Annotated in this window: 107 protein-coding genes and 1 other RNA gene (2 of these 108 only partly in view); 59 read left to right on the forward strand and 49 right to left on the reverse strand. The window is 61.3% G+C overall.

The window, feature by feature from the left end; all coding sequences use genetic code 11:
• From OF122_RS04000 to OF122_RS04025, 6 genes are all read right to left on the reverse strand, one after another.
• Positions 1–1,017, reverse strand: partial view of an IlvD/Edd family dehydratase gene (locus OF122_RS04000; protein WP_264226536.1) — the 5' portion only. The gene continues 765 nt to the left of window position 1, outside the view; only the first 1,017 of its 1,782 coding nucleotides appear in the window; it begins with the start codon at positions 1,015–1,017; its stop codon lies off the left edge, out of view.
• On the reverse strand, positions 1,014–1,943 hold the full coding sequence (locus OF122_RS04005; protein ID WP_264226537.1) for a DMT family transporter: 930 nt from the start codon (positions 1,941–1,943) through the stop codon (positions 1,014–1,016). The genes OF122_RS04000 and OF122_RS04005 overlap by 4 nt, the downstream gene beginning before the upstream one ends.
• Entirely contained in the window at positions 1,944–3,155 is a 1,212-nt protein-coding gene (locus OF122_RS04010) for a mandelate racemase/muconate lactonizing enzyme family protein (protein WP_264226538.1), read from the reverse strand.
• Positions 3,156–3,403: 248 nt separating this feature from the next.
• On the reverse strand, positions 3,404–4,411 hold the full coding sequence (locus OF122_RS04015) for a TRAP transporter substrate-binding protein (protein WP_264226539.1): 1,008 nt from the start codon (positions 4,409–4,411) through the stop codon (positions 3,404–3,406).
• Between the two features lie 38 nt (positions 4,412–4,449).
• Positions 4,450–5,727 (reverse strand): TRAP transporter large permease subunit, encoded by a 1,278-nt coding sequence (locus OF122_RS04020; protein WP_264226540.1) that lies wholly within the window; start codon positions 5,725–5,727, stop codon positions 4,450–4,452.
• On the reverse strand, positions 5,724–6,257 hold the full coding sequence (locus OF122_RS04025) for a TRAP transporter small permease (RefSeq protein WP_264227601.1): 534 nt from the start codon (positions 6,255–6,257) through the stop codon (positions 5,724–5,726). The genes OF122_RS04020 and OF122_RS04025 overlap by 4 nt, the downstream gene beginning before the upstream one ends.
• Positions 6,258–6,471: 214 nt before the next feature.
• Between OF122_RS04025 and gntR the strand changes: the two genes are divergently transcribed.
• The 8 genes from gntR to OF122_RS04065 all read left to right on the forward strand — a co-directional run bounded on the left by gntR (position 6,472) and on the right by OF122_RS04065 (position 15,657).
• A complete protein-coding gene (gntR, locus tag OF122_RS04030; RefSeq protein ID WP_264226541.1) occupies positions 6,472–7,503 on the forward strand; it encodes an HTH-type transcriptional regulator GntR in 1,032 nt (343 codons plus the stop codon).
• A gap of 25 nt (positions 7,504–7,528) precedes the next feature.
• On the forward strand, positions 7,529–8,518 hold the full coding sequence (denD, locus tag OF122_RS04035; protein ID WP_264226542.1) for a D-erythronate dehydrogenase: 990 nt from the start codon (positions 7,529–7,531) through the stop codon (positions 8,516–8,518).
• Positions 8,515–9,261 (forward strand): SDR family oxidoreductase, encoded by a 747-nt coding sequence (locus OF122_RS04040; protein WP_264226543.1) that lies wholly within the window; start codon positions 8,515–8,517, stop codon positions 9,259–9,261. The genes denD and OF122_RS04040 overlap by 4 nt, the downstream gene beginning before the upstream one ends.
• A 161-nt stretch (positions 9,262–9,422) precedes the next feature.
• Positions 9,423–10,556 (forward strand): fumarylacetoacetate hydrolase family protein, encoded by a 1,134-nt coding sequence (locus OF122_RS04045; protein WP_264226544.1) that lies wholly within the window; start codon positions 9,423–9,425, stop codon positions 10,554–10,556.
• Positions 10,557–10,623: 67 nt separating this feature from the next.
• Positions 10,624–11,565 (forward strand): 2-hydroxyacid dehydrogenase, encoded by a 942-nt coding sequence (locus OF122_RS04050; protein WP_264226545.1) that lies wholly within the window; start codon positions 10,624–10,626, stop codon positions 11,563–11,565.
• 43 nt (positions 11,566–11,608) lie between these two features.
• Positions 11,609–12,370, forward strand: coding sequence for an SDR family NAD(P)-dependent oxidoreductase (locus OF122_RS04055; protein WP_264226546.1), 762 nt, complete (start codon positions 11,609–11,611; stop codon positions 12,368–12,370).
• A gap of 255 nt (positions 12,371–12,625) precedes the next feature.
• Positions 12,626–14,344: a type I secretion system permease/ATPase gene (locus OF122_RS04060; RefSeq protein ID WP_264226547.1), complete on the forward strand. Its 1,719-nt coding sequence runs from the start codon at positions 12,626–12,628 to the stop codon at positions 14,342–14,344.
• Positions 14,341–15,657, forward strand: a complete 1,317-nt coding sequence (locus OF122_RS04065) for an HlyD family type I secretion periplasmic adaptor subunit (RefSeq protein ID WP_264226548.1) — start codon at positions 14,341–14,343, stop codon at positions 15,655–15,657. Before OF122_RS04060 ends, OF122_RS04065 begins: the two co-directional genes overlap by 4 nt.
• A 95-nt stretch (positions 15,658–15,752) precedes the next feature.
• Here OF122_RS04065 and OF122_RS04070 read toward each other — a convergent pair whose 3' ends face one another.
• The 3 genes from OF122_RS04070 to OF122_RS04080 are packed head-to-tail and all read right to left on the reverse strand — an operon-like array spanning position 15,753 to position 23,024.
• Entirely contained in the window at positions 15,753–21,455 is a 5,703-nt protein-coding gene (locus OF122_RS04070; RefSeq protein ID WP_264226549.1) for a M10 family metallopeptidase C-terminal domain-containing protein, read from the reverse strand.
• A complete protein-coding gene (locus OF122_RS04075) occupies positions 21,452–22,129 on the reverse strand; it encodes a tetratricopeptide repeat protein (protein ID WP_264226550.1) in 678 nt (225 codons plus the stop codon). The genes OF122_RS04070 and OF122_RS04075 overlap by 4 nt, the downstream gene beginning before the upstream one ends.
• Positions 22,113–23,024, reverse strand: a complete 912-nt coding sequence (locus OF122_RS04080) for an MJ1477/TM1410 family putative glycoside hydrolase (RefSeq protein ID WP_264226551.1) — start codon at positions 23,022–23,024, stop codon at positions 22,113–22,115. Before OF122_RS04080 ends, OF122_RS04075 begins: the two co-directional genes overlap by 17 nt.
• Positions 23,025–23,195: 171 nt before the next feature.
• Here OF122_RS04080 and OF122_RS04085 point away from each other — a divergent pair, with 171 nt between their 5' ends.
• The 5 genes from OF122_RS04085 (at position 23,196) to OF122_RS04105 (ending at position 28,151) form a co-directional block, all read left to right on the forward strand.
• Positions 23,196–23,897 (forward strand): hypothetical protein, encoded by a 702-nt coding sequence (locus OF122_RS04085; protein ID WP_264226552.1) that lies wholly within the window; start codon positions 23,196–23,198, stop codon positions 23,895–23,897.
• A 12-nt stretch (positions 23,898–23,909) separates the two neighbouring features.
• Positions 23,910–25,439, forward strand: a complete 1,530-nt coding sequence (pelF, locus tag OF122_RS04090) for a GT4 family glycosyltransferase PelF (RefSeq protein ID WP_264226553.1) — start codon at positions 23,910–23,912, stop codon at positions 25,437–25,439.
• 2 nt (positions 25,440–25,441) lie between these two features.
• Positions 25,442–26,836: an exopolysaccharide Pel transporter PelG gene (gene pelG, locus OF122_RS04095; protein ID WP_264226554.1), complete on the forward strand. Its 1,395-nt coding sequence runs from the start codon at positions 25,442–25,444 to the stop codon at positions 26,834–26,836.
• Between the two features lie 34 nt (positions 26,837–26,870).
• Entirely contained in the window at positions 26,871–27,407 is a 537-nt protein-coding gene (locus tag OF122_RS04100) for a hypothetical protein (protein WP_264226555.1), read from the forward strand.
• A gap of 105 nt (positions 27,408–27,512) precedes the next feature.
• Positions 27,513–28,151 (forward strand): helix-turn-helix domain-containing protein, encoded by a 639-nt coding sequence (locus OF122_RS04105; protein ID WP_264226556.1) that lies wholly within the window; start codon positions 27,513–27,515, stop codon positions 28,149–28,151.
• 103 nt (positions 28,152–28,254) lie between these two features.
• On the opposite strand, the gene fixJ is transcribed toward OF122_RS04105, so the two are convergent.
• The 3 genes from fixJ to uxaC form a co-directional block, all read right to left on the reverse strand.
• The gene (gene fixJ / locus OF122_RS04110) at positions 28,255–28,866 is read right to left on the reverse strand and encodes a response regulator FixJ (RefSeq protein WP_264226557.1); all 612 of its coding nucleotides are present in this window, start codon (positions 28,864–28,866) and stop codon (positions 28,255–28,257) included.
• Positions 28,856–30,280: a PAS domain-containing sensor histidine kinase gene (locus OF122_RS04115; RefSeq protein WP_264226558.1), complete on the reverse strand. Its 1,425-nt coding sequence runs from the start codon at positions 30,278–30,280 to the stop codon at positions 28,856–28,858. The genes fixJ and OF122_RS04115 overlap by 11 nt, the downstream gene beginning before the upstream one ends.
• Before the next feature lie 183 nt (positions 30,281–30,463).
• Positions 30,464–31,876, reverse strand: a complete 1,413-nt coding sequence (uxaC, locus tag OF122_RS04120) for a glucuronate isomerase (protein ID WP_264226559.1) — start codon at positions 31,874–31,876, stop codon at positions 30,464–30,466.
• Between the two features lie 135 nt (positions 31,877–32,011).
• On the opposite strand from uxaC, the gene OF122_RS04125 reads away from it, so the two are divergent.
• Positions 32,012–32,746 carry a GntR family transcriptional regulator gene (locus tag OF122_RS04125; RefSeq protein WP_264226560.1) on the forward strand — a complete coding sequence of 245 codons (735 nt, stop codon included), beginning with the start codon at positions 32,012–32,014 and terminating at the stop codon, positions 32,744–32,746.
• A gap of 1 nt (position 32,747) precedes the next feature.
• On the opposite strand, the gene OF122_RS04130 is transcribed toward OF122_RS04125, so the two are convergent.
• The 4 genes from OF122_RS04130 to OF122_RS04145 form a co-directional block, all read right to left on the reverse strand.
• On the reverse strand, positions 32,748–34,211 hold the full coding sequence (locus tag OF122_RS04130; protein WP_264226561.1) for a mannitol dehydrogenase family protein: 1,464 nt from the start codon (positions 34,209–34,211) through the stop codon (positions 32,748–32,750).
• Between the two features lie 360 nt (positions 34,212–34,571).
• Positions 34,572–34,979 (reverse strand): DUF2177 family protein, encoded by a 408-nt coding sequence (locus OF122_RS04135; RefSeq protein ID WP_264226562.1) that lies wholly within the window; start codon positions 34,977–34,979, stop codon positions 34,572–34,574.
• An 8-nt stretch (positions 34,980–34,987) separates the two neighbouring features.
• Positions 34,988–35,647, reverse strand: a complete 660-nt coding sequence (locus tag OF122_RS04140) for a ChrR family anti-sigma-E factor (protein WP_264226563.1) — start codon at positions 35,645–35,647, stop codon at positions 34,988–34,990.
• Positions 35,644–36,219 (reverse strand): sigma-70 family RNA polymerase sigma factor, encoded by a 576-nt coding sequence (locus OF122_RS04145; RefSeq protein ID WP_264227602.1) that lies wholly within the window; start codon positions 36,217–36,219, stop codon positions 35,644–35,646. Before OF122_RS04145 ends, OF122_RS04140 begins: the two co-directional genes overlap by 4 nt.
• Before the next feature lie 240 nt (positions 36,220–36,459).
• On the opposite strand from OF122_RS04145, the gene OF122_RS04150 reads away from it, so the two are divergent.
• From OF122_RS04150 to amaB, 3 genes are all read left to right on the forward strand, one after another.
• A complete protein-coding gene (locus tag OF122_RS04150; RefSeq protein WP_264226564.1) occupies positions 36,460–37,815 on the forward strand; it encodes an NAD(P)/FAD-dependent oxidoreductase in 1,356 nt (451 codons plus the stop codon).
• Entirely contained in the window at positions 37,812–38,594 is a 783-nt protein-coding gene (locus OF122_RS04155) for a DUF1365 domain-containing protein (protein ID WP_264226565.1), read from the forward strand. Before OF122_RS04150 ends, OF122_RS04155 begins: the two co-directional genes overlap by 4 nt.
• A gap of 118 nt (positions 38,595–38,712) precedes the next feature.
• On the forward strand, positions 38,713–40,206 hold the full coding sequence (gene amaB, locus OF122_RS04160; protein ID WP_264226566.1) for an L-piperidine-6-carboxylate dehydrogenase: 1,494 nt from the start codon (positions 38,713–38,715) through the stop codon (positions 40,204–40,206).
• A 27-nt stretch (positions 40,207–40,233) separates the two neighbouring features.
• On the opposite strand, the gene OF122_RS04165 is transcribed toward amaB, so the two are convergent.
• Complete coding sequence (locus tag OF122_RS04165; protein WP_264226567.1) at positions 40,234–40,650, reverse strand: MerR family DNA-binding protein; 417 nt, start codon at positions 40,648–40,650, stop codon at positions 40,234–40,236.
• Positions 40,651–40,654: 4 nt separating this feature from the next.
• The gene (locus tag OF122_RS04170) at positions 40,655–42,367 is read right to left on the reverse strand and encodes a long-chain-fatty-acid--CoA ligase (RefSeq protein ID WP_264226568.1); all 1,713 of its coding nucleotides are present in this window, start codon (positions 42,365–42,367) and stop codon (positions 40,655–40,657) included.
• A 436-nt stretch (positions 42,368–42,803) separates the two neighbouring features.
• Between OF122_RS04170 and OF122_RS04175 the strand changes: the two genes are divergently transcribed.
• The 8 genes from OF122_RS04175 to OF122_RS04210 all read left to right on the forward strand — a co-directional run bounded on the left by OF122_RS04175 (position 42,804) and on the right by OF122_RS04210 (position 54,480).
• Positions 42,804–45,287: an acyl-CoA dehydrogenase gene (locus tag OF122_RS04175; protein ID WP_264226569.1), complete on the forward strand. Its 2,484-nt coding sequence runs from the start codon at positions 42,804–42,806 to the stop codon at positions 45,285–45,287.
• Between the two features lie 69 nt (positions 45,288–45,356).
• Positions 45,357–47,324 carry a 3-hydroxyacyl-CoA dehydrogenase NAD-binding domain-containing protein gene (locus OF122_RS04180; RefSeq protein ID WP_264226570.1) on the forward strand — a complete coding sequence of 656 codons (1,968 nt, stop codon included), beginning with the start codon at positions 45,357–45,359 and terminating at the stop codon, positions 47,322–47,324.
• Positions 47,325–47,326: 2 nt separating this feature from the next.
• Entirely contained in the window at positions 47,327–48,613 is a 1,287-nt protein-coding gene (locus OF122_RS04185; RefSeq protein ID WP_264226571.1) for an acetyl-CoA C-acetyltransferase, read from the forward strand.
• Between the two features lie 166 nt (positions 48,614–48,779).
• The gene (locus OF122_RS04190) at positions 48,780–50,399 is read left to right on the forward strand and encodes a peptide ABC transporter substrate-binding protein (RefSeq protein ID WP_264226572.1); all 1,620 of its coding nucleotides are present in this window, start codon (positions 48,780–48,782) and stop codon (positions 50,397–50,399) included.
• Between the two features lie 164 nt (positions 50,400–50,563).
• Positions 50,564–51,487: an oligopeptide ABC transporter permease OppB gene (oppB, locus tag OF122_RS04195; protein WP_264226573.1), complete on the forward strand. Its 924-nt coding sequence runs from the start codon at positions 50,564–50,566 to the stop codon at positions 51,485–51,487.
• A gap of 11 nt (positions 51,488–51,498) precedes the next feature.
• Positions 51,499–52,443: an ABC transporter permease subunit gene (locus OF122_RS04200; protein WP_264226574.1), complete on the forward strand. Its 945-nt coding sequence runs from the start codon at positions 51,499–51,501 to the stop codon at positions 52,441–52,443.
• 19 nt (positions 52,444–52,462) lie between these two features.
• Positions 52,463–53,455: an ABC transporter ATP-binding protein gene (locus OF122_RS04205; protein ID WP_408636325.1), complete on the forward strand. Its 993-nt coding sequence runs from the start codon at positions 52,463–52,465 to the stop codon at positions 53,453–53,455.
• On the forward strand, positions 53,452–54,480 hold the full coding sequence (locus OF122_RS04210; protein ID WP_264226576.1) for an ABC transporter ATP-binding protein: 1,029 nt from the start codon (positions 53,452–53,454) through the stop codon (positions 54,478–54,480). The genes OF122_RS04205 and OF122_RS04210 overlap by 4 nt, the downstream gene beginning before the upstream one ends.
• Before the next feature lie 6 nt (positions 54,481–54,486).
• Here the strand turns inward: OF122_RS04210 and OF122_RS04215 are convergent.
• Together OF122_RS04215 and OF122_RS04220 are read right to left on the reverse strand one after the other, a co-directional pair.
• Positions 54,487–55,435 (reverse strand): IS630 family transposase gene (locus OF122_RS04215; protein ID WP_264224182.1). Its coding sequence is split into 2 segments (ribosomal slippage): positions 54,487–55,098 and positions 55,100–55,435, totalling 948 coding nucleotides; the frame shifts between segments, so codons are not numbered across the junction.
• A gap of 124 nt (positions 55,436–55,559) precedes the next feature.
• Positions 55,560–56,069, reverse strand: a complete 510-nt coding sequence (locus OF122_RS04220) for a response regulator (protein ID WP_264226577.1) — start codon at positions 56,067–56,069, stop codon at positions 55,560–55,562.
• A gap of 242 nt (positions 56,070–56,311) precedes the next feature.
• Between OF122_RS04220 and ykgO the strand changes: the two genes are divergently transcribed.
• Positions 56,312–56,437 (forward strand): type B 50S ribosomal protein L36, encoded by a 126-nt coding sequence (gene ykgO, locus OF122_RS04225; protein WP_014131674.1) that lies wholly within the window; start codon positions 56,312–56,314, stop codon positions 56,435–56,437.
• 131 nt (positions 56,438–56,568) lie between these two features.
• Here ykgO and pyk read toward each other — a convergent pair whose 3' ends face one another.
• The gene (pyk, locus tag OF122_RS04230) at positions 56,569–58,005 is read right to left on the reverse strand and encodes a pyruvate kinase (RefSeq protein ID WP_264226578.1); all 1,437 of its coding nucleotides are present in this window, start codon (positions 58,003–58,005) and stop codon (positions 56,569–56,571) included.
• The gene (locus tag OF122_RS04235; RefSeq protein ID WP_264226579.1) at positions 58,002–58,439 is read right to left on the reverse strand and encodes a DUF1036 domain-containing protein; all 438 of its coding nucleotides are present in this window, start codon (positions 58,437–58,439) and stop codon (positions 58,002–58,004) included. Before OF122_RS04235 ends, pyk begins: the two co-directional genes overlap by 4 nt.
• Positions 58,440–58,682: 243 nt before the next feature.
• Between OF122_RS04235 and OF122_RS04240 the strand changes: the two genes are divergently transcribed.
• Positions 58,683–58,964, forward strand: coding sequence for a DUF2312 domain-containing protein (locus OF122_RS04240; RefSeq protein ID WP_264226580.1), 282 nt, complete (start codon positions 58,683–58,685; stop codon positions 58,962–58,964).
• Positions 58,965–58,977: 13 nt separating this feature from the next.
• Here the strand turns inward: OF122_RS04240 and dxs are convergent, their stop codons facing one another.
• The 4 genes from dxs to OF122_RS04260 all read right to left on the reverse strand — a co-directional run bounded on the left by dxs (position 58,978) and on the right by OF122_RS04260 (position 66,243).
• Positions 58,978–60,921 (reverse strand): 1-deoxy-D-xylulose-5-phosphate synthase, encoded by a 1,944-nt coding sequence (gene dxs / locus OF122_RS04245; RefSeq protein WP_264226581.1) that lies wholly within the window; start codon positions 60,919–60,921, stop codon positions 58,978–58,980.
• A gap of 182 nt (positions 60,922–61,103) precedes the next feature.
• Positions 61,104–62,726: a DUF882 domain-containing protein gene (locus OF122_RS04250; protein WP_264226582.1), complete on the reverse strand. Its 1,623-nt coding sequence runs from the start codon at positions 62,724–62,726 to the stop codon at positions 61,104–61,106.
• 231 nt (positions 62,727–62,957) lie between these two features.
• The gene (locus OF122_RS04255; RefSeq protein ID WP_264226583.1) at positions 62,958–64,616 is read right to left on the reverse strand and encodes a L,D-transpeptidase family protein; all 1,659 of its coding nucleotides are present in this window, start codon (positions 64,614–64,616) and stop codon (positions 62,958–62,960) included.
• 145 nt (positions 64,617–64,761) lie between these two features.
• The gene (locus OF122_RS04260) at positions 64,762–66,243 is read right to left on the reverse strand and encodes a sigma-54-dependent transcriptional regulator (RefSeq protein WP_264226584.1); all 1,482 of its coding nucleotides are present in this window, start codon (positions 66,241–66,243) and stop codon (positions 64,762–64,764) included.
• Between the two features lie 185 nt (positions 66,244–66,428).
• Between OF122_RS04260 and OF122_RS04265 the strand changes: the two genes are divergently transcribed.
• The 8 genes from OF122_RS04265 to OF122_RS04300 all read left to right on the forward strand — a co-directional run bounded on the left by OF122_RS04265 (position 66,429) and on the right by OF122_RS04300 (position 74,021).
• A complete protein-coding gene (locus tag OF122_RS04265) occupies positions 66,429–68,234 on the forward strand; it encodes a M3 family oligoendopeptidase (protein ID WP_264226585.1) in 1,806 nt (601 codons plus the stop codon).
• A 42-nt stretch (positions 68,235–68,276) separates the two neighbouring features.
• Complete coding sequence (locus tag OF122_RS04270) at positions 68,277–68,450, forward strand: aa3-type cytochrome c oxidase subunit IV (RefSeq protein WP_264226586.1); 174 nt, start codon at positions 68,277–68,279, stop codon at positions 68,448–68,450.
• Positions 68,451–68,509: 59 nt separating this feature from the next.
• On the forward strand, positions 68,510–70,006 hold the full coding sequence (locus OF122_RS04275) for a Re/Si-specific NAD(P)(+) transhydrogenase subunit alpha (RefSeq protein ID WP_264226587.1): 1,497 nt from the start codon (positions 68,510–68,512) through the stop codon (positions 70,004–70,006).
• Complete coding sequence (locus OF122_RS04280) at positions 70,006–70,308, forward strand: proton-translocating transhydrogenase family protein (RefSeq protein ID WP_014131661.1); 303 nt, start codon at positions 70,006–70,008, stop codon at positions 70,306–70,308. The genes OF122_RS04275 and OF122_RS04280 overlap by 1 nt, the downstream gene beginning before the upstream one ends.
• A gap of 8 nt (positions 70,309–70,316) precedes the next feature.
• Positions 70,317–71,720 (forward strand): NAD(P)(+) transhydrogenase (Re/Si-specific) subunit beta, encoded by a 1,404-nt coding sequence (locus OF122_RS04285; protein ID WP_264227603.1) that lies wholly within the window; start codon positions 70,317–70,319, stop codon positions 71,718–71,720.
• A gap of 449 nt (positions 71,721–72,169) precedes the next feature.
• Positions 72,170–72,814, forward strand: coding sequence for a DsbA family oxidoreductase (locus OF122_RS04290; RefSeq protein ID WP_264226588.1), 645 nt, complete (start codon positions 72,170–72,172; stop codon positions 72,812–72,814).
• 54 nt (positions 72,815–72,868) lie between these two features.
• On the forward strand, positions 72,869–73,675 hold the full coding sequence (locus OF122_RS04295) for an alpha/beta hydrolase (protein ID WP_264226589.1): 807 nt from the start codon (positions 72,869–72,871) through the stop codon (positions 73,673–73,675).
• Position 73,676: 1 nt separating this feature from the next.
• Positions 73,677–74,021, forward strand: coding sequence for a hypothetical protein (locus OF122_RS04300; RefSeq protein WP_264226590.1), 345 nt, complete (start codon positions 73,677–73,679; stop codon positions 74,019–74,021).
• A 91-nt stretch (positions 74,022–74,112) separates the two neighbouring features.
• On the opposite strand, the gene rpsU is transcribed toward OF122_RS04300, so the two are convergent.
• The 3 genes from rpsU to purE form a co-directional block, all read right to left on the reverse strand.
• The gene (gene rpsU / locus OF122_RS04305; protein WP_041529391.1) at positions 74,113–74,337 is read right to left on the reverse strand and encodes a 30S ribosomal protein S21; all 225 of its coding nucleotides are present in this window, start codon (positions 74,335–74,337) and stop codon (positions 74,113–74,115) included.
• Between the two features lie 161 nt (positions 74,338–74,498).
• The gene (locus OF122_RS04310; RefSeq protein WP_264226591.1) at positions 74,499–75,593 is read right to left on the reverse strand and encodes a 5-(carboxyamino)imidazole ribonucleotide synthase; all 1,095 of its coding nucleotides are present in this window, start codon (positions 75,591–75,593) and stop codon (positions 74,499–74,501) included.
• The gene (gene purE / locus OF122_RS04315; RefSeq protein ID WP_408636326.1) at positions 75,586–76,050 is read right to left on the reverse strand and encodes a 5-(carboxyamino)imidazole ribonucleotide mutase; all 465 of its coding nucleotides are present in this window, start codon (positions 76,048–76,050) and stop codon (positions 75,586–75,588) included. The genes OF122_RS04310 and purE overlap by 8 nt, the downstream gene beginning before the upstream one ends.
• A gap of 183 nt (positions 76,051–76,233) precedes the next feature.
• Between purE and OF122_RS04320 the strand changes: the two genes are divergently transcribed.
• Positions 76,234–78,498: an AI-2E family transporter gene (locus OF122_RS04320; RefSeq protein WP_264226593.1), complete on the forward strand. Its 2,265-nt coding sequence runs from the start codon at positions 76,234–76,236 to the stop codon at positions 78,496–78,498.
• A gap of 14 nt (positions 78,499–78,512) precedes the next feature.
• Here the strand turns inward: OF122_RS04320 and OF122_RS04325 are convergent, their stop codons facing one another.
• Both OF122_RS04325 and OF122_RS04330 read right to left on the reverse strand, forming a co-directional pair.
• A complete protein-coding gene (locus OF122_RS04325) occupies positions 78,513–79,325 on the reverse strand; it encodes a siderophore-interacting protein (RefSeq protein ID WP_264226594.1) in 813 nt (270 codons plus the stop codon).
• A gap of 71 nt (positions 79,326–79,396) precedes the next feature.
• Complete coding sequence (locus OF122_RS04330; protein WP_264226595.1) at positions 79,397–79,612, reverse strand: YdcH family protein; 216 nt, start codon at positions 79,610–79,612, stop codon at positions 79,397–79,399.
• 114 nt (positions 79,613–79,726) lie between these two features.
• Between OF122_RS04330 and OF122_RS04335 the strand changes: the two genes are divergently transcribed.
• The gene (locus tag OF122_RS04335) at positions 79,727–79,903 is read left to right on the forward strand and encodes a YdcH family protein (RefSeq protein ID WP_264226596.1); all 177 of its coding nucleotides are present in this window, start codon (positions 79,727–79,729) and stop codon (positions 79,901–79,903) included.
• 69 nt (positions 79,904–79,972) lie between these two features.
• On the opposite strand, the gene OF122_RS04340 is transcribed toward OF122_RS04335, so the two are convergent.
• From OF122_RS04340 to OF122_RS04355, 4 genes are all read right to left on the reverse strand, one after another.
• The gene (locus OF122_RS04340; RefSeq protein ID WP_264226597.1) at positions 79,973–80,722 is read right to left on the reverse strand and encodes a sulfite exporter TauE/SafE family protein; all 750 of its coding nucleotides are present in this window, start codon (positions 80,720–80,722) and stop codon (positions 79,973–79,975) included.
• Positions 80,723–80,885: 163 nt separating this feature from the next.
• On the reverse strand, positions 80,886–81,617 hold the full coding sequence (locus OF122_RS04345) for a DUF1013 domain-containing protein (protein WP_264226598.1): 732 nt from the start codon (positions 81,615–81,617) through the stop codon (positions 80,886–80,888).
• 120 nt (positions 81,618–81,737) lie between these two features.
• Positions 81,738–82,649: an alpha/beta hydrolase gene (locus OF122_RS04350; protein ID WP_264226599.1), complete on the reverse strand. Its 912-nt coding sequence runs from the start codon at positions 82,647–82,649 to the stop codon at positions 81,738–81,740.
• Between the two features lie 101 nt (positions 82,650–82,750).
• Positions 82,751–83,770 (reverse strand): NAD(P)H-quinone oxidoreductase, encoded by a 1,020-nt coding sequence (locus OF122_RS04355; protein WP_319019396.1) that lies wholly within the window; start codon positions 83,768–83,770, stop codon positions 82,751–82,753.
• 57 nt (positions 83,771–83,827) lie between these two features.
• Here OF122_RS04355 and OF122_RS04360 point away from each other — a divergent pair, with 57 nt between their 5' ends.
• Both OF122_RS04360 and rcdA read left to right on the forward strand, forming a co-directional pair.
• Positions 83,828–84,010 (forward strand): DUF1192 domain-containing protein, encoded by a 183-nt coding sequence (locus OF122_RS04360; protein WP_264226601.1) that lies wholly within the window; start codon positions 83,828–83,830, stop codon positions 84,008–84,010.
• 358 nt (positions 84,011–84,368) lie between these two features.
• Positions 84,369–84,878: a protease adaptor protein RcdA gene (gene rcdA / locus OF122_RS04365; protein ID WP_264227604.1), complete on the forward strand. Its 510-nt coding sequence runs from the start codon at positions 84,369–84,371 to the stop codon at positions 84,876–84,878.
• Positions 84,879–84,948: 70 nt separating this feature from the next.
• On the opposite strand, the gene rpmE is transcribed toward rcdA, so the two are convergent.
• Positions 84,949–85,173 carry a 50S ribosomal protein L31 gene (gene rpmE / locus OF122_RS04370; protein WP_014131640.1) on the reverse strand — a complete coding sequence of 75 codons (225 nt, stop codon included), beginning with the start codon at positions 85,171–85,173 and terminating at the stop codon, positions 84,949–84,951.
• Positions 85,174–85,360: 187 nt separating this feature from the next.
• On the opposite strand from rpmE, the gene OF122_RS04375 reads away from it, so the two are divergent.
• Positions 85,361–87,196, forward strand: a complete 1,836-nt coding sequence (locus tag OF122_RS04375) for an ABC transporter transmembrane domain-containing protein (protein WP_264226602.1) — start codon at positions 85,361–85,363, stop codon at positions 87,194–87,196.
• Positions 87,197–87,221: 25 nt separating this feature from the next.
• On the opposite strand, the gene OF122_RS04380 is transcribed toward OF122_RS04375, so the two are convergent.
• The 10 genes from OF122_RS04380 to tkt form a co-directional block, all read right to left on the reverse strand.
• Positions 87,222–88,250 carry a peptidoglycan -binding protein gene (locus OF122_RS04380; protein WP_264226603.1) on the reverse strand — a complete coding sequence of 343 codons (1,029 nt, stop codon included), beginning with the start codon at positions 88,248–88,250 and terminating at the stop codon, positions 87,222–87,224.
• Positions 88,251–88,262: 12 nt separating this feature from the next.
• Positions 88,263–89,267 (reverse strand): flagellar motor protein MotA, encoded by a 1,005-nt coding sequence (locus OF122_RS04385; protein ID WP_264226604.1) that lies wholly within the window; start codon positions 89,265–89,267, stop codon positions 88,263–88,265.
• 145 nt (positions 89,268–89,412) lie between these two features.
• Positions 89,413–90,204, reverse strand: coding sequence for an inositol monophosphatase family protein (locus OF122_RS04390; RefSeq protein WP_264226605.1), 792 nt, complete (start codon positions 90,202–90,204; stop codon positions 89,413–89,415).
• A 136-nt stretch (positions 90,205–90,340) separates the two neighbouring features.
• Positions 90,341–90,904: an elongation factor P gene (gene efp, locus OF122_RS04395; RefSeq protein ID WP_264226606.1), complete on the reverse strand. Its 564-nt coding sequence runs from the start codon at positions 90,902–90,904 to the stop codon at positions 90,341–90,343.
• Positions 90,905–91,011: 107 nt separating this feature from the next.
• Positions 91,012–92,076 carry a tetratricopeptide repeat protein gene (locus OF122_RS04400; RefSeq protein ID WP_264226607.1) on the reverse strand — a complete coding sequence of 355 codons (1,065 nt, stop codon included), beginning with the start codon at positions 92,074–92,076 and terminating at the stop codon, positions 91,012–91,014.
• Positions 92,073–92,612 (reverse strand): thiamine phosphate synthase, encoded by a 540-nt coding sequence (locus tag OF122_RS04405; RefSeq protein ID WP_264226608.1) that lies wholly within the window; start codon positions 92,610–92,612, stop codon positions 92,073–92,075. The genes OF122_RS04400 and OF122_RS04405 overlap by 4 nt, the downstream gene beginning before the upstream one ends.
• A gap of 146 nt (positions 92,613–92,758) precedes the next feature.
• Complete coding sequence (locus tag OF122_RS04410) at positions 92,759–93,781, reverse strand: class I fructose-bisphosphate aldolase (protein WP_264226609.1); 1,023 nt, start codon at positions 93,779–93,781, stop codon at positions 92,759–92,761.
• Positions 93,782–93,897: 116 nt separating this feature from the next.
• Positions 93,898–95,109 carry a phosphoglycerate kinase gene (locus OF122_RS04415; RefSeq protein WP_264226610.1) on the reverse strand — a complete coding sequence of 404 codons (1,212 nt, stop codon included), beginning with the start codon at positions 95,107–95,109 and terminating at the stop codon, positions 93,898–93,900.
• Positions 95,110–95,234: 125 nt separating this feature from the next.
• Entirely contained in the window at positions 95,235–96,242 is a 1,008-nt protein-coding gene (gene gap, locus OF122_RS04420) for a type I glyceraldehyde-3-phosphate dehydrogenase (RefSeq protein WP_264226611.1), read from the reverse strand.
• Positions 96,243–96,316: 74 nt separating this feature from the next.
• Complete coding sequence (gene tkt / locus OF122_RS04425) at positions 96,317–98,296, reverse strand: transketolase (RefSeq protein WP_264226612.1); 1,980 nt, start codon at positions 98,294–98,296, stop codon at positions 96,317–96,319.
• A gap of 209 nt (positions 98,297–98,505) precedes the next feature.
• Between tkt and OF122_RS04430 the strand changes: the two genes are divergently transcribed.
• The 3 genes from OF122_RS04430 to OF122_RS04440 all read left to right on the forward strand — a co-directional run bounded on the left by OF122_RS04430 (position 98,506) and on the right by OF122_RS04440 (position 99,699).
• A complete protein-coding gene (locus OF122_RS04430; RefSeq protein ID WP_264226613.1) occupies positions 98,506–98,781 on the forward strand; it encodes a DUF4164 domain-containing protein in 276 nt (91 codons plus the stop codon).
• A complete protein-coding gene (locus tag OF122_RS04435) occupies positions 98,768–99,157 on the forward strand; it encodes a cell division protein ZapA (protein WP_264226614.1) in 390 nt (129 codons plus the stop codon). The genes OF122_RS04430 and OF122_RS04435 overlap by 14 nt, the downstream gene beginning before the upstream one ends.
• A gap of 65 nt (positions 99,158–99,222) precedes the next feature.
• The gene (locus OF122_RS04440; protein WP_319019397.1) at positions 99,223–99,699 is read left to right on the forward strand and encodes an MOSC domain-containing protein; all 477 of its coding nucleotides are present in this window, start codon (positions 99,223–99,225) and stop codon (positions 99,697–99,699) included.
• Positions 99,700–99,711: 12 nt separating this feature from the next.
• Here the strand turns inward: OF122_RS04440 and OF122_RS04445 are convergent, their stop codons facing one another.
• Complete coding sequence (locus tag OF122_RS04445) at positions 99,712–100,212, reverse strand: DinB family protein (protein WP_264226615.1); 501 nt, start codon at positions 100,210–100,212, stop codon at positions 99,712–99,714.
• A 308-nt stretch (positions 100,213–100,520) separates the two neighbouring features.
• Here OF122_RS04445 and OF122_RS04450 point away from each other — a divergent pair, with 308 nt between their 5' ends.
• From OF122_RS04450 to OF122_RS04470, 5 genes are all read left to right on the forward strand, one after another.
• Positions 100,521–101,288, forward strand: a complete 768-nt coding sequence (locus tag OF122_RS04450) for a hypothetical protein (protein WP_264226616.1) — start codon at positions 100,521–100,523, stop codon at positions 101,286–101,288.
• A gap of 74 nt (positions 101,289–101,362) precedes the next feature.
• Positions 101,363–101,522: non-coding RNA, 6S RNA (gene ssrS / locus OF122_RS04455), on the forward strand.
• A 20-nt stretch (positions 101,523–101,542) separates the two neighbouring features.
• On the forward strand, positions 101,543–102,133 hold the full coding sequence (locus tag OF122_RS04460) for a 5-formyltetrahydrofolate cyclo-ligase (RefSeq protein WP_264226617.1): 591 nt from the start codon (positions 101,543–101,545) through the stop codon (positions 102,131–102,133).
• Positions 102,130–102,945, forward strand: coding sequence for a TIGR00282 family metallophosphoesterase (locus OF122_RS04465; RefSeq protein WP_264226618.1), 816 nt, complete (start codon positions 102,130–102,132; stop codon positions 102,943–102,945). The genes OF122_RS04460 and OF122_RS04465 overlap by 4 nt, the downstream gene beginning before the upstream one ends.
• 75 nt (positions 102,946–103,020) lie before the next feature.
• Positions 103,021–103,767, forward strand: coding sequence for a YebC/PmpR family DNA-binding transcriptional regulator (locus OF122_RS04470; protein ID WP_264226619.1), 747 nt, complete (start codon positions 103,021–103,023; stop codon positions 103,765–103,767).
• A gap of 45 nt (positions 103,768–103,812) precedes the next feature.
• On the opposite strand, the gene OF122_RS04475 is transcribed toward OF122_RS04470, so the two are convergent.
• The gene (locus OF122_RS04475; protein ID WP_264226620.1) at positions 103,813–104,634 is read right to left on the reverse strand and encodes a GGDEF domain-containing protein; all 822 of its coding nucleotides are present in this window, start codon (positions 104,632–104,634) and stop codon (positions 103,813–103,815) included.
• 184 nt (positions 104,635–104,818) lie between these two features.
• On the opposite strand from OF122_RS04475, the gene ruvC reads away from it, so the two are divergent.
• Genes ruvC through ybgC form a run of 4 tightly spaced genes read left to right on the forward strand, consistent with a single transcriptional unit; the run spans position 104,819 to position 107,443 of the window.
• Positions 104,819–105,322, forward strand: coding sequence for a crossover junction endodeoxyribonuclease RuvC (gene ruvC / locus OF122_RS04480; RefSeq protein WP_264226621.1), 504 nt, complete (start codon positions 104,819–104,821; stop codon positions 105,320–105,322).
• Positions 105,319–105,936 (forward strand): Holliday junction branch migration protein RuvA, encoded by a 618-nt coding sequence (gene ruvA / locus OF122_RS04485; protein WP_264226622.1) that lies wholly within the window; start codon positions 105,319–105,321, stop codon positions 105,934–105,936. Before ruvC ends, ruvA begins: the two co-directional genes overlap by 4 nt.
• Positions 105,937–105,977: 41 nt before the next feature.
• On the forward strand, positions 105,978–107,021 hold the full coding sequence (ruvB, locus tag OF122_RS04490) for a Holliday junction branch migration DNA helicase RuvB (RefSeq protein ID WP_264226623.1): 1,044 nt from the start codon (positions 105,978–105,980) through the stop codon (positions 107,019–107,021).
• The gene (gene ybgC, locus OF122_RS04495; RefSeq protein WP_264226624.1) at positions 107,018–107,443 is read left to right on the forward strand and encodes a tol-pal system-associated acyl-CoA thioesterase; all 426 of its coding nucleotides are present in this window, start codon (positions 107,018–107,020) and stop codon (positions 107,441–107,443) included. Before ruvB ends, ybgC begins: the two co-directional genes overlap by 4 nt.
• A 68-nt stretch (positions 107,444–107,511) precedes the next feature.
• On the opposite strand, the gene OF122_RS04500 is transcribed toward ybgC, so the two are convergent.
• Positions 107,512–107,946, reverse strand: a complete 435-nt coding sequence (locus OF122_RS04500) for a CHRD domain-containing protein (RefSeq protein WP_264226625.1) — start codon at positions 107,944–107,946, stop codon at positions 107,512–107,514.
• 293 nt (positions 107,947–108,239) lie between these two features.
• On the opposite strand from OF122_RS04500, the gene tolQ reads away from it, so the two are divergent.
• From tolQ to tilS, 7 genes are all read left to right on the forward strand, one after another.
• Positions 108,240–108,944, forward strand: a complete 705-nt coding sequence (gene tolQ / locus OF122_RS04505; RefSeq protein WP_264227606.1) for a protein TolQ — start codon at positions 108,240–108,242, stop codon at positions 108,942–108,944.
• Positions 108,944–109,402, forward strand: a complete 459-nt coding sequence (gene tolR / locus OF122_RS04510; RefSeq protein ID WP_264226626.1) for a protein TolR — start codon at positions 108,944–108,946, stop codon at positions 109,400–109,402. The genes tolQ and tolR overlap by 1 nt, the downstream gene beginning before the upstream one ends.
• 3 nt (positions 109,403–109,405) lie before the next feature.
• Positions 109,406–110,533, forward strand: coding sequence for a cell envelope integrity protein TolA (locus OF122_RS04515; protein ID WP_264226627.1), 1,128 nt, complete (start codon positions 109,406–109,408; stop codon positions 110,531–110,533).
• 182 nt (positions 110,534–110,715) lie between these two features.
• Entirely contained in the window at positions 110,716–112,017 is a 1,302-nt protein-coding gene (gene tolB, locus OF122_RS04520) for a Tol-Pal system beta propeller repeat protein TolB (protein WP_264226628.1), read from the forward strand.
• Between the two features lie 178 nt (positions 112,018–112,195).
• A complete protein-coding gene (gene pal, locus OF122_RS04525) occupies positions 112,196–112,696 on the forward strand; it encodes a peptidoglycan-associated lipoprotein Pal (protein ID WP_264226629.1) in 501 nt (166 codons plus the stop codon).
• A gap of 159 nt (positions 112,697–112,855) precedes the next feature.
• Positions 112,856–113,839, forward strand: coding sequence for a tol-pal system protein YbgF (gene ybgF, locus OF122_RS04530; protein WP_264226630.1), 984 nt, complete (start codon positions 112,856–112,858; stop codon positions 113,837–113,839).
• Positions 113,833–114,533, forward strand: partial view of a tRNA lysidine(34) synthetase TilS gene (gene tilS / locus OF122_RS04535; RefSeq protein ID WP_264226631.1) — the 5' portion only. 553 nt of this gene lie beyond the right edge of the window; 701 of the gene's 1,254 nt are visible here — the first part of the coding sequence; the start codon lies at positions 113,833–113,835; its stop codon lies off the right edge, out of view. The genes ybgF and tilS overlap by 7 nt, the downstream gene beginning before the upstream one ends.

Consider the following 114,533-nt stretch of genomic DNA (forward strand, 5'->3'; position numbering starts at 1 on the left):
GTAGATCAGCCCCTTTTTCATCAGCTCGTTGACGACGGCGGGGACACCACCGGCGCGGTGGAAATCCTCGCCCAGATATTCGCCGGCCGGCTGGAGATTGACCAGCAGGGGGATGTGGTGGCCGTGGGTCTGCCAATCCCTGATGGAGAGGTCCACGCCGATATGGCGGGCGATGGCATTGATGTGGACCGGCGCATTGGTCGAGCCGCCGATGGCCGAGTTGACGGCGATGGCGTTTAAAAAGTTCTCGCGGGTGAGGATGTCGGAGGGTTTGAGATCCTCGTGGACCATATCGACGATGCGCTTGCCGGTGCGCCAGGCGATCGCCGCGCGGTCCTTGTGGGGGGCGGGGATGGCGGCCGAACCGGGCAGCTGCATGCCGAGCGCTTCGGCCAGCGAATTCATCGTGGTGGCGGTGCCCATGGTGTTGCAATAGCCCACCGATGGGGCCGAGGAGGCGACGAGTTCGATGAATTCCTCATAGCCGATTTCGCCGGCGGCCATCATTTCGCGGGCCTTCCAGATGATGGTGCCCGAGCCGGTGCGCTGGCCCTTGAACCAGCCATTGAGCATGGGGCCGACCGAGAGCGCGATGGCGGGGATATCGACGGTGGCGGCACCCATGAGCATGGCGGGGGTGGTCTTGTCGCAGCCGATGGTGAGAACGACGCCATCGAGGGGGTAGCCATAGAGCACTTCGACGAGGCCGAGATAGGCGAGGTTGCGATCAAGGCCCGCGGTGGGGCGCTTGCCGGTTTCCTGGATGGGGTGAACGGGGAATTCGAACGCGATGCCGCCGGCCTCGCGGATGCCTTCGCGCACGCGCTGGGCGAGGACCATGTGGTGGCGGTTGCAGGGGGAGAGGTCCGAGCCGGTCTGGGCGATGCCGATGATGGGTTTGCCGGACTGGAGCTCTTCGCGGGTGATGCCGTAATTCATGTAGCGCTCGAGATAGAGCGCGGTCATGTCGGGGTTGTCGGGGTTGTCGAACCAGGCGCGGGAGCGCAGCTTTTTCATAGGGTTTCTCCAGTTCCGCTGGTGGACGGCGCGGCGGGAGCGGCGCGCTTGGTTCTTTGTTCGCGGAGGTAGATGATGAAGCTCGAGGTGATGATGATGGCGGCGCCGATCAGCGTGAGGGGGCGCGGCAGATCGCCGAAGAGCAGGTAGCCCAAAATGATCGCCCAGGGCAGGAGCGTATATTGCAGGGGTGCCACGGCAGCGGCGTCGGCCAGCTTTACGGCACGGTTGACGCACATATGGGCCAGCATGGCGACCACGCCGAGCGTGCCCAGCAACACGAAATCGGGGAGTGTGGGGGTGACCCAGCCGAAGGGGGTGAGGATCAGACCGGCGATGAGGGCACCGGTGATCTGGAAGAAGACCAGCGTTTTATCGGGCGTGCCGCGCAGGGTGCGACCGGTGATGACCATCAAGGCAAAGGCCAGCGTGCCGACGACCGAGACGAGGATGGCGAGAGGATTGACCTCGCCCGAGGGGGTGAGTGCAACGAGGACGCCGACAAAGCCCAGGCCGATGGCGGCCCAGCGGATGGGGCCGACCTTTTCCTTCAATAGGAAGGGTGACATGGCGGCGACATAGATCGGGGCGGCCAGCCAATAGGTCATGACGTCGGCCAGCGGCAGAAAATAGACGGCCCAGTAAAAGCAGAACACTTCGGCGGTGGAAAAGACCACGCGGGCGAACTGGAGCATCGGGCGCTCGGCCGAAAGGATCGGTTTCAGGCCCGATTTCCAGAGGAAAGGCAAGAGGATGACCAGGGCGACGGCGGAGCGCAGCAACAGGACCTGGCCGACCGAATAGGTGGCGACCAGCCATTTGCCCATGGCGTCGTTGAGCGAAAACAGGAACATGGCCAACAGCATGATGAGCACGCCCATGCGGGCGGGGGATATCGGCGCTGAAGTCGCCTTGACGCTGCTCATCTAGAGTTCTCCGTTTCCATTGGAGCGCCGATGGATGGCATCGGGGCGGGTGAAGAGTTCGGGCAACAGCTCGATGCCGAGCCCGGGGGCGTCCGAGAGGGTGATCTGGCCGTTCTCTACGTGCGGCAGGGCATCGACAACTTCGGTGTACCAGCCGGTATAAAGCGCGCGCACCGATTCCTGAATGAGGGCATTGCGGGCATGCAGCGAGAACTGGCAGGAGGCCATGAACACCACCGGGCCGGTGCAATCGTGCGGCGCGACGGGGATTTGCCGGGCTTCGGCAAGGGCGGCGATCTTGCGGGCCTCCGAGATGCCGCCGCACCAGGAGAGATCAAGCATGGCAACGCCCGCAACGCCGGTCGCGAGATAGTCATGGAAGGCGTGGGGGTAAGCGAGGGTTTCGGACGCGCAGATCATGGTGTCGGTATGGGGCGCGTAAGCCTTGAGGGTATCAAGGCTATCCATGCGAACGGGGTCTTCGTGCCAATAGGTGTTGTAGGGTTTGAGCGCGCGGGCGATGCGCTGGGCAGCCGGCAGGCGCCAGAGGGAATGGAACTCGACCATGATGTCGATCCTGTCGCCGACGGCCTTGCGGATTTTCTCGAAGGGTTCGAGGGCGGTCGTCAGTTCGGCGGCGGAGATGTCGAGGCCATGCGTGCGTTCGGCGGCGATGTCGAAGGGCCAGATCTTCATGGCCGTGATCCCTTCATCGAGAAGGGAATGGGCGAGTTCGTCGGCGCGGTTCAAAAACGCGTCGAGGTCTTCATACGGTCCGGCGGGGGATTGATCGAGGCCCCAGTTGTCGACCGACTGGGCGCGGTTGTCGCGGATATAGGAATAGCCCGCGCAGGTGTTGTAGGTGCGGATCGTATCGCGGGACTTGCCGCCAAGCGCGACCGAGACGGGGACGCCGAGGGCCTTGCCGAAAATGTCCCAGAGCGCGATGTCGATGGCCGAATTGCCGCGGGTTTCGACCCCTGCGCCGCTCCAGCCGAGATAAAAGATCAGATCACGGTTGATCGCTTCGATCTGCAGCGGATCGCGACCGACGAGCCTGGGGGCGACGGTTTCATGGATATAGGCCTCGACGGCGGCAGCGCCCAGGAAGGTTTCGCCCAGCCCGGTGATGCCTTCATCGGTGCGGATCAAGACCCAGACGACGTTGCCGAACCGGCCAAGGCGCAGGGTTTCGACTTCCGTGATCTTCATAGTGGTATCCGGGGCGATGGTGTGTGCGGCAGGTGCTCACTGGACCCCGGGAACAAGTCCCGGGATGACAGGCGTGGGTGAAATTGAAAGTCGTCAATTGAGTTGGGCGGAGCCTCTGGAGCGGCCGTTTCGATAAACAAAACGACCGCCCCAGATTTTTTGCATGGTCGCGCTTCCGAACCGAATCAGTGGGTCCACTTATTCTGGAAACGCTCTAGCCCCGCCCAAAAACGTCGGGAGGGCGACGCTTACTGGCCGCGAATGGCGGCGAGTTCGGCGTTGACCCGTTCGATGACGTCGGCACCGATCGAATCCGCGCTGCGCTCGTAAACGCCAGCAACAGCCTGCCGGATTTCGGCCATGGCTTCATCGGAGATGTCGTTGACTTCCACGCCTGCGTCGATGATGCGCTGGAGCGATTCATCGGACAGGGCGCGGCTGGCCTCACGCTGGGCGTCACGGCCAACGATGGCGCAATCGAACAGGATCTGCTGCTCTTCTTCGGAATAGGTGTCGAAGATCGGCTTGGAAAACAGAACCATGAACGGGGTGTAGGCGTGACGGGTATTGGAGACGTAATCCTGCACTTCATAGAAGCGCGAGGTGTCGATCGTTACGTAGGGGTTTTCCTGGGCATCGATGGCGCCGGTTTCCAGAGCCGTGAACACTTCACCGAACGCCATGGGCGTTGCGTTGGTGCCAAGGGTCTGGAAGGTGTCGAGGAAGATGTTGTTCTGCATGACGCGGACGCGCATGCCTTCGAAATCTTCAAGGCTTTCCACCGGGCGGACCGAGTTGGAAAGGTTACGGAACCCGTTTTCCCAATGGGCGAGATTGACCAGGTTGTGCTCGGGCATCATGTCGGCCATGTAGGTGCCGAATTCGCCGTCGAGCAGGGCGTCGGCTTCTTCCGCGCTGGAAAGAAGGAAGGGCAGATCGAATACGCCGAGGGCCGGTTCGATGGCGACCAGCGGCGAGGTCGAGGAAATGACCATTTCGAGCGTGCCCGAACGCAGGGACTGCGCCGACTGCAGATCGTCGCCGAGCGAGGACGACCAGAACGCGTTGATTGTCCATGCGCCGCCGGTGGCTTCATCGACGCACTGGGTCATGGCGTCCACACCGTCGCCCACCGGGTGATCTTCGGCAACGCCGTTGGCGATGCGGATGGTGCGCTCGGAAATCTGGGCATTGGCCGGCAGGGCCACGCTCATGGCCAGCGCGACGGCCAGCGATGTGGTGATGATGGTTTTCATTTTTAAAAACTCCTCCATTGGTTTTGGTGAAACCGGGATCAGCGCAGCCAATTGAGCGGCGTGAGCACGATTTCGGGGAACATAACGAGCAGGGCCAGCACGATGATCTGGGAGAGGATGAATGGCAGGACGCCATACACCACCTTGCCCATGGGCACGCGCGAGACCCCGCTGACCACGTTGAGCACGACGCCGACAGGCGGGGTGATCAGCGAGATACAGGTGGTCATCACAAAAATGATGCCGAAATAGACGGGATCGATATCGGCCGCCCGGATCATGGGCATGAGCACGGGGGCAAAGATCAGGATGGTCGGAGCCAGATCGAGCACCATGCCCACGACAAGCAGCAGCAGAACGATGCACAGCATCAGGAGCTTGGGATTGTCGATGAAGGGCTGGACGAGACCGACCAGCTGATTGGGAATGTTGGCCGAGGTGATGAGCCAGGACGTGACCAGCGCGGCGGCGACCAGGAACATGACGATCGAGGTGGTCTTGGCGGCGTTGACGAACACCCGGTAAAGGCTGGCCCAGGTCAATTCGCGATAAACCACGCCACCCACGAAAAGCGCGTAAACGGCAGCGGTCACTGCCGCTTCGGTCGGGGTGAAGACCCCGAACCGGATGCCGGCCAGGATGATGACGGGCATGAACAGCGCCCAGACGGCAGCACCGGCGGCCCTGAAGCGCTCCTTGCCCGAGCTTTTGGGCAGGGCCACGACCTTTTCGGTGCGCGCAACGAAGCCCCACATGGCGGCGAGGGCCAGCGCCATCATCAGGCCCGGCACGATGCCGCCCAAAAACAGGCCGGTGATCGAAACATTGGCTGCAACACCGAAGATGATGTAGGCGAGCGAAGGGGGAATGACCGGCGCGACAATGCCGCCCGATGCCATCAAGCCGGCGGCGCGGGGCACGTTATAGCCAGCATCGCGCATCATGGGCACGAGAATGGCGGCAAGCGCGGCGGAATCGGCGGCGGCCGAGCCCGACATCGACGCCATGATGACGGCGGCCATGACAGCCACAAAGCCCAGCCCGCCCCTTATGTGACCCACGCAGGTGACGGCGAAATGCACGATGCGGCGCGACAGGCCCCCCGCATTCATCAATTCGCCGGCCAGCAGGAAGAAGGGGATGGCAAGGAGGGTGAAGGTATTGGCCCCGGTGATCATCTGCTGGGCGATGATCTGGGTGTTGAAGATGCCCATGTAGGACATCAGGACGATGCCGGTGGTCAAAAGCGCAAAGGCGACCGGCAGCCCGATGGCCAGCGTGCCGAACAGCGAGCCGAGAAAGACCAGAATGATCATATGGCGCGGTCCACTTGCTGGTTTTCCTCATACTCGCCGGCAAAGCGGGCGATATCGGCTTCGGTGATGCGGCCGGTGACGATTTCAAAGATGCGGAACAGCGCGATCAGGCCAATGCCGAGCGAAGTGAAATAGCCAACGCCATAGACCCAGATCATCGACATGCCGACCACGGCGGCCGTCATCGAGGCGTTGATGGGGTGCTGGACCCACGTGCCGTGGAAGAACACCACCGAGGTCAAAAGAATGATGATGTTGGTGATCAGCATGCAGGCCACGCGACCCCGGCGGCCGAACAGCCTGACGATGGTTTCCACCCCGATATGACCGTGGTCCTTGAAGGCCAGAACGGTGCCGATGAAGGTGAGCCAGACAAAGAAATAGCGGCTCATTTCTTCGGAAAAGTTCAGGCCGCGATTAAACCCGTATCTGAGCACGACATTGGTCGCGACCATGACAACCATGCCGAGCAAGAGCGCGGCCAGGACGAACTCGATCGCTTTTACAACGAGATTGATGGCCCTAGCCATGAGCGGGATACCCCATCCATGACCAAAATTGCGCATTGCGCATGTTCAGGTCTCCTCCCATAGCGCACTCGATGCAAAAAGGGCGCTGCAAACACTGGCGGCAGGGCGGCAGTTTTGGATGCCGTTCACGAGCCGTCTGGACAAAGGCTTAAATGATAGCGTATGTCATTGTCAACGGCGTGCCGCAATGCAATGAGCGCGCTGGAGGAGATTAGTGGGAAAAAAAGACAACATATATAAGGCTGTAACGCTAAAAGATGTTGCTGCTGCGGCTGATGTCAGCGTTATCACCGCATCGCGGGCGCTGCGTACACCGGATATTGTTTCCGACAAGGTGCGCGAGCGCGTTCAGCAGGCAGTCGATGCGCTTGGCTATGCGCCCAACCAGGCGGCGCGGGCGCTGGCTTCGGCCACCACATCGACGATCGGGGTGCTGATTCCGTCGGTGACCAATCTGGTGTTTTCCGACGTGATGCGCGGGATTTATGACGCGGTCGAGGGAACGCCCTATCAGGTGCAGCTGGGCAATACGCGCTACACCAATCGCAAGGAAGAAGAGCTGTTGCGGGTGTTTGCGGCCCAGCGGCCGGCCGGGCTGATCGTTTCGGGTATCGACCAGTCGCAGACGGCGCGGGCGCTGCTTGAAAGCTTTGGCTGTCCGGTGGTCCAGATCATGGATATCGGACCCGATCCCATCGACATGATGATCGGGTTCGATCATCGCGAGGGCGGACGGGCCGCGGTGCGGCACCTGATCGAAAACGGATATCGGCGCATCGGGTTTATCGGTGCACGCATGGACCCACGCGCGCAAAGACGGCTCGACGGCTACAGCGAGGTGCTGCATGCCGAAGGGCTTTACGACGAGCGGCTGATCCTGACGTCGCCGCAGGCCTCATCGGTGACGCGCGGGGGCGAGATGTTTTCAGATTTCCTGGGGATGGCGCCCGATGCGGACGCGGTGTTCTGCAACAATGACGACATGGCGCTGGGCGCGCTGTTCGAATGCCAGAGGCGGCATATCCGCGTGCCGACCCAGTTCGGGATCATGGGGTACAACGACCTCGATTATACGGCTGTCAGCAACCCCCCGATCTCATCGATCCGCACCCTGCGCTACGATATGGGCTATCGCGCCATCGAGATGATCATTGCCGCCTCCAAGGGCGAGCGCCCTGAGCCGGCCGTTGTCGATGTGGGGTATGAACTCAAGGCCCGTCAAAGCACGAGCCGAAAACAAACCTGATGCCCAGGGAGGGCAAGCTCAGACCATGAATATCTTGATTATCGGAGCCGCCGGCATGGTCGGCCGCAAGCTCACGGATGCACTTGTCGCGTCGGGCGCGTTGGCAGGCAAACAGATCGAAGGGCTCACACTGGTCGACGTGATCGAGCCGCAAATGCCGCAGGCACCGGAGCTAAACATCACCACGCGGGCGGTCGATATTGCCGATCCGAGCGTGGCCGAAACACTGATTGCCGAGCGGCCCGACGTGATCTTTCACCTTGCCGCCATTGTTTCGGGGGAGGCCGAGCTCGATTTCGAAAAGGGCTACGCCATCAATCTCGATGGTACGCGGTATCTTTTCGAGGCGATCCGGCAGGCGGGAAAGAGTGCGCCCTATTGCCCGCGCTTTGTCTTTACCTCCTCGATTGCCGTATTCGGCGCGCCGTTTCCCGACAAGATCGGGGACGAATTTTTCCAGACGCCACGCACCAGCTACGGGACGCAGAAGGCGATCGGGGAATTGCTGCTGGCCGATTATTCGCGGCGCGGATTTCTAGACGGGGTGGGCATTCGCCTGCCGACCATCTGCATCCGCCCGGGCAAGCCCAACAAGGCGGCTTCGGGGTTCTTTTCGTCGATCCTGCGCGAACCTCTGGTGGGGCTCGAGGCCGTGTTGCCGGTGAGCGAGGATGCGCGGCACTGGCACGCCAGCCCGCGCGCGGCCGTGGGGTTTCTGATCCATGCGGCCGAGATGGATACGGCGGTGCTCGGGGCGCGGCGGAGTCTCAACATGCCGGGGCTTTCGGCGACGGTGGGTGAGCAGATCGAGGCGCTGCGGCGGGTGGCCGGGGACAAGGCGGTGGCCCTGATCCGGCGCGAGCCCGATCCGATGGTGGCCGAGATGGTCGACGGCTGGGCCAAGGATTTCGACGCGTCGCGGGCGACCTCGCTGGGGTTTAGGGCCGAAGCCTCGTTCGACGAGATCATCGCCATCCATATCAAGGACGAGCTGGGCGGGGAGCTGCCGAAATGAAAATCGCAATCGTGACCGGTGGCGGCACCGGAGTGGGCAAGGCGATTGCCAAATCGCTTTATGCCGATGGGTTTGCGCTGGCGCTGTTCGGGCGCCGGCTGGAGGTGCTCGAGGCGACGGCCGCCGAGATCGACGCGAGCGGCGAGCGGGCGCTGGCGGTGTCGGTCGATATCGGGGACCGGGCAGCGGTCGAAGCGGCGTTCGAGACGGTGATCGGGCGCTGGGGGCGGCTCGATCTGCTGGTCAACAATGCCGGGATGAACGCGCCTTCGGTGGCGCTGGAAGATGTTTCGGCAGCGCAATGGGACGAGGTGGTTGCGGCGAATTTGTCGGGGGCGTTTTTCTGCACGCAGTTCGCGTTCCGCCAGTTCAAGGCGCAGAGCCCGCAGGGCGGGCGGATCATCAACAACGGGTCGATTTCAGCCACGACGCCGCGTCCGCAATCGGCGCCCTATGCGGCGACCAAGCATGCCATTACCGGGCTGACAAAGGCTTCGGCGCTCGATGGGCGGGCTTTCAACATTGCGGTGGGGCAGATCGATATCGGCAATGCGTCAACGGACATGACGACGCGGATGTCGTCGGGGGTGCTGCAGGCCGACGGATCAATGGCGGTCGAGCCGACCATCGATGCGGGGCATATCGCAAAGGCGGTGAGCTATATGGCGGGCCTGCCGCTGGAGGCCAATACGCTGACGATGACGGTGATGGCGACTCAGATGCCGTTTGTGGGTCGTGGGTAGGATGCACTGATCTTCAGGCCATGAAGGGCTGCGAAGGGCGATTTGCTGCGCTTCCGGTACTCACGTACTCAATGTACGCTCCGTTCCGGTTCTCGCAAACCACCCTTCTCGCTCCATCCTGACCTGAACCTCGGCACATCCTCTGAGCAAGAGAACTGGAGATGGCAATGAGCGTTTTTGACGAAGGCATTTTTCTGGGCCGCGTGCGGCTGGCAGAAGGTGGGCATCCGCGCATCGTGACGGTGCGGGATGGGCAGGTGGTCGATATCACAGCCAAGGCTGCGCCGACGGTGCGCGACATCTGCGAGATGGATGATCCGGTTGGCTATGTTAGGGCTGCCGAGGGCAAGGCGATTGCCGAGCTTGGTGCGGTGCTGGACGGCAACGCGGATGGGGTGACGCTGCTTTCACCCGTCGATCTGCAGGCGGTCAAGGCGTCGGGTGTGACGTTTGTGGTGAGCCTGCTCGAGCGGGTGATCGAGGAACAGGCCAAGGGCGATGCGGGGCGAGCCGACCAGTTGCGCGGGGAAATGCTCGCGCTGATCGGGGAGGATCTGTCGCAATTGGTGCCGGGTTCTGATGCGGCGATGGCGGTCAAGGCCAAGCTGATCGAAAAGGGCGTCTGGAGCCAGTATCTCGAAGTGGGGATCGGGCCGGACGCGGAAATCTTTACCAAATGCCAGCCGATGGCCAGCGTGGGGCATGGAGCCGATGTAGGGCTGCATCCGATTTCGACCTGGAACAATCCCGAGCCGGAGGTGGCGCTGATCGTTTCGTCCAGGGGCGAAATCGTCGGAGCGACGCTGGGCAACGACGTCAATCTGCGTGACGTCGAGGGGCGCTCGGCGCTGCTGCTGGGCAAGGCCAAGGACAACAATGCCTCTGCGGCGCTGGGGCCGTTCATCAGGCTGTTTGACGGCGATTTCTCGCTCGAGAGCGTCAAGCAGATGGAGGTCGGGCTCGAGGTTGTGGGCAAGGACGGCTTTGTTCTTACCGGCTCGTCTTCGATGAGCCAGATTTCCCGGACGCCTGAATCGCTGGTGGCGGCGGCGCTGGGGACCCATCACCAATATCCGGACGGGCTGGCGCTCTATCTGGGGACGATGTTCGCGCCCGTTAAGGATCGCGAGGGCGCGGGGAAAGGGTTTACCCACAAGCTGGGGGATTTGGTGACGATTTCGACGCCGGCGCTGGGGGCGTTGGTCAATACGGTGCGGCTATCGACCGAATGCGCGCCCTGGACTTATGGGCCGAGGGCGCTGATGGGTGATCTGGCCAAAGCCGGCTTGCTGTGAAATCGTTAAAGTGCGCGAGCCCGAGGGCTTGGTTTGCAGTCCGCACCAATATTGAATAGGTAGCTTGATGGCCGAACCCATTCTGACATTCGATACGATGCTCGAGCCGATCGGTTCGGATCTGGCGGCGCGCTATGAACTGATTTCTGCGGACGATCCCCAGGCGCTGACGCGGCTTTCCGAGTTCCGCGCAGCGATCACCAATGGCGGTCTGGGGATGGAAAGCGAGTGGATCGAAAAGCTGCCCAATCTTTCATTGATCGCCGTAAACGGGGTGGGGACCGACAGGATCGATCTCGATCTTTGCGCGTCGCGATCCATTCATGTGGCGACAACGCTGGGCGTGCTGACCGACGATGTGGCCGATATGGCGATGGGGCTGGTGATTGCGGCGCTGCGCGAATTGGGGCAGGGGCTTGATTTCGTGCGTTCGGGCGACTGGGCGCAGGGCAAGAAGATGAAGCTGGCGCGATCGCTCGCGGGGAAAAAACTCGGCATTGTCGGGCTGGGGGCCATCGGGCAGGCGATCGGGGAGCGGGCGCAAGCCTTCAAATTCGATATCGGGTTCTGGAACCGGTCGGAAAAATCGGTCGATGGCTGGAGGGCGTTCGATACACCTGTTGCGCTGGCACAATGGGCCGATGTGCTTGTTGTTGCCGTGGCGGCGACACCCCAGACGCAAGCCATGATCGATAAGACGGTGCTGGACGCGTTGGGACCGGATGGGTTCGTGGTCAACATCGCGCGCGGCAGCGTGATCGAGGAAGGGGCGTTGCTCGATGCGCTCGAAGCGGGGGCCATCGCGGGAGCGGGGCTGGACGTTTTTCTGAACGAGCCGCAGATCGATGCGCGGTTCCTGGACCTCGATAACGTGTTCCTCGTGCCCCATCAGGGCAGTGCGACAGTTGAAACGCGCACCGGGATGGCGCAGACGGTCAAGGACAATGTCGATGCGTTTTTCGCCGGCAAAGTGCCACCGACATCGATCACTGCAAAACACTTCGGCTGATTTGCCCGGTAAAGTGGCGGAAAGATAACAGGAGAGGTCCGGGATGGGCGATCACTTCGGATCGTTGAGCGGAAAGCGTGTGCTCTATACGGGGGCGGCGGGCGGACTGGGCCTGCCCACAACGCTGAAACTGCTTGAAGCGGGCGCGCATGTGGTCGTCCTGGACAACGATCCGCAAAAGATTGCGCAACTGGAAGCGGCGGCCGGCGGTGCGGCGGGGCTGAAGGTGGCGCTGTGCGATCTTTCCGATCTGGAGGGGTTGCACGCCACGCTCGATGGGCTGATCGCCAGCGATGGCGGGTTTGATGTCGTTATCAACAACGCGGCGATCTATCCTTCAAAGCCGTTTGAAGATTTCACGCTGGCCGAGATGCAATTGGTGCACAGGATCAATGTGGAGGCGGCGCTGGTGTGCGTGATGGCGGCGTTGCCCTCGATGAAGGCCAAAGGCTGGGGGCGGATTATCAATATCTCCTCGATCACGGTGGCGGGGGCGTGGGACAATCTGGTGCCCTATGTGCAATCGAAAGCCGCGCTGATCGGGTTGGCGCGGGGGTGGGCGCGCGAGTTCGGGGGGTATGGAATTACCGTCAACGCGATTGCGCCGGGGGCGTTTCCGACCGATGCCGAGGCGATCCATCCCGACCGCGAGGCTTATGAAAAGCGCATCATCGACAGCCAGGCAATCAAGCGGCGGGGGCGGGCGGACGATATCGCCAATGCACTGATGTTTCTGGCGTCGGATGCCGCGGGGTTCATCACGGGTCAGACCCTCAATGTGGATGGCGGCTGGATCATGAAGTAGGGCCAAGTGGCGATTGTTCCCCTGTGACCGATTTTGCCAGTCTGCAGGCTGGTCAAATACGGCTTTCCGTTGGCCGTACACCCGGCACCGCATGATCGTACCTGAGGCCTTGGTGGCTATGCCGACACTGTCATAGCCGCGATATCGTGGGCTCGATCGCGCGCTGAACAGCCGGGCAATTATTGACAATCGTCAAAGTGGCCGCGCCGTGCTGTGGGAAAACCGATGTCACGCGTGTTTTCCGGAACCACAATAATGGCATCAAACGACAATAGCGGGCGCAAACGCCGCCGGCCCTCCGGGCGGGGCTCTGTTGTCGGCCTTGGACTTTTAAGCATAATTTCCAACCTGCTGCTGCTTACCGGCCCGCTGTTCATGCTCCAGATCTATGATCGGGTGCTTGCCAGCAAATCGGTGCCCACGCTGGTTGCCCTGACCGGACTGGTGGTGGGGCTTTACGGGTTCTATAGCGCTGTCGAGATCGTGCGCAGCCGGATGGCCACGCGATATTCAGTGCTTGCCGCGGCGCGGCTGACGCGTCCGGTCTTTTCCCAGGTCGTTGCCACGAGCGCGTCTTCACGGCGGGGTTCGGATGGCGATCCGATCCGCGACGTTGAAACGCTGCGCCAGTTTCTGGCCGGAGCCGGGCCGATCGCGCTGCTCGATCTGCCCTGGGTGCCGATCTATCTGTTTGTCGTCTTTGCCTTCCACCCCATGCTGGGCTGGCTCGCCATGGCCGGCGCCGGGGTTGTAACGGTGCTCATGATCCTCAACGAATGGTCCTCGCGCGGGCCGTCGCGCGATGCCAATGCCGCCGCCAATGCCCGTCACAGCCAGCAGGCCGATATCGCGGCCAATGCCGAAGCCGTGCTGGCGATGGGCATGCGCGAAACGCTTGCCAATCGCTGGGAGGCGGCCAACACAAAGATGCTGATGACGCAGGCCTGCGCCGCGGACCGCGCGACGACGTTCTCGGCGCTCACCAAAGGCTTCCGGCTGCTTTTGCAGTCAGCCGTTCTCGCCATGGGCGCCTATCTGGCCATCGGGGGCGAAATTTCAGCGGGATTGATGATCGCAGCTTCCATCGTTACGGCGCGCGCGCTTTCTCCGGTTGAGCAGGCTGTTGCGAACTGGCGCGGCTTTGTTGCCGCGCGGCAGGCGAAAGCCCGGCTCAAGACAATCCTTGCCGAAGCGCGGGACACTCCCGAGCGCGTCGCGCTTCCCCTGCCCAAGGCGAGCCTTAGCGTTTTCGATCTTGCCGTTTCGCCATCGCGCGAAGGTCCGCCCTTGGTATCGGGGATCAGTTTCGCGCTCAAATCGGGCGAGGCGATGGGCGTTCTGGGGGTGTCGGGGTGCGGGAAATCAACCCTCGTGCGTACGCTCATGGGAATCTGGCCGGCGCGGGCTGGTGTGGTCCGGCTCGACGGTTCGGAAGTCGGCCATTTCGATCCCGACCGGCTGGGCATGGCGATCGGCTATCTGCCCCAGACGGTCGAGTTGTTTGCCGGAACGGTTGCGCAGAACATCGCCCGTTTCCGGCTCGAGGGCGAGTTTGAGGGGGTGCTCAAGGCGGCGCAGGCGGCGGGCGTGCATGAGATGATCGCGTCATTGCCCCATGGCTATGACACGCCGATCGGTCCGCAGGGCGCCATGCTCTCGGCCGGGCAGCGCCAGCGCATCGGGTTGGCGCGGGCACTTTATGGCGATCCGTTCCTGCTTGTGCTCGATGAGCCGAACTCCAATCTCGACGCTGCCGGAGATGCCGCGTGCAATGCCGCGATTGCCGGCGCCAAGGCGCGCGGGGCCATCGTCGTCATTGTCGCCCATCGGCCGACCGCGATCGCCGCGGTCGACACGATCCTGTTCCTGCAGGATGGCCGCCAGGCCGCCTTCGGCCCCAAGGATGCGGTGCTCGCATCGATCACGGCCCAACCGGCCTCCCTCGAAATTGCCCGGAAAGCGAGACGGAAATGACTGCAATCGATATCGAATATGTAACGGCGCGCAGCCTTGGCCGGCATGGGCTGCTCGGTTCGGTCGCCATTGTCGCACTTGTCGGCGGACTTGGATTGTGGGCGGCCGTCACCCCGTTATCGGGCGCCGTGATCGCGGGGGGCAGCGTTGTTGTCGATGGCGGCGTGCGGCGGGTCCAGCATCAGGAAGGCGGGATTGTCAGCGAAATCCTCGTGCGCAACGACGCCGAGGTCGAAGCCGGTCAGACCCTGGTTGTGCTGGATGGAACCTCGGTTGCGGCCAATATGGCCGTTATCGAGGCGCAGCTAGGGGAAGCCTATATACGCCAGGCCCGGCTGCTGGCCGAAGCGAGCAGCACACCGGCCATGCAGTGGACACCTCAACTCGATGCCTTGCCCAACAGGGAAGCCAATCGCGCGCTCTTTGTCGCCGAAAATCGTCTTCGCGCGTCCCGCGCCGCAGCGCTTTCGACCCAGGTGGGGCAATTGCGCGAACAGATCATCCAGCTGGAAAACCAGGTCGCTGGGCTCGATGCCCAGCGCACCGCGGTGATCGCGCAGACCGAGATCCTGGGTGAACAGCTCGAAAGGCTGGAAACGCTTTTGTCCCAGGGGCTGACCGAAGCGAGCCGGGTCACCGATCTGCGGCGCCAGATTGCGCAGCTCGAAGGAGAAAGCGCGCGCATCACCACCGAGATCGCCCGGGGCAATGCGGCGACGGCCGAGCGGCGGCTGGAGATCTCCCAGGTTCAGGAATCCTATCAAAGCGAGGTGTTGGGGGAGCTCCAGCAGACCGGCCAGCAGATTGCCGAGCTTGAGCAGCAACGGATTGCAGCCCAGGATCGGCTCGACAGGCTCGTCATACGCGCGCCGATTTCCGGTATCGTGCATCAGATGCAGGTCGCAACGCTCGGGGGTATTGCAGGGGCCGGCGAAACGCTCATGCAGATCGTACCGCAGGACGATGAGATCATGGTCGATGTGCGCGTCAATCCGCTCGATATCGACAAACTTGCCATCGAACAGGACGTGACCTTGCGGCTTTCAAGCTTCAACTCGCGCTCGACGCCCGAGCTGGTGGGGCTGGTGGACCGGATTTCTCCGGATCTGACCCGCGACAGTGCATCGGGCACCCAGTTCTATGTGGTGAGAGTTCGCCTGCCCGATGACGAGCTCGACCGACTGCCCGAAACAGCACGGCTGATACCGGGGATGCCGGTCGAGGCCTTTTTTACGACCGGGGAAAGGACGGTGCTGAGCTATCTGGCCAAGCCAGTCATGGACCAGCTCTCGTTCGCGTTCCGCGAGGACTGAGGCAGCGGGAAGATTTGGGGGAAGGGGGGCTTTGGAGCCCCCTTTTTTGTGCGAAATGGGGAAAGAAGCGGCGCCCAATGCGGCGCCGTTTCGGATCAGAGGATGAAGTCCACAGCGGTGAGATCGATCAGGCCGGTGAGTTCAATGCTGAAATCGGCGACCTGGTCGCCGTTGACATCGGCGGTGATGATGGTCCTGTCGGTTTCATCGCCGTCAAGGTCTTCAAAGCTGAAATTGAGTTCTCCGGCGAGGCCGGTAAAGGCCGCGCCAACCGAAGCCAGGAATGTGAAAGCCTGGTTTCCCGAAATTGTGGTATTGGCGTCGATGATCGAGAGGTCAATTCTATCCTCGCCCTGGGTGAAATCGGTGATGACATCGCGATTTGCCGCGCCGGATGACGAGTGGGCAATGTTGCGGAAGACAAAGACGTCGTCACCCTCTCCGCCGGTGAGGATGTCCTTGCCGCCTCTGCCATCCAATACGTCGCTGCCCCTGCCGCCCGAAAGCTCGTTGGCTGCTCCTGAGCCGATAATGGTATCGTTTCCGGAGCCGCCAATGATTTTTTCGATCGATCTCAAGCTATCGACACCGGTCTGTGCGCTGGCGGCGCTGGTGGCGCTGACGGTGAGGTCGGCCGAGATGGGCGAAAAGTCCATGGTGTCCGAACCGGCCCCGCCTATATAGCTGTCGTCGCCGTCATCGGGGGTGGCGACGAATGTGTCGTCGCCCGCGTTTCCATAAACGGTGTCGTTTCCGGTATCCCCAAACAGGATGTCATTGCCCCCACCGCCCCGGATCGTGTCGTTGTCGGCTCCGCCATGGTATTGATCGTCGGTTGCGCTGGCTGCCAGGGTGTCCACGCCGCTGGTCCCCATGACATCGCTCATGCCGATCAGATCGAGCGTGGTGCTGGCGAGATCGGTGCGCTCGGGAGTCTGGATGGAATAGGTAAAGGTTACGTCGGTGTCGTCATTGAGATCGGGGATGAACAGCCACGAGCCGTCACCATGGTCGGTCAGCGTGCCCGAGGAAGCGACAAGGCCGACAATCGCGAAGGCCATGCCGGTGTAGCCGGCGCCGACAAGATCGCGGGACGTTATCGTGCGGGTCATGTCCTCGGTGAGCGGGGCCAGCGTTGCCGGCGATATGACGTCGACGACCGGCGCGGTGGCAGCCGAGACGATGCTTTCGAACGTGCCTCCGGCATCGGTGTAGCTCACGATCACCCGCACCAGCGCCCCCGCGTCGTCATCGGTCAGGGTGTAGGTGGCCTCAGTTGCGCCGGCGATACCCACAAAGCCGGTGCCGGTGTCGCGCTGCCATTGATAGGTCAGGGTTCCGAGCCCGTCAGGGTCGGCCAGGCTGGTCACATCGACGCTCAGCGTCTGGTTCTCGGTGGCTTCGCCGACGATTGCCACCCCGCCTTCGGGGGCCTCATTGACGTTGGCAACGGCAATCGAGACGGTCTTGGCATAGACCAGATCGCCATCTGTTGCTGTTATCGTGAGGTCGATCGTGGGTTCGGTTTCAAAGTCGAAGGCAATTCCGGCCTTGCGGTAGAGCGCACCGTCGACCGGGTCGATCTCGAACCTGTCATCGGAAACCGTCAGGACATTGTTGCGCATGTCGGGGTCCGGATTGAGGTCGATGACCAGCAGGTCGGCCACCTTGACGCGGTCGAGCAAAAGTTCGGGAACCGCCGCCAGATTGGAAAGCTCGATGTCGGTGGGGGCGAGGTTTTGCGTATCGACCCGCACCAGACTGACGGCATGGTCGCCCAGGCCGACGAGCCTGACGGTCATGATCCCATCGACGATGCTGACGACTTCAGCGCCCGAGACCATGAACGCGCTGGTTGAGGAGCCGGCGAGATCGATGGCGACCAGCCCTTCGCCGTTCATTGTGAAGGCAAGGTTGGTGCCGTCACCTTCGAGGCTTAGCAATTGCATGCGCGCGCCGATCGAGGAGATGTGGGTTACATCGGCCTGGGCCGAACCGAGCTTGATTTCGAAGGTACCGCCATTGGCATCTAGGAAGACGGAATCGCCATCATAGGCGTACCAGTTGGTAACGGCCTGGATGGTTTGCGGACCCAGGGAATCGAGGTTGAGGGCAAAGGTGCCCAGCGTTCCGGTTTGCGGTGTTGCCGTAACGGTGATCGTATCGCCGTTGACCGCGTAGGTCAGCTCGGTTTGCTCGAAGGTGGAAATGCGCGCCGCCAGATCGGCCAGCGTTACAAATTCCGACCCCGCCGCGTGCGCCGCACTGACGAATTCTGTGAACATGGAGAGATCGTAGGGCGACGAGCCGATACCATCGACATCCCATGCGGTGACACCATAATCGTGCCAGGGCCAGACGACGATCGGAAGATCGGAATTGACCGTGAGGTCCTCGAACTCGGCGATCCATCTTGCCGCCGCCTCTTCGACCGTCAGCCCCAGCCACCCCAGGAGTGTAAAGTCAAAGCTCATGTTGGGAGCGATATAGACCTTGCCGGCGTCAGTGGGAGAGAGATAGCCGAAGGCCCCCGGATAGCCCGCGCCGACCATGGAAGCGCCGCCGGTCAGATAATCATAATACTGAATAATCTGGCGTGCCGTCTCGAGCGTTTCGGGCATGCCCGGCACGGCCGCGCCGCCCACGGTGATCCCCAGATTGTCCTCGATGACGTGCCGGGACGTTTCGAACTGGAACTTGAACGAGGCCTCGAGAATGGCCTTGGACACAGGATCGAGCGCCATGGGATCGGGTGCGGCAAGCGCTGCCTGCAGCGTGGCGTTGATTTCGGAGACGCTCATCTGTGCAAGCGCATCGATGATCGCCTGATCGGCATCTTCGCGCATGCAATATGGGCAGAAGCACGCCGAGGGATTGTCGAGCAAGGCAGCGTAACCGGCGATGCGCTGGTCGATAATTTCCTGGGTAACCTCGTCGGGCAGCAGCAGATTGGTATCGAAGGGATGGGAATAAGAATGAGACCCGATTTCGTTGCCCATCGCCAGAAGCTGCTGGTAGTAGGGGGACGAGATGAACCAGTTGGTATCCTGGTCGGGGCTGTAGAGCCCCACGTTGACGTAATAGGATCCGACGAAATTATAGTCGGCCCTCCACTGCTCGAGGATGGGCAACATGGCATCGTAAATGCCGCCATCCACATCGAAGGTTTCCTGGGACTGATCCATGTCGGTCCGGGAGGCGACGATGGCCTTGTCCCGGCTCATCGACAGTGAAATCTTCGGTCCGTCGAGCGGTTGGGTCGACCAGTCGATGGATTGGCCAAGCAAATTGTTGTCCGCCAGCATGCCTTCGGTCGCGAAGTGGACGTTGCGTCCACCGGTGGTGGTCGAAATGACAGCATCGTGGCTGACGCCGTTGACCACCTGCTGGGCGATCACGGTGCCCGCGCCGGCCACCACGGTCGAGAAATACGAGGTCGCGCCTCCGGTGTAGGTGTGGATCGCCCCACCCCCATAGCCGGCGGTGATCTCGTGGTCTCCCGAGGCGACCAGATTGACATCGACGCCACTTTCGCCACCGGTGCGGGTCAGGCCCAGAAGCGTCTGCATGCGTTCGTAGGGATTGGCCGACAACAGATCACCATCGGCGGTGTTGGTCATGAAATCGCCGGCCGTGATGATCGGCACGTTGTAGTCATAGACGAGCTGGTTCAGCGTCGCGGCGATATCGGCGTAGTTTTCCGGGGCGTTGCGGAACGAGGGGAATACCAGCGCGTCGTACTGGGCGAGCAGTTCGAGGTTGGTGAGGTCGGCTTCCCCGATCAGATCGAAAGGAATGCCGGCACTCATTGCCTGGCTCTGGGCGGCCATGACCAATTGGGAATAGGCCATTCCCGAGAAGTAGGCGCCAGCGGTGGTTTCCGAATAGACTATGGCGATCTTGTAGTCCGCACCGGCCAATGGCGGTACGGTCGCGTTGATCGTATAGGCGGGCTGGGTGTAGTCAGCCGGAAGATAGACCGCGTTATTGATGTCGGCCATCACGCCGATCTTTTCGATGCCATCGCCCAGAAGCGGTTTTGGAATGGCAAGCTCCATGGTCCTGGCATCGGGTCCGAGCGCGAAATCGATCTCGGCGACCAATGTCTGCCCGGCGTCCCCGGTATAGAGGCGTGCGATGCCGCTGCTGTCGATATTGACGTTGAACTCGGCGCCCATCGCCCAGCCCCAGATCAGGTGTCCGGTGGACGTGTTGCCGTCGGTGTTGATCCAGAAGGTGGTGTTTGGCCCGATGTCGACCTCGCTTTTGAGCGCTATGACAAAGGCATCGTCTGTAGCGGTGCCGTAGAGCTCGTAGCCTTCGACATGTGTCGTGGGGGTTTCGAGCCGCTGGTCCTGGGTCCATTCGCTCAGAAGGCCATCAAAGGCGCTGACGGGCGGTAACGCTATGGTGTAGCCCCCATAACCGTAATTGTTTGGAAGAAACACCGTATCGTTGACGTCGGCGAGCACGGAGATCTGTTCGATTCCGGTGCCGAGCAGCGCCTTTGGAACAGCGAATTCGAGAGTGGTGCCATCGGGGCCAAAGGCATGGTCGAGATCGGCGACGAATGTTTCGCCGGCCGCGCCCGAATACAGCCGCGCGATGCCATCGGCACCGATATTGACGTTGAACTCGGCCCCGCCGGCCCAGCCCCAGATCTGATGCCCGGTGGCGGCATTGCTGTCGGTGTTGATCCAGAAGGTGGTGTTGGGACCGATCGGCACGGCGCTTTTGAGTGCGACAACGAAATCGTCGGCATCGACCCGGCCATAAAGTTCATAGCCATCAACGCCGGTGCCTTCCGCCTCAAGGCGCTGTTCGGCCGTCCATTCGGTCAGCAATCCGTCAAAAGTGGAGGCTGGCGGTTCGGCCAGGGTGTAGCCACCGGTGCCGAAACTGGCCGGAAGAAATACCGAATCGTTGATGTCGGCCAGGATCTGCACCGATTGGACAAAGCCCAGTGCTTGTCTGGATATGGAAAATTCGATGCTCATTCCGCCGGGAGCAAGGGCGAAATCGATATCGGAGACGAATGTTTCGCCCGCCGCTCCGGAATAGAGCCGGGCGATGCCATCGGCGCCGATATTGACGTTGAATTCCGCCCCGCCGGCCCAGCCGAACACCTGATGTCCGGTTGCGGTATCGCCGTCGGTATTGAGCCAGAAGGTGGTGTTGGGACCGATTGGCACGGCGCTCGAGAGCGCGAACACAACCTTGTCGGGATCGACCCGGCCATACATTGCGTATCCCTCGACACCTGCCAATTGGGTGTCGAGCCGCTGGTCCTCTGTCCATTCGGTCAGGAGCCCGTCAAAGGAACTGGGAGGCGGTTGGGTGACGAGATACCCGCCCTCGGCGTAGGATGAGGGCAGAAATACGGAATTGTTGACGTCCGCATAGACCGTAAGCGAGGTTACATCGGCCCCGACCAGCGCCTGCGGCAGCCGCATTTCCAGCGTCAAGCCGCCGGGGCCCAGGACATATTCTATCTCCGCGACGAGGGTCGAGCCTTCCGAGCCCGAATAGAGCCGGGCGATCCCGTCATCGCCGAAGTTGATGTTGAATTCGGCACCCACGGCCCAATCCCAGACCTTGTGTCCGGTCTCGCTGTCGGCGTCCGTATTGAGCCAGAATGTGGTGTTGGGCCCGATGGGCACCTCGCTTTCCAGTGCAATCAGGAAGGCACCATTTTCGTACCGGCCATAGAGCGCATAGCCCTCGACCAGGGTTTCGGGCCGCTCGAGCCGGTCATCGGGAGACCAGTCGGTGAGGGTGCCGTCAATGATGATGGTCATCGCAATGTCTCCTGTGCAAAGCGGGGGCCGGCCAGATCGGATGAGCGCCACTGGGCGCTCTCATCCATCGCAAGCGTTGATTTGAGACGTTCGAGCCGGGCGAGATCGTGTTCGCTGGCCAGGCCGTTTGCGCGGCCCAATTCGATTGTGACGCGCTCGCCGGTCCTGTCGCCATCGAGCCGGTACAGCCCGATCAGGCGCCGGTAGGTGCCTTCGGTGGGGCTCTGGGCGAAGAGCTGTGCGAGAATGCGTGCTTCGTTGCCGTAGGAACCATGTGCCCGATAGATGTCGACCAGCATCGGCCGCGCCCAGTCGCTTTGAGGACGGATGGCGACCTCCTCTTCGAGCAGACGGGTCAGCATGCCGGTTTCACCCTGGGTCTGGTAAAGTCCGGCCAGCGAATAGGCTTCGAACGGGTTGAGGCGGGTGGTCTCGCGTTTGGCTTCATAGAGGGCCACGGCTTCGGCGACCCGTCCCTGCGAGAGCAGCACCTGTGCCTTTTCCTCGGTGTTGGGCAGCATGGCGAAGGCAGCGACAATCGTGACAACGACAATGATCGCAACAAAGATTTTCGTGCGCTCGGGCGGATCCATGCGCGACAGGGCGTTGAGAGGGCCGCGCCCCAGAGGTCCTGCCGGCCGGTACGGGGCGGAGCGCTCAGCGAGAGTGAGCATCATCGAGCTCCCTGTCGCCGATGAACAGCAAGACCCCAAGCGTTGCCGCGTTATCGCGCGCCTGGGCAATGTCGGATGACGAGGTGAGATATTCGCTTAAAAAGACCGGTTTGCCCTCGGCGGTCAGCCGGCCGATCATCTCGAGCGAGGCGCGCAGCGTCCCGAGGCTATTGCGCTGCTGGTCCTGTTCGGCGCCGAACAGCAGGTCTTCCTTGCCCATGCCATCAATGACCCGGCGATAGGCAGGGGCACTGAGCAGCTCCTCGCCATTCTGGGGTACCACAAGGAAATCGGGGTTATGCGCGCGGGCGTAGGTGGCGAGGTCGCTGACGAAGGTCACCATGGCGCTCTTGCGGCGCGCTATGTCGAGCTGGGAATCTCCGCGCTCGAAGGCATCGACCCGATCGAGATAGACGCCGTCAAAGCCGGCGGCCATGATCTGGTCGAGATAGCTGGCGGGTTCACCGAAGATGATCGCCTGCCAAGCGGGGTCCCAATAGCGGATGTCGTAATTGCCGTCCCATTCGGCGTTTTCGCCAAGCAGCCATGACGGGCGGTTCCGGGCCCAATCGTCCTGCCAGTAGTACCGGTAATCTTCGGCTTCTCCGATCGAGAGATAAGAGAGCACAAAGCGGCGCGATCCGTCGGGTCTGGTCTTGAGGGCGGCGATCTCGGATGCTGAAAAGGCGCCGGCCGCCGTTCCGTCGCGCGAGTAATCGATGACCAGCAGATCGTAGTTGCTGGCGGCGAGGACGTGCAGATTGATGTGCTGGAGCTGGTAAGTCCATGATCGGACTCCGGCAAGAGCTGACGCCGCCGCGCCGCTGGCCTGGGGTGAGAGCATAAGCGGAAATGCGGTCAGAACGGCAGCCAGTCCGGCCATTCGTATCCCCATGTCTGAGGTCTCCTACTCGCCCGATCAATCGGTCGGGCAATCGGGACACTATGGCGACGGCGCACGAGCAATGTTGACATTCATCAACTCGGCTGCTGCCGGGGCACGACATTATTGGCCGGTTGACAAAAGACGTTCGGGGACCCGGACACGAGCAACAGGGTGGCCATCATGGCAGCGTTCATTAAGACTTCTCCCGACAGCCAATCGACCGCACATCATGAGCGGCCGTCAGTTGGTGCCATATTCACGGGGCTTAAAACGCTGGTGTTTGCCACCGAGGCGGTTGGAACGATCTTTCTTGCCTTGGGACATATCGATCTGGGAACGGCGCTGAGCCTGCATTTTGGCTATTGCGCCGTGCTGCTCGGAACCATCCTGCTGGCCGAGCGCAGCGGCATCTATTCGGGCGACCTGCAATCCTTTGCGCTTCAGGTGCTGGTGGCCGGCCCGTTGGGGGCGGCCTCGGCGATGATCGATGAGCAGCTTTCATCCCATGTTCGGGCGGAGCGCCTCCAGCGCTGGTACGATACCATCGCCCCGACGCCGCAGGCTGCCGTTACCCTGGCGGACCGCATCCGTGACGACCAGGTCGTGCGGCCTGCAGCACGGCTGCCGAAATCGGTCGACCGGCTGATCATGTCGGGGTCGATGCGCGAAAAACAGGCGCTGTTCGCCTCGATCGTTGCCGATGGTCCGGTTGAAGGGGCCGGTCTGATCGAGAAGGCGCTGCGCAGCCGCGACCAGCGCGTTCGCGTTCAGGCTGCTGCGGTTTCAGCGTTGTTCCGCTCCAAAATCCGCACCAGTACGGGTTACCGCTTCAAAGGGGGCACCGCAGTTCCCGCCGACCAAACCCCAACACCCGCAGCATAGGGATAAATGTCGATGGAAATGCCCATATGGTTTGTGCCTCCACGGCGCGGCAGCGAGCCTGAAGCCGATGTGTGCCTTATCGCCGAGGGTTGTTATCCCTATGTCTCGGGTGGGGTTTCCACCTGGATCGACTGGTTGATCAGGAGCCATCCGGACCTGACCTTTTCGGTGCTGGCCATCTTGCCGGGCCTGCCGCAAACCGAGCCGCGCTATCAGCGTCCCGCCAACCTTAAAGCCATCCACCACCTTTACCTCGACGACAGGGGGAAGGGGCAAAGGCGATCATGGCCGGCCATGACGCCGCAATGGTACGCCGATACGCTCGATTCAATTCTCGCTCACGGGGACCCGGACGCATTTCACGCCTTGCTCGGGAAATTCGGCCCGGCAGGCCGGCGCCCTTCGGTCTCGACAATGCTCGATTCTCCCCAGGCGTGGCAGGCGCTGTCCGCGGGCTATGCACGCATGCCGCAGACCGCCTTCATCGCGTATTTCTGGGCCTGGCGGGTGTTGGCGGGCGGACTGTTGCGCACGCTGGTCGGCCCGCTGCCCGGCGCCCGGCTCTACCATTCGGTTTCCACCGGCTATGCGGGGCTCGTTGCCGCGCGGGCCGCCCATGATACCGGCCGCCCGGTGATGATCACCGAGCACGGGATCTATTCGAACGAGCGGCGCGTCGAGATCCTGATGGCCGACTGGATCAAAAACAGCATCGATACGGGCCTCGATTTCAGCGACGAGCGCCATGATATCCGAGACTTCTGGGCCGATGCGTTCGAAAGCTTCGCGCGTATCGCCTATAGCGCCGCCGACGACGTGATCGCCCTTTATGGCGATAACAATGCGTTCCAGCTGGCGTTGGGGGCCGACAGCAAGAAGCTGACGGTCGTTCCCAACGGGGTGGATGTGGACCGGTTCGATACGCTCCCCGCGCGCGTTTCAAAGCGCCCCACGCTGGCCTTTATCGGGCGCGTCACGCCGATCAAGGACGTTCAGACATTCATCGATGTGGCAGAGAGAGCGGCATCGAAGGTGGCGGGCCTGCGTGCGCTTGTCATCGGGCCAATGGACGAGGATCCAGACTATGCCCAGAGCTGCATCGAAGCGGTCAACGAACGGGGGCTTGCCGATACCGTAATTTTCACCGGTCCGGTCGATGTGCGCGACTATATGGCCGAGATCGATGTTCTCATGCTCACCTCGATTTCCGAGGCTTTGCCGCTGGTCATTCTCGAAGCGGGAGCCTCGGGTATTCCGTGTATCGCGACCGATGTGGGCGCGTGCAAGGAAATCCTCGGGTGCCCTGGCAGGCCGGGGGAGGCGGCTATCGCCGGCATCGGCGGAATGGTCGCTCCCGTGGGCGATGTCGGGTCGCTGGTTTCGGCGGCGGTGCACATGCTCAACAACCCTTTCGTGCGCCAGCAAATGGGTGCGGCGCTGCGCGCCAAGGTTCGTATTCAGTATCGCTCCGACACGGTGGCCGCAGCCTACACCAAGCTCTACAGCAAGCACCTTTCCCAGTTCGCCAAGAGTGAGGTCTAGAAATGGCCGGCATCGGATTTGCCCTTTCCCGGCTGCGCAGCCAGAACAACCTGGCCGGACATTCCATGGCAACCGGCCATGCGATCATGGTCACTGCCGGGCCCTGGATTGTCATAATGATCGGTTTGGCGCTGATTTCCTGGCTCGGTGTTCCGCTCGTGGGGCGGGAGATGACGACGACCTTCCGCGTTCTGGTCATCTACAGTTTTGCGCTCTCGCTGGTGGTGACAACCCCCATCGCACTCGAGCTCAACCTGCGCGTTTCGGCCGAGTTGTTCGAGCGACGCTTCGAGCGGGTGCATGGCATCTATCATGGTGCCCTGGGAGTTGCGGCGCTCATTACGGTGGCTCTGGCCTGGCTGCTGTTTTCCGTCATCATCGGGCTGGACACGACGACAGCCACCGCCGCCACTTTTTGCGTCCTGCAAGTGTCGTTGCTCTGGTTGGGCATGTCGATGGTCGCGGCGATCCGCCAATATACAATCGTAACCACCGGTTTCACCATGGGGCTCAGCGTATCGGTCGTTCTGGGGCTGTCGCTGGCCAGCCTGGGCTATGGTGTCGCCGGTCTGCTTGCCGGATTTGGCGCGGGACTGTTTCTGGCCTTCGCCATTCTGCATGGGCTCATCGTCCAGACCTTTCCCGGACGCGTTCAGCCCCTGACCAAAAGCCTCCTCGCACTGATCGCGCGTCCGATGCGCTCTGTCACCTTCGTCATTGCGGGCCTTCTGGGTGCGCTGGCGGTGTGGATCGACAAGCTCGTCGTCTGGCAGTCCTATGAGGGTACGGCCATCGCGCATGGGCTCATCCATGCGCCGCGCTATGACGTGCCCATGTTCATCGCCTATCTCTCGATCGTGCCGCTCATGAGCATCGTTTCGATCTGGCTCGAGACCGATTTTTTTACCGCTTACCGCAAATACCGCGACATCGTGCACTCGGGCGGCACGCTTCGTCACATCGAGGCCCAGCGCACGGCCATCACCTGGCAAACCACCAATACGATCTTTTCCGCCTTCGTTATCCAGATCGCCATCAGCCTGGTTCTGGCGCTGGCGGGGCCGTGGATCGTGGGCCTGTTGGGCCTTGGCCTTGAAACGCTGCAGGTGTTGCGTCTGGCGCTGATCGGGGCCGCGTTTCATTTCCTTTTTCTTGCCTGCGTGGGGGTCATTTTGTTCATGCAGTACAGCCGCGCCTATTTCCTGCTTCAGACCGCGTTCCTGGTGCTGAACGGCGGGCTGACCTATGCGCTGCTTGCCAATCCGGACGCCCTTGGAATGGGCTATGTGATTGCAACAGGTGGCGCGGCAATCGTGGCCTACGGGGTCATGGTCAATGCGCTCAAAATCATGAACAGGCTCACATTCGTCGACAACAACCCGGCGGTTGCGGGCTAGACCCGCGCCGCCTCTGGAAATCAAGGAAACAACAGTGAACGTCCATGCTCCAAAACGTGGAAGTCCCAGGGTTTTGCTGGAAGAAGCGGCCAGCAGGTCCTCAAGCCATTGGATCGGTGTCGTTGAAGGCGCCGTGCTGATTGGCGGCGTGTTTGCCATCGAGCGGTTCGGACTTTTCGACCTTCAAACCCTCCCCTTCCACCCACTGGTCCTTGCCATAGCATTGATTGCCGCCCAATACGGCGCTTCAGGCGGGATCATGGCGGCCGCCATGGCAACCGCCATTGCCCTTCTGGGCGGAACGCTTCCCCAAAGGGTGGTGGGCGAAGGCTATTTCGAATATCTCGCCGAAGTCTGGACCACCCCATTGGCATGGCTGGTCATCGCCGTGCTCGTGGGGATCATTTCGGATGGACACCGGCGGCTGTTGCAGCGCGCCGAGCAGGCTCTTTTCGAAGTGCAAAAGGAGCGCGATCTGATTTCAGCGCAGTATGAGGCCCTGGCGGCGCGCGCCAAGCGGCTCGAACGCCGGGTTGCCGGGATCGAGAACTCATCTTCAACACGAAGCTGAGGATGGCACTTACGTCAATATCGTAGAATCACTAGTGGGAGAACCGGAATTTATTAACAAATGTTTAACGTCCATACTCATGAAAATTTGGGAAGGGACGAACGTATGTTAATACAGAAGGACTTTCGCAATCCGGGTTCTGGCTTTACCGCAAAAGCGCTTCTGGAGGGGGTCAACCTCGGTGGAACCGTCCGGCACAGGGAAAAAGACCTTATCTACGCACAAGGGGATGAGGCCGGCGAGATCTTCATCGTAGAGTTCGGTTGCGTGCGGGTTTCGCGGATAACGCTGGAGGGCCGCCGGCTGGTCACGGGCTTTTATTTCGCGGGCGAGGTTTTCGGCTTTGAAACGGGCGCGGAACGCCAATGCTATGCCGAGGCGCTCGAATATTCAGGTACGCGGAATTTTCATCTCGACGACAAGGACCTGGCCAACCCGCAAATCGCCGACATGCTGTATCGCCATCTCGAAAGCATACACCAGCACCTGCTCATTCTGGGAACGCAGAATTCCATCGAACGGGTGGCCGCATTTCTGGTGGGGATCGCGGACCGGCGTGAAGGTGGCGGCACCAAGGCGCGCCTGCCCATGTCGCGGGGTGATATTGCCGATCATCTCGGGCTCACGCTGGAGACGGTATCGCGCGCAATTCACCGCCTGCAGGTCCTCAAGCTGATAACGCTGGTGGGTGCGCGTGAGGTCATATTGCTGGACCGGGACGCGCTTCTCGATCTGGGTGCATAGACCGGCTGTCTGGGGGGCATGCCGGGCCAGATCGGCCCGGGCCGCGTGTTCAGATAAAGTGATATGTACCTTATCTCAGCACGCTCAATCCATGCCGTCCTTGCTATTGTTCTGAGCCCTGAACGGCCATACGAACCAGTTCCGCAAGGCTGTGCGCGTGCATCTTGGTCATGATTGTCGCGCGATAGACCTCGACCGTACGGGGACTTAGCCCCAGATTGCGGGCGATCGTCTTGTTGGGAAGTCCGTTTACGACGCCATCGAGAACCTGACGCTCGCGGGTGCTCAGCGATTCCAGCTTTTCACGCGCCGCCTGACGCACGCGGCGAATTTGGCTTTCTTCCTGCGCGGCGCTGCAGACCCTGGTGAGGGTGGCCAGCATCGCCTCCTCGCTGAACGGCTTTTCGATGAAGTCGCTGGCGCCGGCCTTCATGGCCTCAACGGCGGCCAGTACATCTCCGTGACCGGTCACCACGATAACCGGCAGCGTGTTTCCATCCCTGCGCAAGCGCTGCAAAAGGTCGATGCCGCTTATTTCGGGCATGCGCAGGTCGGTGATCAGGCAGGCATCTTCAAGATCGTCCACCGTCTCGAGAAATTCAACTGCCGACGCATATTTCCGCGATCGCCAGCCCGAAGCCGCAAGCAGAAAGGACAACGACTGACGAACCGGTTCTTCATCATCTACGATGTGGATCAGGAAATCATTTGTCATGGGCCTGAATCTCTTTGTCGACCAAGGGTAGGGTGAACGTGAAAATCGTTTCTCTGCCCGCTACGGAACGGGCGCTTATCGCACCTCCATGTGCTTCGATTATGCGCTTGGAAATTGAGAGACCAACCCCCATGCCGCTGCGTTTGGTTGTTACGAACGCCTTGAAGATTTCCTCGCCGAAATTGGGAGAAATGCCGTGCCCGGTGTCGCTGAGTTCGATGCGGGCGAAGCTGCCGTTCCGGCGCGTTCGTATGGTGATGACCTTGCGCTCGCTGGCGCGCACCGCGTCTGCCGCATTGCGCAGGAGATTGACGATCACCTGCTGGATCTGGGTCGGATTGCCCAGGATTTCCAGGCCGCCGGGCGCGAGATCGAGTTCGACGAGAATGCCGTCTTCCCGCGTGCCGGCCAGCGCCAGCGCCATGGCGCCTTCGATCAGCGAGTTGACGTCCACGATTTCCTTGTCGATCTCGCCCTGTGCCATGAAAATGCAAAGATGGTGGATGATGTCGCCCGCACGCAGGGCCTGGGTTGCGGCAGCGGCAAGGGAATCGCGCAGGGCTGGAAGCATGGCCGGGTCGAACAACTCGAGCATGCGCTTGGCGCCCTGGACGTAGTTGCTGACCGCTGAAAGCGGCTGGTTGATTTCATGGGCCAGGGCCGAGGCCATTTCCCCCATCTCACTCATGCGCGACAGCCGGGCCAGTTCGGCCTCGGTCTGTTCGAGCCGGGTCGCGGCGCGCTCACGTTCTGTCATGTCGCGCACAAAGCCGATAAAGAGCAGGCCTTCGCCCGTGGTGATCCTGACCACGTCGATGCTCATGGGGAAGGTCGTGCCGTCGCTGCGCTTTCCTCGCACCAAGCGGTTGCGGCCAATGAAGCGGGCAAGTCCGGTGGCGGGATGGTCGGCGCGGGCGTTTTCTTCGGGCGGATAGGGATCGGCCATCAAGACCCTGACGTTGCGGGTCAGGACCACCTCCTCGCGATAGCCAAACAGCCTTTCGGCAGCGGCATTGAAAGAAACGATTTCTCCGCTGGGCTTGCTGGCTATCGTTGCGTCCGAGATGGTATCGAGGATGGCTTGCAGGTAGCTTTCGCGTCTTTGCAGGAGCTTGCTGGCCAGCAGCGCCTTGTTGCGCTCCTCGCGCAGAACGCCGCCGAGCCAAGCGATGCCAAAACCCACGCCGGCAAACAAAATCAGGTCCGGGCCCCGCGAGATACTTGCTTCCTCGGTAAAAAAATACACCAGCGGAAGTGCCAGAACCATGGTGAACACGCCGGGCGCCAATCCACCCATGCCGGCAGCAAGCAGAATGGCCAGCGCGAAAAAAAGACCGTTAAATGAGGACGTGAATACCGGGGCGATGGCAAGCTTTAGTGTACTAACAAGGATCAGTCCCGCTAGTCCAACCAAGTATGCGAATATTATATCCCTCGGCAGCCCCATGACGCGAGTAACACCCGGTTTCCAGAGACAAAGTAAAATTTAACCAGAAAAGCAGCAAGTAAAATTATAAAGAGGGACGGGAAACGGCTGACAAGTCAGCGGTTTCGGGAGCGCCGCCCCGTGTGACGGTCCAGCCGGAAAAGGCGGGGGCTATGGCAGGCGGTAAGCCGACTTGGCGGCGTCATAGGCCAGCCATCGGGCGGTTTCGGCGGCCGTGCTGCGGGTGATCCGATGCTGGGCTACGAGACCAGCGAGAAACCCCGATATCTCACGGCGCCACACGTCGTGCCGCGCCGGGATCGAGAGCAGGGCGCGAGTGTCGTCATTGAAGCCGGCCAGGTTATGGAACCCCGCACTTTCGTGCATGGCATCGAGATAGCGGCGGATGCCGTTGGGGCTGTCGTGGAACCACCAGGGCGGGCCGACCATCAGCGCCGGCCAATAGCCCGCCATCGGGGCAAGTTCGCGCGCATAGGTGGATTCGTCGAGCGTGAAGGCGATCAGCCGGAAATTGTTCGCGTTGCCATAGCGCGCCAGAAGGGCTGCCAGCCCATCGACGAAATTGGTGCGCGTCGGGATGTCGTCGCCGAGGTTGCGCCCGTGGGTGGCTTGCAGCCAAGGATCAGTGGCGCGGTGCGAGCCGGCATGAATTTGCATGACCATGCCGTCCTCGGCGGAAAGCCCGGCCATCTCGGTCAGCATCTGGGCGCGGAACTGCTCGGCCTGGCCGGCATCGAGGGTCCCGGCCAGCGCGCCGTCGAGCAGGGCCTGCTTTTCGTGCCCGGCAAGGTCGGCGGTCATGGCCGAGGGGACGCCGTGGTCTGTGGCGGTGGCGCCGTGAGCGCGGAAGAAGGCGCGTCGGGTGCCATGTGCCTTGATGAGCCCGGACCACAAGGCGGTATTTTCACCGGTAAGATCGGACAGATGCTGCAGGTTCTGTGCGAAGCCTGCCGCATCGGGGTCGGTGATATCGTCGGGACGATAGGTGGTGCGGATACGCGCGCCCAGGCCATTGGCCGTGATGGCCTTGTGATGCTCAAGGCCATCGAGTGCAAATTCGGTGGTGGCGATGACTTCGACATTTGCTGCGTCGAGGATGGCCAAGGGACGCAGGGCCGGATCTGCAAGGCGCGCGTTGATCGCGTCGAATGTCTGGTCGGCCGTTTGGGAACTCAAGGGTTGATCGATGCCGAAATAGCGCGACAGCGAATGGGCAAGCCAGAGCTCGGAAGGCGTTCCGGCAAAGAGCCTCCAGTGATTGCAGAGCGTGCGCCAGGCGGAGCGCGCGTCGGCGACCGGGGCGCCGTCCTTGCGCGGCACGCCCAGGGCGTCATAGGCGATGCCTCGGCTGCGCAGCAGGCGCAGGACATAGTGATCCGGTGTCAGAAACAGCGACGCAGCGTCCGAGAACGGCTGGTTTTGCGCGAACCATTGCGGGTCGGTGTGCCCGTGGGGGCTGACGATCGGCAGGTTCGCGATGTCCTCATAGAGCGAGCGAGCCAGTGAGCGGACGGCCGGATCGGGCGGAAAGAGGCGATCAGGATGCAGGATCGTATCGGTCATCATGTGCTCCCTGACCATGTCAGATTTGATGGGTCGTATGCACAGCTAGTATGGTAGTATGTATGTGTCAATGCTTCCGGGCTTGACCGATCCTGCACCATGGGCTCAGTGGTCATCGAGGATAAGGAGATCTGATTGTCCAGTCTTGAAGAACCCGCCTCCGAAGGCATTTTCGTGCTCGACACGCTGGCTGACGGCGCTCCTGGGGCCCGGCAGGCGACGATGGGCCACAGGGTTTTCCGGGCCATCAAACAGGCGATCGTGCGCGGCCAGCTTGTGCCGGGTCATCCGATTTCCGAGGCCGAACTGGCCCGTCAGCTGGGCGTGTCGCGGCAGCCGGTGCGCGAGGCATTCATCAAGCTCTCGGAAATGGGGCTGGTGGAAATCCGTCCGCAGCGGGGGACGTTCGTGCAACTGATCTCCCGGCGCGAGGTCGAAAATGCGCGTTTTATCCGCGAGGCCATTGAGGTTGCCGTGGCGCGGCGTGCGGCGGAGGTGGCGAACGGAGAAAGCGTGCGGCCCCTGTTCGCGCTTGTCGAAGAACAGGACGCATGCGGCGATCGGCCCGACCAGGGCCGGTTCCTGGCGCTTGACGATGCACTGCATCGGGCAATCGCCCTGCTGGCCGATTGCGAACATGCCTGGCGGGTGGTCGAAGACCTCAAGGTTCAGATGGATCGGGTGCGGTTCCTTGCGATTTCGGACGCCACACCGGTGGATACCATCGTCGCGCAACATCGGGACATGGTCACGGCCATCGCCCGCAACGATCCCGACGCGGCCGCTGACGCGGTGCGGACGCATATGCGCGAAATCCTCAATTCGCTGCCCGTCGTTGCGGCGTCGAACAGGGATGTGTTCGTTCCGTGAGCTAGGCCCGATCAAGGGCAGCGATCATTTTGTCTTTGAGCATCGTTTGAAGATGGCCGATGACCAGCCCACGGAGGGATGGGCTGGTGGCGAGGCTTTGGGGGAATATGTCCAGCGCTGACGTGAGCGCGTCGTAGAGCCGGTCGGGGGTTCGATCTGATCTATTGATGGCTCGTGCGATGATGGTCTGGCGAGGGTCGCGCAGATCGTAGGGGGCGCCGTCCTCGGTTTGGCCCAGGCAGTAACGCATCCAGGCAGCGAGCGTGAAGGCGAAGGGGGCGGGATCGCCGCCTTGTGCCATAGTATCGGCGAGCGGGGCGAGGATGCGCTGGGGGAGCTTTTCGGTGCCATCCATGGCGATCTGATAGGTCAGGTGCCGAATGGCGCCGTTGGAAAAGCGGGCGACAAGTTGGTTGCGGTAGGTCTCGAGATCGATACCGGGGACCGGTGACAGCGTTTTGGCTGCGGCAGCCATCTGGGCGCGGGCCAGCCGGGCGATGGCGCGATTGGCCATGGCGTCGGCGACCGTTTCGCAGCCGGCAAGAAAGCCCGCATAGGCGATCAAGGAGTGGGCGCCATTGAGGAGCCTGAGCTTCATACGTTCATAGGGCGCCACATCGTCGACAAACAGGGCTCCCGCCTCGTCCCAGGCCGGTCGACCGGCGATGAAATCATCCTCAATGATCCATTGGCTGAACGGTTCGGTTTCGACGGCGGCGTGATCGGCAAAGCCAGACATGGCCTGGGCGTCCGACAGCGTGCGCTCGGTGGTGGCGGGAGTAATCCGGTCGACCATCGATGAGGGGAAGCGGACGTTCGCATCGATCCAACCCAAGAGGTCGGGGACGGTGCGGGCGGCGAAATCGGCGACGAGGCGCGAGACGATCCTGCCGTTTTCCGGAAGGTTGTCGCAGCACAGGATGGTGAGCGGCCCGGCATCGGCTTGCTTGCGCCGGATCAGGCCGGCGACGAGGAAGCCTATGGCGCCGCGGGGCGATCGGGGATGGGCGAGATCGTGGGCGATGATTTCGTTTGCTGGATCGAGGCCACCGGTGGTCCGATCGATGCCGTAGGCTTTTTCGGTAATTGTGAGGGTGACGATGCGGGTTCCGGGGTCGGCGATGGCCGCGATCACCGCGTCCGGATCGTCGGGGGCGACGAGCACGCGGTCAATGCTGGCGACCAACCTTGCAGTGTCACCGGACTGGTCGCGGGTGATAAGAACATAACGGCCATTCTGGGGATTGAGGGCGTGAGCGGCTTCGGGGGACCGCAGGCTGACGCCGAGGATGCGCCAATCACCGCCTCCTATGGCGAGGGCGGTGTCGGTGTAGAGGGCCTGGTGGGCCTTATGGAACGCACCGACGCCGATATGGACGATGCCGGTGGCATGGTCCTGGGAGGTGTAGGCCGGGCGCTCGATATCGGGGCCGACATTGGCGCTGGCTGACAATCGCATGTTCATCGGGTTCCTCCACCTGTCGCAAGGGTGGTTATAGAAACTTGTAGACTAGTATGGAAGTGTGAAATTGCGGACGTGGGGCGTACGCAGGGGTGCCGTAAAGCGTGAAGATCAGGCTCTGGGTTCGGGATTTATCCCGATCACCGCTCTCGTTGTGAAAGACCGGCGGTCGGTGGCGGCCAAGACCAATCGGTATTCAACCAGTGGTGCCTAAAATGGGTTGTCGATTGTGGCAGGGCCAGTGGACCCCGGGGCTTCAAGCTTCGGGAGCTTTGGCAGCGCGCGAACGCCCAGAGACCTACGGCCGAAGGGGCCCCTCAAACCAGCGCGGCACAGCCAAAAAAACCTGAATGTCGATTCAACCTAATTGCCGGTGCCGAGCAGACGGGTGGCGAAATAGCCGGCGGTGGCGGCGGTGCCGGTGAGGGCGGCGCCCCAGAGTATGTCGATGATGGTGACGGAGACCGACCAGTTCCGGATGGTGGCGAGATTGGTCATGTCGTAGGTGCCGTAGGCGACAAGGCCGAGGACTGCGCCGGCGATCAGGGCCTGTGTCCAGTTGCCCGATTGCATGGCCGGGGCGACGGCGAAGTAAACAATTCCGCCGATGTAAAAGAGATAGAACGCTCCTGCCGCGGCGAGATTGGGCTGGTCGAGGAGAACGTGGCCGATCTGTTCGCGGTAAAAGCCGAAGGCGACCCGCGAGAGCCAGATGTAATCGATGGCGAAGAAGACGATGGCCGTTCCGATGTAGGCAACAACGTAAGGCATGTGATCCCTCATATCCCCAGCACGGGCTGGAACAAACGCACGACCCAGCTCTTGAACTTGAGTGGGGCTTCGGTGACGGCAAGGCAGATGCAATCGGCATCGTTCGTGGCGACGGGCTGATGGGTCAGGCTGCCATCGGCGATCTCGATGTCACCGCGCGCGAATTTTCCATCCTCATCGGCAAAGGCGCCCGAGAGGACCAGGGTCATTTCCATGCCGCGATGGGTGTGTTCGGGGACGGGCTTGCCGGCCGGAATGCGCAGGAGGCGCGCAACCGCGCGGCCATCGCGGGTGGGAATGATGAACTGGGCGGCGCCAGGCATGGATTTCCAGCGGATGGCATCGACGTCCGAGCCTACGTAGGAGCGCAAGGGTTCGGGCAGGACCGGCGCCGATCCACCGGAGGTGCCACGACGGGCAGGTTTTGCGGCGGGTAAGGGCGCGTTGGAGATGCGCGCCTTGAGCGCCTGCCAGCCGGCGTCGGCGTCGGGGGCCGGTTCGATGCTGTCGAGCAGTTCGCCGCCCGCGCCCTCAATCATGGCGTAGCGCTCACGGCACTCCGGGCAGATGGCCAAATGGGTGGCGACGGCGAGCGAAAAGCCCTCGGCGAGCGTGCCGGCGGCATAATCGAGCAGGATGTCTTCATCGAGATGGTGGACGATGCTCATGAGCGATCCTCCAGCGCGGTGCGCAACTTGGCGAAGGCCAGACGGATGCGGGATTTGACTGTCCCCAGCGGCAGGCCGAGCTTTTCGGAGATCGTGCCGTGGGAAGCCTCCTCAAAGAACGAGAGCCTTAAGAGCTCAAGCTGCTCGGGGGGCAGAGTTTCCATGGCGCGATGGAGCCGGTCGGCGTCCTCGTTCATATCGAATGCCGCGTCGGCGGGCTTGATCTCGGCGGGAACGAAGGCGGGATCGTTGGGATCGAAATCGGGGCGATTGGCCTTGCGCCAATGGTCGATGCGCTGGTTGCGCGCGATCGTGAAAATCCATGTCGAGACATTGCCCTTATCGGGGCTGTATTGGGCGGCCTTGTTCCAGACCGCCACCATTGTTTCCTGCATCAATTCCTCAGCGAACTGTCCGTCGCGGGAGAGCTTGGCCATGTAGGCGCGCACCCGGGGGCCGTAATAGCGGAACAGTTCTTCAAAAGCGGCTACGTCGCGCGATGTGGCGACTGCAAACAGTTTCTGGCGCATCGCGATATTGAGCGCCTTTTTGTCACTGGGATCGACAGCCATCTTGTCGGTACGCGCAATTCCTCTGGGAGCCGGACGCACAGCATACTCACGCTGCGCCGCCAAGGGCTTTCGAGTTTGGCACGTGGCCGGATCGATTGAAAGGACTGTCGTCATGCACCGATCTACGGCAATGCAAAGGGGGCGGATCACCGGGCGCGAAAGAAAAATTGCTCCCTAGGTGCATCCGAATTGGGGTCTGGCCCGTACCTTAGTACAAACCAAACAAGGACAAGCCGACCCATGTATCTCGATGCTGGCCCCAAGGGACCGACAGGCACCAGGCGTATTGCCGTGATCGGAAGCGGAATTTCGGGGCTTTCAGCGGCCTGGCTAATGAGCCAGAGCCACGACGTGACGCTCTATGAGGCCGATTCCCGGATCGGAGGGCATTCCAATACTGTCGATGTCGACTATGACGGCACGACCATTCCGGTCGACACGGGGTTCATCGTCTACAACGAAGCGAACTATCCCAACCTCGTTGCGATGTTTGACCATCTGGGCGTGCAGACAGAGCTCTCGTGGATGTCGTTCGGCGCCTCGATCGATGGCGGGGCGTTTGAATACTGCTCGGACCCTCTGGGGCTGATCGGGCAGAAATCGAATGTGGTGCGTCCGCGTTTCTGGCGCATGCTCTCCGATATCGTGAAATTTTCGCGCTCGCACCGTGAAATCCTGGCCGATGGCAGCCTCGCGCAGGTGGGGCTGGCCGATTATCTGGCGAAGAACGGGTATTCGGAAAGCTACATCCAGGACCATATCCTGCCCATGGCAGCGGCGATCTGGTCGTCTTCTGCCACCGATATCCGCAACTATCCCGTTCAGGCGTTTGTGCGATTTTTCCTCAATCACGGATTGCTCGATCTTTACAACCGCCCGCTTTGGCGGACGGTGAAGGGCGGCAGCCGGGAATATGTTTCGCGGCTCGTGGCGGAGTTCAAGGGAACGGTGCGGCTTTTGACGGGGGTCCGCCAGATCGAGCGGCATTCAGGCGTCGTGACGATCACCGATACGCGCGGGCACCAAGACATCTTTACCGACGTCCTGATCGCAACCCATGCCGATCAGGCGCTGGCCATGCTCGCCGATGCCGATGAGGATGAGCGGGCATTGCTTGGGGCGTTTGAATACACTCACAACAAGGCTGTGCTGCACACCGACTGCAGCCTGATGCCGAAGCGCAAATCGGTCTGGTCGAGCTGGAACTATATAGGCGAGCGCAAATGGGACGGCGACAGCCCGTTATGCGTGACCTACTGGATGAACAAGCTCCAGAATATCGACAGGAAACATCCCCTGTTCGTGACGCTCAACCCCAGCCGGGAGATCGATCCGGCAACGATCTTTGAAACGTTCGATTACACCCATCCGCTGTTCGACCAGACGGCGATGGCGGCGCAAAAGGAATTGTGGCGCCTGCAAGGGCGTGGTGGGGTCTGGTTTGCCGGGGCGCATTTTGGCTCGGGGTTTCACGAAGACGGGTTGCAGGCCGGACTTGCGGCGGCGGAAGACATGGCCGGGGTGCGGCGTCCGTGGGCGGTGGAGAATGCCTCGGGCCGTATCCATATACACACCGAAAGGGTGGCTGCCGAATGAGCGATGGCGCGATCTATGCAGGAGACGTTGTGCACGTGCGGCACAGGCCGCGCGCGCATACGCTGCGCTATCGCGTTTTTTCGCTGCTGCTCGATCTCGATCGGCTCGAGACACTGGACAAAACCCTCAGGCTTTTCTCCTACAACCGGTTCGGGGTCTTCAGCTTTCGCGATGCCGATCACGGGGACGGGGAGACGGGCGGACTGCGCCGCTGGGCCGAGCGGTTGCTGGCCGATGCAGGGATCGCCGGCGAAGACCTCAAGATCGAGATGCTCTGCTATCCGCGAATTTTCGGATATGTCTTTAATCCCATCACCGTCTATTTCTGCTCGGATGCTCAAGGGGTGCGGGCCATTCTTTATGAGGTCTGCAACACCTTTTACGAGCGGCACACCTACGTGATCCCGGTGAGCGATCACGCCGAGGGGGCGGTGCGCCAATCGTGTGCCAAGGAACTTTACGTTTCGCCCTTTGTGCCCATGCAGGCACAATACGACTTCAAGATCACGCCGCCCAGCGACAAGGTCCAGATCGCCATCAATGAAAGCGACAATGAAGGGGCGCTGCTCTATGCGGCGTTCACCGGCAAGCGCGAGGAACTGAGCGACAGGAGCCTGGGGCGCGCGCTGTTGCGCTATCCGCTGATGACGCTGAAAATCATGGGCGGCATCCATTGGGAGGCGCTCAGGCTCTGGCTCAAGGGCAATCCGGTGTTCATGCACGAAAAGGCGCGCGAAAAGATTTCCCATTCGGTGATCGGAACCGCGCCGGCCGAATAGGCATCAGCGCCGCTCATCGATCCATCACCAATCGGCGTTTTGACCCAAGCGGTGCTTCCTTTAAGCTTGATGCAAATCGACCCTTGAAGGTCGAACATCATGCAAAGAGGAAACATTCATGTCCCATGCCGACATTCTTTCAGCCGCTATGCTGGATGCCGCCGATCTGACCGGCGGGGCGCTCAAGGTGCATTCACCTGTCGATGGCGCGCTGATCGGGGAGGTTGCGACCCATTCGGGCGCAGATGTCGAAAAGATGATCGGTACGGCCAAATCGGCATTTGCCGACTGGAAGCTGGTGCCGGCGCCGCGCCGGGGGGAATTGATCCGGCTGTTCGGAGAGGAATTGCGCAACGCAAAGGACGCCCTGGGCAAGCTTGTGTCCCTTGAGGCCGGCAAGATTTTTCAGGAGGGACTGGGGGAAGTCCAGGAGATGATCGATATTTGCGATCTGGCGGTGGGCCAATCGCGGCAATTGTTCGGGCTGACCATCGCCTCGGAACGTCCCGGTCATTCCATGCGCGAGACCTGGCACCCGTTGGGGGTGACGGGGGTGATTTCGGCATTCAATTTTCCCGTCGCGGTGTTTGCGTGGAATTTCGCGCTGGCGACGGTGTGCGGCAATACCACGATCTGGAAGCCCTCGGAAAAGACGCCGCTGACAGCCCTGGCGGTCAAGAAGATTTTCGACAAAGCCGCGGCCAGGTTCGGAGATGCGCCCGAGGGATTGCTGCAGGTGGCGATCGGCGGGGCCGATGTGGGCGAGGCGCTGACTGCTTCGAAAGACGTGCCGCTGATTTCGGCGACCGGATCGACGCGGATGGGCAAGATCGTGGGGCCCAAGGTCGCAGAGCGGTTCGGCAAGACCATTCTGGAGCTGGGCGGGAACAATGCCATGATCGTGGCGCCGTCGGCGGACCTCGACAATGCGGTGCGGGCGATCGTCTTTTCCGCCGTGGGAACCTGCGGGCAGCGCTGCACCAGCCTGCGGCGGCTGATCGTGCATGAGGATGTGCGCGACCAGCTGGTTGAAAAACTCAAGAGCGTTTATGGCAAGTTGCCGATCGGCAGCCCCCTGGAGCCGGGCGTTCTGGTTGGGCCGCTGATTGACAAGGCAGCTTTTGACGGCATGCAGCATGCGCTGGAAAAAGCGAAGGCCGAAGGCGGCAGGGTGACCGGCGGGGAGCGGGTCGAGGGTGTCGCGGGCGGGCATTATGTGCGTCCGGCGATTGTCGAGATGGTCGAGCAGACAGCCATCGTCAAACACGAGACCTTCGCGCCGATCCTTTATGTCCTGACCTACAGGACGCTCGAAGAAGCGATTGCGCTGCAGAACGATGTGCCGCAGGGGCTTTCGAGCTGCATTTTTTCGACCGATGTGCGCGAGACCGAAACCTTCCTTTCGGCGGCCGGATCCGATTGCGGTATCGCCAACGTCAATATCGGGCCTTCGGGGGCCGAGATCGGCGGTGCATTTGGTGGGGAAAAGGAAACCGGGGGCGGACGCGAAAGCGGGTCGGACGCCTGGAAAGCCTATATGCGGCGCCAGACCAACACGGTCAATTATTCGCGCGAGCTGCCACTGGCGCAGGGGATCAAGTTCGACATCTAGAACCTGTCACGCCGGGGGCGGCCGGCTTTACGCCGTCTCGCCCTCAGCGGTGGCATTGCGCAAGCGGTCGTCGGCAAGCTGGCGGATTTCGGTCAGTTCGGAGATCGTGGTTTCGAGATCGGCGAGTTGGGCGCGCAGAAGGCCGAGGCGCTCATCGACCTTTTCGATGAGCAGCTTGACCTGGGCGGTGCGGGTGCTGTCGGCATCGTAGAGGCTGAGATATTCGGAGATGTCGCGCAGGGTGAACCCCAGCCTCTTGCCGCGCAGGATCAGGATCAGCCGGGCGCGGTCCCGCCGCCGAAACACACGCGTCGAGCCCAGGCGATCGGGTTTCAAAAGCCCCTTGGTTTCGTAAAACCGTATGGCGCGGGTGGAAATGCCGAACTCGTTTGCCAGATCGGTGATAGCGAACAGATCGCGTTTGTCGGCATCGTGCTTGTTCAAGGTGCTATTCCCCGGCTTTGACATTTTTTTCGTAATCCTCGCGCAGATCGTTCTTTGAGAGCTTGCCGATCATGGTTTTGGGCAACTCGTCGCGGAAAATGATCTCGCGAGGCATTTCGAGCTTGGAGAGGCGGTCCTTGAGGAAGTCCTTGAGGCCGCCTTCGGTCAACGATTGTCCGTCCTTGAGCTTTACGTAGGCGACCGGTGCTTCGCCGCGATATTCGTCCTTTACCCCGATCACATTGGTTTCGTCCACGGCAGGGTGCTGGTAGATCGCATCCTCGATGGCTCGCGGATAGACGTTGAAACCCGAGCAGATGATGAGGTCCTTGATGCGGTCGACTAGGAAGACATAGCCATCCTCATCGATATAGCCGACATCGGCGGTGCGCAGATAGCCGTTGGCGGTGAAGGCGGACTTGGTCGCTTCGGGGTTGTCGAAATAGCCGAGCATGACCTGGGGGCCCTTGAGCACGAGTTCTCCACGTTCGCCCTGGGGGACTTCCTGTTCGGGATCTTCGAGATCGACAAAGCGCACGTCGGTGGCCGGAAGAGGCAGGCCGATCGATCCGGGTTTGGAGGGTACACGCAAAGCCGCGCAGGTGACGACCGGCGAGGCCTCGGTCAGACCATAACCTTCGGCGAGAATGGCATCGGACTTTTTGCCGAAGGCTTCGCGGGTTTCGCTGGGAAGCCCCGCGCCGCCCGAAATCGCCACCTCAATGGGCGCAAGGATTTCGGCGGTCGCAATATCCTTGGTGGCAAGCGCGTGCAGCAAGGTGGGGACGGTGGGGAGGACGTTGGGTCTGGTTCGCTTCATGAGGGACAGAAAAGCCTTCATTTCAAAGCGCGGGAGCATGACGACCTGGGCGCCCGAGCACAGCGGCACGTTCATGCACACGGTCATCGCAAAGATATGGAAGAACGGCAGGACGGCGACAATCTTTGAGGGCGGATAGAATATCCCGCAGCCCCATTTGTCGATCTGGCTCATATTGGCGGCGATATTGGCGTGGCTGAGCATGGCGCCCTTGGGGATGCCTGTCGTGCCGCCGGTGTATTGCTGGACGGCGACATCCTTTTCAGGATCGATCTGGACCGAAGTGGGGATCTTGCCCTTGGTGATCAGTTCTTCAAACGAGATGATGGAAGGGGCGGCCGGCGAATTGGCGGTCTTGACGATGTCGTTGGCCTTGAACAGCGAAAAGAGAATCTTTTTCAGTCCCGGCAGGGCATCTGGGAAATGGGCGACGACGAGCTTTTTGACATGGCCTTCGCCGACCAGCTTTTCGGCTTTGGGGAAGGTGGCCTTGAGATCGAGGGTGATGAGAACGGTTGCGCCGGAATTGGACACGATGTGGCTGAGCTCGCTCAGGGAATAGAGCGGGTTGCAGTTGACGACAGTGGCGCCGATGCGCAGCACGGCAAAATAGGAGATCACGTAAAACGGCGTGTTGGGCATCAGGAGCGCAACCCGATCACCCTTTTTGACCCCGAGTTCGGATTGCAGCGCGCCGGCCAGGGCATTGACCTGCTCGCCCAGCCGCCGGAAGGATGTGGTGGCGCCCAGAAAGTCGAGGGCCGTGGCATCGCCCATCTTGGCGCAGGATGCCAGGAGTTGCTCGTGCACCGGGGTCGTGTCGATGGCCGTGTCCCATTCGATACCCTCGGGATAGGCTGTGACCCAAGGATGGGGGGCGCTGACTTGCTTGTTCATTGTTCTCTCCTCCAGCGGATCTTGTGTCCGATCTTGTCGTGAAATTATGTCATGGGATGACGTTAGCGTCAAACAGCGCACGCAGGGCAAGGCTTCTTACCCAGTAGAGCCTCTGGCGGATCGGAGGGGTATTGGTGAGGCTGTGGCTGGCCAGTGGTATCGATGTCTTGAAACGAATCCGTAGCGAAAGCGTTTTAAAGTGAGGCGTGATGTTGCCAACATGTCTGGGATTGAGTGTACTGGAGCAAATGACCCTAGAGGCATCAGGTTGACGTTTACGTCCACAGGTGTATGCTTTATCTGATTTCAGGCGCGTCGCAGATGGCGCGACCGGAGCCCGAACTCGGAAGAAAAGCCGGTTTCACGAGGTTCCGACGTCGATTTTCGGGTGCGCCGGGTTGTAGCCTGGGCACTTCAGGTCAGGGGAGGCCGCCTTATGGTTTTGGCACTTGTCGCGATTAGCATCGTTGCGTTTTTCGTTCTGGCGATCCGTCAGTCGCCGATATGGCAATGGGCGGTGGCCGCTGCGGCCATCGGGGTTCTCGCCATGCTGCGGCCCGATGAGGGGCTGGCGCTTTCGACCAGTGTGATCGGATGGGTGCTGGCCTTGTTGCCGGCCATCATTCTGGGCCTTCTGGCCATTCCCGCCATCCGGCAAGCGGTTCTGACCGGCCCGGCTTACTCGATGGTCAAATCCATCCTGCCGCGCATTTCGCGGACCGAACAGGAAGCGCTGGACGCTGGCACCGTGGGTTGGGACGCCGAAATTTTCTCAGGTCTCCCGGACTGGGATAAACTGCTCGAAATCCGCAAGCCCGACCTAACCGAGGAAGAACAGGCCTTTATCGACGGGCCGTGCGAAGACGTCTGCGCGATGATCGACGATTGGGACACGCGCAACAACCGCATGGATATGCCGCCGGAAGTCTGGCAGTTCCTCAAGGACAAGGGTTTCCTTGGCATGCTGATCGGCAAGGAGCATGGGGGACTGGGCTTTTCAGCCCAGGCGCAAAGCCAGGTTGTCTCCAAGATCGCCTCGCGCTCGATTGCCGCGGGGATCACCGTGATGGTGCCCAATTCGCTCGGGCCGGGTGAACTGCTCGAAAAATACGGCACGCCCGAACAGCAGGGCAAATATCTCCATCGTCTCGCCAAGGGCGAGGAGGTGCCGTGCTTTGCGCTGACCGGGGCGCATGCAGGATCGGACGCGGCGGGCATGCGCGATGTGGGCGTAGTGACCTATGGCGAATACGAGGGCAAGCAGGTCCTTGGCGTGCGCCTCTCCTGGGACAAGCGCTATATTACGCTCGCCCCGGTGGCGACGCTGCTGGGCGTGGCGTTCAACCTCTATGACCCCGACAATCATCTGGGCAAGGGCGAGGACGTGGGCATCACGCTGGCGCTGGTCCCCGCTGATTATCCCGGCGTAGTGATCGGGCGGCGGCATCTGCCGGCGCGCTCGGCCTTCATGAACGGGCCGACTTCGGGCAAGGATGTTTTCGTGCCCATGGAGTTCCTGATCGGGGGCACCGAATATGCCGGGCAGGGTTGGCGGATGCTCATGGAATGTCTTGCGACGGGCCGCGCGATCTCTCTGCCCGCCATCGGCACGGTTTCGATCAAGGCAGCCTTGCGCACCACATCGGCCTATGCGCGTATCCGCCGCCAGTTCGGCATCTCCATCGGCATGATGGAAGGGGTCGGTGAAGGCATGGCACGGCTTGTCAAATCGGCCTATCAGTTCGAGGCCTCGCGCGCCATGACGGCGGCAATCGTCGATGACGGGCAAAAGCCGGCGGTGATTTCGGCGGCGCTCAAATACCGCACGACAGAGGAAATGCGCGGACGGGTCGACGATGCCATGGACATTCATGGCGGGCGCGCCGTGCAGGATGGGCCGTCCAACTATCTGTTTGCGGGCTATCAGACCATTCCGGTAGCGATCACCGTGGAAGGCGCCAACATCCTGACGCGGACGCTGATCACCTTTGCCCAGGGTGCGCTGCGGGCGCATCCCTATCTGCTCAAGGAAGTGCAATCGGCCCAGAATCCCGACAAGCGCCAGGGGCTCAAAGATTTCGATGCGGCGTTTTCGGGCCATATCGGGTTCATGCTGCGCAACATTACCGCTTCGTGGTGGCACAATCTGACCTTCGGGCGGTTTGCCTCGAGCCCGGTCGAGCACGAGCTCAAGGGCTGGTACCGTGCACTGCACCGCTATTCGCAAAGCTTTGCGCTGGCGGGCGACTGGACCGTGGCCTTTCTGGGCGGCGATCTGAAACGCAAGCAGATGCTCTCGGGTCGCATGGCGGACGTGTTCTCGGACCTTTACCTGCTGTCCACGGCGCTCAAGCGCTATGAGGATGACGGGCGGATGCCTGAGGATGTCGCGGTGATCAATGCGATTGCACGCGACCGGATCGCCGGAATCGAGAAGGGCCTGGGCGAAGTTATCGACAACTTTCCCAACCCGTTCCTCAAATTCGCGCTGGGCGTGTTGATCTTTCCGCTTGGACGCCGCGCACGGCCCTCGCGCGACCGGGAGAATTACCGGCTTGCACGTTCGGTGCTGGGCCAGTCGACTTTCCGTGACCGGCTGACGCGGGGCATCTATCTGACCTTCGATCCGGCCGACCGTACGGGCATGCTCGAGGACGCGCTGGTCAAGGTCGAAGCGGCGGCCGAGATCGAAAAGAAGTTCTTCCGGGCCATCAAGAAGGGTGAGATCGATCGTCGTCTTGATCGGGACGCCATTGAAGACGCAGTCTCCAAGGGTATCTTGAGTGCGGAGGAAGCAAAGATCATGCGTGTGGCGGACGAAGCCACCGACAGGGTCATCAAGGTGGATGATTTTGCTGCGGACGCGTTGGCCCGGCCTGCGCACAAGCCGGAAAGTGATTATACCGCGGCCGCCGAATAGGCGGTTGCGGAACTTCCTAAGCCGTTTCACCCTTGTTCCGACCGAGACAGATACGAGAGGAGCCATGCCTTGGCGCAAGCTGATACGCCACAGACCCGACACTGGGACTTTTCAATCGATGTCGAGCAGATCGGCTGGCTGACGCTGGACGTTCAGGACAATTCGGTCAACGTGTTGAGCCGGGAGGTGATTTCCGAGCTCGAGAAACTGGTCGGCCATATCGAACGATTGGGGCAGGCGGGCAGCCTTGTGGGCGTCGTCCTGTTGTCGGGAAAATCGGGCTTTATTGCCGGTGCCGACATTTCCGAATTCGACCAGATGAGCGATCCGGCCATCCTTCCTGAAGCCCTGCGGCGGACCCATGGGGTGTTCCAGCGGATCGAGGATTTGAAAATTCCGTTCGTGTGCGGCATTTCGGGGTTCTGTGTCGGCGGCGGACTGGAACTGGCTCTGGCCTGTCATTACCGCATTGCGGTCAATGACGATGGAACCAAGCTGGGCTTTCCGGAGGTCAATCTGGGGATTTTCCCGGGCTTTGCCGGAACCGGCCGCTCGATCCGCCAGGCCGGGCCGGTCGATGCCATGCAATTGATGCTGACGGGCAAGATATTGCGCGCGTCGCAGGCAAGAAAGCTCAACCTCGTCGACAAGCTGGTGCGGCACCGCGACATGCTGCGTTGGGAGGGCCGCACGGCGGTGCTTTCCAAGCGCAAATCCGAACCCGCGCCGTTCACTAAACGCGCCATGGCACTGGGCCCGATCCGCAAGCGGGTGGCCGACAAGATGCGTGAGGAAGTGGGCAAGAAGGCGCCGAAAAATCACTATCCCGCACCCTATGCACTTATCGATCTGTTCGAGAAATATGGCGACGATCCCAAGCAGATGATCGCCCATGAGATCGATGCCTTCGTGCCGCTGATGGCCTCACCGACGGCGCAGAATTTGCGGCGGGTCTTCTTTTTGTCCGAGAGCCTGAAACGGCTCGGCGTCAAAGGCAAGGATAAGCCCAAATTTGTCCGCGTCCATGTGGTGGGCGCCGGGGTGATGGGTGGAGATATTGCTGCGTGGTGCGCCTATCGTGGCATGGCGGTGACGCTCCAGGACATGGATATGGACCGCATCAAGCCGGCGTTGGACCGGGCCAAAAAGCTGTTCAAGAAGCGTCTCAAGACCAGACAGGCGGTCGACGCGGCAATGGCCCGGCTCGAGCCCGATGTCGAGGGCAAAGGGATTGCCCGGTGCGACGTGCTGATCGAAGCGGTGGTGGAAAAGCTCGAGGTCAAGCAGCAGATCTTTTCCAATGCCGAAAAGCAATTGAAGCCCAATGCGATCATGGCGACCAATACGTCATCGATCGAACTCGAGCGCATCGCCGAGTCACTGGACAATCCCAACAGGCTGATCGGGCTGCATTTCTTCAACCCGGTGGCGCAATTGCCGCTGGTCGAGGTGATCCGCTCGACGCTCAATGACGATGAAGCGATCCGGGTTGGAGCGTCCTTCGTTCTGGCGATCGGCAAGAGCCCGGTCGTGGTCAAGTCCGCGCCGGGGTTCCTCGTCAATCGGGCGCTCATGCCCTACATGCTCGAAGCTATCGACAGGGTGGAAAAGGGCGAAAGTCCCGAACAGCTCGATGCGGCCGCGGTCGCCTTCGGCATGCCTATGGGGCCGATCGAACTCATGGATACCGTGGGCCTCGATGTCGGCGCGTTTGTGGCCAAGGAACTGGGCCAGAAGGTGCCTGAGGACAGCAAGTTCGCAAAGCTGGTTTCGGACGGAAAGCTCGGCCGCAAGTCCGGCCAGGGGTTTTACAAATGGGTGGACGGCAAGGCGCAAAAGGAAAAGGCGCCGGCTCACGCCAATCTTGAAGGGCTGGGGCGTGATCTCGTCCAGCCGCTCGTCGATACAGCAGAAGTTATCGTTTCCGAGGGCGTGGTTGAAAGCGCCGACATGGCCGATATCGGCATGATCCTGGGGACCGGCTTTGCGCCGTTCCTGGGCGGACCGCTCAAGGCACGTGAGGACGGAAGGGCTTAAACATGACACAGACACTGCGCAAAGTCGCCATCGTGGGATCGGCGCGCATCCCGTTCTGCCGCGCCTATACCGGCTATGAAAATGAAACCAATCTCTCGATGCTTTCGACCGCCATTGGCGGGCTGGCCGAAAAATACGGGCTGAAGGGCCAGCGGATCGGGGAAGTGATGGCCGGCTCGGTCATCTCCCATTCCAAGGACTTCAACCTGGCCCGTGAGGCGCTGCTCGATGCGGGCCTGTCGCCGCAAACGCCGGGCACGACAATCCAGATCGCCTGCGGAACGTCACTGCAGGCGGCCCTGACGCTGGGGGCCAAGATCGCGACCGGTGAAATCGACAGCGGTATCGCTGCAGGGTCCGATACCGTTTCGGACAGTCCCGTGGTTCTGGGACCCAAAATGCAAAAGCGCATGATCGCGCTATCGCGGGCCCGGACGACAGGCGAGAAGCTCTCGGTCTTCAAGGGTTTCAACTTCGGTGAAATCACCCCGGTTGCCCCTTCGACCCAGGAGCCTCGGACAGGATTGTCGATGGGCGAGCATTGCGAGTTGATGGCCAAGCAATGGGGCATTTCGCGCGAGGCGCAGGATGTCCTGGCACTGCGCAGCCATCAGAACGCCGCGGCCGCCTATGATGAGGGATTTCACGACGACCTCATCGTGCCCTGTGCCGGCATCTTCAAGGACAACAATGTCCGGCCCGATACCAGCCTTGAGAAAATGGCGACCATGAAGCCCGCTTTCGACAAGAAATCGGGCAAGGGAACGCTGACGGCGGCCAATTCCACGCCGCTGACCGACGGCGCCTCCTCGGTGCTGCTGGCCAGCGAGGAGTGGGCGCGCGAGCGCGGGTTGCCAATCCTTGGCTATCTCACCATGGGGGCCGTTTCGGCCAACGACTTTGCCCATGGCGACGGGCTTTTGATGGCCCCGACCATCGCGGTTTCGGACCTGATGCGGCGGAGCGGGCTGAGCTTTGCCGATATCGACCTGTTCGAGCTGCACGAAGCCTTTGCCGCGCAGGTGCTGTGCACGTTGGCCGCATGGGAAGATCCTGACTACAATCGGGCCGTTTTGGGGCGAGATGATCCGCTTGGAGCCGTTCCTGTGGATAAAATTAACGTGTTTGGCTCCTCTCTCGCATATGGTCATCCTTTTGCGGCGACGGGAGCGCGCATTTTGGGCATGACAGCCAAGATGTTGAATACACTTGAAAAAAGCCGCGCATTGATTTCGGTCTGTACAGCTGGCGGCATGGGCGTGGCGGCAATTGTGGAGAAAGCGTCTTAAACAGTGCTTGTCAAAGCCGTTTGAGCAAGGATAGGCTCCCGCTTCAGATCAACGGGGAATGTTTTTCCCCGTTGTTCGTTGTTTGAGCTGCCCCGTTTCAAAAAAGAGGGCGGCCGTGGGCTGGAAGCATCACAAAACGTCTAAATACAAAAAGGAGACGACCATCATGACACGTACTACCAAGCTGTTGGCGGCACTTGCCGCGACGACTTTCCTCGTCGCGCCCGCCATGGCAGCAAATGTTCCGGACGGCGTAACGCTGGCCGAAGACCAGAGCTTTACCTATCGCGTCCTCGACGAGCACAGCTCGGTCGATCCCCAGATCGTGGAAGACGTTTCGGGCTCGGAAATCGTGCGCGATCTGTTTGAGGGCCTGCTCAATCAGGACGCCAGCGGCGAACTCGTTCCCGGCGTGGCCACCGAGTGGACTGCCAACGAAGACAACACCGAATGGACCTTCACCCTGCGTGACGATGCCATGTGGTCCGACGGCACCCCGGTAACAGCCGGCGACTTTGTTTACGCCTGGCAGCGCCTTGTCGATCCTGATCTGGCTTCGCCCTATGCCTGGTTCGGCGAATTGATGTCGATCGAGAATGCCGGCGCCATCATCGCTGGCGAAATGGAGCCTTCCGAACTCGGCGTTGAGGCTGTCGACGACCACACGCTGGTCGTGCGCCTGACTGATCCGCTCCCCTATTTCCCGGCCATGACCACGCACGCTTCGACCTTCCCCTCCCCCAGCTGGGTGATCGAAGAGCATGGCGATGAGTGGACCCGTCCGGAAAACATCGTCACCAACGGCGCCTACACGCTCTCCGAGCACGTTCCGCAGGAGCGTTCGGTTCGCGTCAAGTCCGATACCTATTGGGATGCGGAAAACACCGTTCTCGAAACCGTCACGGCTCTCATCATCAACGATGAAAACCAGGCCCTGACACGTTTCCTCGCCGGTGAACTCGACCGCACGGAAATCCCGACAGGCGAATATCCGCGTCTGGCCGAGGAGTATCCCGATACCGCGATCTCGTTCCCGCGCCTGTGCACCTATTACTACAACGTCAACCTGCGTGAAGCCGGTCCTGAAGCTCTCAAGGACGTCAACGTCCGCAAGGCTCTGGCCTATGCCATCGATCGCAACGTGATCACCGACCAGATCCTGCAGGGTGGCCAGATCCCGGCTTATACGTTTACCCCGGGCGCAACGGCCAACTTCGAGGTTCCCTCGGTCGAATTTGGTGAAATGAGCCAGGCCGAGCGCGACGAAATGGCCGTGCAGCTTCTCGAAGAAGCCGGCTACGGCGCCGACAACCCGCTCGAACTTTCGATCCTGTACAACACCGACGAAGCGCACCGCGAACTGGCCACTGTCATCGGCCAGATGTGGGAGCAGAAGCTGGGCGTTCAGACCACGCTCGACAACATGGAATGGAATACGTTCCTTGAAGCGCGCGGCAATGGCGATTACGAAATCGCTCGTGCCGGCTGGTGCGGTGATTACAACGAAGCCTCGACCTTCCTTGATCTGATGGATACGGATTCCGGCTACAACGACTCCGCCTATTCCAATCCGGAAGTCGACGAGCTGCTGGCCGAAGCCAAGACGATGTCCGATCCGAGCGAAAACTACACGCAGATCGAGCAGATCATCGCCGAGGACATGCCTGTTATTCCGCTCTACCACTATGCTGGCGTCTACATGCTGAATCCGCAGATTCAGGAATGGCCCGTCAACAACGTCGAGCAGAACTGGTACTCGAAAGACCTTTATCGGGTCGCCGAGTAATCAGGCAATCACAGGCGTCCCGCACCAGGGTGCGGGACGCCCCCTTTTCGGGGTAAAGAAATGACAGGGCGCCGCCTCACACGCGCCTTTGCACCAAAATTGCAAAGCGCTGTTTTCCGCTTCGACGGACCCTTGGCTGCGTCGTGCGCGCACGGACTTTCGACATGTTGAAATATATCCTCAGGCGCCTCGGGGTCGCGATCCCGACGCTTTTGCTTTTGATTATCTTTTCGTTCGTTCTGATGCGGCTGGCGCCCGGTGGGCCGTTCAATTCCGAACGCCCGTTGCCGCCGCAGGTGCTGGCCAATATTGAAGCCAAATATGGCCTCGATCAGCCCTGGCATCTGCAGCTCTGGGAATACATGGTCGGGATCATCACCCGTTTTGATTTCGGGCCGTCCTTTGCCTATACCGATCGCACGGTCAACGACATCATCGCCCAGGGTTTTCCGGTTACGCTGACCTATGGCACCTGGTCGTTCGTTCTGGCCGTTCTGCTCGGCTGCTCGCTGGGGATTGCCGCTGCGGTGCGCCATAATACATGGCTCGATTATCTCTCGGTCGGCACCTCGATCGGAGCGCAGGTGTTGCCGAACTTCGTCATGGCACCCATTCTGGTGATCGTCTTCACGCTCTGGCTGGGCTGGCTGCCGGGCGGGGGCTGGTATGGCGGGCAGTGGAATTACGTGATCATGCCGGTGATCGCGCTGGGTACCAGCTACATGGCCTCCATCGCCCGCATCACGCGCTCGTCAATGCTCGAAGTTCTCAATTCCAATTTCATTCGCACGGCGCGCGCCAAAGGCATGCCGGCCAGGCATGTCATCATCAGGCATGCGCTCAAGCCGGCGCTGATGCCGCTGCTGTCCTATCTCGGCCCGGCCTTTGTGGGCATGGTCACCGGCTCGGTGATCATCGACGTGTATTTCTCCACGGGCGGTATCGGGCAGTTGTTCACCAATTCGGCCTTTAACCGGGACTATTCGGTCATCATGGGCATCACGATCCTTCTGGGCACGTTGACCATCGCGTTCAACCTGATCGTGGACATACTTTATGCGTGGATTGACCCACGCATCCGCTACTAGGAGGCCGACCAATGGTATTAAGGCCAGTAAGGGTCGAGGCTTCGGCCGATCCCATCGATGTCGATGACGCCAACTACGAAATTTCAACCAAGGGCCGGTCTTTGTGGGCCGATGCGGCGCGGCGTTTCTTCAAGCATGCCCCGTCCGTCGTCAGTCTGATCGTCCTGATATTGGTGGCGCTGTTCGCGTTCACCGGTCATTTCTTTGCCGCCTGGACCAATGCTGAAATCGATTGGTCGGTGCTGGGCAATGTGCGGGTGGCCGGCGCGCCCTCACTGGAGTCGGGGCATTATTTCGGAACCGACGATCTGGGACGCGATCTCTTTTCCCGGGTTGTCCAGGGCAGCCAGATCTCGCTGATGGTCGGGTTCGTGGGCGCTGGGATCGCTGTGATCGTGGGAACGTTTTACGGCGCGGTTGCCGGGTATTTCGGCGGCCGGATCGACTCTATCATGATGCGGATCGTCGATATCCTGCTCTCGATCCCCTACATGTTCGTCCTAATCCTGCTGCTCGTGGTATTCGGACGCTCGATCACCATGCTCTATGTGGGCATCGGGCTGCTGTCGTGGCTGGATATGTCGCGTATCGTGCGCGGGCAGACGCTCTCGCTCAAGGAAAAGGAATTCGTTGAAGCGGCGCGGGCCGGCGGGGCCGGGCACTTCACGATCATCTTCAGGCACATCGTGCCCAATCTGATGGGTATCGTGGTTGTCTATGCGACGCTTCTGGTGCCCCAGATGATCCTGACAGAGAGCTTTATTTCCTTCCTCGGCCTGGGTGTCCAGGAGCCCTTAACCTCCTGGGGGGCGCTGATCTCCCAGGGTGCGGGCACCGTGATGTACGGAACGCTGTGGCAATTGTTGTTCCCGCTGTTCTTCTTCGTCGTCACCCTGTTCAGCTTCTACTTCATCGGCGACGGTCTGCGCGACGCGCTCGACCCGCGTGACCGGTGAGGAAAGGACGATCATGACTATGCTTGAAGTCACCGATCTTTCGGTGTCGTTCAAAACGCCCGACGGGACCGTGCGTGCCGTCAACAAGATGAACTTTTCCATCGGGCCGGGCCAGACACTGGCCATTGTTGGGGAATCTGGGTCGGGTAAGAGCCAGACGGTGATGGCCGCAATGGGTCTGCTTGCCGGGAATGGCGAGGTCGAGGGGTCGGTCAAGCTCGACGGCCAGGAATTGATCGGCATGAAACCGGGCGATCTCAACAAGATCCGTGGCCGGGATATGGCGATGATCTTCCAGGACCCCATGACCTCGCTCAATCCCTATCTGTCCATCGCGGACCAGATGACCGAAGTGCTCATGTTCCACCAGCGCATGAAGCGGTCCGAGGCGATGGCAAAGTCCGAAGAGATGCTCAAGACGGTGCATCTGCCCGATCCGAGACGCATCCTGCGGCGCTACCCGCACGAGCTTTCAGGCGGGCAGCGCCAGCGGGTGATGATCGCCATGGCGCTGCTATGCGATCCCAAGGTGCTGATCGCGGATGAACCGACCACGGCGCTGGACGTCACCGTGCAGGCACAGATGCTCAAGCTGTTCGAGGAGTTGACCGACAAGTTCAACACCGCGCTGATCATCATCACCCACGATCTGGGCGTGGTGGCGGGCTTGGCTGACGAAATGATGGTGATGTATGCCGGTCGTGTCGTTGAACAGGGGCCCGTCGAGGATCTGTTCTACGATCCGCGTCACCCTTACACGTTCGGGTTGCTCCATTCGACGCCCCACCTCAAAGAGGGCAAAGACCGGCTGGCACCCATCAAGGGGCTGCCGCCCAACCTCACCAACCTTCCGCCCGGCTGCGCGTTCAACCCGCGGTGCCCGTTCCGGTTCGACCGGTGCATCAAGGAGCGCCCGCAATTGATCGTAAGAGAGCATGAAAGGCTCAGCGCCTGCTTTTACGAGGGCGAAATGACCGAAGCGGACATGGAAAAGGAATTGGCGGTCAAATGAACGATCAAACGCCAATATTGCTCAACGTCGAACACCTCACCAAGCGGTTCGCGATCGCCAACGGGCTCTTCAACAAGCCCTTGATGCTGACGGCGGTCGACGATGTCAGCTTTGACGTCAAGCGCGGCGAAACGGTGGGCATCGTGGGCGAGTCCGGATGTGGGAAATCCACTCTGGGCCGCTGCATCCTGCAACTTATCCAGCCCGATGACGGCAAGGTCGTCTGGCTGGGCAAGGACCTGACCGAATTTTCCAAGGACCAGATGCGCAAGGCGCGCACCGATCTCCAGATCATCTTTCAGGACCCGCTGGCCTCGCTCAATCCGCGCATGACGGTGGGCGAGATCATCGCCGATCCGCTTCGGACGCTCAAACCGGAGATGAACAGCGAGCAGCGCCGCAAGCGGGTGCGTGAGGTTATGGATGCCGTGGGGCTGCTGCCCGAGATGAGCAACCGTTATCCGCATGAGTTCTCGGGCGGGCAGGCGCAGCGCATCGGTATTGCCCGGGCGCTGGTGACCGGGCCCAAGCTGATCTTGTGCGACGAACCGGTTTCGGCACTCGACGTTTCCATCCAGGCCCAGATTCTCAATCTTCTGGCCGACCTCAAGGAAGAATTCGGGCTGACGCTGATCTTTATCAGCCATGATCTTTCCGTGGTGCGACATGTGTCGGACCGCATTCTGGTGCTCTATCTGGGACGCATTGCCGAACTGGCCGACAGTGAGACGCTCTATACCGCTCCGCGTCATCCCTATAGTCGAGCGTTGCTGACCGCTGTTCCCATCGCGGACCCCAAGCGGGCGCGTGAGCACAAGATCGAAGGGCTGGAAGGCGAAATTCCTTCCCCCATCAACCCGCCTTCGGGCTGCTATTTCCGGACGCGGTGTCCTTATGCCGTGGATCGGTGTGCGCAGGTTGTGCCGCCGCTCGAGACTGCCGATAATGGCTCGGAGGTATCGTGCATCCGCTGGGAGGAAATCCTGGCCGATCCGGTGGGGACGCGGACCCGGGCGCAGAGCTAGAGCCTTTCAGTTTTTAACAGAAGCGTATCCTGCATTTTCGAGATAATTTGCGCATTCGTCTTGGCTGATGTTTGAGATGAGGTGGCCGACGTGACGCCATGTATCCTCAAGGGTGCGCATTTGGGCTTGGCGCATCCAATGCTTGATCTTGGCGAAGGCCTGCTCGATCGGGTTGAGGTCGGGCGAATAGGGCGGCAGGAACCAGAGCCTGGCACCGGCGGCCTTGATGGCTTGGCGAATGGCTGCGGCCTTGTGGCTGCCGAGATTGTCCATGACGACGATATCGCCAGGTTCCAGCACCGGCACGAGTTGCTGCTCGACATAGGCGCGGAAGCACTGACCATTGATCGGCCCGTCGAACACGCAAGGCGCCGTCAGCCGGTCGCAGCGCAATGCGGCCAAGAAGGTGAGCGTGCGCCAGTGACCATGCGGGGCAAAACCACGCAGGCGTTTGCCCTTCTGCCCCCAGCCACGCAGCGGCGCCATGTTGGTCTTGATCCATGTCTCATCAATGAACACCAGCCGCCGGGGATCGAGATCCGCCTGAAAAGACCGCCAGCGCCGTCGCCGCCGGGCTATGTCGGCACGAGCATGCTCAAGGGCGAACAGTGTTTTTTTTGAAACGAAGCCCCTCACGGCGCAGGAATTTCCACACCGTATCGTGCGACACCTTCACCCCGCGCGCCGCCAGCTCCTCCTTCAGTCCGTGCAGCGTCAGATGCGGTCTCTGGTCAATGCGCTCAACGATGAATGATCGGTGAGGGTCGAGAATGCGCTTGCGGTGCCCACCCATCTTGCCGGGCTCCACCGAGCCCGTAGCCCGGTAGCGCTGATGCCACTTCACCGCCGAGGAAACGGCAACACCAAAGCGGGCCGCGACAGACCGGCAGCTCTCACCGGTCTCGATCGCACCAACGACACGCTCGCGAAGATCATTGGATAGAGGTGCTGTCATCAGATGCTGGCCTCCTTCCCAGCCGACATCTTGAATCACAAAATCCCGAACTCGGGAATCCCCAACCGATTCAATCAATGACTGAACCGCTCTAGGGCCCGGACCGACACTTGGGCGTCCGGTTTCAGGGTGTCTTGGGTGTCCGGTTTATTGGAGCACGCCGATCCTCGCCGTCGATGGGTTCTTCCTGCCGCCGGCGGTCGGGGCCCGCATAGTCGGGCGCGACCACGAAGGGCCGCGGGGCGGCGATGGCGGATTCGAGCCGTGCGGCGAGAATCTGGGCGGTGACGGGCAGATGCACGAACTCGTCGATTCCGGCATCGCGCGCTTCCTGGACCTGCTCGGGCGGCATATCACCCGAAACCATCACAATGGCCATGGCGCGATTGGGGGCGGCGGCGTTGAGCCGAACACGGCGGGTCACCGCTATTCCATCCTCGGGGCCGATCGCATTGTCGATAATCATGGCGTCATAGGGCGATTGGCTGAAAAAGCGGAACGCCTCGGCGCTGTCGCGGGCGATGCGGGTGTTGGTCAGCCCCAGCCGTCGCAACATGGCGGCAAGCGTGCTCGAGAGCTCTCCATTGGCGGTGGTAATCAATATGGAAAGGCGTGAGGGGAGCGTGGTGTTCATGTGTGCAATCTACACCAAGCCGAAGACAGCGTAAAATGTCTGAATGGGCTGAGCGACTCGCGTTGACAGTTATCACCTTTGCCCCTATGTTCCGGCCAACTTTGGGATCGCTTCAGCACTGCTGGGGCGATCCCGGTCGTTAGTTGGCCGCGTTCCCGGCCGGACAGGTGGAGGCATCTGTCCAGGAAACGCTCCGAAGCGGTGCCTTGAGCTCCGCCGATCTCTTTTTGTCTGAGGTTAAAATGAAAATCCGCAATTCGCTCAAGGCGCTCATGACCCGTCACCGGGACAACAAGCTGGTTCGCCGTCGTGGCCGCGTCTATATCATCAACAAGGTCAACAAGCGCATGAAGGCCCGCCAGGGCTGATCGTCGCTTTTCGATCCTTTGAATTTTGAAGCGGGGTTCGCATATTTGCGGACCCCGCTTTGCTTTGTGCGGGGCGCAACAAAAAGGCCGGGGATTGCTCCCCGGCCTTTTCAAATAGTGCTGCGGTGATGTCAGGAGCCGCCGGCGCCGTCCTGGCCGACAAAGGCGATGCGCAGCATATTGGTCGCGCCAGGGGTGCCCAGCGGCACGCCGGCGGTGATCGCCACGCGGTCGCCGGGGCGGGCCAGCCCTTCGACATAGGCAATCGAGCAGGCGCGGTCGACCATGTCGTCGAGTGAGATGGCGTCTTCGGTCTGGACGCAGTGCAGGCCCCAGACGATCGAGAGACGGCGCACCGTGGTGAGCTTTGGCGAGAGCGCGATGATGGGCTTGGAAGGCCGTTCGCGGCTGGCACGGATGCCGGTGGAACCCGAGGAGGTGTAGGTGACGATGGCCGCCAGATCGAGCGTTTCGGCCACCTGCCGGGTGGCAGCAGAAATGGCGTCAGCGGCCGTGGCTTCCGGCTCGGTGGCCTGAGAGCGGATGATGCCCGGATAGAGCGGGTCCTGCTCGACAGCCTCGGCGATATTGTTCATCGTCGTGACGGCCTGAACGGGGTAGGAGCCTGATGCGCTTTCGGCCGAGAGCATGACCGCGTCGGCGCCTTCAAAGACGGCGATGGAGACGTCCGAGACCTCGGCGCGGGTCGGCACCGGTGCGGTGATCATGGATTCGAGCATCTGGGTGGCAACGACCACCGGCTTGCCCAGGCGCCGGCACATGCGGGTGATGCGCTTTTGGGTGCCGGGCACGGTTTCCAGCGGCATTTCCACGCCCAGATCGCCTCGGGCCACCATGATGGCGTCGGACAGACGGATGATTTCTTCGAGCCGGTCGATGGCCTGGGGCTTTTCGATCTTGGCAAGAACGCCGGCGCGGCCCTGAACAAGCTTGCGCACTTCGATCATGTCCTCGGGGCGCTGGACGAAGGAGAGGGCGATCCAGTCGATTTCCTCGCCGAGCGCGGCCTGAAGATCGGCGCGGTCCTTATCGGTCAACACGCCCACCGAAAGGATCGTATCGGGCAGCGAGACGCCCTTCTTGTCCGAAAGCTTGCCGCCGTAAACCACTGTGGTGTTGATCGCTTCGGGTGAGATGGCCGAGATGCGCAATTCGATCTTGCCGTCATCGAGCAGCAACCGGTCGCCGGTCTTGACCGAGGAAAAGATCTCGGGATGGGGCAAATGAATACGCGTCTTGTCGCCGGGCGCATCGGAAGTGTCGAGTGTGAACGTCTCTCCCTTGGCGAGCATGACCGAGCCTTCGGCAAAGGTGCCGATACGCAGCTTGGGGCCCTGGAGATCGACAAGAATGCCGATGGGGTAGCGAACCGTGCGCTCGACGGCGCGAATCTTGGCCACTGTGTCGCGCATCACGTCATGGCTGGCGTGGCTCATATTGATGCGGAAAACGTCGGCCCCGGCGCGGACGAGTTCCTCGATGACTTTTGGGTCATCGGAGGCCGGCCCCAGGGTTGCGACGATCTTTACGCGGCGCGATCTTTTCATTGCAGATCCAGACTGTTTGAATTGTTTTCGGTCAATTGCATGGTCCAATCGGTGCGGCCCTGGGTGTCGATTTCAAAAAAGCCCGTGCGCTCATAGCCACGGGCCAGACAGTCCTCGACACCGAAAATGGTGAAGCTCGAATCCTGGGTGCACATGAAGACCGAGCCATCCCAGGCGCCGCCGGCGAGATCGTCTACGGCATAGAGATAATAATATCGTGACGTCAGATCGCCCTGATAGACGATGGCGCAGGCGTCAGCGCCCGCCACCCACCAGCCTTCGGACTGCCAGCCCGATTCGGCACGATAGCCGAAGGCAATGGAAATGGTGCTTGGGGTCTGGTTGCACACGCGCAGATCGGCAAGGGCGGGTCGCGGGAGGGCGACCGATGCCGGTAGCAAAACAATGGCGGCGATCAGGAGGGTGCGGAACATGGAGTGCACGGTGTTGGGTCGCATAGGAATAACTAAGGCCATGGTGTTTCTGGGCAAGGGGTCAGGATATGTCAATGGGGGTGAGCTATCAGCCGATTATTGCATCGAAAGATGGGCAGCAGAGAGGCGCAGGCCCCGGCGGTGCTACGCCTTCCTTGTGGGATTTGCATTGGATGGCTTGAAGTCGCCTCGCCAATGGGATTGATAGGGCGCTCAACACATTCTTTGCGGAAAGACTGAATCATGGCTGACCACGGCATTGCGCGCGACCAGTTGCGCGCCTTCATCGAACGGATCGAGCGGCTGGAAGAAGAAAAGAAGGCCATCGCCGACGATATCAAGGAAGTCTATGCCGAGGCCAAGGGGTCGGGCTTTGACACCAAGGTGATGCGGCAGATCGTGCGCATCCGCAAGCAGGACCGCAATGAGCGTGCCGAACAGGAAGCGATCCTCGATCTCTATCTGCACGCTCTGGGCATGGCCGATGCGGGCACGCAAGCCGAGTATGACGAAGCGGCCGAATAGGCCGCCTGTGTTATCAGACGATTTCGCGACCCGCGGCCCGGAGTACCTGGGCCGCGTTGATCTCGTCGCCTAGCGCGGTCAGGGCCGTTGCAACGATCCCGGAACGGTCGAGACCGGCCTGAGCATACATATCGCCTTGTCCTGCCTGTTCGATATAGCGGTCGGGCATGACCAGCGGGCGGAACTTCAAACCATTGTCGAGCAGGCCGAGTTGGGCCATCCGTGTTGCTACATGGGATCCAAAGCCGCCCATGGCGCCTTCTTCGACGGTAATGAGCACTGCATGCTCGCGGGCGAGGCGGGCCAGAAGGTCTTCATCAAGCGGTTTTGCAAAGCGGGCGTCGGCAACGGTCGTCGAAAAGCCGTATGTTCCCAGCGTTTCGGCGGCGGCCATGCATTCGGCCAGCCTGGTGCCAAACGAGAGCAGTGCGATGGTCGTGCCTTCCCTGAGCACGCGGCCCTTGCCGATGGTCAGCGGCACGCCGGTTTCGGGCAGCTCCACGCCGACGCCCTCGCCGCGCGGATAGCGGAAAGCGATCGGGCCCTCATCGTAAGCTGCGGCAGTTGCCACCATATGGCGCAATTCGGCCTCGTCACCGGCGGCCATGACCACCATCGAGGGCAGGGTGGCGAGATAGGCAATGTCGAACGAGCCGGCATGGGTGGGACCATCGGCGCCAACATAGCCCGCCCTGTCGATAGGAAAGCGCACCGGCAGCTTCTGGATAGCCACGTCGTGGACAATCTGGTCGTAGGCGCGCTGGAGGAAGGTCGAATAGATCGTGCAGAAGGGTTTGAGCCCTTCGGTCGCCAGCCCGGCGGCGAAGGTCACCGCATGCTGTTCGGCGATGCCCACATCGAAGCTGCGCTCGGGGAAGTGTTTTGAAAACTTGTCGATGCCGGTGCCGCCGGGCATGGCGGCTGTTATCGCAACGATCGCCTCGTCCTTTTGCGCTTCGGCAATCAGGCTGTCGGCAAAGACCGAGGTGTAGGACGGCGCATTGGACGGGGTTTTGGCCTGGGCGCCGGTGATGACGTTGAATTTGGACACGCCGTGATATTTGTCCGCCGATTCTTCGGCCGGGGCATAGCCCTTGCCCTTTTGCGTCACGACGTGGATCAGGATCGGGCCGGTTTCGGCGTCGCGGACATTGCGCAATACGGGCAACAGGTGATCGAGGTTGTGGCCATCGATCGGGCCGACATAATAAAAGCCCAGCTCTTCAAACAGCGTACCGCCGGTCCAGAAACCGCGGGCGTATTCCTCGGTCTTGCGGGCCTTGTCCTTGATAAAGGGGGGCATCACGCTGTCGACGAACTGTTTTGCGGCGTCGCGCAGACCGCGATAGGCGGGCCCGGAGACGAGCTTGGCGAGATAGGCACTCATCGCGCCGGTGGGCGGGGCGATGGACATGTCATTGTCGTTGAGAATGACAATAAGGCGCGCGTCCATGGCGCCGGCATTGTTCATGGCCTCGTAGGCCATGCCGGCGGAAATGGCACCGTCGCCGATCACCGCGATAACGTTGCGCTTTTCGCCCTTGAGCCCGGAGCCCACGGCCATGCCCAAGCCGGCCGAAATCGATGTCGATGAATGGCCGGCACCGAACGGATCGTATTCGCTCTCGCCGCGCTTGGTGAAGCCCGAAAGCCCGTCCTTCTGGCGCAGGGTGCGGATGCGATCGCGGCGGCCGGTGAGGACCTTGTGCGGATAGGCCTGATGGCCGACGTCGAAGATGATGCGATCGTGGGGCGTATCGAAAATATGGTGCAGTGCCACGGTCAATTCGACAACGCCTAGACCTGCTCCCAGGTGGCCGCCGGTAACCGAAACCGCATCGATCACCTCGGCGCGCAACTCATTTGCAAGTTCGATCAATTGCTCGCGCTTCAATCCCTTGAGATCGGCAGGAGAAGCGATGGTGTCGAGCAGCGGGGTTGCAGGTTTATCGGACACTTGGTTGGCCTTGTGACTCCCCGGCCCGATCAAATCGGCCCGGCGTTCGCGCTGTTTATCACGCGATCGAACCGAAAAAGTCCGCAACTTTTTCTGATCGCGCTTTGATTTTACGGCATGGCCGTGCTGGCCTGATGTAATCAGCCGGCGTTGTTTTGGCAACCAAAGAGGACCAGACTGTGTCAGTTGGCCTGACTGTCGTAGTGAACCCAGATGGTTTGGCCTTGCGTGAATTGGGCGCTCGAATGGCCTAGCGACGCGGTGCGAGTGAAGCCGTTGGCAAGCGCCACGTCGTCCCCCGCAGTCTCGGGTGCGCCGGGGGCGCCTTCAAAGGCGAACTGGCTGCTCGACAAGGCTGCAGAAGCCAGCAATGTGGTCTCGCTGGCAACGAGTTGGGGCGCAAAGAATGTTCCCTCGTCCACGGCAAGGCTGGCCATTGCATTGGCGGTGGCGGCGTCGGGTTCAGTCGAGGCGATGCTGGTTTCAGCCGGCATCACCACGCCTTCGAAAAGTGATGCAAAGGCATCGAGATCGGAGGAAGGTTCGAGCGAAGCGGCTTCGATGGTGTCGCCAAAGCTGGGGCGCATCGGCAGATCGGCCGTCGGGAGCGGGGCAGTGGGTGCCACCGAAGCCGTGACGGCCGGGGTAAATTGCGGGCGCGGCTGGGGCGAGGGTGCATCCTGAATATTGGCTACATCGAAGGTACCGCCGCCCGAGGGCGCGTAGGCCGAAGGGTTCGTTGCGCGCAATTCGGCCATGGCCCGCGGCATGGACGGGGGCAGAGGCGCATCCTGCAAAGCGCTGGACGTATCGGCCATGGCGACCTGGCGGGTCATCTCCTCGGCGTCCATCACCTGGAAGGGCATGGTCTGGGGCTCGGCGGGTGCATCGGCAACCATGGTACCGGCAATGAGATCGGCGGGCCGGACGGGCGGGGCGGGGGGCTCGATGCTTGCCAGTTGAACGGGAGCCGCGTCCGAAGTCTGCGCCGGGGCTGGCTGCGCGGGTGCAGAGGCCACGGCTTGCGGAGCGGACTGGGGCGTCGCGCTGTCCTCATTGCCGCCGGTGATCATGTCCCAGAGCGTGCGTGGCCGCTCGCTATCGGCGACCTGTACGGCACCTCCCGTCATGGCGGCGCCGGCGTTGCAGGGCACGCGGTGGCAGCGCTGCCATTCGGCCTGGGCCGCCTGATAGCCCTGCTGGGAAAGCACGCGGCCGTTCGAGGCGACATGCATGGTACGGCCATCGGGAAAGAGGTCACGCAGCTGCGCCTCGGTCATGCGGGGCCAGGCCCGCACCGAACCGGTATCGAGGTGAACGAAAGGGCTGCCCGAGGTGGGATAATAGCCCACGCCGCCGATCTGTTTGCGCATGCCAAGGGCGCGCACCGTAGAGACCGGGACACCGGGAATAAAGAAGTCGATCGCCTTGCCTTTCATGTGCTGGGAATTGTCGGCGACGCCGGACGAATTGGCTGCCAGCATGGCGTTGGTCTGGGGCGAGCGGTAGGCGGAAACGATATGGATGGGCTGGGTGGCGCGGGTTTCCTGATAGACCTCCCACAACAGATCGAACAGCGCGGGGTCCATATTGGCCGGCTCGTTGCGGCGCCAGTCGCGCAAGAAGACGTTCAGGGTCTGCAGGGCAGACGGAATGAACCGCCCGTCGCGCTTGTAAACGATGCGGATCGTTTCCTTGGTGTGGGTGTAATAGAGATAGATCTCGCGCTCGTTGGCGGCCTGGGCCGGCACGGCGAATGGCAACAGGCTGGCCAATGCGATCGCCAGGGCCAGAAAGACCCGCATAATCTTATCGACTGGTTGAAAAGCCCTACTACGCGTCACGCCCGGTTAGCCCGTTTTTGTGTCAAACTCGACAGCACCCTACCAACAAACTCATGCGAGATTGTTAACGCTAACGGGATGTGTATGCCACCCCTGTGCCTTGCCCTTGGTTTTCGAGATTAAGGGGCAAAGGCGGCGCGAGCATGGCGGAAATGTTACCGGGGTCTTAACGACCCCGGTTGAGGATATGGCTTAAAGCCCCAGCATTTCGATGACTTTTGCGTTGTGCCCGTAAAGATCGCCAAACGAGCGCACGGTGCCATCGGTATCGATCCGCAGGGTGAAATAGGCCAGATGCACGGGCACCTGTCGGTCCATGTTGAACCAGCGCTCGCTGCCGCCGAGCGTGCCTTCGAGCGAGGCCACCGTGAGGCTGGGCTCATGCTGGAGCAGGGCTTCGGCAAAACCGAACGGGTCCTGAACGCGCACGCATCCATGGCTGAGCGCCCGCATGGAGCGGTCGAAAAGGTAACGGGCGTTGGTGTCGTGCAGATAGACATCATGGGAATTGGGGAACAGGAATTTCACCTGTCCCAAAGCATTGGATGTGCCCGGTTTCTGGCGCACACGGAACATGGAGGGGCTGGCGCGCGACCAGTCGACCATCCAGGGGTCGATGGCCTTGCCCTGATAGATCAGTTCCATGTTCTGGCTGGCGATATAGTTGGGATTGCGCGCCACCTGGGGAAAGATTTCTGCCGTGAGGATCGAGGACGGCACGTTCCAGTAAGGGTTGGTGACGACGTGGCGGATCATGTCGGAAAACAGCGGCGTCTGGTTCTTGGCCGTGCCCACGATGATGCGCGTGTCCCAGACCGAGCGTCCCTCCCTGTTCACGTCCAGGCGGAACTCGGGAATGTTGACGAAGACGTTGAAATCTCCGAGGTCCTCGGGCATCCAGCGCCAGCGTTCCATGTTGGCGACGATATCGGCACGGGTGGCGCCGTTTGCGCCGTTGATGGCGGCAATGGTCGCCGGGCCGACCACGCCATCGGGGGTGAGCCCGATCGTGGTCTGGAAAGCCTCCACGGCGCCGGCAAGTTCGGCATCGTAAACGAGAGGCTCGGTTTGTGCGGCGCCAAGCCCGAGACGCTCACGCAGCACGGGAACGCGCGGGTCGGTCATGCCCAGCTTGATGAGCTTGCCATCGGCGATGGGGGGGAGGTCCTCGATGTCACCGGCGTAATGGCTGGCCAGCAGATCGCGCAGAGCGACAAATTCGCGATGGGTCGGGTGATAGCTCAAAAGGACAGCGGCCGGGTCGGACGCCTGGGCTACCGCCGAAAACAGTTCGGCCTCGTCAACGCTCTTGGGAGCAAGGTCGATATAGCCCGAAACCGATCGCGGATCGAGCCGACCGGTATGGGCATTGTTTGCGTAGTGGAGAATGGCGGCTGAAAACGCCGCCTCAAGCGACGCCAGCGCCGCCGGATCGCCGGCCGCCGCTTCAAGTGCTGCCATATCGATCATATAGTCGGCCGGGTCGAGGCCTTGGAGGTAGGCGTCCTCGAAAACGGCCAATATCTGTTTTGCGGCGCCCGAGAAAACGATGCCGTCATCGGTTTGGGTCAGCCAGAGCGGCTCGAAATGGCGCGAGCCGTAAAAGTAGTAAAGCCGGGACGCATCGTCGGCGGCGCGGCCTGAGGGCGCCTGGGTCATGGCGTCGCGCAGGCCATCGCGAATTGTCTGCTCAAGCGTATTGCGCGGGGGCGCAATCATGATTCGCGTCGCTTGGACGCCATCGACCATCACCGTCTCGAACGCGGTGGCCGTCGCGCTGAAACCCAAAAGTGAAATGCCCGTGAAAGCGCCCAGAAGGAGCGCTTTGAGCCCGGAGTTCAAAGTCTTCATCGTGCCGCACCAAGCCATTTGCGCACCCGTTCGCCCTGCCGGCGATTCTTTACTGTGCGCGAACCTCGTAAAGTTTACCGGCTTTGCCTTGTGCCGCAAGCAATCTGCCGGCTTCGTGAACGTGTTCGAGGGGCGCTTGCGGCTTTCAGGCAACATTGGCGTCTCCCTCGAGACCATATTCCTTGAGCTTGCGGTATAGGGTCGAACGCCCGATGCCCAATTGGCGGGCGACCTGGGCCATCCGGCCGGCATTGTGATCGATGGCGAACGCGATCAGATCCTTTTCGATGTCGGCGAGTGGCAGGACGTTCCCGGTCGCGTCGAGGAACCGATCCGGAACTGCGATGGGCGTCGCGTCGGGCATGCGCGGCAGTGGCTGGGCGTTGTCGATGTGGATCGGCGCTGCGGGCGTAAAGGCGGACACGCGCTCGCCGTGCGCGGCCTCGCGGCCCTTTTCGGCGGCGAGGATCTGGGGGAAATCCTCGGGCGCGAGAACGGGGTGTTCGGCCAGAACCACGGCGCGGAACACGGCGTTTTCGAGCTGGCGGATATTGCCGGGCCAATCGAAAGCGACGAGCATATCGAGCGCCTGAGGCGAAATCGCGGTAACGCGCCGACCCTCTTCGGCAGCGAAGCGGGCGATGAAATGGTCGACGAGATTGGCGATGTCGTCGCGGCGCTCGCGGAGGGGCGGGAGATAGATGGGAAAGACGTTGAGCCGGTAGAACAAATCCTCGCGGAACGCGCCATCGCGGGCCAGGTTGAGCAGGCGCCGGTTGGTGGCCGAGATCACCCGCACATTCACCTTGACGGGACGCGAGGCGCCGACCGGTTCGATCTCGCCTTCCTGCAGGGCGCGCAACAGCTTGACCTGGGTGTCGAGGGGCAATTCGCCCACTTCATCGAGAAAAAGAGTGCCGTTATGGGCCTCGCGGAATTTGCCCGGTGCGTCCGAAATGGCACCGGTGAAGGCGCCCTTGACGTGACCGAACAGGATCGATTCCACCAGATTGGCGGGGATGGCGCCGCAATTGACGGTGACGAACGGCTTGCCGGCCCGGTCGCCCGAACCCTGGATGGCGCGGGCCAGCAATTCCTTGCCCACCCCGGATTCGCCTTCGATCAAAACGGGGATGGTGCTGGCGGCGGCCTTTTTGCCCAGCGCCATGGTGCGCGTCATCGCATCGCTTCTGGTGATAATATGGGCAAACGTGAAACTGCCGTCGCGGCGGGCGCGCTCGGCCTTGAGGCTGGATTCGAGGGTGCCGAGCTTTAGGGCGTTTCGCAGGGAAATGGTTATGCGTTCGGGCGCGACGGGTTTGACGAAGAAATCGACGGCGCCAAGCCGCATGGCGGAAATGACCGTATCGAGGGACGTCTGGGCCGTCTGGACGATGACCGGAATGGCGATGGTTTCGCGCCGCAGGGCCTCGAGTACTGCCATGCCGTCCATTTCGGGCATGACCATATCGAGGATCATGGCACCGATGCTCGGTTTGGTGCGCAGCAGATCGAGGGCCTTGGCGCCAGACTCCGCTGTGAGCGCGGTAAACCCGGCCTTGGCGACGACTTCCGAGGTCAGACGAGATTGGATGGGATCATCGTCGACGATCAGAACCTTATGCATATGCAACGCAACTCCAGCCCAAAAAACGCCGGCGCACGCGAATCGAGAGTGTGCCGATTTGGGGCAGGCTAGGCGCGATCGATTAACAGGGTTTTAAGGGTGGGCAGGGTGTCCGTGCCGCCTTGTTGTCTTACGGGGTGCTCTGTAAGGTGCCACAAAAAGCCAATACCGCTGGAGCCTTGTCCATGTCATCCCCCCAACCGCAATCGACCCATAACCAGTTCGGCCAATTGCCCGAATGGGATCTGAGTGATCTCTATCCCGGCGTCGGGTCGGACGCGCTCAAGGCCGACATGGCGTTTCTCGAAACCGAGACCAAAGCCTTCGAGGCCGATTTCAAAGGCAAGCTCGACGGACTGGCGAAAGAGGGCGGACTGGTCGAGGCGGTCAGGCGCTTTGAAAAGCTAGACGAGGTTTTCGGGCGGCTGGGGTCCTTCGCCTATCTCAATTATGCGCAGAACACCGGCGATGGCGACCGGGTGAAATTCTTGGGCGATACGCAAGACAAGATCACGGGGCTTTCGACCCGCATCCTGTTTTTCACGCTCGAGATCAACCGGATCGAGGATGAGGTGCTTGACGCGGCTTTTGAGGCGAGTGCCGATCTTGCCCATTACAGGCCGTGGTTTACCGAATTGCGCAAGTCGCGGCCATACCAGCTTGAAGACCGGGTGGAAGAGCTGTTCCACGACAAATACGTTACCGGGCACGCGGCCTGGAACCGGCTGTTCGACGAGACGATGGCTTCGCTCAAGTTCGAAGTCGATGGCGAGACGCTGGGGCTCGAGCAGACGCTCAATCTTTTGAGTGACAAACAGGAAGCAAAACGTTCAGCCGCGTTCAAGGCGTTGTCCAAGACGCTTTCGGCCAACAAGAAGCTCTTTGCCCATATCACCAACGTGATGGCCAAGGACAAGGAGATTTCCGATCGCTGGCGTGGCTATGAGGATGTGGCCGACAGCCGCCACCTTGCCAATTCGGTCGAGCGCGAAGTCGTTGATGCGCTCGAGAAGGCGGTGCGCGAGGCCTATCCGCGGCTTTCGCACCGCTATTACCAGATGAAGGCCAAATGGTTCGGCAAGGACAAGCTCGACGCCTGGGACCGCAACGCGCCGCTACCCACATCGGACGACCGGATTTTCGATTGGGAAACGGCAAAGACCACCGTGCTCGATGCCTATGGCCGGTTTTCTCCGAAGCTGGTGGAGGTGGCAGAGCCGTTTTTTGACAGCGGGTGGATCGACGCGGCGGTTAAACCCAACAAGGCGCCGGGCGCCTTTGCGCATCCGACGGTGACGACCGCCCATCCCTATCTGATGCTCAACTATATGGGCCGGACACGTGATGTCATGACATTGGCCCACGAGTTGGGCCATGGGGTGCACCAGCGGCTGGCGGCAGGGCAGGGAGAGCTTATGGCGCCCACGCCGCTGACGCTGGCGGAAACGGCGAGCGTTTTTGGCGAAATGCTGACCTTCCGCGCCATTCTCGACGCGACCACCGATCCCAAGCAGCGCTTTGCGCTGATCGCCTCGAAAATCGAGGATATGCTCAACACCGTCGTGCGGCAGATTTCGTTTTACACGCTGGAGCGCAAGATCCATCTGGCGCGGCGCGAAGGCGAATTGCGGCCCGAAGAGATCGATGCGTTCTGGATGGAAATATCTTCAGAGAGCCTCGGGCCGGGGATCAGGCTCAACGAAGGCTATGAAGTTCTGTGGAGCTATATCGGGCATTTCATCCATGCGCCGTTCTATGTCTATGCCTACGCGTTTGGTGATTGCCTTGTGAACTCGCTCTACGCACAGTATGAAAAGTCCAGTGAGGGGTTCGCCGAAAAGTATTTCGACATGCTGAGCGCCGGGGGATCGAAACATCATTCGGAACTTCTGGCTCCTTTCGGGCTGGATGCCCGCGATCCGCAATTCTGGTCGCTGGGACTGTCCATGATCGAAAGACTCATTGACGAACTGGAACAAACTCAGCCCTAAAGGGCGCCAATTCAGACTCGAGAAAATTAGGGGAAAGCTGCGATGGCCGAACAACAGGTCGCAACTTATTCAAACAAGCCGATCAGCGAAAAGCAGAAGGAAAAGGACTTCGAGGAGCATACCCACACGTATGCCGCGTTCCTTTCCGGAGCCAAGTGGAGTGTGATCTCCACGGCAGCAATACTGGTGATCCTGTATCTGATCTTCGTTTACTAGACCTTCGAACCCCGGGGGACATGGACGGGATCGTTGCGGGCCATAAGAGGTAGGGTTTCATGAAAATTGCCGTAATGCGCGAGCGCGTGGGGGGAGAAACCCGCGTTGCAGCGACGCCGGAGACGGTTGCCAAGCTCATCGGGTTTGGCGCGACCGTCAGCGTCGAAAAGGGGGCAGGGGAAGCGTCGCGCATCCTCGACCAATTTTACAAGGATGCCGGGGCGAGCGTCGAGGCGAGCGCCGCGGCAACCGTCAAGGGCGCCGATGTGATCCTTTCGGTCCGGCGCCCCGAGGCGTCGGCGCTGAGCGGTGCTGCCAAGGGCGCGCTGGTGCTGGCCACAGCCGATCCGTTCGGCAATGAAGCCGCGCTTGCTGCATTGGCCAAGGCCGGACTTTCGGTTTTTGCCATGGAACTGATGCCGCGCATCACGCGGGCTCAGGTGATGGATATCCTGTCCAGCCAGGCCAATCTTGCCGGGTATCAGGCGGTTATCGAAGCCTCAATGGTTTATGACCGGGCGCTGCCGATGATGATGACGGCGGCGGGCACGGTGCGCGCCGCCAAGGTGTTCGTGATGGGGGCCGGCGTTGCCGGGCTGCAGGCGATCGCCACGGCAAAGCGTCTCGGCGCGGCTGTCTCGGCCACCGACGTTCGGGCCGCGGCGGGCGAGCAGGTGGAATCGCTGGGCGCGAAGTTCATCATGACCGAAGCGCTCAAGGACGCGTCAGGCACCGGCGGATATGCGCGGGAACTGACCAAGGAAGAACAGGCGGCGCAGGCCGAGCTGGTGTCGGGCCATATCGCCAAGCAGGACATCGTCATCACCACGGCGCTGATCCCCGGGCGTCCGGCGCCAAAACTGATCACCAAGGCAATGGTTGAATCCATGGCACCGGGTTCGGTTCTTGTCGATCTGGCTGCCGAGCGGGGCGGCAATATCGAGTTGACGGTTCCCGGCCAGACGATCGTTCACAAGGACGTAACGATCATCGGGCTGGTCAACCTGCAGGGCAAGATCGCTGCGACGGCCTCCCAGCTCTATTCCAAGAACCTTCTGGCGTTTCTTGAAACCATGATCGACAAGGACGCCAAGGCGCTCAGGGTCGATTGGGAGGACGAGCTGGTCAAGGCAACGCTTCTGACCCGCGACGGGGCTGTCGTGCATCCGAACTTTGCCGGATCTGCTGCTGCGGCGCCTGCCAAAAAGGCGCCTGCCAAAGCCACTGCAAAGGCGCCGGCCAAGGCCGCTGCGACCGGCAAGACGGCGGCCGCCAAGGTTGCGCCGAAGGCGGAAAGCAAGCCGGCGGCCAAGGCTCCGGCCAAGACCGGAACTTCTGGCAAGGGCCGGGCGGCAAAGGTCGCGACCGCCGGCGCCGTTTCGGTTCCGGCCGAGGAAAAGCCTGCGGCCAAGAGCGCAGCGGCGCCCAAGGCACCGGCGGCGAAAAAGCCCGCAGCCAAAAGCGCTGCGGCGCGCAAACCGGCGGCAAAGAGCACAGCAGCCAAAAAACCCGCAGCTAAAAAGCCTGCGGCCAAAAAGACGGATGGAGACGTATAATGGGCGGTGTCGTCGATCCCTTTTTCTTTTTCCTTTCGGTGTTCGTCCTGGCGATCTTCGTGGGTTACTACGTCGTCTGGTCCGTAACGCCGGCCCTTCATACACCCCTTATGGCGGTGACCAACGCGATCTCTTCGGTGATTGTGGTGGGCGCGCTTCTGGCCGTGGGCGTGGCCAGCGTGGGTGAACCCGGCCCGGCCCGCTGGTTCGGATTCATAGCGCTGATCCTCGCATCGGTGAATATCTTCGGGGGCTTCCTCGTCACCCAGCGCATGCTGGCGATGTACAAGAAGAAGGGCTAGGACACATGATTTCCGCAAATATCGCGGCCCTGGCCTATCTGGTCGCCGGGGCGCTGTTCATTCTCGCGCTGCGCGGGCTGTCTTCGCCCACCACGGCGCGGCGGGGCAACACGATGGGCATGGTCGGCATGACCATTGCCGTGCTCACAACGCTGGCCATTGCCGCACCCACCGATCCGTTCGCGTGGGTCCTGATTATCGGCGGGCTGGCCATCGGTGGCGGCATCGGGGCGTTCATCGCGCGCGGTGTTCCCATGACGGCCATGCCGCAACTGGTCGCCGCTTTCCACTCGCTGGTCGGTCTGGCCGCCGTGTTCGTGGCGGCAGCGGCGCTTTATGCGCCGGTTGCCTTCGGCATCGGGGAACCGGGCCATATTCACGTGCAGGCGCTTATCGAAATGAGCATTGGCACGGCCATTGGCGCCTTCACCTTCACCGGTTCGGTGATCGCGTTCGCCAAGCTCGACGGCCGCATGAGCGGCAAGCCGATCCTGTTGCCAGCCCGGCACCTGATCCATCTGGGGCTGGGCGCGCTGCTGGTCATTCTGATTGGTGTGTTCTCGGTGACGCAGGATCCGATCCTGTTCTGGATCATCACGCTTATCGCGCTTGCGCTGGGCGGGCTGATGATCATCCCGATCGGTGGCGCCGACATGCCGGTTGTGGTCTCCATGCTCAACTCCTATTCGGGTTGGGCGGCGGCGGGCATCGGCTTTACCGTTGAGAACACGGCTCTGATCATTACCGGCGCGCTGGTGGGGTCGTCGGGCGCGATCCTTTCCTACATCATGTGCAAGGCCATGAACCGGAGCTTTATTTCGGTGATCCTTGGCGGGTTCGGTGGCGACGACGCCGCTGCGGCCTCTGGCGATGTGGAAGAGCGCCCCGTCAAGCAGGGCTCGGCCGAAGACGCGGCCTTCATCATGCAGAACGCGTCCAAGGTCATTATCGTGCCCGGTTACGGTATGGCGGTCGCCCAGGCCCAGCATGCGCTGCGCGAAATGGCCGATGAGCTCAAGGCGGCCGGGGTCGATGTCTCCTATGCCGTGCACCCAGTGGCGGGCCGCATGCCTGGGCATATGAACGTGCTGCTGTCCGAAGCCAATGTGCCTTATGACGAAGTGTTCGAACTCGAGGACATCAACTCCGAGTTCTCGCGGGCCGATGTGGCGTTCGTTATCGGTGCAAATGACGTCACCAACCCATCGGCCAAGACCGACAAGACCTCGCCGATCTACGGCATGCCGGTTCTCGATGTGGAAAAGGCGGGTACCGTGCTGTTCATCAAGCGCGGCATGGCGGCAGGTTATGCGGGGGTTCAGAACGAACTGTTCTTCCGCGACAACACCATGATGCTGTTCGGAGACGCCAAGAAGATGACCGAATCCATCGTCAAGGCGTTCCATCACTGAGTAAGGAAAAAAGGGGCCAAATGGCCCCTTTTTTTGATATGTAGAAACAGTTCAGACTTAGATTCAATATCGCGAATTCTAATTTTTGCAGCCGTTCTTGTCGCAGGTGATCCCACTGGACGTATTGACCCAATGGCTTGGGTTTTCATTAGTATTGAAGCCACATCCCGTTTTTCCACCCTTTGATCCTTGGTGAACTTCACCTGTAGGTGTGTGTTTCACGGCCATAAATCTGTCCTTTTTTTATCTGCTTGGAGTACATATGGCCACAATATATTTCAAATTATCAAAATTCGCAATTGAAGTTCATTTTGGCCTCAGGATCAGTACCAATCTTTGGTTTAACTCTAAAGTTGGATAGCGGCCCGATCATACTTAGTTACATCGATGTGCGTACTTGAGCGGTTCGGCGCCAATGGCCATGTTGTCGTCAACGCAAAGGATACACGATGACCCAATCCATCCGCATCGATCTGTTCACCGATGTCGTATGCCCCTGGTGCCTGATCGGCACGGCGCGGCTTGATCAGGCGCTGGCGACGCTGCCTGAGGACGTAAACGTCGAGATCTTGCATCACCCGTTCCTGCTCGATCCGACGACGCCGGAAGAAGGGCAGAACACCAAGGAAAGGCTCAAGGCAAAATATGGCGGCGATATCGACGCCATGCAGGCGCGCGTTCAAGCTGCGGCACGTGATGCGGGTGTGCCGCTGGAGATGAGCGTACAGCCGATGAGCTATCCCACGATCAAGCCCCACACCCTGATCCGCTCGGCAGCACCAGAGCATCAGTATGGGCTGGCCAAGGCGTTCGCGGCGGCCTATTTCCTTGAAGGCAAGAACATCACCGACGACGCGCTTCTGGCCGATATCGCCGCCGAGCATGGGTTCAGCCGGGACGGAGCGCTCAAGCTGATTGAAGACGAGGCCGAAAACGACACCACCCGGGCGATGGCGGTCTCAGCGAGCCAGCAGGGTATCAACGGCGTGCCGTTCTTTATTTTCAACAACCAGTTCGCCATTTCCGGTGGCCAGCCGCTTGAGGTCTTCCAACGGGCGTTTCGTGTCGCGCTGGGCGAAGAGGCGCTGACCTAGACGAGCCCTGCTTCCGGCGGTATCAAAAACGGAGCCGCCGGGAGGAAATCGAAAATGCTCAAGAAGATCGTTATCGGCGTTCTGGTCTTTCTCATTATCGTTTATGGCGGGCTGCTCGCTTATCTCTATCTCAACCAGCGGGCGTTCTTCTTCAATCCGGCCGGCGAGATTTTCGATCCCGCCGCCGTGGACCTCGATGCCGAGATCGTCACCATTCCGACGAGCGATGATGAGGTCATTACCGGCTGGTACACACCGCCGGCTGGCGATGAACCAGTCATTTTGTATCTCAAGGGCAATTCGGGAAGCTTTTCGTCCGAATACGAGCGCTTCCTTTCGTTCACCGGGGCGGGATACGGCTTTTTGTCGGTCGATTATCGCGGCTTTCCGCTGTCGCCGGGCGAAATCACCCAGGACAATCTTCTCGCCGATGCCCTTGCGGCGTTCGACTGGCTGGCTGAGCGCGAGGACGAGATCGTCGTCTGGGGGCGTTCATTGGGCGCTTCGCCCGCCGTTTGGGTGTCCAGCCAGCGCGCCGCGGAAGCGCTTCTTTTGGAGACGCCGTTCTATTCGGCGGTGAGCGTGGCGGCGGAGCGCTACCCTTTTGCACCGGTCGCCTGGCTGATGCTCGATCAGTTCAGGTCCAACGACTGGATAGGTGCGGTCGACGAACCGGTGTTTGTGGCGCATGGCACCGCCGACCGGACGGTCAGCGTTTCGAATGGCGAGCGGCTCTTTGCCGAAGTGCCAAATCCCTACGACATCTGGATCGAGGAGGGAGCAGACCATTCCGATCTCTGGGCACGAGGGATCTGGGAGCGGGCTCAGACGTTCTTTGCGGATACAGCAGAGGGAGGCTGAAATGGCGAAATTTCTGGCGATCTATACAGGAACGGCGACGGCCGCCGAAAAAGCGCAGGCCGAAGGCCGGGTGGACGAAGCGGCGGGCATGAAAGCCTGGGGCGAATGGATGGAAGCCAACGCATCGCGCATTGTCGATCCGGGCGGGCCGCTGGGCAAGACAAAGAAGGTCGGCCCAGACGGTGTTGCCGACATCACCAACACAGCCGCGGCTTACGTAATCGTCGAAGCGGCGGACCACGCGGCCGCGGCCGAAATGTTTCGCAATCACGCCCATTTCACCCATTTTCCGGGCGAAGGCGTTGAGGTGATGCCGATCCTCGAAATGCCGGGAGTTCAAAAATAAAAACGCCGCCCCAAAGGACGGCGTTTTTCTGCAAATACGTTCATGTCGAACAGTCGCAGATGCAAGAGATTTCGCGCTTTGCGAAGCCCTCTTAGCGACGACCGCCGGTTACAACACCAGCCTCGCGCTGTGCACGCTTACGAGCAAGCTTGCGGGCCCGGCGGATCGCCTCGGCCTTCTGCCGTGCCTTCTTTTCAGAAGGCTTCTCGTAATAGTTGCGCAGCTTCATTTCGCGAAACACACCTTCGCGCTGCAACTTCTTTTTCAGCGCCCGAAGCGCCTGATCGACATTGTTATCGCGAACGACTACTTGCACGCGGAACACCCGCCCTTTCGGTTAGAATTTCGGCTGATATCAAACGCCGGAGGCCAAAAGCAATCCAGCGCCGACCGACACTTGCCGGTCACCGTGGCCGCGGTAGTTACCAGAAGAGTCCGGTCATGTCCACCGGTGAGGCCCGGAATCTGTGCTTTTTGTCAGTTTTCGGGGAACCTGACGATATTGAGGTGGCCCATCTTGCGCCCGGCCCGCGCTTCGGCCTTGCCATAGACGTGGGGCTGGGTGCCGCCGGTCGCGCGCGCGGCTGTGGCAAAGATTTCCTCGCCCAGCAGGTTTTCCATGACCACCCCCGCCAGACGGGTCGTATCGCCCAGCGGCCAGCCGCAGATGGCGCGGATATGATTCTCAAACTGGTCGGTGACGCAGACCGCTTGGGTCCAATGGCCCGAATTGTGGACCCGGGGGGCGATTTCGTTGACCAGAATCTGAGGATCGTCGCCATCGGACACGACAAAAAACTCGACGCCCATGGTGCCGACGTAATCGAGCGCTGTGGCAATGTCGCTGGCAACAGCCTTGGCCTTGATCACCACGGCATCGGAAACCGTGGCGGGCAGGGTCGAGGTCTTGAGTATGTGATTGCGGTGGATGTTCTCCGCCGGATCGTAGGTGACCACGGATCCATTGGCGCCGCGCACCACGATGACCGAGATTTCCTTTTCGAACGGGATATAGGCTTCAAGCACCAGTGGCGCACCGGGTTCGAGTTCGGCAAAAGCGCCTTCGAGATCGTCGGGCTTGCCGATCATGCGCTGGCCCTTGCCGTCATAGCCCAGCCGTGTGGTCTTGAGGACGGCGGGAAGACCGATCTCGGCAACGGCCGCCTTGAGCTCTTCGAGACTGCCGACAGGGCGGTAGGGCGCGATGGCGACGCCTGTGCGGCTGAGGAAAGCCTTTTCGGCCAAACGGTCCTGGCTGACTTCGAGGGCTTTGGCGCCCGGGCGCAGCGGCACGTTGTCGGCGATGACTTTCGCCGTTGCCAGGGGAACGTTTTCGAACTCGTAGGTCACAACGTCGACACCGCCGGCAAAGGCCCGCAGCGCCGCGACATCGTCATAGCCTGCGACGGTTTTTGTCGGGGTGACATCGAAGGCGGGGCTTTCGGGATCGGGGCAGAAGATATGAGTTTTCATGCCCAACTGGCTTGCCGCAAGCGAGAGCATGCGCCCGAGCTGTCCGCCGCCCAGAATACCGATGGAACTGCCGGGCTGGAGTGGGTGGCTGTCAGTCATCGTCCTTGGGGAACTCCGCAACTGCGTTGGTCTGGCGAGTGCGCCACTCGGTGAGCCGGGCCGCCAGTTCCTCATCGGCGAGCGAAAGGATCGAGGCGGCCAGTAGTGCGGCGTTGATCGCGCCCGCCTTGCCGATGGCCAGGGTGCCGACCGGCACGCCGCCGGGCATCTGGACGATGGAGAGCAGGCTGTCCTGTCCGTGAAGCGCTTTGCTTTCCACAGGCACGCCCAGAACCGGCAATGTGGTCATCGAGGCGATCATGCCGGGCAGATGGGCCGCGCCGCCGGCTCCTGCGATAATGACCTGAAACCCATCCTCGCGCGCCGTTGTGGCGAAATCGACCATGCGCAGCGGCGTGCGGTGGGCCGAGACGATACGCGCCTCGTAATCGAGCCTGAGCGCTTCGAGCGTTTCGGCGGCAAAGCGCATCGTGGGCCAATCCGACTGGCTGCCCATGACGATGGCGATAGGGGGAGATGAAACCAAGAGCCCGACCCTCAATTGGCTAAAGCGTGGCTGTATCCGATAAGCCCAAAAGGTTCAAGACGCCGCGTCGATCAGCAGAGCAGGGAACGAAATTCAAGTGCGTGGCGTTTTCAGGTCGCGGGGTCCTTGAGGGCTTGGATTGGGAAACAGTAAATGGACACGAAACCGTCGGTAGCTCCGGCGCCGTCGCTGCTTGGCATCCAGCCTCTAACGGCGATCCTGACCTTTGTTCTGATTGTAGCCGTGCTCTATCTGGGGCGCGGTATTTTCGTGCCGCTGGTTCTCGCCGTGCTGCTCGCCTTTGCGCTGGGTCCGGTCGTTCACAGCCTGCGCCGGGTCGGAACGCCCCATATCGTTGCCGTCATTGCTTCGGTGCTGGCCGTCATCACGCTGATTTCGGGTGTGGCTTATCTGGCGTTTTCCCAGATGCTCTCGCTCGCGTCCGATCTGCCGCGCTATCAGGCGACGATCAGCGAAAAGCTGCGCATGCTACAGGAGACATTGGGAGGCGGGCAGGTCATCGACAGGCTGGTCTCCACGATCGAGCGGCTGGGCGCGCAGGTGGAGGCCAATGCCGAGAGCTTGGCCGAGCAAGGCCCCGAACCCATCCAGGTGGTCATTGCCGATGACGGTATGGGGTCACTCGAAACTGCCCAGGCGGTTTTTTTCTCGATCATCGGCCCGCTCGCATCGGTTCTGATCGTCACGATCTTTGTCATTTTCCTGCTGCTCGAGCGCGAAGAATTGCGCGACCGGTTTCTCAAACTGGCCAGCCGCGGCGATCTGCGCGCCAGCACCGAGGCCATGAACGAAGCCAGCGCCCGGGTCGGGCGCTACCTTCTGGCGCAGGCAACGATCAGTGCCGGTTATGGGACGCTGTTCGGGGCGGGGCTGCTTGTCCTTGGGGTGCCCAATGCGATCTTGTGGGGCCTGCTGGCGAGCGTGTTTCGCTATATCCCGTTCGTGGGCACACTGATGATCGCCACCATCCCGATCCTGCTCTCGATTGCTGTCGATCCGGGTTGGACGATGCTGTTCGGGGTCATCGGGCTCTATCTGGTGCTTGAAATCGTTTCCAACAACATCATCGAACCCAGGCTTTACGGGACCTCGACGGGGCTGACCCCTTTGGCCGTGCTGGTTGCGGCCATGTTCTGGGCCACGCTCTGGGGTCCGATCGGTCTGATCGTTTCCATGCCGTTGACGGTGTGCATTGTGGTTATGGCGCGTTATGTGCCGGGCCTGGGCTTTATCGAAACCATACTTGGCAGTGCACCCGTTCTGCTGCCGCAGGAGCGGTTCTACCAACGATTGATCTCTGGAAACGTCGAGGAGGCGATCGAGCTGGCCGACCGGGAGATTGAAAAGGACGGCGTTGCCGCGTTTTACGACGATATCGCGGTTCCGGCCCTGCGGTTGGCCGAAGCCGATATCGCCGGCGATCTTGCCGATCCCTCGCACCGCCACCGAGTCGTTGAAACGCTCGCGGAGGTGCTCGACGACATTGCCGAGGCGGCGCCCGGAACGGTTGAGGACAGCACGCGGGTTCGGATCTTCGGCGGCAAAACCGAGCTCGATCAAGCCATGGCGTTCATGGTGGCCGAACGGGTGCGGGCCCGCGGCTTTTCTGCTCAGGTGATGGCACCGGTGGCGCTGCGCAAAGAGGGCATCGCCCAAATGGACCTGTCGCAAACAGACGTGGCGTGCCTTTGCTATCTTGGCGAAAAGCCCGACGTCTATGCCCGCTACGCGGCACGCCGTCTCAAGCGGATACGACCGGAAATGGTAGTGGTCGCCGGCTATTTCCATCCCGACTACGACGCTGGACAGCGCGACGGTGGCGCCGACGAGATCGATGTTCTGGCTCATTCAATCGGTCTGGCAGAGCATGCGATCGCGCTGGCGCTGGGCGACAATGACGAACCGGTTGCCGATGATTCGGGGGGCGTTCCACATTTGCGTCTGTCGGCCCGGGCCATTTCGGATCAAGCGGCTGCGGACCCTGACATCGCCCGGTCCTTGCGCCGGCTGGCTCGCTCGGCCAAGACCACGGTGGCAATGGTAACCGTGGTGCCGTTGTCCGATTCAGCCAGAGACGAGCTGAAAAGAAGCCATGCCGAGCATCTGGCTCATGCGGTGCTCGAACGGTCGGGCACATTGATTATCGACGATCTGCAGCATTCGCCCTACGCCCATCTGCGCAGCGTGGTGGAAAGCGGGGTTCGGGCCTATGCGGGTGTGCCCATTCCGCTTGGCGACGGACAATTGGGTGCAGTACTGGCGATTTTTGACCAGGAACCCCGGCTTTACGACGAGGCGCAGATCGATCTGCTCGAAAAGGCCAGCTTGCCGATCACCAGAGAGGTCAGGGATATTCTGGTGCGTCGGGCGGCCGAGGAAAAGGAAGTTATCGACTAGGGTCTTCGTTGCCGTCAGTGGGCGTGGCCGTCGTCGAAGTCCTCGCTTCCAGCCTGCCAGTAGCCGGCCGCCTTGATCCAGTCGGGGTTGTGGCCGCGCTCGCCCACCATATGGCTGCGCACGGCTTTGCTCATGGCGCCTTCGCCGGCAACAAAAACGTAGCCGTCGCCATTGGGCAGATCGAGCCCCTGAACAGCACCAAGCAGCTTGTCGTAATCGCCAGGCGCGGCGCCCTCGCGGCTCAGCCAATGGATTTCGGCCCCTTCGGGGGCGTCAATTTTCTGGATTTCGCTATTGTCGGCAATCTCGATGACGGCGATGGCGCGTGCATCGCGCGGCAATTCCTCGAGCCTGCGGGAAATGGCGGGCAGGGCGGTTTCATCGCCAACCAGCAAATACCAATCGAAATCGCCCCGGACGACGAACGATCCGCGCGGGCCACCCACGCCTATCGTGTCGCCGGGCCGGGCCATCTCCGCCCAGCTCGATGCCGGACCGTCGCCATGCAGCACGAAATCGATGGTCAGGGTGCGCGCTGCGTTGTCATAGTGGCGTGGAGTATAATCGCGGGATTCGGGGCGTTTGCCATCGGGAAAGACCAGCCCGTTTTCCCCTCTTGTCGGCACGGGAAAGTCGGCTGAGCCCTTTTCGGGGAAAAACACCTTGCAATGATCGTCATAGGCGAGGGAGACGAAGCTCTCGAAATCGTCCGAGGTCAGCGTGATCCGCGCCATTTTCGGCGTGATGCGCTCGGATTTGAGGACCTTTGCAACCCTGAATTTGAGTTCATGGCGAACACGTTCGACAATACGGGTATGTTGGGTCATCTCAGATCATCCTCAAAAAGCTCAATGAGGGACGTACAAATGATGATGGAAGAAGTCAACTTAACTTAATGTCACGCGATTATGTCGGGCAGGATGATCCGTTCGATGGCGACGATCCGATCCTTGAGAGCCAGTTTGCGCTTCTTGAGGCGCTGGAGCAGCGTGATGTCGGCCAGTCCGGACGCGGCGAGCGTGTGGATCGCTGCGTCGAGATCGGCGTGTTCCTGGCGTTTGGTGGCCAATTCAAGCCCAAGCCGGGCCTCGGTTTCCTTGTCCAATGGCAGCATAATCGTTTTCCCCCACAGGACCGCACTCCATATCCTTTCTGCCACAGATTTGCCATTGGACAAAGGCCGCAAAGAATGTGACGATACCGTCGTCCAATGATGAAAGGAGTGGCCATGACCTCACAGACTTACATCACTTCCCTGGAGCGGCGGCATCAGGATTTGGAACGAAAGATCAGCGAAGAAATGCGCCATCCGGCTCGCGATGCGCTGCTGATTGCCGCTCTAAAGCGCAAGAAACTTGAACTCAAGGACCAGCTGGTGCGCGTCCAGCACGAGACCGCTCATTAAGGTCCACCCGTAAACTTGCGATTTCTGTGAGGCCACGGCGAAAGCTGCGGCCTTTTTTATTGCCCGGTTTCAGGCGAAAAACGATCCTGTGACTCCGTCATAGATCAGCTTGAGTGCCAGTAGGAAGATCAGGACATAGGCGATCCGGTAAAACAGGCCCGCATCGATGCGCCTGACCAGAAATACGCCCAGCACCATGCCGATGATCGCCACAGGCATGAGATAGATCGCGGCCTGCATGTTGGGGAGCGAAAGCTGGCCGAGCACGAAATAGAACGGAATCTTGCTGGCGTTGACCACGGCAAAGAACACGGCGTTGGTGCCGGCAAAAAGCGTTGGCCGCAGCCGCATGGGCAGCATGTAGATCTGGACCGGCGGGCCGCCGGTGTGGCTGACAAAGCTGGTAAACCCCGCAATGGCGCCCCAGAATGTTCCCCAGGGCCGCGATGGCGGCAGGCCTTCGAGCTTCTTGCGCAGCGGCAGCCATGCATCGAGCACGAAGGCCAGGGTAATCAGGCCGATGGCGAGACGGACCATGGATTCGCTGACGACCGCCGAAAGCGAGAACGCGATCAGCGTGCCGACCATGGCGCCGGGCAATAGAATCCAGAACACTTTCCAATCGACTTCGCGCCGATAGGCGATCAGCGCGATAACGTCCATCGCAATCAGCAGGGGCAGCATCATCCCGGCGGCATCGCGGGCCGGCATTACGAGGGTGAGCAGCGGTACGCCGACGACGCCCAGGCTCGCGACCAGACCCGATTTCGACAGTGCGACAAGAAAGACTGCGAGTGCAGCGACAAGAAAGAACGTCAATTGGAGCTTGGGAATTGGATCAGGAACGGAGCGGCATAGCGCGGGCAAATGCGCTCGATGTCAAGGCCGGCGGCAAGAGCAGCCCTGTGCGTTGGGGGCTCCAAACGAAAAGCGGCCCGCTGCGGTGGGCAGCGGGCCGCTTAAAGCACAACGGCAGGAAAACCTAGTCGCGATCGTCCGCGTCGGCGTCGGCGCCCTTGAGCGATTTGAGCTTGGCAAAGACCGATTCGGCCTCGCGCTCGGCGTCGTAATTGTCCTGAGCGGGCGTGTGTGCTGGCTCTTCGCCTTCCTGGGGCTCGTACTGGGCGCGGTTGAGCGCTTCCTCGGCGGTCATCAGACGTGTGCCTTCGGGTGCATCTTCTGCGATGCCGGCGGTGCGAGCCGCCTTGCGCACTTCCATGTCCAGCTCCATCTGCGAGCAGAGCCCGAGCGTTACCGGGTCCATGGCGGTCAGATTGGCGGCGTTCCAATGGGTATTTTCACGCACCGATTCGATTGTCGACTTGGTGGTGCCCACAAGGCGCATGATCTGGGCGTCCTTGAGTTCGGGATGGTTGCGGACCAGCCATTTGATGGCGTTGGGGCGCTCGTGGCGGCGCGAGGTCGGTGTATAGCGCGGGCCGCGGCGCTTGGGCGCAGCGACCTTGACCTTGGGCTCGGAAACCCGAAGCCTGTAATTTTCGTCGGCTTCGCCCTTGGCGATCTCGTCGCGTGTTATCTGCCCGTTCTGGATCGGATTCACCCCGCGGATGCCGCCGGCTACGTCGCCATCGGCGATGCCCTGGACCTCGAGCGGATGAAGGGTGCAGAAATCGGCGATCTGCTTGAAGGTCAGCCCGGTGTTTTCGACCAGCCAGACGGCGGTCGCCTTGGGCATGAGCAATTGTGTGGCCATGGATAAATCTCTCCTGTGCTGCGGCCCGGCGTTCCTCCGGACCGCCCGCCTCGCCAATCTGGGATGAGGGGGAATTTGACCGTTAATATAGGGGTCAAATGCCTATCATGCAATCAGCAATCACACAGCGCCGGCTTCGAGCGGGTCGGGACTGCCGACCGGTTCGCTTTGCGGGGTCGGCTCGGGCGGATAGCCGTTGATGACGAGATCGAGAATTTCGGCGTCACGCATGCCGCGCAGATTGAGATGGTCGGCGTTTTCGACCGACATGAAAACCCCGTGCGGGGCGAGGGCGAACAGGCGGCGGCCAAGAAAGGCCGGCACGACGGTATCGCGTTCACCATGGATGATGACGATGGTATCGGCCTGGCTTCCCGCAATGCGGCGCGAGGAAAAGAAGGTGTCATGCACCAATTGTCCCGGCAGAAACGGCATGGTGGCCGCGACGACGTCAGGCAGTGAAGAAAAGGGCGCTTCAAGAACAAGGGCCTGGCTCGGATAGCGTTCGGACATGGCAACGGCGACACCGGTTCCCAACGAATGGCCGATAAAGACCAGCCGGCTGCCGGGTGCGTGGGTGCGCGCATAGTCGATGGCCGCCTCGGCGTCGAGCAACAAGCCCTCTTCGCTCGGCGTTCCCGTCGAGCCCGGATATCCGCGATAGGCAAAGGAAAGGACGCCAAAGCCGGCGCCGGCCCATGGCGCACTGCCAAAACGTACCGCCTGGGGCTCAGGTACGCTGCCATTGCCGTGGAATGCAACGATCATCGGGGCGCCTTCCAGCGGAGGCTTGAAATAGGCTTTGAGCCTTTCGCCATCGGCGGTCTCGAGCGTTACGCGTTCGAAATCGGGACCAACCATGGCGGCAAAGGGCAGCGCGTTTACAAAGCGGCGGGGGAAGACCATCTCGCGCTGGAAGGTGTAGGCAACAGCCACAACCAGCAGGTAGAGGATCAGGGAGGCAAGCACGAGGCCGCCGACAAGGCGCAGGGTCGTCTGGTTCATCCAGCCTTCAATCAAGATATCGATCATACCGGTCGCGCCCCCGGACGCTCAAAATCGACACAAGAGAGGTTTCTGGCAAGTGTGGTTGCGATGTTTGACGCAATCGTGACCGATCCGTTGCCAAACCGTCACAAGGGGCTGCGCTCGTGGTCGCCGACCATCAGGACGATCTTGCCGTAGTGGTCGGGCGCTTCCATGGCGCGGTGGGCGTCGGCGGCGCTTTCGAGGGGGAAGGTCATGATGTGGGGGGGAATGATCGTGCCTGCTTCGATGGCCGGCCAGATCCTGGCCCGGAGCGCCTGGGCAAACCGGGCCTTGGTCGCTGCCGATTGGGGGCGCAGGGTCGATCCCGACACGGTAAGGGCGTTCATCAGAATCAGGCCGAGATTGATTTCCGCCTTCGCGCCGCCCCTTATCGCCAGTTGAATGATGTGGCCACCATAGGCGCAGGCCTTTAGATTGCGGTTGGCATAGTCGCCGCCGATGATGTCGATGACGATGTCGGCGCCCCGGCCTTCCGTCAGGGCTCTGGTGCGCTCGACGAAATCCTCGCTGGTGTAATCGATGGTATGGGCTGCGCCCATGGCGCGGGCGTACTCGGCCTTTTGCCCGCTCGAGATCGTTGCGATGGCCGTCGCGCCGAAAAGGCGGCACAGCTGGATGGCACTGGCGCCGATACCGCCCGAGCCGCCATGAACGAGGACGGTCTGACCGGTTGTCAGTCCAGCCCGTTCAATAAGTGTCTGTTGCAGGGTGAAAAAGGTCTCGGGCAACGTTGCCGCTTCGATGTGCGACCAATTCTTGGGTTTGGGCAGCACCTGTCCGGCGGGCACGGCGACATAGGCGGCATAGCCGCCACCGTTGCACAGCGCCACAACCTCATCGCCGGGCGCAAAGCGCGTTTCGCCCTCGCCCAGCGCCGCGATGATGCCGGAGACCTCAAGGCCGGGGAGCGGTGAAGAATCTGCGGGGGGTGGATAGGCGCCCTGCCTCTGGGAGATGTCGGGGCCGTTCACTCCCGCCGCGCAGACGGCAATCAGGACTTCGCCCGGCCCGGGCTTTGGCGTAGGGGCAATTGTGGGCGTGAGAACCTCGGGGCCGCCCGGCGCCGAAATCTCGATCGCCCGCATCTGGTCTGGAATAGTCATGGACGCCATCTTAATCGCGCGCCAGAATGGGCCAAGAGCAAATTTGAGGAGATCAGCATGGAAGACGATGTCGTACGCCGCATGCCGGTCCATGAGGTCGGTATGCCCCTCGAGGCGCTGTCGGTCGATGAACTTCAAGACCGCATCGAAATTCTCAAGGCGGAAATTGCCCGATTGGAAACGGCGATCGAAACCAAGAACGCCAGCCGCAACGCGGCCGATGCTGTGTTCAAGTTCTGAGCCTGCGTGTCGCCAGCCGACCGTGTCGTTGCGGCGACAAGCGATCGTCACTTGCCGGTAAGGTTAAAAAAGCGAGTCTCGTTAAGTAAAATTTTACGAGTCCGGTTTAGGTTTTCATTATCCAGCTTGCGCTGGAGTTTTTCAGAGCGGTTCCTTCCCTCTGTTTGACGCCTCCCTGTTAACTTTCGAGAGCCGTTTGCTTGACGGCTCTTTTTTCTTTTCTGGGGCAGGGCGTGCCTGAACCGGATTGCGTTAAGGCTAGTTGCAACTCGCCGGCGGCCCGTGATGACGGGAGGCCGAAAAGCGCATAGAATGCGCTCCAATTATCCGCTGTGATCGAGGAGTGCCCGTGGACGAGATGAAGTCCCCCAGCGATGCCGTTGCATTGACACCCAGGCTGCTGACGTCGGGAGGATTCGATCTTCTCTATCGCGAGGGCATGGGCCTGATCGAGGAGGTGGCGGCCTATCTCGATGGCGAAGGCCGGGGCGAAAGCAAGGCGCTGAGCCGGGATGCAGCTTTTATCTATGCCACCGAGAGCATGCGACTCACCACGCGGCTCATGCAGCTTGCTTCATGGTTGTTGCTGCAGCGCGCCGTCAACGAGGGCGAGATTTCGCCCGAGCAGGCGCGCAGCGAAAAATCCAAGGTCAAGTTCTCGGCCCTTCCCTCGGATCGGGGCGGTCCGGGCTGGGACGACATACCCGAAACCATGAAGGCCTATATCGCCAAGGGCGACCGCCTGTTCGAGCGTGTGGTGAAATTCGACCGTATCGAGCGCGGCGAGGAATTGCCTGCCGAACCGGAAGGGGAAAATGCACTTTCGGCGCAGATGGACCGGCTCAAGGCGGCGTTTGGCGGGCTCTGATCTGCCCGAAAGACAGACATAAAAAAGCCCGGCGCGATGGCCGGGCTTTTTATTGGCAAGGTCTTGGGTCTTACGAACCCAGGATGCCCTTGAACTTTTCCTTGAAGCGCGACACGCGGCCGCCACGGTCGACGAGCTTGCCCTGACCGCCGGTCCAGGCCGGGTGGGTCGTGGGGTCGATGTCGAGGGTCAGCTTGTCGCCTTCCTTGCCGTAGGTCGAACGGGTCTTGTATTCGGTCCCGTCGGTCATCGCCACGGTGATGAAATGGTAGTCGGGGTGGATGTCTTTTTTCATGTGTCTCGGGCCCTAAATCAAACGGGCGCTGCCGCGCCCGGACGAAACGTCTCGCAAATTCGTTGGCGGCCTTTTACAGAATGCAGCGCGTCAGCGCAAGGGGCGGCATGAAAGCGCATAAGTGGGCAAGCAAACTTGCCCCCGGGCTGGTCAGGGACTATCTAGGCGCAAACAGGAATAGCCCGATATGTCGGAAACCGCTGCCAAATCCGCCCCAACCGACGCCGAAAGCGAGGTGCCTCGGTTAAAGGCGGGTGCTCAACCCTCCTCGCTCCAGCCATTGAGCCGATTGCTGCCCTATCTGGGGCGCTATCCTTTGCGCCTTGTGCTGACGCTGGCCTTTCTGCTGATTGCAGCGATCGCCTCGCTTTCGATTCCCTATTTTGCCGGCAGCTTTATCGATGAAGGGTTCGTCACCGAAAATTTCGAGGTCGTTTCGTCCTATGCCTGGCTGATCATCGTCATCGGCGCGGTCATGGCGATTTCGGCCGGGGCGCGGTTTTACCTGATCTCGGTGATCGGGGAACGGGTTATCGCCGATCTGCGTCAGGACGTCTTCAACCATCTGCTCACACTCGACGCGACGTTTTTCGACGTTAACCGGGTGGGGGAATTGACCTCACGGCTCAATGCCGATGTTGCGGTGATCCGCAGCGCGGTGGGGTCGTCGGCGTCGTTGGCCCTGCGGTCGCTGATCCTGATGGTCGGCGCGCTGTTCATGATGTTCTTGACTAATTTCCAGCTGGCGCTGGGCGTCATTGTCGTCATCCCCATAATCGTCTTCCCGCTCGTTGCCATGGGGCGGCGCATGAAGAAGGTTTCGCGGGTGACCCAGGACACGCTGGCCGACCTTTCGGCCATGGTCACAGAGACATTGTCTTCGGTCAAAACCGTCAAATCCTTCGTGCAGGAGGAAAGCCAGCAGCAGCTTTTCCAGGGATATGCCGAAACCACCTACCGGGCCGAACTCAAACGGCTCCTGACCCGCTCGCTGCTCATCGGCATCGTGATGTTTGTGACCATGTCGGCGCTGGTCGTTTTGGTCTGGCTGGGCAGCCAGGCGGTGTTTGCCGGGATGATCAGCGTGGGGGAGGTCGTCCAGTTCGCCATCTATGCGGTGATCGCGACCAGTGCGCTGACCAATATGAGCGATCTGTTCGGCACTCTGCAGCAGGTTTCGGGAGCAACCGAGCGGCTGATCGAATTGCTCGATACACGTTCGAGCCTGCCTATCCGCCCCGATCCGGTGGCCATGCCCGTGCCGCCACTGGGGAAAGTGGCGTTCGAGACTGTCGATTTCTCTTATATGACGCGCGACGATGCACCGATCCTGTCCCAGCTTTCCTTTGCAGTCGAGCCGGGTGAGACGGTTGCGCTGGTGGGGGCCTCGGGGGCGGGAAAATCGACCGTGTTCGCGCTCTTGCAGCGGTTCTATGACGTCAATTCCGGTCGCATTGTTGTCGATGGTGTCGATGTCCGCGATGCCAACCCCGCCGACCTGCGCCAACGGTTTGCCTCGGTCGATCAGGAGCCTGTGATCTTTGCCGGCTCGATTGCCGACAACATCCGCTTTGCCAAACCCGACGCGACCATGGAGGAAATCCGCACCGCCGCCGACGCGGCGCTGGTGACGGGGTTTGTCGAAGATCTTCCGAAGGGTTTCGATACGCTGGTGGGCGAGCGTGGCGTCATGCTTTCGGGCGGACAGAAACAGCGCGTGGCGATCGCCCGGGCGCTGCTCAAGGACGCGCCGATCCTGCTGCTCGACGAAGCGACCAGCGCGCTCGATGCGCAAAGCGAGCACCTCGTGCAAAAGGCCCTCGAACGTCTGATGGAGGGACGAACCACGCTGGTTATTGCCCACCGGCTTGCAACCATCCGTAATGCGGACCGCATCCTGGTGCTCGAAAAAGGCCAGTTGATCGACGAGGGTACGCACGACCAACTGGTCAAGAAAGGCGGGCGCTATGCCGAACTGGCAAAGCTGCAATTCCGCTTGAACGACAAGGCGCTGGCGGGCTAGGCGCCGTGCGGTCCGTAAGGCCGGGTCAAGCTTCCGTAAGTTTGAACTCGATGCGCCGATTGCGGCGATAGGCCTCTTCAGTGTCGGCAGGGTCGAGAGGTGCGTATTCTCCGAACCCGGCAGCCAGCAGCCGATTGGGCGACACGCCCTGTTCGACGAGCAGCTTGGCGACCGAGATGGCGCGCGCCGCTGAAAGCTCCCAGTTTGAAGGGAATTGCGGCGTCGAGATCGGGCGCCGGTCTGTATGCCCGTCGATGCGCAGCACCCAGGGGATATCGGCGGGGATTTCGTTTTCCAGTTCCAGTATCGCATCGGCCAGTGCCGTGATCTGGGATTGACCCTCGGCGGAAATCTGGGCCTGACCCGCGTCAAACAGAACTTCGGACTGAAACACGAAACGGTCGCCAACCACCTGAACGTCCGAACGGCCCTCGAGGATTTCGCGCAGACGGCCAAAGAAATCCGAGCGATAGCGGGAAAGGTCCTGCACGCGCTGGGCGAGGGCCAGATTGAGGCGGCGGCCCAGATCGGCGATCTGGGTCCGGCTTTCGGTGTCGCGCAATTCCGATGCCTCAAGCGCCGCTTCGAGCGCGCCGATCTGCTGGCGCAGCGCCGCAAGTTGCTGGTTGAGCAGCGCCACCTGTGCCTGGGCTTCCGAGGACAGCTCGCGCTCTTCGGATAGCTCGGTTTCGAGCCCTGCTATGGTTGAATCATAGTCGGAGATGCCCTCACCAAGTCCGGCCAATTCGCTTTGCAGACTGTCGCGCTCGGCTTCGACGCCGGCAAGCGTTGCAGAGAGCGAGGAAATGGAAAGCTCTAGTTCTTCGGAATTGGCGCGCTCGAGTTGGAGAAGTTCGGTCAACTCGGCGATCTGGGCGTTGAGCCGGGACAGCGCGGTGTCACGGCCAAGAATTTCCTGATTGAGGAAAAACTGGGCGATCATGAACAGCGAGAGCAGAAAGATGATGACCAGCAGAAGGCTCGACAGGGCGTCGACATAGCCAGGCCAGTAGCTGGGGCGTTCAGCAGAAGAGCGTCCGCGGACGAGTGCCATGGGCGAGGGGTCCTAGTTCTGGCCGTCGCGGGGACGGTCATTGTCCTGCAGCAGGGTGTCGATAAGCGACGTCAGGCGTTTGTTGACCTCGGCCTGTTCGGAGATGTGGGCGCGCAGATCTTCCTGTTCTGCCCTAATATGCTTGACCAGCCCATCGATGCCCTTGGCCAGTTCGGCCATGGCGCGAATGGCGTTCTGGGAAGAGTTCTGAGTCTGCATGGTCGCGCCAAGCCGCTCGAACATCTGCTGCATTTCGGGGCCCGAAACACCGAAATTGTTGGCCTGCATTGTGGCGATGGGATGGTCGAGCTCGGTCATCGAACTCATCCAGTCCTCAAGATCGGTGTAGAACGCGTTCTGGGCCTGGCCGGCCTGCAGGTCGAGAAAGCCAAGTACCAACGATCCCGACAGGCCGAACAGCGAGGATGCGAAGGCGATGGACATGCCGCCCAGCGGGGCCTCGAGTCCATCTTTTAGGTTGCCGAAAATGTTGGTGGTATCGCCCGAGGTAACGTCGAGGTTTTGAATCACGCCTGACACGGCGCCCACAGTCTGGAGCAAGCCGTAGAACGTTCCGAGCAGACCCAGGAAGACGAGCAGACCGGTAAGATAGCGAGCAGTATCCTTGGCCTCGTCAAGACGTATGCCCACCGAATCGAGGATGGAGCGCATGGAGGCGGGGGTAATGACCGTTTCGCCGAGCTTGTCGCGCATGATGGCGGCGACGGGGGCGAGCAGGACGGGCGCACGCCGGAGTTGGCCCGCATTGCCTTCCTGAAGCGAATTGACCCAATTGACCTCGGGGAACAGGCGGATCACTTGCCGGAACGAGAGGATGATGCCCACCAGCAAAACGAACAGAATCATGCCGTTGATGAACGGGTTGGACCAGAACGCGTCTAGCAACTGGGGGAGCAGGATGATCGCCACCATCGCCACCAGGACGAGGAAGATGACCATCTTGATGAGATAGACCAGAGGATTGGCGAGGCGATACGGGTCGTATGATTGCGTCATAAAGGGCCGGCTCCTGGCAGCGCTACCGGTCAAACGACCAGTGGCGTGTCAAATTTGCGCCAGCTTAGTCAGACCATAGTGACCTGACAATGACTTGAGGTGTGGTTAAGGAAAAGTAACCGTCACCGGGGAAACCCCAAAACTGCTATTTAACCGCCTGGATGGCCTTGAGCAGTTCGCGCTGGATCGGCTCGTTGCCAGCAACCACTTCACCTTTCGCAACCGCGTCGTTGCCACCGGCAAAGTCGGTGAGGAATCCGCCGGCTTCCTTGACCAGCAACAGGCCCGGCGCCACGTCCCAGGGCTTCAGGCCCGCTTCCCAGACCCCATCGAACCGGCCGGCGGCCAGCCAGGCGAGGTCCATCGAGATCGAGCCGGAGCGCCGAATGCCGGAAACGGCGGGCGTGATATGCGCAAGCTGGCGCAGTTGCAGGGCGTCGAGCGCCCGGCCTTGCGAATTGATGCCGGTGCACATGAGCGCTTCGGACAGATGCTTGCGGCCCGCAACCCGCAGGCGGCGGTTGTTGAGCCAGGCGCCATTACCCTTTTCGGCGGTGAACAACTCGTCCATCACCGGATTATAGATGACCGAGGAGACGATCTCGCCATTGCGTTCGAGCGCGATGCAAACGGCAAAAATGGGGACGCCGTGCAGAAAATTGGTCGTGCCGTCGATGGGGTCGATGATCCAGCGGTGCATGCCGTCGGTGCCCTTGATCTCCCCGCCTTCTTCCATGAGGAAGGAATAGGTGGGGCGGGCCTTCATCAACTCGTCCATGACGACCTTTTCGGCGCGCTTGTCGGCGACCGAAACATAATCGGCCGGACCCTTGCGCGAGACCTGCAGGTTTTCGACCTCGCCGAAATCGCGGATCAGGCCCTTGCCGGCCTTGAGAGCCGTGTTGACCATGATGTTCATCAGCGCTGAGCGAGCCATGGCGGTGTCCTTGTGCTTGCTTTTTGTTCCGGCCGGGAGGCGATTGTGCGGTGCTCTCTAGCACGCGGCGCCTTGCGGTCAAAGAAAACACCCTCCCCGGTGGGGGAGGGCTATGAAAATACGAAGGTAAGTGAAGTCAGTCCGCGCGGCGGATATAGGTCACTTCGGAGGTGTCGACGATGATCTTCTGGCCGATGCCGACAAAGGGCGGGACCATTGTCTTGACGCCGTTTTCGAGCGTCGCGGGCTTAAAGGAGTTGGCTGCCGTCTGACCCTTGACCACCGGTTCTGTGTCGGTCACTTCGAGGGTCACCTGCGCGGGAAGCTGGATGCCGAGCGGGGTGTCTTCGTACATTTCGACAGTGACCATCATGCCATCCTGAAGGAAGGCGGCGCGCTCACCGACGAAATCGGCGGCCAACTCGATCTGTTCGTAGGTTTCGGTGTTCATGAACACCAGCGCATCACCCTGAGCGTAAAGATACTGGAAATCGCGCTGTTCGAGCGTCACGCGCTCGACTGTTTCGGCCGAACGGAAGCGTTCGTTGAGCTTTGTGGAACCCTGGATGGCTTTGAGTTCCACCTGAGCATAGGCGCCGCCCTTGCCGGGTTTGACGTGATCGACCTTGACCGCGACCCAGAGGCGGTCCTGGTGCATGATCACGTTGCCGGGACGGATTTCGTTACCGTTGATCTTCATTGCAAAAACTTTTCGTTGCTGCGCCCGCGCGGATGGGCGCTCAGGGCCGATAAGACTGGTGGGATGGGCTTTTGCCCCAGAACGGACCGGTTTTCAAGCCTTGGCGGTTATCCGGGGTTGGTAAGATCGTCAAGGGGCACCGGGACGGTGTCGAGATTGCCGGGCATGGGCTCGACCGCCGGGGCCTCCCGGGTCTGCGGCGCCGGATCCGCCGATGGGGGAAGGCCGGGCCAGTAGCGTGCTCTTTCCTCGGCTTGGGCAAGGGTCGCGGGGTCGACGCCGCGCAACATCTGGTCGAGCGCGTCTTCCGTCAAACCCTGCCGGCGGGCCAGAATGCGGTACATGGCGGCGGTTTCGATATCCTCTTCTATCCCTTCGGCGGCAGCCAGCATCATTGCATAGCGAACCTGACCCACCGCATTGCCCGCCTCGGCGGCGCGGCCATACCAACGGGCGGCGCCTTGCGCATCCCGTGTGCCGTCGCGGGCACCCATATAGAGCAAGGTGGCGTATTCGACCTGCGCTTCGGGCAAGCCCTGCTCCGCGGCCATTTCGAGCAGCTCGAGCGCTCTGGCGGTATCGGGCGCAACACCGGCCCCTTCGAGCAGCATGATAGCGTAGTCGTATTGGGCTTCTGCCAGACCGGCTTCCGCTGCCTCACCGATCAATGCAGCCGCTTCGACCAGGTTGGGTTCGGCATAGGTTCCCTCGACATGGAGCAGGCCCAGATTGTATTTGGCCGCCATGTGGCCGCCCTCGGCGGCTTTCTTGAACAGGGCGGCGGCGCGTTCGCGGTTACGCGGCACGCCGGCGCCGGTCTGGTAGAGCATGGCGAGCTGAAAGGTCGCCTGGATATCGCCATTCTGGTCGGCCTGGGCATACCAGGTGATGGCGCGGGGGATGTCCTGGGGGACGCCCAACCCATTGGCGTGAATTTCCCCGATCAGGGTCTGGGCCACGGCGTCGCCGGTGGCGGCGCGGCGTTCGGCCAATCGCAGGGCGGTCAGATAATAACCACGCTGGAAAGCGCCATAGGCCAGATCCACTCCCTCGGGCGGGTTGAGCAGCATGCGCGATATGTCGAGGGCCTCGTCCATCTGCTCGGACTGGGCCGTCGCGGAGATGGGCGAAAGCATCACCAATCCGGCAAGGAGCGCTGCAGATATTCTCATGCGGCATCTCCGGGCACGATTTTGTCCCATTCGGCCTCAGCAAAGGCGGCAAATTCTGATTTCAGTCCGGAGAGGTCTTGGGACGCCTTGGCGAAATAGACCGAAGGCACCTCGAACGTTTCGGCCCACCAATCGGCCATCTCGCGCCCATCCACATCGTCACGGTCGCCAAACATCAGGTAGTCGATCTCAAGCTCGCCCCGGGTCATGGCCTCGTGCCGCGAGCCGATATCGCCGGTGCCCACGATGAAATCGGGTTTGAGTTCGTCGATAGCGTCGCGCAACGCCTTTATGCCGCCCGACATATGCACCCCATCGACATAGGCTTTCCGGACCAGGTCGGGACGGTTATCGAGCAGCACGGCGCAATTGCGCTTCTGGGCGATCCTGGCCAGTGTTTTGGCGCGATCGGTGTAGGCGAAATCGTCTTCCTCTCCGGCCTTGAGCAAAAGCGCGGCGGCCGGCAGGCGTGCCAAGGTGGCTTCGAGCCGTTCAACCGTGATCTCCGGCTCTGCGATGAGAAATATTTCTGCCATGGTGCCCCAGTCGTTTCGCTCCCCTTTGCCGCCAAACAATGACAAAAAAAGGGACGCTGCGTCGATACAGCGTCCCTTTGCGTATGGGAAGACTATTCGGCAGTACGATGCCAGCGCTTTTCCGGCCTTGCCGCCGGAAAAACCGTTCAGGCCGCCCTGTCGAGTTCAGGGGCCCACTGGCCGAGCGAGGCCAGGGAATTCATGCGAGCCCGGTGGATGAAGGCGCGGCGGCCCGCTTCTACATTTTCCGCCTTGCCGCCCCAGGCCTGGAGGGCTTCGGCCTGCAGGGCGCGGCCATATGAGAAGGTCAGCGCCCAGGGCAGCCTGCCGATATTGTGCATCGCCGAGAGATTGGCGCTGGCCTGTTCCGATGTCTGGCCGCCCGAAAGGAAAGCAATGCCCGGAACGATCGAGGGCACCGTGGCCTTGAGGGTGCGCACGGTGCGCTCGGCGACTTCTTCGATGGAAACCTTGGGGCCGTTGACGCCAGGAATCACCATATTGGGTTTGAGGATCATGCCATCGAGAGCCACACCGGCCATGCGGAGTTGTTCGAAGACTTCGCCCAGCGTGTCGGTGGTCACCTTTTCGCAGACCTCGATCGTGTGGTCGCCCGGCTTGCCGTCGGCCAGCACTTCGGGTTCGACGATCGGCACGATGCCGGCTTCCTGGCAGAGCGCTGCGTAGCGGGCCAGGGCGTGAGCATTGGCATGGACCGAGGCGCGGGTGGGCTTGTTTTCGCCGATGCCGATGACGCCGCGCCATTTGGCAAAGGCGGCGCCGATCCTCGCGTATTCGGCGAGGCGGTCACGCAGGCCGTCGAGGCCTTCCGTCACCGTTTCATCGATATAGCCGGGCATGGGCTTGGCGCCGGTATCGACCTTGATGCCGGGCAGGCAGTTGGTGGCGCGCAGCATGTCGACGAAGGGCGTGCCATCGGCGGCTGATTGGCGGATGGTTTCATCGAACAGGATGACGCCGGAAATATAGTCGGTCATCGCCTCGGTGGCACCGAACAGCATCTCGCGATAGTCGCGACGACTGGTTTCGGTGGATTCCAGAGAGATGGAATCGAAGCGCTTCTTGATGGTGCCGGTGGATTCGTCGGCGGCCAGGATGCCCTTGCCGGGCGCAACGAGCTGGTTGGCGATCTCGCTCAGTCGAGACATCGGACGCTAAACCCCATGGATGTGAATATGGGGCTCAAAATACCCGAACGTGAGGGTCACAATCGATTAGACGTTCGGGTATTGAACGAAGGGATTAGGCGGGTAACGGGAACAACCTATCCTTGGCCCTGCGCGAGCGCATCAACTCCGGGTAGAGGCTTGCCCTCCATCCATTCCAGGAACGCGCCACCGGCGGTTGAAACGTAGGTGAAGCTGTCCTTGACGCCGGCATGAGCCAGGGCCGCTACGGTATCACCGCCACCGGCGACCGAGGTCAGCAGCCCCTTTTTCGTGCGTTCGGCGGCGTGTCTGGCAACTTCCACCGTTGCCTTGTCGAAGGGGGTCATCTCGAAGGCGCCCAGCGGGCCGTTCCAGACGATGGTCCTGGCTTCGTTGATAGCGGTCTTGATCTTTTCAACCGATTGCGGCCCGGCATCGAGCACCATGCCATCCTTGTCGATGGCGTCCAGCCCATAGACTCGCGAGGGCGTATCGGCCTTGAAGTGCCAGGCTACCACGCCGTCGATGGGCAGGATAATGGCGCAGCGGGCTTCTTCGGCCTTGTCCATGATGCGCAGCGCGGTTTCCTTGAGGTCGCGTTCGCACAGCGATTTGCCCACATCATAGCCAAGGGCGTAAATGAAGGTATTTGCCATGCCGCCGCCGATCACCAGCGCCTCGACCTTGGTGACGAGATTTTCAAGCAGATCGATCTTGCTGGACACCTTTGCCCCGCCGACAATGGCGATGACCGGCTTTTGGGGATTGCCCAGACCCGCTTCGAGCGCCTTGAGTTCAGCTCCCATGGCGCGGCCGGCGGCAGCGGGCAGCTTTTGAGCCAGGCCCGTGGTTGAAGCGTGCGCGCGGTGAGCGGCAGAAAACGCATCATTGACATAGAGATCGCCCAACGACGCCATGGTGGCGACCAATTCGGGATCATTTTTTTCTTCGCCGGGATGAAAGCGGGTGTTCTCCATTAAGACCACCGATCCGGCCTCGGCACCATCAATCACCTTTCTTGCCTGGGAAACATCGGTCCAGTCGGTCGGCGCGAAATGAACGGGCTTGCCGATGATCCTGTGCAGGGCGTCCACCACCACCTTGAGGCTCATTTCGGGATCGACCTTGCCCTTGGGGCGTCCGAAATGGGCGAGCAGGATGGGCAAGCCGCCCTTGTTGGCGATCTCCTGGATGGTGTGAGCCACGCGCTCGATGCGGGTGGTGTCGCCCACCTTGCCGTCCTTGACGGGCACATTGAGGTCGACGCGGACAAGCACGCGTTTTCCATCGAACTCGAAATCGTCAAGGGTCTTGAAGGCGGCAGTCATGGTCGCATCCACTCGGTCTGGAATTCGAAATTTTCCCTCGGGCATCACAGTGACCCAAGGGCAGGCGATAGGCAAGAAAAAGGCGCTCCCGAGAGGAGCGCCCTTCGATTGGCAGTCGTGTGAACTCAGAGCACCTTGCCAAAGGCTACGGCAGTGTCGCTCATGCGGTTCGAGAAGCCCCATTCATTGTCGTACCAGGACAGGATGCGAACAAAAGTGCCTTCCATGACCTTGGTCTGGTCCATGTGGAAGATCGAGGAATGGGGGTCGTGATTGAAATCGGTCGACACCAGCTTTTCGTCGGTAAAGCCCAGAATGCCCTTGAGCTTGCCTTCGGCAGCGGTCTTGATCGCCGCGTTGATCTCTTCGACCGAAGTGGTCTTTTTGGCGATGAACTTGAAATCGACAACCGAGACGTTGGGGGTCGGCACGCGGATCGAGGTGCCGTCGAGCTTGCCGTTGAGTTCGGGCAGGACCAGGCCTACGGCCTTGGCGGCGCCGGTGGTGGTCGGGATCATCGAAAGCGCTGCAGCGCGGCCGCGATAGAGATCCTTGTGCATGGTGTCGAGCGTGGGCTGGTCACCGGTGTAGGAATGGATCGTGGTCATGAAGCCCTTTTCGATGCCCACGGCTTCGTTGAGCACATAAGCGACCGGGGCCAGACAGTTGGTCGTGCATGAGGCATTCGAGATTACCGTATGCTCGCTCGAAAGCTTGTCGTGGTTGACGCCATAGACCACCGTCAGGTCCGCGCCGTCGGCGGGGGCGGAAACGATCACTTTCTTTGCGCCGGCCTCCAGGTGTGCCGAAGCCTTTTCCTTGGACGTGAAAATGCCCGTGCATTCCATCACGATGTCGACGCCCATTTCGCCATGCGGCAATTCGGCGGGGTTGCGGACGGCAGTTACCTTGATGGGGCCGCGGCCCACGTCGATCGTGTCGCCCGAAACCGTCACCGTGCCGGGAAAACGGCCATGCACCGAATCGTAGCGGATCAGATGGGCATTGGTTTCAACCGGCCCGAGATCGTTGATGGCAACGACTTCGATGTCGGTGCGGCCGGATTCGACGATAGCGCGCAGGACGTTGCGGCCGATGCGGCCAAATCCGTTGATGGCGACGCGGACGGTCATTGAGCTACTCCTTGAGTATGGGTATGCCGAACGGGAGGGAAGGGGCGCTTGCGCGCCCCGAAGTCGAAAATCTCTTAAAGTTGCGCCTTGGCCGCTTCAACAGCGGCTTTGGTCGTAATACCGAAGTGCTTGTAGAGCGCATTGATCTCGCCCGATGCGCCGAACCCGGTCATGCCGACGAACCGGCCGTTTTCACCGAGGAATTTCGACCATCCCATTTCGACGCCGGCTTCGATGGCGACGCGGGCGCGTGCCTTGCCGAATACGGTGCGCTTGTAGTCGTCGGACTGGGCAGCGAACAGTTCCATGGACGGCACGGATACCGCGCGGGCGGAAATGCCTTCATCGGTCAGTTCCTTGGCGGCCTCGACAGCAAGCTGGGTTTCCGAACCGGTGCCGAAAAACACCACTTCGGCGTCCTTGTCACCCCAGATCGAATAGGCGCCGCGCAGGCACAGGTTGTCCTTGGAGTATTCGGTGCGCAGGGTGGGCAGGTTCTGGCGCGAAAGCGCCAGGACAGACGGCTGTTTGAAGCGCTCAAGGGCGATTTCCCAGCATTCGGCCGCTTCCATGGCGTCGGCGGGACGGAAGACCAGAAGGCCGGGAATGGCCCGCAGGGCGGCAAGATGCTCGACCGGCTGGTGAGTGGGGCCGTCTTCGCCCAGGCCGATTGAGTCGTGGGTCATGACCAGCCCCACACGAATGCCCATCAGTGCGGCCAGTCGGATCGAGGGGCGGCAGTAATCGGTAAAGGTCAGGAAGGTGCCGCCATAGGGGTAAAGCCCCCCATGGAGCGCAATGCCGTTCATGGCCGCGACCATGCCGTGCTCGCGGATCCCGTAGTGGATATAGCGGCCAGAATAGTCGTTGGAGGTGAAGGGCAGGGTCTGGGACGTGTTGGTGTTGTTCGAGCCGGTCAGATCGGCCGAGCCGCCGATCGTTTCGGGCATGGCGCCGTTGATGACTTCCAGCGCTTTCTGGGAGGAGGCGCGGGTGGCCAGCTTGGGCTTTTCCTCGGCCAGTTTGCGCTTGTAGTCGGCCATGGCCGTCTTGAGCGCTTCGGGCAGGTCGCCGCGCATCCGGCGTTCGAATTCCGCTTTGGTTTCCGCGTCAGTGGCATTGAGGCGGTCGGTCCAGGCGCTGCGTGCCTTGGTGCCGCGATTGCCGGCCAGGCGCCAGGCATCCATCAGGTCTTCGGGCACTTCGAACGGACCGTATTTCCAGCCGAGTTCAGCCTTGGCCAGTGCAATTTCGTCATTGCCGAGGGGGGAGCCGTGGGCCTTGGAGGTGCCGGCCTTGTTGGGCGAACCAAAGCCGATGGTCGTCTTGGCCGAAATCAGCGTGGGCTTGTCGGATTTCTGGGCGTCCTTAAGGGCCGCTTCGATCTGGTCGGGATCGTGGCCGTCGATTTCCATCGTGTTCCAGCCAACCGCCTTGAAACGGGCTATCTGGTCGGTCGAATCCGCCATCGAGACCTTGCCGTCGATGGTGATGTCGTTGTTGTCCCAGATGACGATGAGCTTGTTGAGTTTCAGATGCCCGGCCAGCGAGATCGACTCCTGGGAAATGCCTTCCATCAGGCATCCGTCACCGGCATAGACATAAGTGAAATGATTGACCAGATCGTCGCCGAATTCGGCGTTGAGATGGGCTTCGGCGATCGCCATGCCGACCGAATTGCCCAGGCCCTGTCCGAGAGGGCCGGTGGTGGTTTCGATCCCGTCCGCGTGGCCGTATTCGGGGTGACCTGCGGTCTTGTAGCCAAGCTGGCGGAAATTCTTGATGTCGTCGAGCGTCATGTCCTCGTAGCCCAGAAGGTACAGCGAGGAATAGAGCAGCATCGAGCCGTGGCCCGCCGAGAGCACGAACCGGTCACGGTCCGGCCAGTGGGGCGCCTTGGGATCGAATTTCATGATCTTGGTGAACAGCACGGTGGCGATGTCGGCGCCGCCCATGGGCAGTCCGGGGTGGCCGGAATTGGCGGCCTGCACGGCGTCCATGGAAAGGGCGCGAATGGCATTGGCCATGGCATCGTGTTTGGCTCTATCTGTCATGGTATCCCGAAGCGTTCGACGTTAGGAAAAATGGCGATGCGGCGGTCCGCACGAGACGGCCCGGTCGCGCGAGGCAGACACATAACAGGTCCGGGTATCGAGTCAATGTCGTGACGGCGGTAGCGGGGCGAGGGGTGCCCTTGCCATTTCCGCCACTTTTGGGGTTATTGTGGGCCACAGAGGCAATGGATTCGAAGGACGCGCCCAAAGTGACATCGCCATCGACCGGAGAGAGCTTCACCACCGCCATCGAACGGCTCGACCGCGCGCTGAACCGGCTCGACACTTCGGTTCGTTCGCTGTCGGGGCGGTTGCGCACCTCATCCCAGCTCCAGGCCGACGGCCAGCGGCTGGCCGGAGATCTCGACCGGGCCAATGCGCGGGCGGACAAGCTCGACCAGGCCGCAGAAATCGTCGCGAGGCGGATAGAGGAAGCGATGACCAGCGTGCGCTCGGTGCTCGAAGAAGGAGATGCCCGTGGCTGAAGTCAGCGTCGAAATCAACGGCCGCAAATACCGCATGGCATGCGAGGACGGGCAGGAAACCCATCTCTCGTCCCTGGCCACCCGGTTCAACCGCTACATCGACGACTACAAGGGAACGTTCGGGGAGATCGGCGACAACCGCCTGACGGTCATGGCCGGTATTGCGGTGGTCGATGAACTTGTCGAGGCCGAACGCAAGCTCGATCAGTTGCGGGCCGAGCTTCAGACCGTGACCAAGGCAGGCAATGACGTGGCCGCCGAAGCGGAAACCATGGAAAGCAAGTTTGCCGCCAAGCTGGCAGATGTGGCGCGCCGCATCGAATCGATCGCAACGGCAGTCGATTCCGCCGGTCAGGAGCCCCAGGGCAACTCGTGAGTTCGGCGGGTTCGGTCGTTGGCGTGCATTGCGCGCGCCGACACGGTTTTTCCAAAACAACTGCCATGTTCATCGATATCGTCGCCGGACTCGGCGTTGCCGGCGATGCTCATGCGGGCACGACGGTCAAACACCGCTCCCGCGTGGCCGTCGATCCGACCCAGCCCAATTTGCGGCAGGTTCACCTGATCGCGTCCGAACTGCTCGACGAGGTCAATGGACTGGGGTTTGAGGTGGCGCCCGGTGCGCTGGGCGAAAACATCACGACGCAGGGCATTGATCTCATCGGCCTGCCACGCGGCACCATTCTTGCCATCGGCGAGGTGCGCCTGAGCGTCACCGGCCTGCGCAATCCCTGCTCGCAGATCGAAAAATTCAGTCCCGGACTGCTCAAGCTGATGGTGGGCAAGCGCGAGGACGGCACGCCGCTGTTGCGCACCGGCATTATGACGATCGTTCTCAAGGGCGGTTCGGTCAGGGCAGGCGATGCAATCGAAATCGCCTTGCCGGCAGAGCCCCATATCCGGCTCGAACGCGTTTAGAGCATTTACCCGTCAGGGCAGCACGAACGGTAAATCGGTATCGCCGGTCTTTTCGCCGAACCGGGTGATCAGCGCGTGAACCTGACCGCGGTGGTGTGTCTGGTGGTTGAATATCTGCATGATGAGCAGGGCGCGCGGCTTGGTCATGTCGCGTCCGGTTGCGCCGCTGCGCCAGGACAGATCGCCCGCGATTTCGTCGGGCGTCATGGCGTCGGCCCACTCGATGAGCACCTGGTCCAGTTCCTGCCGCTGCGCCCACAGGGTATCGAAATCCTCGATCATGGCGCCGCTGCGTGCGATTGGAACCTCGGGTGCCTTTGCGGCGCCGAAGCGTGAGAGCCAGATGCGGTCCGCCCAGTAAAGATGGCTGAGCGTTGCGTGGATCGATTTCCAGAAGGCCCCTTCGTCCGATCGTCTCTGCTCATCGGAAAGCCGCAGTGCCGCCCCGTAAACACGGCGGTTGAGTTCGGCATTGTAGCGGGCCATGGTGCGCGCATATTCCGGTGTGATCATCGAAACTGTTCCCTTTGTTCGCTGCAAGCTCAGGTCAATCTAGGGACGGCACCGCTTGTGCGCCAGTAATGCTTACGAAATAGAAATGCGGTACCGGGGTGCAGAGTTTGCAGCCTGCCGGGTCCGCAGCCCCGTAGTCCGCAGTTTACCATTAACGCCGACATTGCTGGACTTGCGGTGAGCGCTCCCCTTTGATCGCCCATCGATCCGGTCCGCAAATGAGATCGGGCAACGGGCAGTGCGGGTTAAAAAAACGCATTTCGGGCAATTGAACTTGGCCGCACCGTCCGGCAACCGGGGGTATCGCCATGTCTGCCAGCGCATCGAAAGCGCCTGTTCTCTCTATTGACCTCACGCGCTGTGCGCAATGGGTCGCCAAGGTTTCGTCGGTCATCATTGCTCTGGGCATCGTGCGTGAAATCGTCATCGGACGGATCGGGCTGGATACCCCGCTCAAGGAATTGCGCCACATAGCGCTCGATGCTGAACTGTCGCTGCCGGCGTTCTATTCGGCGGTGCTGATCCTGGCCATCGGGGTCACCCTGATGGTCATCGGGCGTGCGGTACGGCGCACCGGCGGTGTGGACGCCAGGCAATGGATGATCCTCGGCGCCATCTTCTGTCTGATGGCGATCGATGAGGCGGCGAGCTTTCACGAATCGCTGATGATGCCGCTGCGGAACGCGTTCAATCTCACCGGCATGTTCTACTATTCCTGGGTCATTCCCGGTGCCATCGCCGTGGCTCTGATCGGAGCGTACTACGTGCCGTTCCTCTTGCGCCTTCCGCGCCGCACCGCCGTTCTTTTCGCCATGGCCGGCGGCGCCTATGTCGGTGGGGCTTTGGGCATGGAACTGGTGGGGGGCGCATTCGAAAACGCAATCGGCAAGGATACGGTCGCCTATTCGGTAGCGATCGTGATCGAGGAAGGGCTCGAGATCGTCGGGCTGACGCTGTTTTTCTATGCGCTGACCGACCATATCGCGCGCTCCTGGAGCAGTGTGGGGCTGAGCTTTTCCGCCCGCACGGTTGCCGTGAAGGGTTTGGCACTCGATCGGGCCGCACCGGCCGAATAGGCCCCGCGTCCATCGCAGCAGAAAACATTTGATCCGCACCCACTTTTCGGCGCGCTCACAAAGGCCTATATGATCGCGTGCTGCCCGGCTCGTGTAGGATACTGCATCCCCGGGGCCTTATCGATCCTTAAGGGAGCTGTCCCTGACCGGACCCGTGGGTTCGGATAAACGGCGCCCACCTACATGAGTAGGTTTCCCGGGATCGACACATCCCACGGCCAGGGCGGCACAAATTTTGAGCGAAAGAGGGTGGCTTGACGGATACCGAAGTCCAGCTTGAAGAACAAAAGGCGGCACTTCGGCAGGAGGCTTTCGCCCGCCGTCTGGCCGTTCCCCAGGCCGATCGCGCCGACGCCGCCAAATTGGCGGCCGACACCTTTCTCGAGGGCGTTCCGCTGCAAAAGGATCAGGTGGTCGCGCTTTATTGGCCGATCCGCGACGAAATCGACTGCAAGCCGCTTTTGACCCGGTTGATGGATTCGGGCCAGAAAGTCGCCCTGCCTGTGGTGACCAGTGAGGACGAACCGCTCGAGCTGCGACTTTGGGAAGACGGTCAGCCGCTTTATCCTTCCGGGTTCGGCACGCTCGCACCAGCCGAGACCGCTCCTGTCGTCACTCCCGATATCGTCGTCATTCCGCTTCTGGCCTTTGACAAGCACGGCACCCGGCTGGGCTATGGCAAGGGTTATTACGACAGGACGCTGGCCGCGATGGGCAAGAAGCCGCTTCTTGTCGGCTACGCGTTTGCGGCCCAGGAGCTCGATTTCATTCCCCGGCTCGATCACGATCTGCCGCTCGACCTTCTGGTCACCGAAACCGGCCTGCGCCGCTTCGAGGGCGCATGAGGCTTCTGTTTTTAGGCGATGTGATGGGGCGGGCCGGCCGCGACGCGGTCGCCGAGCGGCTTCCAGACATGATCGAGCGTTACCGGTTCGATTTTGTGATCGTCAATGGCGAGAATGCCAGCCACGGGCGCGGCATTACCGAGGCCCATTACGAATTGCTGCGCGATGCTGGCGCCGATGTGGTGACGCTGGGCGATCACGCGTTTGACCAGCGCGAGTTGATGACCGCCATCGAACGCCACGACACCCTGATCCGGCCGATCAATTTCCCTCCCGGCGCGCCGGGTCGTGGCGCAACGATGATCACCGGACGCAACGGCCATCAGGTTCTGGTGGTCAATGCGCTGGGCCGGGTGTTCATGCCGCCGATGGACGATCCGTTCCGGGCCGTCGACAACGCCATCGCCCGCTGCCCCCTGGGCGAACAGGCGGATGCGATCGTCGTCGATTTTCACGCTGAAGCAACCTCGGAAATGCAGGGCATGGGCCATTATCTCGATGGCCGCGTTTCGCTGGTCGTGGGCACTCACACCCATATTCCGACATCCGATCACCGCATTCTGCGTGGCGGAACGGGTCTGATGAGCGATGCGGGCATGTGCGGGGATTATGACAGCGTGATCGGCATGGAACTCGAAGAACCGCTCAACCGGTTCGTTACCGGACTGGCCACGGCGCGGTTCACGCCGTCCGAGGGGGAAGCCACGCTGTGCGGGGTAGCAATCGAGACAGACAGGGCCTCGGGGCTGTGCACGCAAATCCAGCCCGTGCGTGTCGGTGGGTCGCTCTCGCAAGCGCTGCCCCAATTCTGAGGCTTTATTTCTCCAGATCGCTCCCCTATAACCCGCCAATCTCATTTTAACGACCAAACAGGGAACTGTCCGACCATGGCCGGCCATTCACAGTTCAAAAACATCATGCACCGCAAGGGCCGTCAGGACGCGGTGCGCTCGAAAATCTTCTCCAAGCTGGCGCGTGAGATCACCGTTGCCGCCAAGTCGGGCATGCCCGATCCGGCGATGAATCCGCGCCTGCGTCTGGCGGTCAACAACGCCAAGGCCCAGTCCATGCCCAAGGACAATATCGAACGCGCCATCAAGAAGGCGCAGGGCGGAGACGGGGACAATTACGAAGAAGTCCGCTACGAGGGCTACGGCCCCGGCGGCGTTGCCGTTATCGTCGAGGCGCTGACCGACAACCGCAACCGTACGGCGTCGAATGTGCGTGCCATCTTTTCAAAGGCCGGCGGCGCGATGGGGGAAACCGGCTCGGTTGCCTTCATGTTCGATCGGGTGGGGGAAATCTATTATCCCGCCAAGGTGGGCGATGCAGATACCGTCATGGAAGCGGCCATCGAGGCCGGGGCCGAGGACGTGCAGTCCGACGAAGAGGGCCACACGATTTATTGCGCCTTTGAAGATATCGGCGATGTCTCGACAGCACTCGAAGCAGCGCTCGGGGAGGCCGAAAGTGTCAAGGCGGTCTTCAAGCCGCAGACCAATACGCCCGTCGATGCTGACAAGGGCGCGAGCCTGATGCGCATGATCGACAATCTCGACGATGATGACGACGTCCAGAACGTCTATGCCAATTTCGAGATGAGCGACGAGGACATGGCCAAGCTTTCGGCCTGACCGGTGCATATGCTTTTTTAAGGGCGGCCTTGATGGCCGCCTTTTTCATGCGCTGCGCTTGATTTCATGACCGCGATAGACCAGCCCGGTCGACTCTTTTGTCGCGGCGGGTGCTTTGGGGCGCGGCAGCAGAACAACGAGACTGACGCCGTTACGCCCGGCCGCCTTGACCTTATAGAGTTGTTCGTCGGCGCTTCGGAAGATGTCGCCGAAATCGACCGGTTCGGCGGTAACGGCGCCGCCGATGCTTACGGAAAGAACGCAGGCGTTGTCGCCGGCGTCGAGTTCGATCATCCGAACCGACTGCCGGATGATCTCGGCGGTTCTGTTTGCCAGTTCGGCATCGGCAGCGGGCAGGAAGACCCCGAATTCCTCACCACCCAATCGCCCGATGATGTCGATGGGGCGGACCGAGGAGCGGATGGCCGCCACAATGAGCTTGAGCGCGGTATCGCCGCTGGCGTGGCCGAAGCGGTCGTTGATCGATTTGAAGTGGTCGGCATCTATGACCAGCAATGTGCCGCCGCCGGCCTGCTCGTCGCGCAGCGCACCGCTGACCGCGTCGACAAATGCGCCATGGTTGAAACAATTGGTCAGGCTGTCGCGCGCCGCTGCCGCTTCGAGCCGGTCATAGGCCATCTGCAGCTCGAACTGTCGCACCGACATGTAGAACACCATCGGGCCGCCCAGCGCGAGCGGTGCGACAATTGCGACTATCAACCCGATTTCGCCGATTCCCTGCGAGAACACTTCGAGAATTATGTAGCTCAGCGCCACCGAAATCAGGACTGCAACCACCATGTGACCGAGCGTGCGTCGAACGATGCCGGCCCAGGCCTGCCGGGGCAGTCTGAATTCGCGTGCCATGAATGTGTACCGAAAGTGTTTGCGTCCGGGGTAACCCTATCCGGTAAGGGATGAACACAATCTTGCCGGGAAGGGGAAAATTGGGCGTACGCCCCGGACTGTGAAGTCAGGGGAAAAATTGCCGATGTTTTTGGTTTGTTCACTTTGCGCTTGGTAGGCTGACGGGAACGGGCTAATTTGAGGCATGTTGAATATCGTGCGAATCATGGGGATCGATCCGGGGCTGCGGCGGACCGGCTGGGGCATCATCGAGGCCGAAGGAAACCGGCTGCGCTTTATCGCCTGCGGGGTTTTGACGCCGGCCGTCGACCAGGAGCTTTCCCTGCGCCTCGTCCATCTCCATGAGGGGCTGATGCGGCTGATCGCCGAACATCATCCGACAGAAGCGGCGGTGGAGGAAACCTTCGTCAACGCCGGCGCGCGCTCGACGCTGCTGCTCGGACAGGCGCGCGGCATTGCTGTCATGACGCCGGCTTCGATGGGGCTGCCCGTGGGCGAATATTCGGCCAACCTCGTAAAAAAGTCGGTGGTCGGGACCGGTCACGCGGAAAAAAAGCAGATCGAATTGATGGTCAAGACATTGATGCCTGCCGCCAATTTCAAATCGGCGGACGCAGCCGATGCGCTGGCGATCGCCATTTGCCATGCCCACCATCGTCAACACCGCAAACTGGCAAAGAGCGCATGATCGGCAAACTCAAGGGCATCATTGAAACGCTCGGGGATGACACCGCGCTGATCGACGTCAATGGCGTGTGTTACGAGGCCCATTGTTCGGGTCGCACCTTGCAGTCTTTGCCGCGCGTTGGTGAAGCGGCTGTGCTGTTTATCGAAATGATCGTGCGCGAGGACATGATCCGGCTCTACGGCTTTGCCACCGAGGGCGAAAAGAGCTGGTTTAGACTGTTGATGACCGTCCAGGGCGTGGGCTCACGCGTGGCACTGGGCATCCTTTCGATCCTTTCGCCTTCCGACCTCTCCTCGGCCATCGCGCTGCAGGACAAGGCCATGGTCGGTCGCGCGTCTGGGGTCGGCCCCAAGCTGGCCCAGCGCATCGTGTCCGAACTCAAGGGCAAGGTTCCCGCTGGCGTTTCCATCGACGCCGGAGCCATGGGCCTGCAGACCGCACTGGGAGAAGGCGTCGCCACGGGCAATGTGTCCGATGCGGTCTCGGCACTGGTCAATCTCGGCTACGGACAGGCGCAAGCCTCAAGCGCGCTGGCGCGGGTCGTGGCCAAAGAGGGCGAGGACACGCCCACCGAAAAGCTCATCCGGCTGGGCTTGCGGGAATTGAGTTCGTGAGGTCCGTTGCAATCGGGCGCCGGGGGCAATAGCAAACCAGTATGACCGATCTCACCAATGCTGCCGAAGGCCGCGACGACAGTCTCGATGTTTCCCTGCGCCCCTCGGGTTTTTCCGAGTTCATCGGGCAGGAGGCGGCGCGCGCCAATCTTCAGGTGTTTATCGAAGCGGCGCGGCAGCGCCAGGCGGCGCTCGATCATGTGTTGTTCGTCGGCCCGCCAGGGCTGGGCAAGACCACGCTCGCCCAGATCATTTCGCGCGAGCTTGGCGTGGGCTTTCGGGCCACGTCCGGCCCGGTCATCGCCAAGGCGGGGGATCTGGCCGCGCTTTTGACCAATCTCGAAGAGCGCGATGTGTTGTTCATCGACGAAATCCACCGTCTCAATCCGGCGGTCGAGGAAATTCTCTATCCCGCGATGGAGGATTTCCAGCTCGATCTGATTATCGGGGAGGGCCCGGTGGCGCGTTCGGTGCGCATCGATCTGGCCAAGTTCACCCTTGTGGGCGCCACCACCCGCGCCGGGTTGTTGACCACGCCTTTGCGCGATCGGTTCGGCATTCCGGTGCGATTGAACTTTTATACCCCTGAGGAACTGGTCCAGATCGTTGAGCGCGGCGCGCGGCTGATGGGCATGGCCATGACCTCGGACGGCGCTCTGGAAGTGGCGCGACGTTCGCGCGGCACACCGCGCATCGCGGGGCGGCTCTTGCGCCGGGTCACCGATTTCGCGCTTGTCGAAGGCGCTGCCGAGATCAACCGCAAAGTCGCCGACAAGGCGCTGTTGCGGCTCGATGTCGATGCCAGGGGACTCGACCAGCTCGATCGGCGCTATCTCAAGACCATTGCCGAATTTTATGGTGGGGGGCCGGTGGGCATCGAAACCATTTCCGCCGCGCTGTCCGAACCGCGCGATGCCATCGAGGAAATCGTTGAGCCTTATCTCATCCAGCAGGGGTTCATTCAGCGCACGCCGCGCGGACGGATGATGACGGCGCTGTCGTTCCAGCACATGGGCTATGCGGTGCCGCAGGGTTTTGCCGGCTTGCAGGCGAGCCTGTTCGAGGATGAGGGAGAGGCCGAGTGAGCGTATTCGGCGGAGAAATCGGGGCCGATGGCATTCACCGGTTTCCGGTGCGGGTCTATTTCGAGGACACCGATTTCTCCACCAATGTCTATCACGCCGCTTATCTGAAGTTCTTTGAGCGCGCGCGGACCGAATTTCTGCGCGCTCACGGCATCCATCACTCCGAACTGATCGCCGAGGGCCTCGCCTTTGCCGTGCGCGAAATGACCATTTCCTACGACAAGCCCGCCCATATCGACGACCTGTTGGAGGTCCGGACGATAATGGCCAAGGCCGGGGGAGCGAGCTTTGTGCTCGAGCAGACGCTGGAACGCGATGGGGAGACCATCTGTCGCGCCAGTGTCGTCGCCGTGCTGCTCAACGACAAGGGCCGCCCCGTCCGGCTTCCGGCTCGCCTGCGCGGCTTGCTTGCCCCGAATTGAAAGAAGGAGGGCCGTGACCCTCCTTCAGCAGCAAAGCCCCGTGTCTCGGGGTCTTGGCAGAGCCGGCTTTACATGGCGTCTGCCTGCATCACCTGCCCGCGAATTTCGCCGCCTGGGTACTGTTCGGTGTGGATATTGAGATACCACAGGCCGTCCATGAGCTGGGTGACCTGCTCTTCGGTCAATGTGGCGCTGCCTTCGATGGGGCTGGCAAGGTCTCCGTCGATCGGCACCACAGGGCCGGCATCCTCGCCCTCGGCGGCCGGGCCGTGGAAGTGAGCGGCGGTGGCCGGGCCGGTCAGCCCGTCATAAGTGGCCGTCCAGGTGAGCTCCATCGTTTCGGAGTCATAGGCCGCTTCAAGCGATCCGGTGGCGGTGGAGTCAGCGGCTCCGGCCGCCTCGGCGGTGAGTTCGGCAGTGAAATTGGTCATTTCAGCGTATGCCGGTGCGGCCGCGAGCATCAATGCGGCTATGCCGGCACCAAGGACGGGTGCGATCTTCATGATGTACTCCTCTCTTTGAAAACGCGCCGCGCGCTGTGCCGGCGCATCCCTTAAACGCAGCACGTGCCCGGGCGTTCCTCTCACATCCGCGCGAGCACAATGACGCCATGAGGGTTTATTAACCTTTTCTTGACCATAAATGGGGCAAGCGGCACTGCTGCGTCGCGGTGAACCGATAGTGGGCATTTGTCTCTCACTTTTGACAAATTTGACCGCGATTGCATCGGGTGTTGCTGGCGGCGGGGCACCCATCGGCAAGGTTTTTTCTCCGAGGAAGACTCATAATGGAAGCTATGGACGCAGTGGGCAGCGCGGCGGCGCATACCGATTTTTCGCCCATCGGCCTGTTCCTGATGGCCGACATCGTCGTCAAGCTGGTGATGCTGGGCCTTCTGGCCGCATCGATCTGGTGCTGGGCCATCATCATCGACAAATCGCTCAAATTCACCCGCGTGCGATCCGACATGAACCAGTTCGAAAAGACCTTCTGGTCGGGCCAGTCGCTCGAGGAGCTCTATCAAACGCTCTCCCAGCGCCCCACCAGCGGGCTCGCGGCGGTGTTTGTCGCGGCAATGAAGGAGTGGAAGCGATCCCACGAACAGAACGCCTCGAGCTATCTCGGCGTGCAGGCGCGTCTCGATAAGGTTCTCGACGTCGCCATAGCACGCGAAAGCGAACAGCTTGAAAGCCGGCTCTCGTTCCTGGCGACCGTGGGTTCGGCAGCCCCGTTCATCGGACTGTTCGGCACAGTCTGGGGCATCATGAACGCCTTTTCATCCATCGCGGCCTCCCAGAGCGCCAGCCTTGGCGTGGTCGCCGGCCCGATTGCCGAAGCACTGTTTGCAACGGCCATCGGCCTTGTGGCGGCCATTCCCGCGGTTATCGCCTACAACAAGCTTTCGGGCGATGCCAACAAGCTGGTGGGCCGGCTTGAAGGCTTTGCCGATGAATTCGCGGCCATTCTGGGCCGCCAGCTCGAAGCGCGGAGCCGCAAATAATGGGCATGGGTGTTGCAGGCGGGAACGGGGGCGGACGCCGCCGTCGTCGCGGCCAGCGCAGGGCCATGATGAGCGAAATCAACGTCACGCCCTTTGTGGACGTGGTGCTGGTTCTGCTCATCGTGTTCATGGTCGCCGCCCCGATGATGACGGCGGGGGTCGCCGTCGATCTGCCGCAGTCTTCGGCGGGCGAGTTGCAGACGCCGCGCACGCCCATCATGGTTTCGGTCACCCCCGAGGGCGAGATTTTTGTCGATGACGAGCAGGTGGTGTCCGCCGAATTGGTGGATGCCGTTGCCGCGCTGGCCGAGTCGACCGAAGACCGCATCTATGTGCGCGGCGACACCTCCGCCAGCTACGGCACGGTTATGGACGTCATGGGCACGCTTTCGTCGGCCGGATATTCGCGCATCGGATTGATCACGCAGCAGCCGACTGCCGACAGCTCGGGGCAATAGTCCATGCGGATCGGGACCACTGTATCGGTCGTCGGCCATATCGCCATTATCGGGCTCACCCTCGTGCAGCTCTCGAGCGTCGAGCGGCTCGATCCCAATATGGATTCGGCGATTTCGGTTGATCTGGTCCCCATTTCGGAATTCTCCAACATTCAGGCAGGCAATCTGCAAAGCGAGATCGTCGAGACCGAAACACCATCGGCCGTCGATACCGAGGTTGAAGCCGAGCTTGCCGAACGCACCGGCAACACTGAAGAAGACCAGCCCAACCCCGAAATTTCCGATACGCCGTCTCCGGCGCCCACGGTCGAGACAGCGCCGGCACCCGAACCCACCCCGGAACCCGAGCCGGAGCCTGAACCCGAGCCGGAGCCAACGCCGCCCCCCACTCCGGCGCCGCGTCCCGAGCCAACGCCGGAACCGGAGCCCGCAGCCGAGCCCGAACCGGAACCGGTACCTGAACCAGCGCCCGCTCCAGCACCTGAGCCTGCGCCCGAACCTGTTCCGGAGCCAGAACCTGAACCTGAACCTGAGCCTGTGCCGGAACCTGAGCCTGTGCCGGAACCCGAGCCTGAGCCCGAATCCGAGCCAGAGCCTGTCGCGCCGGTGCCGCCGCGCGTCACCTCGGCGGTGTCGCAATTGCGCGAGCAGTTTGCCGAAGCGCAGCGCCAGCCCGAGCCGACGCCGACACCAACGCCGCAGGACTCATCGAGCCAGGTGTCGGACGAGTTGGCCGATCGTATCGGCGACCTGATCAATGAGGAGACCTCACGCGGGGCCACCACTGGTGAAGGTGGGCAATCCTCGTTGGGAGCGCCCAGCGGCCAGTCGGCAACGCTGACCCAGTCCGAACAATCGGCACTGGCAGCTGCCATGCGCCGCTGCTGGACGCCGCCGCCGGGTGCGCTGAGCGTTCCGGGGTTGACGGTGCGCGTGCTTGTTACGCTCAATCAGGACGGATCGGTTGCCGGTACCGAGATCCGGTCGGCCCTCACCGACGATCTTATGCGCTCGACCGCCTTTGCTGCCCAGCGCGCCGTCGAGCGCTGCAGCCCCTACACCATGCTGCCGGTCGAAAAATACGAAAGCTGGCGGCAGGTCGATGTGACCTTCGATCCGCGCGATCTTTAAAAAGGGTGACTGTGATGCGTGACCAAAATGCAATAGCGACCGGAAATCTTGCCACCCACCGATATTCGGTCACGATTTGCCGCTAATCGGCGCAACCTTGGATTTGCTTCTCCGGTTGGTAATCCGGATCGAGGCGGCGGCTGTGGCCGTCAAACATGGAGACTGACGTGCAAAACACTTTGATGACCCGCAGGACTGCGCTCAGGCTGGGGCTTTCCGGTGCCGCCATGATGGCTGTCAGCCCGGCGCTGGCGCAGTTGCAGATCACCGTTACCGGCGGCAATTTCACGCCCATGCCGATAGCCATTCCCAACTTTGCTTCCGCTGACGCGGCGTTCGGGGCCGAGGTGGCGCAGGTGGTGCGCAATAACCTCACCAATTCAGGTCTGTTCCGACTGGTCGATCCGGCCGGATACCCCGCCCAGGTGGGCGATCCCAACCAGACGCCCGATTTCCCCGCCTGGCGTACGACCGGCGCCGATGCGGTGATCATGGCGGACGTCAATCGGGCGGGACAGATCCAGTCGAGCCTGCGGCTATGGGATACCACGGCAGGCGCGCAGGTCACGGGTAAATCCTATGGCGCCGACGCCAGCTCATGGCGCCGCATCGCCCATATCGCTTCGGACGCCGTCTATACGGGGCTGACAGGCGAAACCGGATATTTCGATTCCCGTGTGGTGTTCGTCGCCGAAAGCGGTCCCCGCGCCAACCGGGTGCGCCGTCTGGCCATCATGGATCAGGACGGCGCCAATATCCGCTATCTCACCGACGGCGCCCAGCAGATCCTCACCCCGCGCATGTCGCCCGATGGCCAGCTCGTCGCCTATATGGTGCTCGATGGCCCGACATCGTCAGGTATTTTCGTTGTGAATATGGCGTCGGGTCAGGCCCAGTCCATCGGCCGGTTCGGACAGATGAGCTTTGCCCCGCGCTTTTCGCCCGATGGTCGCCGGCTGGTGTTTTCTGTCACCAATGGTGCGGTCACCAATATCTACCAGATGGATCTGGGCGGCGGGCAACCCCAGCAGCTCACCACGGGCTCGGCCATCGACACCTCTCCGTCCTATTCACCGGATGGACAGCGTGTTGCGTTCGAATCCGATCGCGGCGGGCGTCCGCAAATTTACGTGATGTCGGCAGCCGGCGGCGGTGCGGAACGCATCTCTTATGGCGATGGCTCCTATTCGACGCCGGTCTGGTCGCCCAAGGGTGATCTTATCGCCTTTACCCGCCAGTCGGGCGGCCAGTTCTCGATCGGCATCATGGGGCCGGACGGGTCGGGCGAGCGCATCCTTGCCACCTCCTATCACGCCGAAGGCCCCACATGGGCGCCCAATGGCCGGGTCTTGATGTATTTCCGCGATCCGGGCGGCAATGACGGATCCCAGCTTTATTCCATCGACATCTGGGGCCGAAACGAACGGCGCATTCCCACAGAGGGCTTTGCGTCCGATCCGGCCTGGGGTCCGCTCTTGTCCTGATCGGACGATTGCAGTCGTGCAACACTTGAGAGGCGTCCTGTTTCGGGACGCCTTTTGCCGGGCAAATGCCCCAATTGCGCCCGATTAGCACAAGATTAACTATGCCCACACACGCGCGATTAAGATAACGCGCTGTAAAAATGCTAACCACAATTTTCCGGTTCTGGAGCTTTTCGCTATGGGTTCGACCATGCCTCTTCTTCGTTTCGGCAAAGGCCTCCTCCTGGCGGTTTTGCTCGTTGCTGTCGCCGCCTGCGCCCGCACTCCGACCACAGGCGTCGGCAATATCAGCGGCGACGCCGCCGGCGGCGGTGGCGCTCCCGGCAGCCAGCAGGAATTCCTGGTTTCGGTTGGCGACCGGGTGTTCTTTGAAACCGATTCGTCGGTCCTGACCGCCGATGCGCAGGCGACGCTGAACCAGCAGTCCCAGTGGCTGCAGCAATATCCGCAATACCGTATCGTGATCGAAGGTCATGCCGATGAGCGCGGTACGCGCGAGTACAACATCGCGCTCGGAGCCCGCCGCGCCACGGCCGTCGTCAACTATCTGGTCTCGCGCGGTATTCCGCAGGATCGCCTGTCGACCGTTTCCTACGGCAAGGAACGCCCGGTCGCGATCTGCAACGATATTTCGTGCTGGAGTCAGAACCGCCGCGCCGTCACTGTTTTGACAAACTGACCATCCAATTCACGAATGCCAATCTGGAGGCATAGCGTCGGGACCGCGTATCTGGTCCCGGCGCTTCTTTTTTGCCAAAAACCTGCTTTAAATGCGCATCCTTAAATCATTGAACTGCGTTGCCTGTGCAAGGGACGGCGCGCTTAAAGGAGATTTGTTGTGCCAAGGCTTTCGACGACGCTCACGAGGCGATGGCGGCAAGGTGCCGTGATCGCTGCGACAGCGGGACTTCTGACTCTTTCCATGACCGTTGCCGGGCAGGGGCAGGGCAATGACCTTGCCACCATGCAGGTTCGCATCGACCAGCTCGAAGAGCAGGTGCGGCTCAATTCGGGCCAGATCGAGGGTCTTCAGTTCCAGCTCACCCAACTCCAGAGCCTGCTTGAGCGCACCCAGGAAGACAATGAGTACCGCTTCCAGCAGCTGGAGGGCGGGAGCCTGGGGGAAACTGATGCGGTAACCACCTCCGGCGGCGATACGCCTGCCGATCGGTTGCCGCAGGAGCCCCAGTCCCAGGTCGAGCCGCAGCCCGGCGCAGCCACCGTTATCGACCCGCTCGTGGGCGATTCCGACCTCATGGATGGCAGCGAAACGGGCGGCGAGGACAACCTCTATGCCAGTGATGTGTTCGGACAGGAGCCGAGCCCTGAGAGCTCCGATGGCGTTGTGCTTGGCCCGCCGGAGGGCGAGCTGGGCAGCACATCGCCCTCAGAACCGCTCGATCTCAGTTTCGATCCCAATGCGATCCCCCTCGAGGATGGCGATGCGAACGCGCAGTATCAGGCGGGCTATGACGCTGTGGTGCGCGGTGAATACGCTTTTGCGGAAAACCAGTTCCGCCAGTTCATCGAGACCTTCCCCGACCACCAGCAGGCGCCGGATGCGACCTACTGGTTGGGTGAAACGCTGATCGAGCGCGCTGCCTATGGCGAAGCGGCCGAAGTGCTGCTCGAAGGGTTTGAGAGCTACACGACATCGACCCGGGCGCCCGATCTGCTGTTCAGCCTTGGGGTTGCACTGCATGGGGCCGGGGAGTTCGATACCGCCTGCCGGACCTATGGCGAGGTGCTGCGCCGCTATCCGGACTCCACTCAGGCCTTCAAGGACCGGGTGACGGCCGAGCAGGCGCGGGCGGGGTGCTGACACCGGCCGACATCGCGCTGTGCGGGCTTGACCCCGCGGGGCTCTTCGCTCCGATTGCCGATCGGAAAACCATTGGCCTCGCCGTCTCGGGCGGGGCCGATTCGCTTGCGCTGATGCTGCTGTATGCGGCCTGGAGCGGCAGAAAGCCCAAGGCCATTGTCTATACGGTCGACCATGGCTTGCGGCCCGAAGCGCGGGCGGAAGCGGCGATGGTGGTTGCCGAGGCCGAAAAGCTTGGTCTTTCGTGCCGTTCGCTGGTCTGGACTGGCGACAAGCCGGTGACAGGCAAGCAGAGCGCAGCGCGAAGCGCCCGCTACGGACTGATCGGGCAGGCGATGGAAGCCGACGGAGCCGAAATCCTGCTCACCGCCCACCACCAGCGCGATCAGGCCGAAACAATCCTGATGCGGCTCGCCCATGGCAGCGGGGTTTCGGGGTTGGGCGGAATACGGACATTTTCGAACGTCGAGGCAGTTTCGGTTTTCCGTCCGCTACTCGGGGTGCCCCCCGAAGCGCTGGCGACGCTGGTGGCGCGGGCCGGATTGTCGCCGGCCTCAGATCCCTCCAACACCGATCGTGCCTATGAGCGCACCCGCTGGCGCGACGCGCTGCCGGGCCTTGCCGAACTCGGGCTGGGACCGGATCGTTTGAGCAAAATGGCCGAACGGCTTCAGCGCATCGATGCTTTCGCCGC

Source organism: Pelagibacterium flavum (genome assembly GCF_025854335.1).
GTDB classification, from domain to species: Bacteria; Pseudomonadota; Alphaproteobacteria; order Rhizobiales; family Devosiaceae; genus Pelagibacterium; species Pelagibacterium flavum.

Bases quoted from the DNA above. Each gene is read 5' to 3' on its own strand.
- OF122_RS04005 (WP_264226537.1), bottom strand. From the start codon at position 1,943: ATGAGCAGCGTCAAGGCGACTTCAGCGCCGATATCCCCCGCCCGCATG.
- OF122_RS04010 (WP_264226538.1), bottom strand. From the start codon at position 3,155: ATGAAGATCACGGAAGTCGAAACCCTGCGCCTTGGCCGGTTCGGCAAC.
- OF122_RS04015 (WP_264226539.1), bottom strand. From the start codon at position 4,411: ATGAAAACCATCATCACCACATCGCTGGCCGTCGCGCTGGCCATGAGC.
- OF122_RS04020 (WP_264226540.1), bottom strand. From the start codon at position 5,727: ATGATCATTCTGGTCTTTCTCGGCTCGCTGTTCGGCACGCTGGCCATC.
- OF122_RS04025 (WP_264227601.1), bottom strand. From the start codon at position 6,257: ATGGCTAGGGCCATCAATCTCGTTGTAAAAGCGATCGAGTTCGTCCTG.
- denD (WP_264226542.1), top strand. From the start codon at position 7,529: ATGAATATCTTGATTATCGGAGCCGCCGGCATGGTCGGCCGCAAGCTC.
- OF122_RS04040 (WP_264226543.1), top strand. From the start codon at position 8,515: ATGAAAATCGCAATCGTGACCGGTGGCGGCACCGGAGTGGGCAAGGCG.
- OF122_RS04045 (WP_264226544.1), top strand. From the start codon at position 9,423: ATGGCAATGAGCGTTTTTGACGAAGGCATTTTTCTGGGCCGCGTGCGG.
- OF122_RS04050 (WP_264226545.1), top strand. From the start codon at position 10,624: ATGGCCGAACCCATTCTGACATTCGATACGATGCTCGAGCCGATCGGT.
- OF122_RS04055 (WP_264226546.1), top strand. From the start codon at position 11,609: ATGGGCGATCACTTCGGATCGTTGAGCGGAAAGCGTGTGCTCTATACG.
- OF122_RS04060 (WP_264226547.1), top strand. From the start codon at position 12,626: ATGGCATCAAACGACAATAGCGGGCGCAAACGCCGCCGGCCCTCCGGG.
- OF122_RS04065 (WP_264226548.1), top strand. From the start codon at position 14,341: ATGACTGCAATCGATATCGAATATGTAACGGCGCGCAGCCTTGGCCGG.
- OF122_RS04070 (WP_264226549.1), bottom strand. From the start codon at position 21,455: ATGACCATCATCATTGACGGCACCCTCACCGACTGGTCTCCCGATGAC.
- OF122_RS04075 (WP_264226550.1), bottom strand. From the start codon at position 22,129: ATGCTCACTCTCGCTGAGCGCTCCGCCCCGTACCGGCCGGCAGGACCT.
- OF122_RS04080 (WP_264226551.1), bottom strand. From the start codon at position 23,024: ATGGGGATACGAATGGCCGGACTGGCTGCCGTTCTGACCGCATTTCCG.
- OF122_RS04085 (WP_264226552.1), top strand. From the start codon at position 23,196: ATGGCAGCGTTCATTAAGACTTCTCCCGACAGCCAATCGACCGCACAT.
- pelF (WP_264226553.1), top strand. From the start codon at position 23,910: ATGGAAATGCCCATATGGTTTGTGCCTCCACGGCGCGGCAGCGAGCCT.
- pelG (WP_264226554.1), top strand. From the start codon at position 25,442: ATGGCCGGCATCGGATTTGCCCTTTCCCGGCTGCGCAGCCAGAACAAC.
- OF122_RS04105 (WP_264226556.1), top strand. From the start codon at position 27,513: ATGTTAATACAGAAGGACTTTCGCAATCCGGGTTCTGGCTTTACCGCA.
- fixJ (WP_264226557.1), bottom strand. From the start codon at position 28,866: ATGACAAATGATTTCCTGATCCACATCGTAGATGATGAAGAACCGGTT.
- uxaC (WP_264226559.1), bottom strand. From the start codon at position 31,876: ATGACCGATACGATCCTGCATCCTGATCGCCTCTTTCCGCCCGATCCG.
- OF122_RS04130 (WP_264226561.1), bottom strand. From the start codon at position 34,211: ATGAACATGCGATTGTCAGCCAGCGCCAATGTCGGCCCCGATATCGAG.
- OF122_RS04135 (WP_264226562.1), bottom strand. From the start codon at position 34,979: ATGCCTTACGTTGTTGCCTACATCGGAACGGCCATCGTCTTCTTCGCC.
- OF122_RS04140 (WP_264226563.1), bottom strand. From the start codon at position 35,647: ATGAGCATCGTCCACCATCTCGATGAAGACATCCTGCTCGATTATGCC.
- OF122_RS04145 (WP_264227602.1), bottom strand. From the start codon at position 36,219: ATGGCTGTCGATCCCAGTGACAAAAAGGCGCTCAATATCGCGATGCGC.
- OF122_RS04150 (WP_264226564.1), top strand. From the start codon at position 36,460: ATGTATCTCGATGCTGGCCCCAAGGGACCGACAGGCACCAGGCGTATT.
- OF122_RS04155 (WP_264226565.1), top strand. From the start codon at position 37,812: ATGAGCGATGGCGCGATCTATGCAGGAGACGTTGTGCACGTGCGGCAC.
- amaB (WP_264226566.1), top strand. From the start codon at position 38,713: ATGTCCCATGCCGACATTCTTTCAGCCGCTATGCTGGATGCCGCCGAT.
- OF122_RS04170 (WP_264226568.1), bottom strand. From the start codon at position 42,367: ATGAACAAGCAAGTCAGCGCCCCCCATCCTTGGGTCACAGCCTATCCC.
- OF122_RS04175 (WP_264226569.1), top strand. From the start codon at position 42,804: ATGGTTTTGGCACTTGTCGCGATTAGCATCGTTGCGTTTTTCGTTCTG.
- OF122_RS04185 (WP_264226571.1), top strand. From the start codon at position 47,327: ATGACACAGACACTGCGCAAAGTCGCCATCGTGGGATCGGCGCGCATC.
- OF122_RS04190 (WP_264226572.1), top strand. From the start codon at position 48,780: ATGACACGTACTACCAAGCTGTTGGCGGCACTTGCCGCGACGACTTTC.
- oppB (WP_264226573.1), top strand. From the start codon at position 50,564: ATGTTGAAATATATCCTCAGGCGCCTCGGGGTCGCGATCCCGACGCTT.
- OF122_RS04200 (WP_264226574.1), top strand. From the start codon at position 51,499: ATGGTATTAAGGCCAGTAAGGGTCGAGGCTTCGGCCGATCCCATCGAT.
- OF122_RS04205 (WP_408636325.1), top strand. From the start codon at position 52,463: ATGCTTGAAGTCACCGATCTTTCGGTGTCGTTCAAAACGCCCGACGGG.
- OF122_RS04210 (WP_264226576.1), top strand. From the start codon at position 53,452: ATGAACGATCAAACGCCAATATTGCTCAACGTCGAACACCTCACCAAG.
- OF122_RS04220 (WP_264226577.1), bottom strand. From the start codon at position 56,069: ATGAACACCACGCTCCCCTCACGCCTTTCCATATTGATTACCACCGCC.
- ykgO (WP_014131674.1), top strand. From the start codon at position 56,312: ATGAAAATCCGCAATTCGCTCAAGGCGCTCATGACCCGTCACCGGGAC.
- pyk (WP_264226578.1), bottom strand. From the start codon at position 58,005: ATGAAAAGATCGCGCCGCGTAAAGATCGTCGCAACCCTGGGGCCGGCC.
- OF122_RS04235 (WP_264226579.1), bottom strand. From the start codon at position 58,439: ATGTTCCGCACCCTCCTGATCGCCGCCATTGTTTTGCTACCGGCATCG.
- OF122_RS04240 (WP_264226580.1), top strand. From the start codon at position 58,683: ATGGCTGACCACGGCATTGCGCGCGACCAGTTGCGCGCCTTCATCGAA.
- OF122_RS04250 (WP_264226582.1), bottom strand. From the start codon at position 62,726: ATGCGGGTCTTTCTGGCCCTGGCGATCGCATTGGCCAGCCTGTTGCCA.
- OF122_RS04255 (WP_264226583.1), bottom strand. From the start codon at position 64,616: ATGAAGACTTTGAACTCCGGGCTCAAAGCGCTCCTTCTGGGCGCTTTC.
- OF122_RS04260 (WP_264226584.1), bottom strand. From the start codon at position 66,243: ATGCATAAGGTTCTGATCGTCGACGATGATCCCATCCAATCTCGTCTG.
- OF122_RS04265 (WP_264226585.1), top strand. From the start codon at position 66,429: ATGTCATCCCCCCAACCGCAATCGACCCATAACCAGTTCGGCCAATTG.
- OF122_RS04270 (WP_264226586.1), top strand. From the start codon at position 68,277: ATGGCCGAACAACAGGTCGCAACTTATTCAAACAAGCCGATCAGCGAA.
- OF122_RS04275 (WP_264226587.1), top strand. From the start codon at position 68,510: ATGAAAATTGCCGTAATGCGCGAGCGCGTGGGGGGAGAAACCCGCGTT.
- OF122_RS04280 (WP_014131661.1), top strand. From the start codon at position 70,006: ATGGGCGGTGTCGTCGATCCCTTTTTCTTTTTCCTTTCGGTGTTCGTC.
- OF122_RS04290 (WP_264226588.1), top strand. From the start codon at position 72,170: ATGACCCAATCCATCCGCATCGATCTGTTCACCGATGTCGTATGCCCC.
- OF122_RS04295 (WP_264226589.1), top strand. From the start codon at position 72,869: ATGCTCAAGAAGATCGTTATCGGCGTTCTGGTCTTTCTCATTATCGTT.
- OF122_RS04300 (WP_264226590.1), top strand. From the start codon at position 73,677: ATGGCGAAATTTCTGGCGATCTATACAGGAACGGCGACGGCCGCCGAA.
- OF122_RS04310 (WP_264226591.1), bottom strand. From the start codon at position 75,593: ATGACTGACAGCCACCCACTCCAGCCCGGCAGTTCCATCGGTATTCTG.
- purE (WP_408636326.1), bottom strand. From the start codon at position 76,050: ATGGGCAGCCAGTCGGATTGGCCCACGATGCGCTTTGCCGCCGAAACG.
- OF122_RS04320 (WP_264226593.1), top strand. From the start codon at position 76,234: ATGGACACGAAACCGTCGGTAGCTCCGGCGCCGTCGCTGCTTGGCATC.
- OF122_RS04325 (WP_264226594.1), bottom strand. From the start codon at position 79,325: ATGACCCAACATACCCGTATTGTCGAACGTGTTCGCCATGAACTCAAA.
- OF122_RS04330 (WP_264226595.1), bottom strand. From the start codon at position 79,612: ATGCTGCCATTGGACAAGGAAACCGAGGCCCGGCTTGGGCTTGAATTG.
- OF122_RS04335 (WP_264226596.1), top strand. From the start codon at position 79,727: ATGACCTCACAGACTTACATCACTTCCCTGGAGCGGCGGCATCAGGAT.
- OF122_RS04345 (WP_264226598.1), bottom strand. From the start codon at position 81,617: ATGGCCACACAATTGCTCATGCCCAAGGCGACCGCCGTCTGGCTGGTC.
- OF122_RS04350 (WP_264226599.1), bottom strand. From the start codon at position 82,649: ATGATCGATATCTTGATTGAAGGCTGGATGAACCAGACGACCCTGCGC.
- OF122_RS04355 (WP_319019396.1), bottom strand. From the start codon at position 83,770: ATGACTATTCCAGACCAGATGCGGGCGATCGAGATTTCGGCGCCGGGC.
- OF122_RS04360 (WP_264226601.1), top strand. From the start codon at position 83,828: ATGGAAGACGATGTCGTACGCCGCATGCCGGTCCATGAGGTCGGTATG.
- rcdA (WP_264227604.1), top strand. From the start codon at position 84,369: ATGAAGTCCCCCAGCGATGCCGTTGCATTGACACCCAGGCTGCTGACG.
- rpmE (WP_014131640.1), bottom strand. From the start codon at position 85,173: ATGAAAAAAGACATCCACCCCGACTACCATTTCATCACCGTGGCGATG.
- OF122_RS04375 (WP_264226602.1), top strand. From the start codon at position 85,361: ATGTCGGAAACCGCTGCCAAATCCGCCCCAACCGACGCCGAAAGCGAG.
- OF122_RS04380 (WP_264226603.1), bottom strand. From the start codon at position 88,250: ATGGCACTCGTCCGCGGACGCTCTTCTGCTGAACGCCCCAGCTACTGG.
- OF122_RS04385 (WP_264226604.1), bottom strand. From the start codon at position 89,267: ATGACGCAATCATACGACCCGTATCGCCTCGCCAATCCTCTGGTCTAT.
- OF122_RS04390 (WP_264226605.1), bottom strand. From the start codon at position 90,204: ATGGCTCGCTCAGCGCTGATGAACATCATGGTCAACACGGCTCTCAAG.
- efp (WP_264226606.1), bottom strand. From the start codon at position 90,904: ATGAAGATCAACGGTAACGAAATCCGTCCCGGCAACGTGATCATGCAC.
- OF122_RS04400 (WP_264226607.1), bottom strand. From the start codon at position 92,076: ATGAGAATATCTGCAGCGCTCCTTGCCGGATTGGTGATGCTTTCGCCC.
- OF122_RS04405 (WP_264226608.1), bottom strand. From the start codon at position 92,612: ATGGCAGAAATATTTCTCATCGCAGAGCCGGAGATCACGGTTGAACGG.
- OF122_RS04410 (WP_264226609.1), bottom strand. From the start codon at position 93,781: ATGTCTCGACTGAGCGAGATCGCCAACCAGCTCGTTGCGCCCGGCAAG.
- OF122_RS04415 (WP_264226610.1), bottom strand. From the start codon at position 95,109: ATGACTGCCGCCTTCAAGACCCTTGACGATTTCGAGTTCGATGGAAAA.
- gap (WP_264226611.1), bottom strand. From the start codon at position 96,242: ATGACCGTCCGCGTCGCCATCAACGGATTTGGCCGCATCGGCCGCAAC.
- tkt (WP_264226612.1), bottom strand. From the start codon at position 98,296: ATGACAGATAGAGCCAAACACGATGCCATGGCCAATGCCATTCGCGCC.
- OF122_RS04435 (WP_264226614.1), top strand. From the start codon at position 98,768: ATGCCCGTGGCTGAAGTCAGCGTCGAAATCAACGGCCGCAAATACCGC.
- OF122_RS04440 (WP_319019397.1), top strand. From the start codon at position 99,223: ATGTTCATCGATATCGTCGCCGGACTCGGCGTTGCCGGCGATGCTCAT.
- OF122_RS04445 (WP_264226615.1), bottom strand. From the start codon at position 100,212: ATGATCACACCGGAATATGCGCGCACCATGGCCCGCTACAATGCCGAA.
- OF122_RS04450 (WP_264226616.1), top strand. From the start codon at position 100,521: ATGTCTGCCAGCGCATCGAAAGCGCCTGTTCTCTCTATTGACCTCACG.
- OF122_RS04465 (WP_264226618.1), top strand. From the start codon at position 102,130: ATGAGGCTTCTGTTTTTAGGCGATGTGATGGGGCGGGCCGGCCGCGAC.
- OF122_RS04470 (WP_264226619.1), top strand. From the start codon at position 103,021: ATGGCCGGCCATTCACAGTTCAAAAACATCATGCACCGCAAGGGCCGT.
- OF122_RS04475 (WP_264226620.1), bottom strand. From the start codon at position 104,634: ATGGCACGCGAATTCAGACTGCCCCGGCAGGCCTGGGCCGGCATCGTT.
- ruvC (WP_264226621.1), top strand. From the start codon at position 104,819: ATGTTGAATATCGTGCGAATCATGGGGATCGATCCGGGGCTGCGGCGG.
- ruvA (WP_264226622.1), top strand. From the start codon at position 105,319: ATGATCGGCAAACTCAAGGGCATCATTGAAACGCTCGGGGATGACACC.
- ruvB (WP_264226623.1), top strand. From the start codon at position 105,978: ATGACCGATCTCACCAATGCTGCCGAAGGCCGCGACGACAGTCTCGAT.
- OF122_RS04500 (WP_264226625.1), bottom strand. From the start codon at position 107,946: ATGAAGATCGCACCCGTCCTTGGTGCCGGCATAGCCGCATTGATGCTC.
- tolQ (WP_264227606.1), top strand. From the start codon at position 108,240: ATGGACGCAGTGGGCAGCGCGGCGGCGCATACCGATTTTTCGCCCATC.
- tolR (WP_264226626.1), top strand. From the start codon at position 108,944: ATGGGCATGGGTGTTGCAGGCGGGAACGGGGGCGGACGCCGCCGTCGT.
- OF122_RS04515 (WP_264226627.1), top strand. From the start codon at position 109,406: ATGCGGATCGGGACCACTGTATCGGTCGTCGGCCATATCGCCATTATC.
- tolB (WP_264226628.1), top strand. From the start codon at position 110,716: ATGACCCGCAGGACTGCGCTCAGGCTGGGGCTTTCCGGTGCCGCCATG.
- pal (WP_264226629.1), top strand. From the start codon at position 112,196: ATGGGTTCGACCATGCCTCTTCTTCGTTTCGGCAAAGGCCTCCTCCTG.